The sequence below is a fragment of the Pseudomonas sp. NFACC10-1 genome (genome assembly GCF_900119195.1).
GTDB lineage: Bacteria > Pseudomonadota > Gammaproteobacteria > Pseudomonadales > Pseudomonadaceae > Aquipseudomonas > Aquipseudomonas cerasi.
The window spans coordinates 1-114,722 of record NZ_FPJB01000009.1; the positions used below are offsets into that span (position 1 = coordinate 1).

Consider the following 114,722-nt stretch of genomic DNA (forward strand, 5'->3'; position numbering starts at 1 on the left):
GGCAGAAGCGCAGATCATCGGGCACGATAGTTGAGGTTATCGTTCCTCACGCTCCCGCGTGGGAATGCCTTGGGTGACGCTCTGCGTCACAAGTCTGCGGCGCGCCGCATTTTCTTGATCGGACTCGGACCGTCCATATCTCCAGACGAAAAAAAGCCCCGAAACGACCAGGTCGTCCGGGGCTTTTTTCTGGGTTTTTACAGGCCGGCAGCTGCGCGCAGGGCGTCGGCGCGGTCGGTTTTTTCCCAGGTGAAGGCGGTGAAGGTGTCATCGCCAACGGTCATTTCGACCGGGATACGACCGAAGTGGCCGTAGGCTGCAGTGGCCTGGTACATCGGGTGCAGCAGGTCGAGCATGGTGGTGATTGCGTAAGGACGCAGGTCGAAGTTGTCGCGGACCAGTTTGATGATCTTGTCATCGGACAGCTTGCCGGTGCCGAACGTGTTCAGCGAGATCGAAGTCGGTTGAGCGACGCCGATGGCGTAGGACACCTGGATCTCGCAACGCTCGGCCAGGCCGGCAGCGACGATGTTCTTGGCCACGTAACGACCGGCGTAGGCGGCCGAGCGGTCAACCTTCGATGGGTCCTTGCCGGAGAAAGCGCCGCCGCCGTGACGGGCCATGCCGCCGTAGGTGTCGACGATGATCTTGCGGCCGGTCAGGCCACAGTCGCCTACCGGGCCACCGATGATGAAGTTGCCGGTCGGGTTGATGTGGAACTGGGTGTCCTTGTGCAGCAGGTGCGCAGGGATGACGTGCTTGACGATCAGTTCCATCACGCCTTCGCGCAGGTCCTTGTACGACACATCCGGGTTGTGCTGGGTCGACAACACGATAGCGTCAACGCCGACCACCTTGCCGTTTTCGTAACGGCAGGTAACCTGGGATTTGGCATCCGGGCGCAGCCACGGCAGCAGGCCGGATTTACGCGCTTCGGCCTGACGCTGCACCAGCTGGTGGGAGAAGGTGATCGGCGCTGGCATCAGCACGTCGGTCTCGTTGCTGGCGTAGCCGAACATCAGGCCTTGGTCGCCAGCGCCCTGATCTTCAGGTTTGCTGCGGTCAACGCCCTGGGCGATGTCTACCGACTGCTTGCCGATGATGTTCATCACGCCGCAGGTCGCGCCGTCGAAACCGACGTCGGAGCTGTTGTAGCCGATGTCGAGGATGACGTTACGCACGATGTCTTCCAGATCGACCCAGGCCGAAGTCGACACTTCGCCAGCGATGATCGCCACACCGGTCTTGACCAGTGTTTCGCACGCTACACGGGCGTATTTGTCTTCAGCGATGATGGCGTCCAGAACCGCGTCGGAAATCTGGTCGGCGATCTTGTCCGGATGCCCTTCGGACACGGACTCGGAGGTGAAAAGTGAGTATTCGCTCATCTCTACGGGTTTCCTTCATTTTACCGATGGTGAGTGTCGCCAGCCGGTCGCTGAAAATGGCGAACCTGGATCTGGAAACCATTACGTAAGCCTACATAGAGGCTTTCCCCGGGAACTAGCCCCGCAGCGATGGCCCAACGGGCCAGATCTTCCTGCTCGAAACCTAACCAGAGATCGCCACAGGCCTCCCTGGCCCAACTCTGGTCATGACTACACAATTCTGTTACCAGCAGGCTACCGCCGGGTTTTACATGTTCGGCCAGTTGCCTCAAGGCTTCGGCCGGTACCGCGAAATGATGCAGCACCATGTTGAGGACGACGCAATCGGCACTGACTTTAGCGTCGGTCAGTGCATCGGCCAGCCTCAGCTCAACGTTAGCCAGCGCCTTGCGCTCGCAGACGCCACGCGCCAGGTCCAGCATCACCGGGCTGTTGTCCATCGCGATGACCTGACCGAAGCGCCGCGCCAGCTCAGGGAGGAAGCCGCCGTCACCGGGGCCTACTTCCAGAGCGGTTGCCTGCGCACCAAAGCTCAGTTTGTCGAGCAGGGTCAGCAGGCTTTCGCTGTACTGCGCCAAACCGGCGATCAGGTCCTGCTGGGCGCGAAACTTTTCTGCGGTACGGGCGAAAAAATCCTGACTGGCCAGTGCCCGTTGCCGATGCACCAGGCCGATACGGCTCTGTACGTCGTCCGGCAAGTCCAGCGTATCCACTTCGTCGAGCAACGCCGCATGCAGCCTGCCACCCGGCAATTCGGTGTGGGGCAGGGCGCGCCGGTAGAAAATCGCGTTGCCTTCACGCCGTGTCGCGACCAGATCAGCCTGCGCCAGCACCTTGAGGTGATGGCTCATGCCGGACTGGCCGATAGCGAAAATCTGTGCCAGTTCCAGCACGCCGAACGAGTCGTTGGTCAGCACACGCAGCACGTTCAGCCGCAAGGGATCGCCGCCGGCCTTGCACAATGCAGAGAGGTCGTCGCATGCATCGTGGCGAATGGCAGGTACACGCAGGTTCATAGCTGCGCAGTCTAGAGAGCGATCCGGAGTGTCGCAAGGGCAATATCAAAAAGTTTTGATATTGCTGGATGGATGGCGCCGGTCAGGCGTTGTGAACTTGTCGTGCAGGCGGGTGATCCAGTCTTTGCGTGGCAAATAATGTCCGCAACCCCGGAAAAAAGCCTATGGTCGTCTATCTGTGATTGCCCCCGGCCTGTCCGTGAGGGAAAATGACCTTCTTTTTCTCAATCCTATTTCTTAATTCCCAGGAGATCAGCGATGCCAAGCCGTCGTGAGCGTGCCAACGCTATTCGTGCCCTCAGCATGGATGCCGTGCAAAAAGCCAACAGCGGCCATCCGGGTGCCCCCATGGGCATGGCGGATATCGCCGAGGTTCTTTGGCGCGATTATCTGAAGCACAACCCGGCAAACCCTGCGTTTGCCGACCGTGACCGTTTCATCATGTCCAACGGCCACGGCTCGATGCTGGTCTACTCGTTGCTGCACCTGACCGGCTACGACCTGTCCATCGACGACCTGAAAAACTTCCGTCAATTGCACAGCCGCACTCCGGGTCACCCGGAATACGGTTACACGCCTGGCGTCGAGACCACCACCGGTCCGCTGGGTCAGGGCTTTGCCAACGCCGTCGGTTTCGCTGCTGCCGAGAAGACCCTCGCCGCACAGTTCAACCGTCCAGGCCACTCCATCGTCGATCACCATACCTACGTGTTCATGGGCGATGGCTGCATGATGGAAGGTATTTCCCACGAAGCGGCGTCGCTGGCCGGCACGTTGCAGCTGAACAAGCTGATCGCGTTCTACGACGACAACGGCATCTCCATCGATGGTGAAGTGGAAGGCTGGTTCACCGACGATACGCCTAAGCGTTTCGAGTCGTACGGCTGGTTGGTGATCCGCAATGTCGACGGTCATGACCCTGAAGAAATCAAGACAGCCATCGAAACCGCTCGCAAGAGCGACCAGCCAACGCTGATCTGCTGCAAGACCACCATCGGTTTCGGTTCGCCGAACAAGCAGGGCAAGGAAGAGTCCCACGGTGCGCCACTGGGTGCTGACGAAATCGCCCTGACCCGTGCCGCGCTGAAGTGGAATCACGGTCCTTTCGAAATCCCGGCTGATATCTATGCCGAGTGGAACGCGAAGGAAAAAGGTCTGGCGGCCGAAGCCGAGTGGGACCAGCGCTTTGCTGCCTATTCCGCCGCGTTCCCGGAGCTGGCCAACGACTTCATTCGTCGCATGAGTGGGCAATTGCCTGCAGATTTCGCTGAAAAATCAGCGGCTTATGTCGCTGAAGTCAACGCCAAGGGCGAAACCATCGCCAGCCGCAAGGCCAGCCAGAACGCACTGGGGGCACTCGGCCCGTTGCTGCCTGAAATTCTGGGTGGTTCGGCTGACCTTGCCGGATCCAACCTGACCATCTGGAAAGGCTGCAAGAGCATCACCGGCGAAGACCCTAACGGCAACTACCTGCATTACGGTGTTCGCGAGTTCGGTATGGGCGCCATGATGAACGGCATCGCCCTGCACGGCGGCTTCGTGCCTTACGGCGCAACCTTCCTGATCTTCATGGAATATGCTCGCAACGCGGTGCGTATGGCCTCGTTGATGAAGAAGCGCGTGATCTACGTATTCACTCACGACTCCATCGGTCTGGGCGAAGACGGCCCGACTCACCAGCCGATCGAGCAATTGACCAGCCTGCGTACCACGCCGAACCTGGACACCTGGCGTCCTGCGGATGCCGTGGAGTCGGCCGTGGCATGGAAACACGCTATCGAGCGTGACGATGGCCCGTCGGCACTGATCTTCTCCCGTCAGAACCTGACTCATCAGGCGCGTGACGAGAAGCAACTGTCCTACATCGCGCGTGGCGGTTACGTACTGCGTGATTGCGCTGCCGAGCCTGAGCTGATCCTGATCGCGACCGGTTCGGAAGTCGGTCTGGCTGTCCAGGCTTACGACAAGCTGACCGAGCAGGGCCGCAACGTGCGCGTGGTGTCCATGCCATGCACCAGCATTTTCGAAGCTCAGGATGCTGCTTACAAGCAGGCGGTGCTGCCGTTGCAGGTCAGCGCGCGTATTGCCATCGAAGCGGCTCACGCCGACTACTGGTACAAATACGTAGGTCTGGAAGGGCGCGTGATCGGCATGACCACCTTCGGCGAGTCGGCCCCTGCGCCGGCGCTGTTCGAAGAGTTCGGGTTCACGCTGGAAAACGTCCTGAGCACTGCTGAAGAGCTGCTCGAAGACTGATCAGCCATGTGATGTTGATGTTGTGGGAGCGACCGGGGCGGCGATCCGCCTTGCTCGCGAAGGAAGCGCCTCGGTGAGTCAGGCAAACCGGGTGTTCTCATTTGCGAGCAAAGCGGATTGCCGCCCCTGTTGCTCCCACAGGTTTTATCGTTTACGCAATCAGATCCAGCCCCTGGCGAAAATTTCATGCCCCAGCCCCGCCCTTACAAAGTTGCTCTGAACGGTTACGGCCGTATTGGTCGTTGCGTTGTTCGCGCGCTGTGCGAGCGAGGGGCCAAGGCCGGGTTTGAAGTGGTTGCCATCAACGATCTGGCCGACATGGCCAGTCTTGAATACCTCACGCGCTTTGACTCCACACACGGCCGGTTTCCCGGCGAAGTGCGGGTCGAAGGGCAATACCTGCACATCAATGACCACCGGATCAAGGTCCTGCGCAGTGCGACGCCCGAAGGCATCGACTGGGCCGGTCTGGAAGTCGATCTGGTGCTTGAGTGTTCCGGTGTCTACAACACTCGCGAAGATGGCCAGCGCTTTCTGGAGGCCGGTGCGCCGCGGGTGCTGTTTTCCCAGCCGATGGCCAGCGAACGGGATGTCGATGCCACCGTGGTGTTCGGCATCAATCAGCACAAGCTGACTGGCCGCGAGCTGCTGGTCTCGGCCGCGTCGTGCACCACCAACTGCAGCGTGCCGCTGCTGCGCTTGCTGGATCAGGCCATTGGCCTGGAATACATGACCATTACCACCATCCACTCGGCGATGAATGATCAACCGGTGATCGACGCTTATCATCACGAGGATCTGCGCCGTACGCGGTCGGCCTTCCAGTCGATCATTCCGGTGTCCACCGGTCTGGCGCGAGGAATCGAACGGCTGCTTCCGGAACTTGCCGGCCGAATTCAGGCCAAAGCTGTTCGCGTGCCGACGGTGAATGTGTCCTGTCTGGACATTACGTTGCAGATGTCGCAAGACACCGATGCCGTGGAGATCAACCGTATCCTGCGTGAGGCCGCCACCAGCGGTCCGCTCAAGGGGCTGCTGGCCTACACGGAATTGCCGCACGCCAGTTGCGATTTCAACCATGATCCGCATTCGGCCATTGTGGATGCGAGTCAGACCCGCGTTTCCGGACCCCGGCTGGTCAATCTGCTGGCCTGGTTCGACAACGAGTGGGGCTTTGCCAATCGAATGCTCGACGTCGCCGATCACTTTCTGCGCGTCGCTGACCAATAACAGTAAAAAAACAGGAATGCTCATGACCGTCTTGAAGATGACCGACCTCGATCTGCAAGGTAAACGTGTACTGATTCGCGAAGACCTCAACGTCCCGGTAAAGGACGGCGTAGTCAGCAGTGATGCACGTATCCTCGCTTCGCTGCCGACCATCAGGCTGGCGTTGGAGAAAGGCGCGGCCGTCATGGTCTGCTCACACCTTGGCCGCCCGACAGAGGGTGAGTTTTCTGCCGAGAACAGCCTCAAGCCGGTTGCCGACTACCTGAGCAAGGCGCTGGGTCGTGACGTTCCGCTGGTTGCCGATTACCTGGAAGGGGTCGACGTGAAAGCGGGTGATGTCGTCCTGTTCGAGAACGTTCGCTTCAACAAGGGCGAGAAAAAGAACGCCGACGAGCTGGCGCAGCAATACGCAGCACTGTGCGACGTGTTCGTGATGGATGCCTTTGGCACCGCCCACCGTGCCGAGGGTTCTACTCACGGCGTGGCAAAATTCGCCAAGGTGGCAGCGGCAGGTCCGTTGCTGGCCGCCGAGCTTGAAGCACTGGGCAAGGCCCTGGGCGCTCCGGCCCAGCCGATGACCGCCATCGTGGCGGGCTCCAAGGTCTCCACCAAGCTGGACGTACTCAACAGCCTGAGCGGCATCTGCAATCAGTTGATCGTCGGCGGCGGCATTGCCAACACCTTCCTGGCTGCGGCCGGTCACAAGGTCGGTAAATCGCTGTACGAACCTGACCTGCTCGACACCGCTCGCGCCATCGCCGCCAAGGTCAGCGTGCCATTGCCGACGGACGTGGTGGTTGCCAAGGAGTTCGCCGAGAGCGCTGCCGCTACTGTCAAACTGATCGCTGACGTCGCCGATGACGATATGATTCTCGATATTGGCCCGCAAACTGCTGCGCATTTCGCCGAATTACTGAAATCTTCCGGGACTATCCTGTGGAACGGTCCGGTCGGCGTTTTTGAGTTCGATCAGTTCGGTGAAGGCACTAAAACGCTCGCCAAGGCCATCGCTGAAAGCCAGGCGTTCTCCATCGCGGGCGGTGGCGACACGCTGGCGGCCATCGACAAGTATGGTGTGGCAGAACAGATTTCCTACATTTCGACCGGTGGCGGTGCGTTCCTCGAGTTCGTGGAAGGCAAGGTTCTGCCTGCGGTGGAAATGCTCGAACAACGCGCCAAGGCTTGAGTGAAAGCCTTGGACAAGGAGTGGTCAATGGTCAGGGCGTTACCGTGGTTTCTCATCGCAGGTTTACTGGCCGGTTGCGCGGGCAAGCCTGCGGCTGAAGAGGTGGAGAGCGACTCCCCGACCCAACCGCTCCAGTTAAGCTGCTATCAGGCGGGCTGGCAGGCAGAAACGGTGCCGGTGGTCTACAAGCGCGGCGGCCCCGAGGTGTGGGATCGTTACGAATTCATGCCGCGGACAGGCAATGTAGGGTGTCTGTGAGCCAGGTCTGAAACCCGTTGGCAACATTGACGGGCTTCAGCGGTCTTTAAAGGGTGGATATTTTTCCGGGAAAGGAGTTTCGCCATGAAGATCGCTGCCCTGGCTCTGATGAGCTGCATTGTACTGGCTGGTTGTACCGGTTCTGGCTCGCGTGCCAAGACCTGTCAGATATTCAGCCCGGCCGCCGTGAATGTGCCAACGACTGAAAACAGTCAACGGGTTGAGGCACATGTCACCGGTGAGCCGGCCGATGACCGAAAACAGGAACAGAACTGCCCCTGACAGTTGAAACGAACGGCACACGCCGCGTTTCGCAGGGCAGCCAGGAGACGTAATGAAAGGCGTGATTGCCCTCGGGGTGTTGGCAGTGCTTGGCGGTTGTTCGAGCATGAGTTCACCGCAGCAGAATGACCCTTGGAATCGCTGGGTATGTGACAGCAATGCAGAGGTCAACTGGCGCTACATCGACTCGGCCAAAAAGGAAGTCGATGTTCGTCTGAATCAAAGCGATCAGGTGTTCAGGCTCAAGGCTGAACCCGGCGCTGCCAGCGGTACGCTGTACAGCAACAATGTGTTGGCATTCGTCAACAAGGGTAGCGAGGGCCTGATCTATTGGGACGCTACCAACGATCTGATCGGTCGCGGCTGCAAGGCCAGATAAGTCGGATCTCGGGCACACACGCGCAGCCTTGTGGCTGAGCTTATAACTTGAATGGCAGCCGCCACTACGGCAGGCTTGCTCGACTAACGACCCTACCGGGAGAGACACAGACAATGGCACTTATCAGCATGCGCCAGATGTTGGACCACGCAGCCGAATTCGGCTACGGCGTTCCAGCTTTCAACGTAAACAACCTGGAACAGATGCGCGCCATTATGGAAGCGGCCGACAAGACCGACTCCCCGGTGATCGTCCAGGCTTCTGCCGGTGCCCGCAAATACGCCGGTGCGCCGTTCCTGCGTCACCTGATCCTCGCCGCGATCGAAGAATTCCCGCACATCCCGGTGGTCATGCATCAGGACCACGGTACCAGCCCTGACATCTGCCAGCGCTCGATCCAGCTGGGCTTCAGCTCGGTGATGATGGACGGCTCGCTGCGTGAAGACGGCAAGTCCCCGGCCGATTACGACTATAACGTTGACGTGACCCGTCGCGTTGTGTCCTTCGCTCACGCCTGCGGCGTTTCCGTGGAAGGCGAGCTGGGCGTGCTGGGCTCGCTGGAAACCGGCATGGCTGGTGAAGAAGACGGCGTGGGTGCGGAAGGCGTTCTGGATCACAGCCAGATGCTGACCGACCCGGAAGAAGCCGCTGACTTCGTCAAGCGCACTCAGGTCGATGCCCTGGCCATCGCCATCGGCACCAGCCACGGCGCTTACAAGTTCACCAAGCCGCCTACCGGCGACATCCTGGCGATCGAGCGCATCAAAGAGATCCACAAGCGCATCCCTAACACTCACCTGGTGATGCACGGTTCTTCGTCCGTTCCACAGGAATGGCTGAAAATCATCAACGAGTTCGGCGGCGACATCAAAGAAACCTACGGTGTGCCGGTCGAAGAAATCGTTGAAGGCATCAAGCACGGCGTGCGCAAGGTGAACATCGATACTGACCTGCGTCTGGCATCGACCGGTGCGATCCGCGAATTCATGGCCAAAAACCCGAGCGAGTTCGACCCGCGCAAGTACCTGGCCAAGACTGTTGTGGCCATGCGTGACGTATGTATCGCCCGTTATGAAGCATTCGGCACCGCTGGCAACGCCTCGAAGATCAAGCCGATCTCCCTGGACGCCATGTTCGAACGCTACGCGCGTGGCGAGCTGGATGCCAAGGTCAACTGAGTTGATTGAGCATTGAAGAAACCCGCAGAAATGCGGGTTTTTTTATGTCGGGTCAAACGTAACTGCGCGGCGAATGAATGTGACGCGGAGCGTCACGAACTGCATTCCCACGCTGGAGCGTGAGGAACGATAATCCCCGCTATCGTGCGACGCTCTGGACGCTCTGGACGCTCTGCGTCCTCTCTCGAAAGGCTTAAACGCTCTTCATCACACCCGCACACGCCGCCTTGTACGCTTCGTGCTGATACTTGTTCAGGGTGTCGGGCAGGGCGAAGGTGTGTTTCTTGTTCTGCGCATTAACGGTCTGCGGCGAGATCAGCACCACGTTGCAATCAGACATCAGTTGAAAGATGGTTTCGATCTTGAAGGTGGTCGGGCCGCCAGCGAATTCGCCTTTCTTGCTGCGCTTCTTGATAACCACATGGCTGATGCCGTTTTCACGCACGAAACCGGCGAGTTGCGTGGAGAAGGCTTTGACGTTGGCGGCCTCGTCATCGTCCTCCAGCGCAAGCTTCTTGGTGGCGAGCGGCAAGTGCTCGATGCCGCCATTACGTCGAGTGGCGAGGGCGAAGATAGCTTCGCTGCCTTTGATTTCTACACCGCAAATAATCATGAGAAAACCTGATGAGCTCGTTCATATAAAGAGGCAGGTTATCTCATCGTAGACGTTATTCCTGCGCTATCGACTCCAGATACTCCGAGCGCTCGTCACTCATGCGCGCAATGCAGTCGTTTTCGCTGATAGTGAAGGCTTTGCTGCCTGCTGCAGAAGGGAAGACCTCAACCGCGCAGTCGGCGTCACGCAGCTTCTCCCAGGCTTGCTGGGCGGTCTTGAGTTTGCTGGTAAAGTCGTTGAACTGCGTCTTGTTGGCGACGAACTGCGACTGAACGCGCTTGAGCAGGTTGTCGAAGTTTTCCTTGAGCAACTGTTCGGCAGTGGTGCGGCTGTAGGCCGAGCATTCCAGGGTCTGCTTGTCGTCCTCGACACCGTCGCAGGGCGACGCGTCCGGATTCTGGGCGGCGTGTACGCCTGTCACGGCCGTCGTCATAAGGGCCAGGGTCAGCAAAAACGTTTTCATCGAGTCGCTCCGATCCATTGATAGGCTCGATTCTGTCTCAAGCGTGAGACATTGAACAGGTTTACGACATCGCCCGACGACTCGCCGTCCCCCTTTGTCGCATCTTGACGCTTTCGGCAAACCCCCTGTCGTTTTTGCACCCGGTTCCCCTGACCCTCCGGCATATGCTGACCCCATTAGCGCCGACAGCCGATTCGGCGCACCGCAATCAAAAAAGGGGACAGCCTGATGAGCCCAGCCGAATTACACGCCGACAGCATCGTTATTGACGGGCTGATCATCGCCAAGTGGAACCGCGAGCTGTTCGAAGACATGCGCAAGGGCGGCCTGACCATGGCCAACTGCACAGTGTCGGTGTGGGAGGGCTTTCAGGCGACCATCAACAGCATCTGCACCAGCCAGAAACTGATGCGCGAAAACAGCGACCTGGTCATGCCGGTGCATACCACAGCCGACATCCGCAAGGCCAAGGAACTGGGCAAGACCGGCATTCTGTTCGGCTTCCAGAACGCACACGCCTATGAAGACCAGATCGGCTACGTCGAGATCTTCAAGAAGCTCGGCGTCGGCATCGTGCAGATGTGCTACAACACCCAGAATCTGGTGGGCACGGGCTGCTACGAGCGCGACGGCGGGCTGTCGGGTTTCGGTCGTGAGATCGTCGCTGAAATGAACCGTGTCGGGGTGATGTGCGACCTGTCCCACGTCGGCTCGAAAACCTCGGAAGAAGTCATTCTCGAATCGAAAAAGCCGGTCTGCTACTCCCACTGTCTGCCTTCCGGCCTCAAGGAACACCCGCGCAACAAGTCCGACGCCGAACTGAAGTTCATCGCCGATCATGGCGGTTTTGTCGGCGTGACCATGTTCGCGCCGTTCCTGGCCAAGGGCATCGAGTCGACCATTGACGATTACGCCGAAGCCATCGAATACGTCATGAACATCGTCGGCGAAGACGCCATCGGCATTGGCACTGACTTCACTCAGGGTCACGGCCAGGAGTTTTTCGAGTACCTGACCCACGACAAGGGCTACGCCCGCCGCCTGACCAACTTCGGCAAGATCATCAACCCGCTGGGCATCCGCACCGTTGGCGAGTTTCCCAATCTGACTGAAACGCTGCTCAAGCGCGGTCACTCCGAACGCGTGGTGCGCAAGATCATGGGCGAGAACTGGGTCAACGTTCTGGCCGACGTCTGGGGCGAGTAACCCGCCCGCCATACCTTATCGAATTGAACCCCCACGGCCCTTCGAGCGGTGGGTGTAGACCGAATCATCTGGAGTTTGACCGCCATGGCTAAAATCGCCCCGCAACTGCCCATCGAAGTCGACAGCGAAACCGGCGTCTGGACCTCCGATGCGTTGCCGATGCTGTACGTGCCCCGGCACTTTTTCGTCAACAACCACATGGGCATCGAAGAAGTGCTGGGCGCCGATGCCTACGCCGACATCCTCTACAAGGCGGGTTACAAATCCGCCTGGCACTGGTGCGAAAAGGAAGCCGAATGCCACGGCCTGGAAGGCGTTGCGGTGTTCGAGCACTACATGAAGCGTCTGTCGCAGCGTGGCTGGGGTCTGTTCAAGATCCAGGACATCGACGTCGAGAAAGGCACTGCCAGTGTGAAGCTGGAGCACTCCTGTTTCGTGTACGTCTACGGCAAGGTCGGGCGCAAGGTCGATTACATGTTCACCGGCTGGTTCGCCGGGGCCATGGATCAGATCCTCGCTGCCAGTGGCAGCGCTGTGCGTACGGTTGCCGAGCAGGTTTACGGTGGTTCCGAAGACGGTCATGACGACGGTCTATTTGTCGTCAAGCCGCTGTAAATCGAGGATCGGGTTATGGCTTTCGAAGCGATGTTCCAGCCGATCCAGATCGGCAAGCTCACCATCCGCAATCGCGTGCTGAGCACTGCGCACGCCGAGGTCTACGCCACCGATGGCGGCATGACCACGGATCGTTACGTGAAGTACTACGAGGAAAAAGCCAAGGGCGGCATCGGCCTGGCCATTTGTGGCGGCTCTTCAAGCGTGGCCATCGACAGCCCGCAAGGCTGGTGGAAATCGGTCAACCTGGCAACCGACAGAATCATCCCGCACTTCCAGAACCTTGCCGACGCCATGCACAAGCATGGCGCCAAGATCATGATCCAGATTACCCACATGGGCCGTCGCTCGCGCTGGGATGGCGATCACTGGCCGACCCTGATGTCGCCGTCGGGCATTCGCGAGCCGGTGCATCGGGCAACCTGCAAAACCATCGAGCCCGAGGAAATCTGGCGGGTGATCGGCAACTACGCCAGTGCTGCGGCGCGTGCCAAGGCCGGTGGTCTGGATGGCGTCGAGTTGTCGGCGGTGCATCAGCACATGATCGACCAGTTCTGGAGCCCGCGGGTCAACAAGCGCACCGATGAATGGGGTGGCAGTTTCGAGAACCGCATGCGCTTCGGCCTGGAAGTGATCAAGGCGGTGCGCAAGGAAGTCGGCCCCGACTTCTGTGTAGGGTTGCGCATCTGTGGCGACGAGTTTCATCCCGATGGCCTAAGCCACGAGGACATGAAACAGATCGCCAAGTATTACGACGACACCGGCATGATCGATTTCATCGGCGTGGTGGGCTCGGGATGTGACACCCACAACACCCTGGCCAACGTCATTCCGAACATGAGTTACCCACCGGAGCCGTTCCTGCACCTGGCGGCCGGGATCAAGGAAGTGGTCAAGGCCCCGGTGCTGCACGCGCAGAACATCAAGGACCCGAACCAGGCAACGCGAATTCTGGAAGGTGGCTATGTCGATATGGTCGGCATGACCCGCGCGCACATTGCCGACCCGCACCTGATCGCCAAGATCAAGATGGGCCAGATCGACCAGATCAAGCAGTGCGTCGGTGCCAACTACTGCATCGATCGCCAGTATCAAGGGCTGGATGTGCTGTGCATCCAGAACGCCGCCACGTCCCGCGAATACATGGGCGTGCCGCACATCATCGAGAAATCCGCCGGACCCAGGCGCAAGGTCGTGGTGGTCGGTGCCGGTCCTGCCGGGATGGAAGCCGCACGGGTCTCTGCCGAACGCGGACATGACGTGACCCTGTTCGAGAAAAAGGACTTCATCGGCGGGCAGATCACCACCGCATCGAAGGCACCGCAGCGCGACCAGATCGCTGGCATCACGCGCTGGTTCCAGCTGGAGCTGGCGCGCCTGAAAGTCGACCTGCGTCTGGGGACCGCAGCGGATGCGGCAACCATTCTCGATCTGCGGCCCGACATCGTGGTGCTCGCGGTCGGCGGTCACCCGTTTCTTGAGCAGAACGAACACTGGGGTGCGGCTGAAGGCCTGGTGGTCAGCAGTTGGGATGTGCTGGACGGCAAGGTGGCGCCCGGCAAGAACGTGCTGGTCTACGACACCATTTGCGAGTTCACCGGCATGTCGGTGGCCGATTTTCTGGCCGACAAGGACTGCCAGGTCGAAATCGTCACCGATGACATCAAGCCGGGCGTGGCGATTGGCGGAACCTCGTTCCCGACCTACTACCGCAGCATGTACCCCAAGGAAGTGATCATGACCGGCGACATGATGCTGGAAAAGGTCTATCGCGAGGGCGACAAGCTGGTGGCGGTGCTGGAAAACGAATACACCGGCGCCAAGGAAGAGCGGGTCGTCGATCAGGTGGTGGTGGAAAACGGCGTGCGTCCCGACGAAGCGATCTACTACGCGCTCAAGGAAGGCTCGCGCAACAAGGGCCAGATCGATATCGATGCGCTGTTCGCCATTCAGCCACAGCCATCGTTGAGCCAGCCGGGTGACGGTTATCTGCTGTTTCGTATCGGCGATTGCGTGGCGCAGCGTAATACCCACGCCGCGATCTATGACGGCTTGCGGCTGTGCAAGGACTTTTAAGGCTCGCCTGTCTTTGATTCCGGCCGCAGGCCGTGGGAGCGAACGGGTTCGCGAATGCGATAGATCAGCCGACATGCGGGTTGTCTGATCCACGGTTTTTGCGAATCAACGAAGCGTCACCCGGACTGCAAGACCGCTTGGTACCTGGAGCTTCAGATGCTAGACACCCTTCTTCCGATCCTGCTGTTCAGCGCCCTGGCCCTTGCGGCGCTGGGCGCCTGGCGGCGGGCTACCCTGTGGCGCAACGGTCGGTCCTCGAAAGTCGATTGGCTGGGTGGTCTGCTGGCCATGCCCAAGCGGTACATGGTCGATCTGCATCACGTGGTCGCGCGTGACAAATACATCGCCAACACCCACGTGGCCACAGCGGGCGGAGCGGTGGCCTCGATTGTGCTGGCGATTCTGGTGCACGGTTTCGGTGTGCATAACCGCGTGCTTGGTTACGCACTGCTGTTGATGACGGCGGTGATGTTCGTCGGTGCGGTGTTTGTCTATCGTCGTCGTCTCAACCCGCCTGCGCGTCTGTCGAAAGGCCCGTGGATGCGCCTGCCGAAAAGCCTCATGGCGTTTTCCGCGAGCTTCTTTCTGGTCACGTTACCAGTGGCGGGCATTCTTCCCGAGCACTTCGGCGGATGGGTACTGGTCACTGTTCTCGGGCTGGGCGTGCTGTGGGGCGTAAGCGAACTGTTTTTCGGCATGACCTGGGGCGGGCCGATGAAGCACGCCTTCGCCGGGGCGCTGCACCTGGCCTGGCACCGGCGTGCCGAGCGTTTTGGTGGTGGACGTTCCACGGGCCTGAAACCTTTGGACCTGAACGATCGAACCGCACCGCTGGGCGTGGAGAAACCTCAGGACTTCACCTGGAACCAACTGCTGGGCTTCGACGCCTGCGTGCAGTGCGGCAAGTGCGAGGCGGCCTGCCCGGCGTTTGCCGCAGGCCAGCCACTCAACCCTAAAAAGCTGATTCAGGACATGGTGGTCGGTCTTGCCGGGGGCACCGACGCAAAATTTGCCGGCAGTCCCTATCCATCGCTGGACGGCAAAGGCAAGCCACTGGGCGAGCATGGTGGTAATCCGCATCAGCCCATCGTCAACGGGCTGGTGGACGCCGAAACGCTGTGGTCCTGCACCACGTGCCGAGCCTGTGTCGAAGAGTGCCCGATGATGATCGAGCACGTCGATGCCATCGTCGACATGCGCCGCCACCTGACCCTCGAAAAGGGCGCTACGCCGAACAAGGGCGCCGAGGTGCTGGACAACCTGATCGCCACCGACAACCCCGGCGGGTTTGCACCGGGCGGGCGAATGAACTGGGCGGCCGATCTGAACCTGACATTGCTCAGCGAGAAAAAAACTGTGGATGTGCTGTTCTGGGTCGGTGATGGCGCGTTCGACATGCGTAATCAACGCACCCTGCGCGCGTTCGTCAAAGTCCTCAAGTCGGCCAGGGTGGATTTCGCCGTGCTGGGCCTTGAAGAACGCGACAGCGGTGATGTGGCCAGGCGGTTGGGTGATGAAGCGACCTTCCAGATGCTCGCCCGACGCAACATTCAGACCCTGTCCCGTTACGATTTCAAACGTATCGTGACCTGCGACCCGCATAGCTTTCATGTGCTGAAAAACGAATATGGCGCTTTTGGCGGTGACTATCAGGTGCAGCATCACAGCACCTTCATGGCCGAGCTGGTGCGCAGCGGCGCCCTGACGCTGGGCCAGCACAAAGGCGCCAGCGTGACTTATCACGATCCGTGTTACCTGGGCCGTTACAACGGCGAATACGAGGCGCCGCGTGAAGTGCTGCGCGCGCTGGGGATCGAGATCAGGGAAATGCAGCGCTCGGGCTTTCGCTCCCGCTGCTGCGGTGGCGGCGGTGGCGCGCCCATCACTGACATTCCCGGCAGACAGCGGATTCCTGACATGCGCATGGACGACATTCGTGAGACGGCTGCCGAGCTGGTTGCGGTAGGTTGTCCACAGTGCACAGCCATGCTCGAAGGCGTTGTCGAGCCGCGACCACTGATCAAGGACATTGCCGAACTGGTCGCCGATGCGCTGATTGAGGAAGTTATCCCCAATACGCCAGCGCCTGCCAAACGTGAACCCGCGGAGGTGCTCTGATGAGTGACATTATCCGCCGTGATCCACGCGCCGAGTGGATTGCCCGCAATCGACTGCACCCACTGCATGCTGCCATGCAGCCGGCGCAGAGCCGCTGGATGGGGCCGAACGGCCTGATGCGCAAGAACGTGCATGGCCTGGGTTTTATCGGTCCCAACGGCATCAAGCGTATCGACCGCAGCGGCGCTCAGCAGGGCGGCACGGTCAAGCGTTCGGCCGCTGCCGACGTGCAGTTGCCGCTGCATACCATCGTCGAGCCAGCGTTCCATATCACGGTGGTGCCCGATATGGTCGGCGGCCGCCTGAGCAGCCACGACCGCGACTTGCTGGGGCTGGCGCGTCAGCTGGCGGGGGCCGACGGTGCCGTGCTGGCGGTGGTGTTCGGCGAGCACAAGGAAACTGCTTTCGACGTTGCTGGCGTGGATCGGTTATTAGTTATCGATGGTGCCGGATTCGACGGTTATTCACCGGAACAGCGCGTGCAGAGTTTGCGAGCTGTGGATAACCAGTTCAACCCGCGCCACTGGCTGCTACCGGACAGCCGAACCGGCGGTGGCGAACTGGGAAGACGTTTTGCCGCCAGCATCGGCGAGCGACCTGCAACACGGGTCTGGCAGGTCAAGGACCAGCTGTGCATAAGTCGCGCAGGCGCCGGTCGCGAAGACCTGGTTCGGCCTCTGCCCCGTCTGATTCTGGCCGCTGTAGAGTGCGCTGAACCGGTCAGCGATACCCGTCACGAGGTAGTGCCGGTCGAGTTGTCCACAGGCGTGGCGCGCAGCCTGCCGCGTATAGAGGACCTGGGAGCGGTTGCCGTCGATCCCGGAGTTATCCCCATGGCTGAAGCCGAATTCATTCTGTCTGGCGGCAATGGTGTCAAAGACTGGGATCTGTTTCATCAGGCCGCTTCGGCACTCGGGGCCACCGAAGGGGCGTCGCGGGTCGCAGTGGACGATGGTTTCATGGGCCGCGAGCGGCAGGTAGGCGCGAGTGGCACCTGGGTGACCGCAAGGGTGTATGTCGCCGTCGGTATTTCCGGGGCCATCCAGCATCTGCAGGGTATCGGCGCCTGTGACAAGGTCATTGCGATCAATCTGGATGCGGGGTGCGACATGGTCAAGCGTGCAGATCTATCGGTCATCGGCGAGAGCGCCGAAGTACTTAAGGCGCTGATCGCCGCAGTCGAAGCCTGGCGCAGCGGAGGTAAGCGTGATGCAGCCTGAAGTGTCTGTGGATAAGCATGCGGTACAGATCATCAGTCTGGTGTCCATCGGGGCGCACCCGACATCAGGTCGTGCGCGCCGCGCCGAACAGGATGCGCGGGCCGTCGAGCTTGGTTTGCAGCTGGCTGGGGATAACTTGCAGGTACTGCACGCGGGCAATGCCGAAGAACCGGCGCTGCGCGCTTACCTTGGCATGGGGCTCAACGAGCTGCATGTGCTGGAGCAACCCGAAGGCGCCGATGCGCTGATTGCGTTGACTGACTACCTCCGGGATTCTGCCGCGCAGGTGGTGTTGGCCGGCAGTCAGGCTGAAACCGGTGAAGGGTCGGGGATGCTGCCCTTTCTGTTGGCTGAAAGGCTGGGCTGGCCACTGGTGACCGGTCTGGCTGAAGTCGAGTCGTTGAACAACGGCACCGCACTGGTGTTGCAGGCTCTGCCTCGCGGCCAGCGTCGCCGGCTGAAGGTTCGTTTGCCGTTTCTGGCCACTGTGGATAACGCCGCTCCCAAACCCCGCCAGAGCGCGTTCGGGCCTGCACAGCGTGGCACGCTGGACACCGAACTGGTTCAGGTCGTTGTCGATGAGTTATTGACCGACCAAGCGCTGCAGCCAGCCAAACCGCGTCCCAAACGCTTGAAGGTCATCAAAGCCAAGAGCGGCGCTGATCGCATGAAAGCCGCCACTGCCAAGGCCAGTGGCGGCGGGGGCCAAGTGCTCAAGGGGATGCGCCCTGAAGAGGGCGCAGCCGCGATTCTGAAGCTGTTGATCGATGAGGGCGTCGTAAAGTAAGGCTAAAGTCTTGTGCTGCCGTCTTTGAGGGGCGGTTTGCCTTCTGCTCGGAGAGAGGCCGGAAGTAGGCATACGAAATACTCCCTTTCAGATCACCGCGATTGCTGACCTCGACTTTGACATCCGCGTTTTCGTAACGGCGGTTGAAACTCGAAATCGTGATGGGTAGCAAAATGGCTCGTTTGAACGTCACGCCTGTACGGCCTTGACCAATATTCTTTTCGGGAAGACTTACGCACAATCCCTGTGCGTGTGCCTGTGGATAATGTGTTCGTGAACGTCTGAACGGCTTGTAGAACGTGGCTTTTGGAGTGGTGTTCAAAAAACGATCAATCTAACTCTTTATTTTCATTGCATTTTTTTGTGGATAAATGCGCACTGCCATCTGCCAGCCAATGGGTTTGCCCACAATCTCTGTGCGCGTGCTTGTGGACAAGTTGTTTGTGATTGCCTACAAGCCTTGTAAATGAAGGCTTTGGAGGTTTTGTATGAAAAATGATCAAAGCAGGGTTTTGCGTGCAGCGTTGGTTCATTCGGGTGGTTTTTCAGCCATTTTATACGTTGTCCACAGCAGGCCGGGTGATTGGGACGAAGTTGTACCCAAAGTCTGTTGGCGCTTCTGTGGATAAGGTGTTCGTGCTCGTCTGTAGCCCAATGAAATGAGGCTCTACAGAGATTTGGTTAAAAAACATACAGGCTCTGTGACTTAGGTGTTCCATGGTAAGTCGTTGTTGTCCTGACTATTTCCAGGCCCATGAAAAAGCGACTTATCCATAAACGCTTTTTGGGCGCTGTGGATAAGTCGTTCAGTTATGACATCGTCACCGTCTGTTTACGAGCCAGAGCCGGTACGCATGAGGCTCACTGCCATTCTTTGGGCCAGTCGCGGAAACCTCTGCCGCCTGCTTGCTCGGTCCAGGGCGCCCATAACGTCGGCACGGTGCCCGGCGCCCAGTCTGGTTGTGAATGGTGAGAATTGATGCAGATGTAAGAGGCACCCGCATGCATCACCTTATTCCCCTTCACGTAGTCAGTATCATCGTCCCATTCAGGCAATGCTTCGCTGGTCGAGGCCTGCACAACGTTGCTGGGCCCAGACAGTTCTAAATCTTTATCGCGTGCACCGACCAGATACTGATAGGTCTTGCCTGGGGTCAGGCCTCTGACGGTAAAAGTCAGTACGGTTGAATCGACGGTCACAGCAGGCGCGTCGAAACTGTAGACACGGTAGACGTCAACGGCAGTACCCCCTGCAGGTGCATCCCATGCCAGTGAAACACTGGTGGTGGTCTCACCTGTCTGACGCAAGTTGCCCGGTGGCGCAGGTCGATCATCGGACGCCTCGGAGTCTGTAGTGGCCAGAAGTTTTTCAGAGGGTCCTGAGCTGTTACCCATACTGTCGGTCGCGATGATGTGATAATCATAAAGGCGGCTTTGCAGAAGGCCTTCGTCGGTGAAGGGAGGAGCTTTGCCCTCGCCTATCGAAACACCCTTGCGGAACAGCTCATAGTGAAACGGACCGCTGGCATCCGTCGAAACACTCCAGTCCAGCGTTATCGATGTGGTGGTCCGCCCGGTTGACCTGAAGTCGACAGGCAATGAAGGTTTATGGGGTTCCGAATCGGTTGTGACTTCTATCAGGTTGCTGACCTCTGACCATTGAAGTTCTTCGTCTCTTGCCACAACGCGGTATTTATACGTACGGCCCGGGGTGAGTTCTTCATCGGTAAACGCATACGTTTCACCGCTGAGCGCTGTAGTAGGCCAGCCGTCCCGGTCAATTTGATACCTGTTGATTGGGCTATCGCTGGTAGACGCTGTCCATGTCAGCGACACACTTTTATCGGTGACGCCTGACAGGCTCAAGACCGGTGTTGTCGGTTTCGCACCACCGCCGCTCCCTGCCTGTGTACTCACGCTGATCGCTGTGGAGAATGCCGAGGTGTTGTCCATGACATCAATGGCACGTACCTGGTAGCTGTACGTGGTGCCGGGCTGAAGGCCGGTATCTTCAAAGTCAGGACGGCTCACCGTAAAGAAGAGAGTGCCGTTACGGAGCACTTCATATTTCAGAACCGGGTTCGTGCCTTCCGAAAGCGACCAGGCCAGTTTCACCGACGTTGGGGTTTGCTCGGTTGATCTGAGGTCAGTGGGTACTGAAGGCTTGTCCGGTACGGGCGTTTCACCACTGGTGAGATAACCGTAGCGGTTCACGAACTCCCAGCTGTATTCCTTGCCATCCTTGTCTTTCCCGGCATCCCAGTTGACCGACCAGGTCATCAGCCCGCGAATCGGGTTGCCGGTGTCTTCCAGCTCTTGCAGTGCATACTTGACGTCCTGCGGATCGACCACGTAACCGGTGGCGGCGGCGTCATTGTTGGTCGGTAGACCAATGGCCAGCCTGTCGGCCGGAATTTTAGTGAAGCCACGCGTACCGTGGATCAAGCTGTCGGTCAGGTAGTAAAGAAACTCTTTCTTATGGGCGTCGTTGTTTTGAGTGACCCACAGGTTCAGCTCATCGACCCATATGCCATCGCCGCCCTGGTTGTAATACTGAGGCGCGATAAAGTCATAGATGTCTTCCAGCGCATTGATGTAAGCAAGGTAGGCACCGCCGGATCTCAGGGAGTCGAGAAAGGTTACAAATTCTTTCAGGAAAGGAAAGTACGTCGTGATCTCTTTCAATATCGGCAGTTTTTTGCTGGCCCTCAGGTAGGGGAACTCGGGGGCCATACTGATAATGAAGTGCTTTCCTTCTGTCTCGTAATGTTCGCGCACCATCCTCAACGCAGCGGGTAATACGCTCCGGTTATCGGCAAAGGTAATAGCAGCTTGTTCAAGGTCGATATCCAGGCCGTCAAAGCCATAGGTTTCAACCAGACGAATAATTTCATAGGCCAGTGCATCTTCCTGACCGGTATATAGCTCAATATGCGCGTCAGCCCCGCCAAGAGAAATCAGCACCGCACGTCCTTGTGCATTCAGTGCTGCCACTTGGGCGCGAAACGCAGCATCGCTCAGGTTATAAGGCTTGAATGTAGGAATGCCGGCACCTTTCATGAAGGCCACGGCCACGACGTTATACGCCTCGGGTATGTCGGTCAGCGCCATCTCTTTGAACAGGCCTTGCTGGTAACCTTGACCGGGTTCGGAAGGCCAGTTATGCCAGAACCCCATGAGAATCTTTTTGCCTCTTATGTCCGGCATGGCCGAGGCTGCATCGACTGTTTTATTTTTATATTGATTAATGTTTTTTGGGCTGAGCATGGTCCGTGTCTCCGTCCGTTGGATTGACTGCAACGGGAGTTGATCACGAAAGATTTTTTTGGGTAACTGTCAGAAATGACGGTATCGGCGCGAGGGTTTTTGTGTCGGCGTGGTCAGTTCAGACTCACTTCGTGAATGAAGTGAGTCTGACTTGATGGGTCGCGTTGGCGGGGGCAATCTCTATTCGTGATTCACCGCCACACCCTTCAAATAAGGCGCAGGTTCTGCGCCAAGGTTTTCCAGCATGCGCGAGCTGTACCAGTCGACGAAGTTGACCACGCCGAACTCATAGGTTTTCGAATAAGGGCCGGGTTGATAGGCGCTGGAGTTGATGCCGCGCTGGTTTTCTTCGGCAAGACGACGGTCCTGATCATTGGTGGCGTCCCAGACCTGGCGCATACGCTCGACGTCGTAATCCACGCCTTCGACCGCATCCTTGTGGACAATCCATTTGGTGGTGACCATGGTTTCCTGCGCGCTGATCGGCCACACCGTGAAGACGATGATGTGATCGCCCATGCAGTGGTTCCAGGAATGCGGCAAATGCAGAATACGCATCGAGCCCAGGTCAGGATTCTGAATGCGGCCCATCAGTTTCTTGCAGCCGACCTTGCCGTCCATGGTCATCGACACGGTGCCTTTGAGCAGCGGCATGCGCACGATACGGTTACGCAGGCCGAAACTGGCGTGGGCGTACGGGATTTTCTCGGCGTCCCACGCAGCAGCAGACGCGGCCACATGATCCTTGAAGGCCTGATCGGCACGCGGGTCGGTGACGTCGTCCCATTCCAGCAACGTCTTGAGCAATTCAGGGTGCGAGCCGCCACAGTGATAGCACTCGCGGTTGTTTTCCAGCACCAGCTTCCAGTTGGCCTTTTCCATCAAGGTGGTTTGCACGGCCACCTTGGTATTCTCCATGTCATACGGTTCCATGTAGTGCCGCAGCGTCGACAGGAACTCGTCAATGGCAGGCGGGTTTTCCGCGAGGCTGATGAAAATGTAGCCACCTGCGGTCTTGACGTGAACCGGCTTGAGGCCGAACTGTTTCATGTCGAAGTCGTCGCCCATTTCAGTGCCCGCATACAGCAGACGACCGTCCAGCTCATAGGTCCACTGGTGATAGTGGCAAACCAGTTTGGCGACTTTGCCTTTCTCGGCAGTACACAGGCGCGAGCCGCGATGGCGGCATACGTTGTGGAATGCGTTGACGACACCGTCCGGGCCGCGCACGACCAGGATCGGGTTCTTGCCGATCTGCAGCGTCAGGTAATTGCCCTTGGTCGGGATTTCGCACGTCATCCCGGCAATCAGCCACTCCTTGTGAAAGATTTCCTGCATGTCGATTTCAAACAGTCGCTCATCACTGTAGAAAGGCTGCGGCAGCGAGTACGTGCGCTCGCGATTCTGCAGCATTTCGGCAGTGGCCTTGCGTGCAGGTTCCAGCGGATCGCCCAGGCTCAAGGTTGCGGTGACGTCCATCGATTAAATCCCTCATGACCGCGGCATGGGCGGCCTGCGAATGTGGCTGATACGGGTGTGATCGCGTTTCACGCATGACGATAGATCAGTCGACCATGCTTATGACCCTTGGTGGCGAGTGTGGAGCCGGGCGCGCAGCGAACCTTATCCATGGGCGACATGGCCGCATCCGTTCCCGACGCGACAGGCCTTGTTGCACGGGGCTGGTCGCGGTAAGTACGTGAATGTCGTTGATAGGTAAATGGCCGTCTCGCGCGTTACGCAGAATCCGCAGCATGAGAGGCCGACAGTCGGCCGTGGAGATCGAGTATGTCCCAAAGTTTCCTGAGCCCGGTCACGACCCAGACATGGGCCAACGGGCGTCACCTGGTACGTGTCGTCAAAGTCATCCAGGAAACCTGGGACGTGCGCACGTTCTGCTTCATGGCCGACCAGCCGATCATGTTCTTCTTCAAGCCGGGCCAGTTCGTGACCCTGGAGCTGGAGATCGACGGCCTGCCGATCATGCGCTCTTACACCATCTCCAGCTCGCCATCGGTGCCGTACAGTTTTTCGATCACCGTCAAACGCGTGCCGGGCGGCAAGGTTTCCAATTACCTGCATGACACGCTGATTGAAGGACAGGAGCTGGCGGTACACGGGCCGGTCGGGCTGTTCAACGCCATCGACTTCCCGAACCCGAAGATTCTCTACCTCAGCGGCGGGGTCGGCATCACGCCGGTGATGTCCATGGCGCGCTGGTTCTACGACACCAACGCCAACGTCGACATGGTCTTCGTGCACAGCGCGCGTTCACCGAAAGACATCATCTACCACCGCGAGCTGGAGCACATGGCCTCGCGGATCGACAATTTCAGCCTGCACCTGGTCTGTGAAAAGCATGGTCTGGGCGAGCCGTGGGCCGGTTATCGCGGCTACCTGAACCAGAAAATGCTCGAGCTGATGGCCCCGGACTTCATGGACCGTGAGGTGTTCTGTTGCGGACCGACGCCGTACATGACAGCGGTCAAGCGTCTGTTGCAGGAGAACGGCTTCAACATGGCGCAATACCATGAAGAGTCGTTCGGTGCGACGCCGCCCGAGGCCAGGGCAGACGCCGTCGAGCAGGCCGAAATCGCCGCCGACGCGCCCGACATCGACATTGCCGACCTGCATCAGGTGGAATTCACCGACACTGGCAAGAGCATCCGCGTCGGGCCGGGCGAAACCGTGCATGCCGCCGCCGCCAAACTCGGCCTGATGATCCCCAAAGCCTGCGGCATGGGCATCTGCGGAACCTGCAAGGTCATGAAACTGAGCGGTGAAGTCGAGATGGAGCACAACGGCGGCATTACCGACGAAGATGTTGCAGAGGGGTACATTCTGTCCTGCTGCAGCGTGCCGAAGGGCGATGTGCGGATTGAGTACTGAGCACGCCTGAAACTGTGTGGCGCAAAGGGTCACGAACGGCATACCCACGCGGAGCATGGGTACGATAGACGTTCTTGAGGGCGCCTACCGGCTAAGATCCACTGTGACTCTGCTTATAAGCCGCCAGCGCGGGCAGCAGTTGCTGGTCGATGGCCTGGCGCACGGCGGGGAGGAGGGTGGCGCTGCCGGTCAGAAGTTGTTCTACCAGACGTCGCAAGGCGGTCGCGCGTTCGGCGTTGAGGCCGCAGACGGCGTTTGCGCAGGCTTGTTCAGCGGTTGCGCCGCCGGGGGCTTCGAAGCCCAGGGCTCTGAGCTGGCCGAGCAGGTCTTCCTGGTCAATCAAATCCGCGTGCATCATGACGTCTGTTCCTTTGATCGGGCTTGTTCCGATTCTGGAAGGACAACCGCCTGCGGGCAACCCCTGCCTGTCGTGCGTGGCAGGATTGGCTACAAGTGTGTCGTTTTCAGTTCATGCGGTCATTCGGTTTGCAGGTTGTCTATGGTTCTGTCGACCATGACCTTGGCCATTTCCACCAGGTGCATGATCGAAAGCGTCATGTCGCGCTGGGTGCCGGTCATGCTGTCGCTGAATTCACAGGCGCTGGTGGCGGCGCAGCGCAGCAGGTCGCTGGCATGCATCAGGGCGTCTTCCTGGCTGACGTTGGCGCTGACGGTGAAGAGGGGCGGATCGGGGACGATTTTCAGCATGTGATGCATCTCCTGGAGTTTTAGAAGACCATCACCGTCGGCTACTAATCGAGGGTGGTGATCATGCGCAGGTAGTAGCCCGGTCCAGGAACCCCGGTGCATCCAAAGATGCCCCACGCACGACCACCATAAAAGCGCAGGCCGTGAAAGGGCACCTGCACAAGGTGGCGCAATGCGCCTGGATAACGAGGGCTACTAATCCTCACCGCTGAATATGCAGCGACGGGCGCAGAGTAGAGATCGAAACAGGCAGGCACAAGGGGCCGGGAGTTTCTCGGAAATTTCCTTCAAGTGAAAGAGACCAGTCCCGCAAATTCGTTACAAATTCTTGTTCATTGCTCAGGTTTGCTAAACTGCGCAGCTTGCCAGGAGCTGCCATGAATTACCGTCACGCCTACCATGCCGGCAACCACGCCGACGTCTTCAAACACCTGACCCTGACTCGCCTGATCGCCCTGATGGCGCGCAAGGAGCAGCCGTTCGCCTATCTCGACACCCACGCCGGGCTCGGCCTGTACGACCTCAAAGGCGATCAGGCCACGCGCACCGGAGAATGGCTGGAGGGTATCGGCCGTCTGTGGAACGCCACGGACCTGCCTGCGCTGACGTCCGACTATCTGCAAGTGCTGCACGACATGAACCCGGATGGCGAGCTGCGCTACTACCCCGGTTCGCCGGAGCTGGCTCGCCGCCTGACTCGCGAGCGCGAGCGTGTGCTGCTCAACGAGAAGCACCCCGAAGACGGGCGTCTGCTCAAGGAGAACATGAAAGGCGACCGCCGTGTGGCGGTGCATCTTGGGGAAGGCTGGCATGTCCCGCGCGCCTTGCTGCCCGTGGCGGAAAAGCGTGCCGTCATGCTCATCGACCCGCCATTCGAGCAACTCGATGAAATGAAGCGTTGCGCGGTTGCGCTCAAGGAAGCCATCGGGCGCATGCGTCAGACAGTGGCGGCGATCTGGTACCCGATCAAGGATACCCGCCTGCTGCGCCGCTTCTATCAGGACCTGGCAGAAACCGGCGCGCCCAAGCTGTTGCGCGTTGAACTGTTCGTCCATCCGCTGGACACACCGGCCAGCCTCAACGGTTCAGGCCTGGCCATCGCCAACCCGCCTTGGGGTCTGGAAGAAGAATTGCGCGAGCTGATGCCGTACCTCGCCCAGAAACTGGGCCAGACCCAGGGCGGCTGGAAGATGGACTGGTTGATTGCGGAGTAGGCTTGCCTGCATCCATCACTGCGTGCCCATGCGGAGCACTCAGCGTTGTACACAGATCCTGGCAAGCCCAGAAAACTGTGCAGGGCATGTAGGTGCGTACCGTGCAACGCTTCGCTGGTTCGCGATCTGCCGTGAACCGGCAGCAAAACCGCCTGCCTCGGTGCATCAGATACAGCCGAGTTGGCCGGTTTTGGGGCCGCTTCGCAGCCCATCGCGGACAAGTCCGCTCCTACGCCCTTCGGGCAGAAGCCCGTTTCCTGACGCCCCGGCAGGGGCGTGTCTCAAGCCGGCATGCACACACCCGTGCCGCCCAGCCCGCAGTAGCCCTGTGGGTTCTTGGCCAGGTATTGCTGGTGGTAGGCTTCGGCAAAGTAAACCGTCGGTGCCTGCTCGATTTCGGTGGTGATGCTGCCCAGACCGGCCTTGTTCAGTTCCGCCTGGAAGGTCTCTGCACTGGCTTTGGCGGCGTCGAGCTGCTCGGGAGTGGTGCAGTAGATCACCGAACGGTACTGAGTGCCGATGTCATTGCCCTGACGCATGCCTTGAGTCGGGTTGTGTACTTCCCAGAACACTTTGAGCAGGTCTTCGTAGCTGATTTTTGCTGGCTCGTAGACCACCAGTACCACTTCGGTGTGGCCGGTCAGCCCGGAGCAGACTTCTTCGTAAGTCGGGTTCGGAGTAAACCCGCCTGCGTAGCCGGCGACAGTGCTCACCACACCGTCCTGTTGCCACAGACGACGTTCTGCGCCCCAGAAGCAACCCATGCCGAAGATGGCGAATTCGACATTGCTCGAAAACGGCCCCAACAGCGGATTGCCGTTGACGAAGTGGGTTTCCGGAAGCGCCATTGGTGTTTCACGACCCGGCAGTGCTTGTTCGGCGGTAGGCAGTACGTTTTTGTTCACTAGAATTTCCGAGCGCAAAGTCATGAACCATATCCTCTCGTGTGGAGATCGGCAGCGGGGCCAGGACGGATGATCAATACAAATACATAGGTCCCGTTACACGCAGAAACAAGTGCTGCCGTGCAATAACAGGCGGACAGTGTGCCCGAGAGAGCGGGGTGCAGGGAAGGTTGTCAGGCGGATGGGCGACGAGGATAGCGCTTCAGCTTCTCGATCAGCTCTTCGCCGGGGATAGGTCTGTCGAACAGATAGCCCTGGCCGACATCGCAGCGATGGCGCCGCAGAAAGGCCAGCTGAGCCGCGGTTTCAATGCCTTCGGCAACCACTTTGAGCTTGAGGTTGTGAGCCATCGCGATGACCGCCGAGGTGATTTCCATGTCGTCTTCATCATCCGGAATATCGCGGATGAAGCTGCGATCGATCTTGATCACATCGATGGGGAATTTCTTCAGGTAACTGAACGACGAGTAACCGGTGCCGAAGTCATCCATGGCCAGTGACAGGCCGAGTTTCTTCAGCGAGTCCAGTTGCTGGCGGGTGTCTTCCGTCGCTTCCAGCAACAGGCCCTCGGTCAGCTCCAGTTCCAGCAGTGAGGGGTCAAGCTCTTCTTCTTTGAGGATGGCGGCAATCGATGACACCAGTTCCGGGTCGGAAAACTGCTTGGGGGATACATTGATGGCTACCTGCAGGTTGCCGAACCCCGCAGCGGTCAGGTCCTTGCTCATGCGGCAGGACTGACGCGCGACCCATTTGCCGATGGGGATGATCAGACCGGTCTCTTCGGCCACGCTGATGAACTGGTCCGGTCGGATCATGCCTTTTTCAGGATGATTCCAACGCAACAGCGCCTCCATGCCCAGCAGACGACCCGTCAGCAGGCACAGCTTGGGCTGATAGAACACCTCGAGCTCGTTCTGGGTCAGGGCGCGGCGCAGGTTGTTTTCCACGAACAGCTTGTAACTGGCCTCGGCATTCAATGCTTCGGTAAACACCTGAACCTGATGTTTGCCGTTGGCTTTGGCCTTGTGCAGGGCCAGGCCTGCGTTTTTCATCAGGGTCTGCGGGTCACGACCGTGCAGCGGTGCGCAGGCAAGACCCACCGAGCCGGTGACGCTGATCAGCTGATTGTCGACGAACATCGGCTTGTCCAGCGTGGCCAGCACTTGTGTGGCGGTGGCCTGTCCGGCTTCCTGATCGGTGTTGTCGATCAGTACGGCAAATTCGTTACTGGCAAAGCGCGCCAATACATCGGACGGGCTCAAGGTGTTGCGCAGGCGCCGCGCCAGGCTGATCAACAGTTTGTCACCGGTCTGGTGGCCGAGGCTGTCGTTGATGCGCTTGAAGTTATCGATGTCGACCAGCAACAGGCTCATCGGCGTATCGGTGTCGCGGGCAAAGCGTTCGTCCAGATTGCGGATAAAGGCCGGACGGTTGCCCAGATTGGTGAGGTTGTCGGTGTACGCCAGGCGCTCGATGCGCTGCTGGGCCAGCTTGCTCTGGGTGATGTCTTCGTAGATGCCGATATAGTGCGTCAGCTCACGATTGTCGCCATACACCTTGGAAATCGACAGCTGGCCCCAGTAGGGTTCGAGGTTCTTGCGCCGGCTTTTGAACTCGCCCTGCCAGCTGTTGCTGTTGGTCAGGCTGGAGTTGGCTTCCAGCAGCAACTGGTTGAGGTTTTCCAGTGCGGGCAATTCCGACAACTTGTGCCCGGAGACTTCCTCCGAGCTGTACTGGGTGATCGCCGTGAAACTCGGGTTTACGTACTCGACCACGCCATTGCAGTTGACCAGCAGAAAGGCGTTGGCGCTTTGTTCGACCGCGCGCTGGAACAGGTGCAGCGCGTTGGTCGCGGCGCGACGGTTATGGTTGTTGATGACCTGGGCAAACTGGTCAGCCAGTTCGCCGGCGAAGGCGATCTCGTCGGACTGCCACTCGCGTGTCGTGCCGGACTCTTCCAGACACAGCACGCCTATCACCTGCCCGTCGATACGAATACTGGCATCGAGCACCGCTCTGGTTTCTCCAGGATTCAGGCTTTTGGCCATTTCGCAGGTGCGTGGGTCAGTCTGGATATTGCTGGCGTCGATCGCCCGGCTGGTATTCAGCGCTTGCAGGTAAGTAGGGTAGGGGCTGATATCCACCGGCGTGCGTGACTGATAGTCGCCAGTTTCACGGCTGTAGTCGGTGATCGGCTCAAGGCGTTTGTCGTTGAGATTCCAGATACTGACATGGTCGACATCGTAGATATCACAAGCACTTTTGGTGATCAGCTCTGCCGCTTCGAGCAAGGTATTGGCCGTGGTGTAGCGGTGTCGGGTCAGGCGCAGGATCAGGTCCTGCTGGGCGCGCACGCGTTCCAGGTGGGCAAACTGGTCGCGCTGGGCGCGCTGGTTGAGTTCCAGGGCAATCTGCAGTCGCAGGTTGCGGGTTTCCAGATCGGAGTCCGTGACCGGTTCGCCAGTCGTGACAAGGTCTTCGACGATCAGAAAGTAACCACGTAACAGATGCCGGTTGTGCTGTTTGTACGCTTCGCCGATTTCCAGCAGGCCAAGGGGGCCTTTGGGGCTGTGAAGGGTGTAGCGGATCAGGTAATTCGGGGAAGAGGCCAGTTGCAGCTGGATGTCATCGTGCAGTTGATAACGTGCTTCCGGCTCCATGAGGCTGGCATAAGGGGATCCAATCAAGGCGCAAAGGTCAACAGCTGCCAGCCCGAACTGCCTTTCGCAATTCGGATCGAGAAACAATAGCGCCCAATTGGCTTCATTCAGCCGCTCGAAACGCAGCATGCCCAGGCGCGAAGGCACTGGCAATTGCGTCACTACCTCGGCTGCGGATCTACCGGCAGCATCGGTTTGGCTTTTCATGAACAAACTCGCTTCCGGAATACTAGTCGCGACGGGGATAAACCCCACTTTCGCGTATGGCAAGGTTGCATCATGCGGCCCATGCTTACAAGAGACCACAGTGGCTTAGTGCTATAAAAGTGTCGGCCGGTTGTCCAGGTTCTTCAATGTATCTGGTCGGATACTCAAATTCGTTGTTTTTTCGGGTAAAACCCCTGTTTTCCAGGGGAATTCGCTTTGCAGATTTGCTCCAGTTACGGGCTGTTGTCAATCAGGCTTTTGCCATCCTGGGCTCCTTTGCCGGCAATTGCAGGAAAATACCTGCCGCAAACATGGCCAGCACCCCGACACTCAGGAATGTCAGCTGAAATGCCCCCAGCATGCTGCTGACCTCGCCGGTGGTAACTTCTTCGCTGAACCCCCCGAGCAAGGCTGCTGCGCTTGCCACGCCAAGACTCAGCGACAGCTGTGCCACCACCGAAAGCAGGCTGTTGCCACTCGCTGCACTGGCATCGTCCAGATCGATCAAGGTGACCGTATTCATGGCCGTGAATTGCAAGGAGTTGACGGCGCCGAGCAGTCCCAGATGGACCAGTAACACCCAGTATGGGGTTTGCACATCCACCAACGCCAGGCTGGCCAGGAGGATACCCAGCAGCAGTGTGTTGCCGGTCAGAATCATGCGGTAGCCCAGCCGCTCGATCAGCCAGCGGGCGATGGTCTTGGCGAACATGCCAGCGGCCGCCAGCGGCAACATGCTCATGCCTGCCTGAGACGGCGAATACCCCAGCGCCACCTGCAGCAGCAACGGCACCAGAAATGGCAGGGCACCGCTGCCCAGGCGGGCGAACAGGTTGCCCATGATGCCGACCGCAAACGTCCGGGTACGGAACAGTGAAGGGGCAAACAATGGCGATTCGATGTGCCCGGCACGCAGCCAATACGCTGCCAGACAGCCCATTCCGGCAAACAGCAACAGCACCACGCGCATGTGCGGCAGGTGCAACTCGCCCAGGCCCTCCAGGGCAATGGTGATCAATACCATCGCCGCGCCAAACAGGATGAAGCCGACGCCGTCAAACCGCGTTCGACCGCCTCCCGGAAGATCAGGGATGAAGTGTTTGACGGCGTAGCAACCGAGGATGCCGACCGGAATGTTGATCAGGAAAATCCAGTGCCAGCTCAGGTACTCGACCATCCAGCCGCCAAGCGTCGGGCCCAGCAACGGACCCAAAAGGCCCGGCACGGTAATAAAGCCCATGATCCGCACCAGCTCCGATCGCGGATAGGCGCGCAATACGATCAGGCGCCCGATGGGCAGCATCAGCGCGCCCCCCAGCCCCTGAATCACCCGGGCGGCTACCAGCACGTTCAGTGACCAGGACAGCGCGCACAGCAATGATCCGAAACTGAACAGTAGGATGGCGCTGAAGAAGATGCGCTTGATCCCGAACCGGTCGGCGATCCAGCCCGAAGCCGGGATCAGCAGCGCAATGGTCAGCATGTAGGCGATGACCACCGACTGCATACGCAGCGGGTCTTCCGCCAGTGAACGGGCCATGGACGGCAAGGCGGTGTTGAGAATCGTGCCGTCCAGGCTTTGCATGAAGAATGCGATGGCGATGACCCAGGGCATCCAGCGCAGGGTCTTTTCGTCCATGATCGGCGCTGCTGAGTTCGGCATAGGCTCCTGCTATAGCGTGAGGGTGAGTCGGCTGATCAATGCGCCCGGCAACTGGATTGAACCGGTCTGGCGCTGACTGTAGGTACTCGATTGGAGAATCAGTTCCCTTTCTTTGGTCAAGTCCTCCAGTGCGCTGCCCAGCAGGCTGTAGGCGCTGTCATCGAAGCGCATGGTGCTCACCGGCGCCACGATCTTGCCCTCTTCGACCCAAAACGTCGCGAAGCGTGTCATTCCGGTAAGGCGCGCAGCGGCACGGTCGGAGAAGTTCAGGTACCAGAGGTTACTGATGTAAAGCCCAGTGCCGAGCCTGGCGAGGATCTGATCCAGCTCCAGTGAACCGCCGGCAATGCTCAACGCGCTTGGGCCTTCGCCATAATCCGCGCCGTTGGCGGGCAGGTCGTATTCGGCTGCGCTGCTCGAATCCACCAGTCGATCGCGGGCTTGCCCGTCGACGATCAGTTTCAGGTCCTTGCGCGGGTAGCCTTCCCGTGAAAACGCTGGTGAAAGCGAACCGCTGACTTTTTCGTCGAAGTTGACCAACGGGCTGAAAGGCGTCTCGCCGTCATACAGCCTTTGCAACGGGCTGCGTTTACTGGCCAGTGACTGCGCGGAAAATCCGCCCCAGGTGAGCATGCCGATGACTTCGTCCAGAGCCGCTGGCGCCAGGTACGCGCGGTATTGTCCGGGCTTGAGCGCATGCAGCGGGCGGCCGAGAAATTCGAGCTGTTCGCGGGCTTGCTGAAAACGCTGCGCGAAGGCTTCGTCGCTCCAGTCGTGACCCGCGTAGTTGGCTTTCACTGCCTGGCCGTTTTCGTGAAACAGGCTCCAGTCGAAATTGAAGCTGTTGGCCTGGTGCCAGCCCTGCGCCCCCCACGAACTGGCGAAGCCGCGGTAAAGCGGGCCTGCCGCATAGAAACCTACCAGGTCCAGATCGCCTGCCAGTTCGCTGATCTGCTCGACGACCCGGGCGCTGTCCGGCAGCGGCAAATCTTGAACGTTACTGCTTTGCCAGGCATTGGTGTTCGGCAACAGATAGGGATCCTTGGCCAGCGACGGCAGTGTTTCGCGCAGTTGTTGCAGGGCGTCGACAAGGCGCTGCTGGTCGGTCTCGGCGTCGCCGGACAGTGTCAGCTCGAGATTGGCATGCCGGCCGTCATCAATCAGTTTGAACGTTGCAATGACCTGCTGGACGCTCCCGGCCTGTCGAACCTGGCCGTGGTTGAACCGAATGAAGTCAGACGCCTCGGCGTCGTAGGCCAGAGTGAAGTGTTCCGTCGGGCTGATGGCAGCCTTGAGCACGGCGACCAGCGCCTCGAACTGCTGTTGGTGCGACATCAGGCATCTCCTCCAAACACATCGACATTGGCAAACACACACGCCGGAGAGGCATGGCCTACACGGATCACCTGGTTGGGTTCGCCCTTGCCGCAGTTCGGCGTGCCCAGCACTTTGAACGTGCTGGCATCACCCACTGCGCTGAGGTTTTTCCAGAATTGCGCGGAGATCGCCCGGTAATTGGGGTTCTTCACCACGCCCTTGAGCTCGCCGTTCTCGATCAACTGGCCCCATTCGCAGCCGAACTGGAATTTGTTGCGTGCGTCATCGATGGACCAGGAGCGATTGCTCGACATCAGGATGCCGTGCTCGATGTTACCGACCAGACTGTCCAGCGACTGGTCACCCGGTTCGATATTCAGGTTGGCCATGCGGTCGATGGGGGCACGGTTCCAGCTGGAGGCGCGGCTGTTGGCGACGCCTGCCAGGCCGCTGCGGTATTGCGACAGGGCACCGCCGAGCGGGCGCTGCAGCAGGCCGTCACGAATCAGGAACTGCTTGCTGGCTGACGTGCCATCGTCATCATGCGCGTAGCTGGCCAGTTGCTCGGGAATCTCCGGGTCGAAGGTCACGTTCAGCAGGCTGGAACCGTATTGCAGGGTGCCGAAGTCAGTCGTTTTGACGAAACTGGTGCCTGCGTAATTGCGCTCGTCACCGAGAATCCGGTCCAGCTCCAGGGGATGGCCGATGGACTCGTGAATCTGCAGGACCATCTGATCGGGCATCAGCAGCAGGTCGCGTGGGCCTGATGGCGTGTTGGGGGCGAGGATCAACTGCAACGCTTCGTCGGCGACGTTGGCGGCAGACCCGATCAGGCCACAACTGCTCAGCACTTCGATGCCACCTTGCTGGCCGAAGTTATGCCCGCCCAGGGTGCGCGTCTGGCTGTCGCGACCGTCGTAGGCCGTCACGCTCATGCCCGGAAACACAAAGCGCTGCGCCTGACGCAATTGCGCGCCCGCGCTGTTGAGGTAGATTTGCTCAACGGTTTCCAGGTCCAGTATGGCCTGCCAGTTGACCAGGCGTTCGTCTGCCGGGACCGCGCTGGACTCGGCCATCAGCAGGCCGATGCAATCGCTCAGCGGTGGAAAGGCTTGATCCATGTTTGGCGACAGGTAGTCAGCCTTTGCGCTCGAGACAGCTTGATCGCTCAGGTCCAGCAGCGCATGCGGTGCCAGACGGCGGGCCAGCGTTTCGGCCTGCTGCAAGGCAGCCTGCAAACCCTTCAGGGAGATGTCGTTGGTGGCGGCGTAGGCTTCAACGCCATTCAGGCGCACGGTCAGCATGGCGCCCTCGTCGCTGATCAGTGACGGCGGCTCGGCCACATTCTTGCGCACGCACAGGCGTTGGCCGGTGCGGTGCACGTAACGTACGGAAAAAAATGGCGCTTCACTCTGCAGAGCAGCGAAATGCTGCTTGAGCCGGGCGGAGAAATCGAACATGCAGACAAGCTCCTTCTTGAGGGTGGTCAGTGAAGTCCGGGCGGCCTTTTGAGCCGATTGCCGTTAAGGGGGAGATTACCCCCCCCCACGATTGCCAAGCTGCACCTGCAAGCTTTGAGCCAGACGCTTCAGCCCTGCATCACCAGCTTGATATCGGCGGCCAGTTCACGCACGCGCTCTTCTTCGGTGTCCCACGAGCACATGAAACGTGCGCCGCCGTTGCCGATGAAGGTGTAGAAACGCCAGCCACGAGCGGTCAGTGCAGCAATGGCCGGCTCCGACAGTTGCAGGAACACGCCATTGGCCTGCACCGGGAACATCAGCTCCACGCCAGGAATGTCCTTGACCAGTTCGGCGAGCAGTTGCGCGCAGCGGTTGGCATGGCGGGCGTGTTTGAGCCAGGCGTCGTTTTCCAGCAGGCCGACCCACGGTGCAGACAGGAAACGCATCTTCGATGCCAGTTGCCCGGCCTGCTTGCAGCGATAATCGAAGTCTTCAGCCAGATCATGGTCGAAAAACAGAATGGCTTCGCCCACCGCCATACCGTTTTTGGTGCCGCCGAAGCACAACACGTCAACGCCGGACTTCCAGGTCAGTTCAGCCGGGGACGCCTCCAGAAAGGCGCAGGCATTGGAGAAACGGGCACCGTCCATGTGCAGATGCAGGCCCAGTTCCTTGCAGGTCGCGCTGATCGCCTTGAGTTCTTCCGGCTGATAAACGCCACCCACCTCGGTGGCCTGGGTCAGGGTCACGACGCGCGGCTTGGGGTAGTGAATGTCCTGACGCTTGAGCGCCACTTCACGAATCGATTCCGGGGTCAGCTTGCCGCCCGCGCTGCGGGCTGTCAGCAGTTTGGAGCCGTTGGAGAAAAACTCCGGCGCACCGCATTCATCGGTTTCGACGTGAGCCGTTTCCGAACAGATGACACTGTGGTAACTCTGGCACAGCGATGACAGCGCCAGCGAGTTGGCCGCCGTGCCGTTGAAGGCGAAAAATACTTCGCAGTCGGTTTCGAACAGTCGGCGGAAATCATCCGAAGCGCGTGCAGTCCATTGATCGTCACCATAAGCGCGTTGATGGCCCTTGTTCGCCTGCTCCATGGCCGCCCAGGCTTCAGGGCAGATACCGGAATAGTTGTCGCTGGCGAACTGTTGGCTTTGGTCTGTCATGGCCGATTCCTTATGGGCGATTATGGTGCGCACTGTAGCGACAATATAAGGTTCGGTCATGTGTTGGCTGCATGACGCAATTCCTCATTCAGGAGCAATATGGATCTTTCCAACCCGCCTTTTCTGCCCGGACGCAACAAGGCGCTGGACCTGCTCAAGTGGCTGGCGATGTTGAGTATGGTGCTTGACCACCTTCGCTATGTGGGCTGGTCAGTCGATTTTCTATACGTGCCGGGGCGTTTTGCCTTTCCCTGGTTCTGCCTGGCCATCGCCGTGAATCTTTCCCGGCGCAGCGCAGCCATCGTGGCCCCGCGGGTGCAATGGCGTTATCTGGGCTGGCTGCTGGTGTTTGCCGGGCTGGCGGAGATCCCGTATCGGCTGTTCATGGCTGACGCCACAGTGCTGAATGTAATGCCGACGCTGCTACTGGGGCTGGTGATCGCTCAGGGCTGGCAGCATCGCAATCCGACGACCCGAGTGATGGCCCTTGTCGCACTGCTGCTGACGGCGATCTTCCAGAAATACCTGATGTTTGGCTTTGCCGGTGTATTGCTGCCGCTGGTCTTTGTGCTGGTGCTGGAAAGAAGGCTTTGGTATGCGATATTTCCGGCGGTCTTTTGTCTGGCGGGTAATGCCTGGTCGCAGATGTTTGCCGGTGCGAGTTGGGGCGATCCGATTTCCATCGGTTCGATACTCACCTGCGTATTGGCGCCTGTACTGGGCATCGCGCTGCTGCGGACAAAGCCCGGGTTCGCAGTGATCCCTATGCGGCGCTGGGCCTATGCGATCTACCCGCTGCACTTTCTGCTGTTGCTGGGCTTGCGAATGGTGGTGGGCAGGGTTTGATCGGGAGTATGCAGTTATCCCACACACTTCTCGTTCCTCACGCTCCGCGTGGGAATGCAGTTCGTGACGCTCTGCGTCACACGGCGGTTTTTCTTTCGTTAGGTAGATTGGGGTTCGGCTCAGCTCACCTTTTCGCCCCTCGGCGACTCACTTTGAGGGACCAAAGTGAGCAAAGTCCTTCGCTCCTGTTTCCGGCCCGACTTCGTCGGGTTCCTTCGCCCTGTCACTGATCCGGGGGTCGCCGCAACGGGCCATCCATGGCCCGGTGCGGCTAGCCTGGCGTCCTGCCAGGCTACCCCCGGATCAGCGCCAGGACTCAGCCGTCACTTACGTCGCACTCTGCGTCGTCAAGTGCCACTGTGATAAAAAAGCGCTTCTTTATAGCGGCGCTGAGCGTCCGGAACGGCATGCCAACGCAGAGCATCGGCACGATAGTCAGGAACAGCGAGCTCTTGTAGGCGCGACGAGGCCGGGCGCTTTGGTATCAGCTGTTGGGCAGCAGCCGGCAGGTGATGCTCTTGATGTAGCGCGTTTCGGCAATGGCCGGGTGTACCGGATGGTCCGGGCCCTGGCCGCCGCGCTCGAGCAGCTGGATGTTGCGGTCCAGATGGCGGGCGCTGGTCAGGAGGATGTTCTGCAGGTCGTCTTCCGGCAGGTGCATCGAGCACGACGCGCTGACCAGAATGCCGTCCTTGCTGAGCAGGCGCATGGCTTGCTCGTTCAGGCGGCGGTAGGCGCCTTCACCGTTTTTCATGTCTTTCTTGCGTTTGATGAATGCAGGCGGGTCGGCGACGATTACGTCGAAACGCTCTTCTGCGGCTTTCAGTTCCTTGAGCGCTTCGAAAACATCGCCTTCGATGCAGGTCATCTTTTCGGCAAAACCGTTCAGGGCTGCGTTGCGCTCCACGCCATCGAGGGCGAAGGACGACGCGTCGACGCAGGTGACGTCGCTGGCACCGAAAGCCGCTGCCTGAATGCCCCAGCCGCCGATGTAGCTGTACAGGTCCAGCACACGCTTGCCTTTGACATAAGGGGCGATGCGCGCGCGGTTCATGCGGTGGTCATAGAACCAGCCGGTTTTTTGCCCGGCCATGACCGGTGCTTCGAACTTCACGCCGTTCTCTTCCAGCGCAACCCATTCCGGCACCAGACCGAAAACGGTTTCGACGTAACGATTCAGGCCTTCCGCATCGCGAGCCGCCGAATCGTTCTTGAACAGAATGCCGCTTGGCTTGATGACCTGAACCAGCGCCGCAATGATGTCTTCCTTGTGGTTTTCCATCGTGGCCGAGGCCAGTTGAACGACCAGAATGTCACCAAAACGGTCGACTACCAGACCCGGCAGCAGGTCGGAGTCGCCGTAGGTCAAACGGTAGAAAGGCTTGTCGAACAGGCGTTCACGCAGCGACAGCGCAACGTTGAGGCGATGGACGAGCAGCGACTTGTCGAGCGGCAGCTTGATGTCGCGGGACAGCAGGCGTGCGCAGATCAGGTTGTTGGGGCTCATGGCGACGATGCCCAGCGGCTTGCCGCCCGCAGCTTCGAGGATGGCCTGATCACCGGCTGCAAAACCATGCAGTGGAGTGGCGGCTACATCGATCTCGTTGCTGTAGACCCACAGATGACCGGCGCGCAAGCGGCGGTCGGCGTTGGCTTTGAGGCGCAAGCTAGGCAGGGACATGACGTCGCTCCTGAAAAAAGAGCGGGATTATAGCGCGTCATCCCGGCGCTGGGCCGGGATGACTGCAATTAACTGAAGGAATCTGTCAGGCAGACAGCGCTTCGATCAGTTTGCTGTTGAAGGCGGGGATATCATCGGGCTGGCGGCTGCTGATCAGTTTGCCGTCGGTGACGACTTCCTGATCGACCCATTTTGCGCCCGCGTTGACCAGGTCATCTTTCAGCGTCTTGAAGCTGGTCAGGGTTTTACCCTTTACCAGGCCTGCCGAGATCAACAGCCAGCTGCCATGGCAGATCACCGCCACTGGCTTGCCCGCGGCCTCGATGTCCTTGACGATCTTTTGCGCGTCGCTGTCTATGCGGATGGTGTCGGAGTTCTGTACACCGCCCGGCAGCACCACGCCATGATAGTCACTGGCGTTGGCAGCCTTGAACGTGCCGTCGATCTTGAAGTCATCGGCAGGTTTGTCGTGATTCCAGCCTTTGACCTTGCCCTCTTCAGCGGAAAGGATTTCCACGGTGGCGCCTGCTTGCTCCAACGCTTCTTTCGGACCGGTCAATTCAACCTGTTCGAAACCGTCGGTTACAAGAATTGCTATGCGTTTGCCAGTCAATGCTTTAGACATGGGATCCTCCAGTGTCGGGCTTAAGAGTAGCGTCTGGCAGGCCTTTTTGAAGCCGCCGTTTACGCCGTTAACACAACGTCCGAAGCTTCGTATAAGGCAAAGTTCCGAGAATATCTTCGTCTCGGGTGATGGACCGTTTCTCCGCAAGGGGTCAGAATCCAGTCATCAACGTGAGTGAATTCCTATGTCCGAAGAGCTAAGCCCAGAACAGATCCAGCAAGCGTTGCAGGGCATCAGTGTGCCTCCGCAGCCGCAAATCATGGTGGATCTGCAGATGGAGCAATACATGCCCGATCCGGACCTGGGGGCGATTGCACGATTGATCGCTCAGGATCCCGGGTTGTCCGGGGCGCTGTTGAAGATCGTCAACTCTCCACACTACGGCCTGTCCAACAAGATTGCCTCGATCGACAAGGCGGTAAACCTGCTGGGCAGTCGGACTGTGATCAACCTGATCAACGCGCAGTCGATCAGGGGCGAGATGACCGATGAAACCATCGTCGCGCTCAACCGTTTCTGGGATACGGCGCAGGATGTCGCGATGACCAGTCTGACCCTGGCCAAGCGCATTGGCTCGCAGACGGTGGACGAATCCTACGCCCTGGGCCTGTTTCACGACTGCGGCATACCGCTGATGCTCAAGCGTTTTCCCAACTACATGCCGGTGCTGGAAGAGGCCTACGCCAACGCGGGGCCCGATTGCCGCATCGTCGATACCGAAAACAGCGCCTTCGACACCAACCATTCGGTCGTCGGCTATTACACGGCCAAATCCTGGCGTCTGCCTGCACACGTTACCGACGCGATTGCCAATCATCACAACGCATTGGCGATTTTCCTGGACGATACCAGTCGCAATGCCACGCTCAAGAACCTCCTGGCTCCGCTGAAAATGGCCGAGCATATCTGCCAGTCCTATCGGGTGCTGGGCAATCAGGACGAGGATCACGAGTGGGAATGCATCGGTGCGCTGGTGCTGGACTACGTGGGCCTGTCCGAATATGACTTTGAATACCTGAGGGAAAGCATTCGCGAGCTGGGCGCGCGCTGATCCGGCGCCGCCCCGGCCTGTCCTTTCTGCACGACCGAGTTGTCCATGCCTGAATTACCTGAAGTCGAAACCACCCGTCGTGGCATTGCGCCGCATCTTGAAGGTCAGCGCGTCAGCCGCGTGATCGTGCGCGACAGCCGCTTGCGCTGGCCCATTCCCGAGGATCTGGACGTTCGCCTGTCCGGCCAGCGTATCGTGCAGGTGGATCGACGCGCCAAGTACCTGCTGATCCAGGCCGAGGTGGGCACCCTGATCAGTCACCTGGGTATGTCCGGGAATCTGCGTCTGGTCGAAGCCGGGCTTCCGGCGCTCAAACATGAGCACGTCGACATCGAACTGGAGTCCGGGCTGGCCTTGCGTTACACCGACCCGCGTCGTTTTGGCGCGATGCTCTGGAGTCTCGATCCGCACAACCACGAACTGTTGATCCGCCTGGGGCCGGAGCCGCTGACCGATCTTTTCGATGGCGAGCGTCTTTACGAGCGCTCGCGTGGCAAGTCGATCGCGGTCAAGCCGTTCGTCATGGACAACGCCGTTGTGGTCGGGGTGGGCAATATCTATGCGACCGAAGCGCTGTTCGCCGCCGGCACCGACCCGCGCCGCGAAGCGGGCAGTGTGTCCCGCGCGCGTTACCTGAAGCTGGCCATCGAGATCAAACGCATTCTGGCCTACGCTATAGAACGTGGCGGCACCACTCTGCGTGACTTCATCGGCGGTGACGGCAAGCCTGGGTATTTCCAGCAGGAATTGTTTGCGTATGGTCGTGGCGGTCAGCCATGCAAGGTGTGCGGTACGACGCTGCGTGAAGTCAAACTCGGCCAGCGCGCCAGCGTGTATTGCCCGAAATGTCAGCGCTGAAATACAGATGACAGGGGCTCTGGGCCATTTGCTTAACCCACAGCCCTGTTTATAGTGATGGCACCTTAATTATTTGCGACGCCTGAAGGATCAAGCCATGAGCCCGTTTCGTATTCTCGCTGCCGCGCTGGCGTTGTTCATCGGCCTGCAGGCGCTGCCAGTGGTGGCCGCCGATGTCACCACAGGCAGCGGCGATCCGGTCTACACCATCCAGAACCCACCTGCGTTTGCCATGATCGGTGACTTGCTGATTGCCCGCCCCTTGTTGATCGCGGCCACCGTTATCGGTACAGGACTGTTCGTGATCGCTGCGCCTTTTGCGGCGGCAGGCGGCAACCTTGGGGCAACAGGCAAGGCGCTGGTGGTGGATCCGGGCAAGGCAGCCTTCGTGCGTTGTCTGGGTTGCACGGGCGACGGGTACGGCAAGCAGCAGTGAAGGCGTAATCAAGCCTTGCTGGTGATGATCCGGTACTTGTCCATCAACTGCTCTTTGCTCTCGACGTGATTCTCATCCAGAGGGATGCAGTCGACCGGGCAAACCTGCTGACATTGAGGCTCGTCGTAGTGACCGACGCATTCGGTGCACAGGTTCGGATTGATCACGTAGATCTCCTCGCCTTGTGAAATCGCCTCGTTTGGGCACTCGGGTTCGCAGACGTCGCAATTGATGCAATCGTCAGTGATGATAAGGGACATGAATTGCTCCTGCCGCAGCCGACGCCGGGGCACATTAAAACCAATGCGGCGAATTGTGCCGCATTAGGCTTCGGGATGCACCTTCACATGCAGCGAGTCTAGCGCTTGAAGCGCTCGGTCAGCGCCTGGGCCACTGCAGGATGAACGAATTTGGTGATATCACCGCCCAACGCGGCGATTTCACGCACTAACGTCGAGGATATGAACGAGTAGCGCTCCGAGGGCGTCAGGAACAGGCTTTCGACGTCCGGTGCCAGCTGGCGATTCATATTGGCCAACTGAAACTCGTATTCGAAGTCCGATACGGCACGAAGTCCGCGCAGAAAGACGTTGGCATTCTGCTCCTTGGCAAAATGCGCCAGCAGGGTCGAAAAACCGACCACCTCCACATTGGGCAAGTGCTTGGTGACTTCGCGGGCCAGCTCGACGCGTTGCTCCAGAGGGAACAGCGGGTTTTTCTTCGGGCTGGCGGCAACCGCAATGACCACTTGGTCGAACAGGCGCGAGGCGCGCTCGACCAAATCTCCATGGCCCTTGGTAATCGGGTCGAAGGTGCCTGGGTACAACACTCGGTTCATCGCGTCGTCCTGGTCGGAGTCCGTTGTGGGACTCGGATGGTATCGCAGCCTTCCCGATGGGCCAAGCTGCGCGGCAGGTATCAAACGTCGTATTGCGCCGATTATCGGCCATGTTTATGTTGAAATCCCTGATTTTGGGGCTATTTAGCGCAGTCACAGCGGCTGGTCGGCCGATGAAAAACTTTGTAAGACGGACACTGATTGACGAGCGGGATGTCATCCGGATTTTCGATCCGTCCGGTCTTGGCCCGGGCGGGTGTGCCTGCGTCGACGTGACACCCTTATCGCCGCGATTCTGCCACCATCGCAGTATCAGCCTGCGCTAAGATTGCCATCACCTGATCAGCAAAGAGTGGCCTGGCCCAGCATGGCACCGCGTACCAAAACCCGTGAACGAATCGTGCAAACCAGTCTGGAACTGTTCAATCAGCAGGGCGAGCGTTGCGTGACCACCAATCACATCGCTGCGCACATGGAAATCTCGCCCGGCAATCTCTATTACCACTTTCCCAACAAGCAGGCGATCATCGCCGAACTGTTCTCCGAGTACGAGATGCTGATCGGCAGTTTCCTGACCCTGCCAGCCGACCGTGCGCCGACCATCGAGGATAAGCGCGATTACTTCCTGGCGATTATCGACGCCATGTGGCGCTACCGTTTTCTGCAGCGTGATCTTGAGCACCTGCTGACCTCGGATGAGGAGTTGGCGCGGCGTTATCGGCGTTTTTCGTACCGCTGTCTGATGCAGGCGATGACCATCTACCGGGGATTCATCAAGGCGGGCATCCTGAAAATGGATGAGTCGCAGATCGAGTGGACCAGTCTTAACACCTGGATCGTCCTGACGTCGTGGGTGCGTTTTCTGTGCACCAATCGGGAAAACTCCACGCAGATCAACCAATCGGCTATTCGACGTGGCGTCTATCAGGTACTTATGCTCGAATCTGTTTTTGTCGCGCCTCAGTCTCGCGAAGCGTTCGATGCCCTGTGCAAGACGTTTCACGCGTCACTGCCCGAGGTTCTGATGTGAATTCCGGGACTGACGAGCAGCCAGCTTGTCGGTTCTCTGCCACAGGAGTGTGTCATGTCCATTGCGCAACTGATCAACCCTGAGCAACTGGCTGAACGCCAGAAAACTCCAGGCCTGGTGATTCTCGATTGCCGTTACGCGCTCGAAGATTCCGACTACGGTCAACGCAGTTACGCCCAGGGGCGTATTGAGGGCGCGTCTTTTGCCGATCTGAAGCGCGACCTCAGCGGGCCTGCTATCAAAGGCAAGACCGGACGTCATCCACTGCCCGATCCCGCCGCTTTGCTGCAATGCTTTCAGGCTTGGGGCATCAACGCCGACAGCGATGTTGTGCTGTATGACGATGGTCCGGGAATGTATGCCGCGCGGGTCTGGTGGTTGCTGGCCTGGATGGGCAAGCGCGAAGGCGTCTACCTGCTCGATGGCGGGCTGAAGGCCTGGCACGCTGCGGGGCTGCCGTTGAGCCTGGATGCGCCGAATCGTGAGCCCGGTCATTTCAGCGGCGAGCCGAACATGTCCATGGTGCTCAGCGGCAGTCGCTTGCAGGGTCGTCTGGGACGCCCGGAAATGACCCTGATCGATGCCCGTGCCGAAGCCCGCTTTCGAGGCGACGTAGAACCTCTGGATCCGGTTGCCGGGCATATTCCCGGTGCGCAGTGTGCAGCCTGTACTGACAACCTCGGTCCCGATGGACGCTTTTTGCCGCCCGAACAGCTCAGGCAGCGTTTCGCTGAAAAGCTGCAGGGCCGCCCGCCGGAGAGTCTGGTCTCCTATTGCGGTTCAGGTGTCACCGCCTGCCACAACCTGTTCGCCCTGTGTCTGGCCGGCTATCCGCTGGCAACGCTGTATGCGGGTTCGTGGAGTGAATGGATCACCGATCCTGAACGGGAAATCGCCACGGGCGCCGATTGATTCGTTATCAACTCGTGAGCGAGCCGTCGCGCGCGTGGGCGGCGCATAGCCACAGCGGGATGCGGCGTTCGAGGTAGTAACGCGGATTACGAAGCGAGCCTTCGACGAAGCCGACATGCCCGCCTTTGGTGTGCAGTTCGAATTCGGTGCAGGACGACAGCTCGCTGGGTTCGGGCAGGCTGTGAGGGAATACGAATGGGTCGTCGCTGGACTGGATGATCAGCGTCGGCGTCTGAATCTGGCCCAGGTAGTAGCGGCTGGACGCTCTGCGGTAATAATCCGTGGCATCGGTAAACCCATGCAACGGCGCAGTCACCCGGCCATCGAAGTCCCAGAAGGTGCGCATGTTCTCCAGTGAGCCCAGCGCGGCGAGCTCGGCCAGGCCCTCGCTGATGCCTTCATGCTGGAACCGATGCTGCTTGTCACGGATATAAGCCAGCATTTCGCGCATGAAGTGCCGCTGATAAACCCGCGAGAAGCCTTGGCCGATACGGTTGGCACATTCGTCCAGACGGAACGGCACGGACACCGCCACGGCGCCCCTTAAATCACTGTTGGCGCCGGATTCGCCGAGGTACTTGAGCAATACATTGCCGCCCAGTGAATACCCCACCGCATAAATCGGAGCCAATGGCCGCAGCGAGCGCAAATGAGCGATCACTTCGGCCAGGTCCTCGCTCGCGCCTGAGTGATAACTGCGCGACAGCAAATTGGGTTCTCCCGAGCAACCGCGCCAGTTCAACGCCACACTCGGCCAGCCCTGCGCTGCCATGGCCTTTTGCAGGCCGGCAACATAGGGCGAGTTGGACGACCCGGTCAGGCCGTGCAGTACCAGCACCAAGGGTTTATCGGACTCATCCGGGCCATGCCAGTCCATGTCCAGAAAGTCCCCGTCCTGCAACCACAACCGCTCTCGCGTACGCGCCAGCAGCGTCGGCTTGCGCAGCAGCGGTCCCCAAAGCGTCTGCAAATGCGGATTGCCCATGCCGACGGCCGGGACGAATGGATTGGCATGGGACAGAAAGGTAGGGCGTGTGGACACGTGCTTGCTCAACGATCAGTTCAGGGGCTGAAGCTGTACGTTGCCATTAAGTGGTCCGGGATGTAAGTGGCTTGACGGTGTCGTTGCGTATAGAAGTGCGTTTGGTGACGCTCTGCATCGCAAAAGAGTACGCACAGCGTCCAGAACGGCATGCGACGCGGAGCGTCGCACGATAGTTGTAGTTGCTCCAGGGTGGGAATGCCTTTCATGACGCTCTGCGTCGTCAACAGGGCGCGGAACGTTCAGAGCTGCATGCCAAACGCGGAGCATTGGTTCGTGAGCTGTCAGCCCTGGCTCCGCTGCCACAACGCGTAATACACCTGACCAGCCTTTTTCTCGCGGTGCAATCGCCAGCTGCCCGGCAAGCCGGTGGTCGATGGCGGTGTTTCGCTTTCGGTGTAAATCCAGGCGGTGTCGGCCAGCCAGCCGTGGCTTTCCAGCAGGTTGCAGGCTGAAGCCAGCAGGCCCTGATGGAAGGGCGGGTCGAGGAACACCACGTCGAAGGGCGAGGCGGTGGCGGTTTCCAGGTGGCGCAGGGCGTCGGTCTGGGAGACCTGACCGCTGCTGCAGTTCAGCGCATTGAGGTTCTGGCGCAGGCTGGCGATGGCTGCCGCGTTGCTGTCCAGGGCCAGGCCCATGCTGGCGCCACGCGACAAGGCTTCGAAATACAGCGCGCCGCTGCCCGTGAAAACGTCCAGCACCCGGGCACCGGCGATGTAGGGTGCCAGCCAGTTGAACAGGGTTTCGCGCACGCGATCAGGTGTCGGGCGCAGGCCGGGGGCGTCGGGGAAGGTCAGGCGGCGGCTGCCCCATTCTCCGCCGATGATACGAAGCTGACCCAGGCCGTTGTGGCCCTTCGGACGTGGATTGGCCATCAGTGTTCCGGGACCCCTGCAGGTTGGCGGACGGGTTTGTCGGTCGGCGCCGGCAAGGGTTTTTGCTCAACGGTCGGACCCACGGTGACGATGACCATCTTGTCAGCGCTGAGGTGTTTGCTCATTGCCGCTTTCACCTGTTCGACGGTCACGTTCTGCGCGGCGGCCATGTAGTCCTCGAGGTAGGTCAACGGCAGGTTGTAGAAACCGATGGCACCCAACTGGCCCACGATGGCCGAATTGCTGGCTGCAGTCAGCGGGAAGCTGCCGGTCAGTTCGCGCTTCACATCGTCGACTTCTTTCTGGGTCGGACCGTTGGCGAGGAAGTCGCGAACGATGTCCTGCACCAGCTTGAGGGTGTTTTCGCTCATTTCCGCACGCGTCTGCAGGCCGATCATGAACGGCCCCGCCACCTGCATGGCAGTGAAGCCGGAAGACACGCCGTAGGTCAGGCCGCGTTTTTCCCGCACTTCGGTCATCAGTCGGCTGCCGAAGCCGCCACCGCCCAATACCGAGTTACCCACGGTCAGTGCCGCGTAATCCGGATCGTTACGGTCGATGCCCAACTGCGCGAGCATCAGGTGCGTCTGGTTGGAGGCAAATTCGATGTGCGTGATGCCTGCCTTGGGCTCGACCGGGTCAGCGACCTTGGCCAGCGCCGGGCCTTTGGGCAACGAGGCAGATACCTGTGCCGCGATGGCCTGCGCGTCGTCTCGCGACAGGTCTCCGACCAGAGCAATCACTGCATTGCCCGCTGCATAGCCTTTGGCGTGGAACGCCTTGAGCTGAGCCAGAGTGATGGCATTGACGCTCTTGGCGTCGCCTTCGCTTGGATGAGCGTAGGGGTGATCACCGTACAGACGATTGAACAGTTCCTTGCTGGCGATAGCGCCAGGGTTCTGTTTCTGAGTCTCGAAGCTGGCGATCAACTGGTTCTTGATGCGGGCCAGAGAATCGGCAGGGAAGGTGGGCTTGCCCACGACCTCACTGAACAGCTTCAGGGCCGGATCGCGCTTGTCCGCAGCACTCAGGCTGCGCAACGAGACCACCGCCATATCACGGTAGGACCCGTTGCTGAAGTCGGCGCCCAGGCCCTCGAAGCCTTGGGCGATCGCGTTGACGTCCTTGCCTTTGATGCCCTCGTTGAGCATGGCGTTGGTCAGCAGGGCAATGCCGGGGGATTTCTGGTCCTGGCTGCTACCGGCGGCGAACGTCAGGCGCATGTCGAACATGGGCAATTCGCGGGATTCCACGAACAGCACCCGGGCGCCCTCGGCGGTATTCCAGGTCTGGATGTTCAGGGCGCGACGGGCCGGAGCCTTGCCGTCCAGTTCCTTGAGGGTCTGCAGGTTGCTGCCCAGCGCGGGAGCGGCCTGGCCCTGCTCGGCAGGCGCGTCGTCGGCCAGGGCTGGCAGTGCGACAAAGGCGCCGAGCGAACCGGCCAGGATCAGGCCAAGCAGCGCATGACGTGGAGCATTGCGCGTGATCATTTGGCTTTCTCCTCAGGCAGAACGTGCGCAACGCTGAGGCGCTCACGGGTGAAATAGGTGTTGGCAGCTTTCTGGATGTCTTGCGGGGTCACGCTTTGCAGCGCCTCCAGTTCATTGTCCATCAGCTTCCAGGACAGGCCGACGGTTTCCAGCTCTCCGATCATGGTCGCCTGGCTGGTGATCGAGTCGCGCTCGTAGACCACACCGGCAATGACCTGAGCCCGGACACGCTCCAGCTCCTCGGCGGACGGTGCCTTGGTTTTCAGCTCATCGAGCAGGCGCCAGATCCCGGCTTCCACATCGGCCAGGGTTTTCTTCTTCTGCAGGTTGGGTGTGGCGCTGATCATGAACAGGCTGTCGCCGCGAGCGAACGCGTCGTAACGCGACGAGGCACCGGAGACCAACTCTTCGCCACGTTCCAGGCGCGATGAAATGCGTGCGCTGTAGCCACCGTCGAGCAGCGCTGCGATCAGACGCAGGGCGTTCGCCGAGCGGGGATCTTCAGCGGTTGCGACACTGGGTACGTTGAAACCGTAGATCAGACTCGGCAACTGGGTTTTGACGTGCAGGGTGATCTTGCGCTCGCCTGGCTCGGCCAGTTCCAGTGGTTTTTTCGAAGGCGGTACATCGCGGCGCGGGATCGACCCGAAGAAGCGCTCTGCCAAGGCTTTGACTTCGTCCGGCTGCACATCACCGACGACCACCAGCGTGGCGTTGTTCGGCGCATACCAGGATTCGTACCAGTGGCGCAGTTCTTCGACCTTCATGCGCTCCAGGTCCGCCATCCAGCCGATGGTCGGCGTGTGATAGCCGCTGGCAGGGTAGGCCATTGCCTTGAAGCGCTCGAACGCCTTGCCCATTGGCTGGTCGTCAGTACGCAGGCGACGCTCTTCCTTGATGACCTCAATCTCGCGGCTGAATTCGTCGGCGGGCAATTTCAGGGTTGCCATGCGATCGGCTTCCAGCTCCAGCGCGACGTTCAGGCGGTCACGCGCCAGCACCTGGTAATAGGCGGTGTAGTCGTCGCTGGTGAACGCATTCTCTTCAGCGCCCAGATCGCGGAGAATCAGCGAGGACTCGCCCGGCCCGGTTTTGCTGCTGCCTTTGAACATCATGTGTTCAAGTGCGTGGGACAGACCGGTCTGGCCCGGCGTTTCGTAGCTGGAGCCGACCTTGTACCAGATCTGCGATACCACCACAGGAGCGCGGTGGTCTTCGCGAACAATAACCTTCAGGCCATTGTCGAGGGTGAATTCGTGAGTCGGTTGCGGATCAGCAGCCAATGCTGTCAAAGGCAGACAAATTGTGCTGAGCAGCAGGCCTGCGGCGCGGCGGGCAAGAGCATTCATTCGTAGTTTGAACCTGTAGGACGGCCCGCTTGAACTTAGCGTCGGCGGGCGCGGGGGTGTTAGGATACTGATCCGTTTGCTTCAGAGACAGCCTTCACTGGCCGATTGCGAGTGAAACCTGTCTGAAACGCAGGTAAAGGTAGCTGCACACGCGGCCGATGAGTGAACAAGAAGTCCTAAACGCAGTCTGTTTTGCATGTCAGAATTTTTCCGGGTCGCCCTCTGGCGCCCCGCAACCTTGAGATAGCCGTCCTCCATGTTTGGTTCCAACGACGACAAGAAGACCCCAGCCGAGGCTGGAGAGAAGAAAGGCCTGTTCGGATGGTTGCGCAAGAAGCCGCAGCAAACCGAGTCGAAGCCAGCAGAATCATCCCCGACGCAACCCGACCCGATCGCCGATCAGGTTGCAGCGACGCCGCAGGTTGAGCCTCATGTTGCCTCGCAATCGGTGTCTGAAGTCACCGTCGAAGCGGCTGAGCCTGCCTCGCAACGTCATGTCGAGCCCGGTGCTCCGTCGCCCCAGCCCTGGCTGACCTTGCCGGTGACTGAAGAGCCGGTGGCATTGAGTGACGAGCGAGAGCCGCATGTCACGCCGGCCATCCCTGAACAGAACCATGCCCCTGTTGCGCCCGAACCGCGGGAGCCTGAACCCGTCATAGCGGAGCCGGTGGCGGATATCGTGCCGCTCGCGATGCCTGAGCCGGTCCTGGTTCAACCTGTTGCAGAGCCTGAGCCAGTGGTCGCGCAGGCAATGCCGCAACCTGTTCAGCCTGCTGCGCAAGCGGTTGCAGTGCCGGCGCCCGCACCGACACCTGAGCCAGAAACCGGCAAGGTCGGCTTCTTTGCGCGTCTCAAGCAGGGCCTGTCGAAGACCAGTGCCAGCATCGGCGAAGGCATGGCCAGCCTGTTTCTGGGCAAGAAGGCCATCGATGATGATCTGCTGGAAGAAATCGAAACCCGCCTGCTGACCGCCGATGTCGGCGTTGAGGCCACCTCGGTCATCATCAAGAGCCTGACTCAGAAGGTCGCGCGCAAGCAGTTGACCGACGCCCAAGCGTTGTACACCTCGTTGCAGGGCGAACTGGCTGCGATGCTCAAGCCTGTCGAGCAACCGCTGGTGATAAAGGCCGAACACAAGCCGTTCGTGATTCTGGTGGTCGGCGTCAATGGCGCGGGCAAGACCACCACCATCGGCAAGCTGGCCAAGAAGCTGCAACTGGAAGGCAAGAAGGTCATGCTGGCGGCGGGCGACACGTTCCGCGCTGCAGCCGTCGAGCAATTGCAGGTCTGGGGTGAGCGTAATCACATACCGGTCATCGCTCAGCACACCGGTGCCGACTCGGCTTCTGTCATCTTCGATGCCGTGCAGGCTGCCAAGGCTCGTGGCATCGACGTGCTGATCGCCGACACCGCCGGACGTCTGCACACCAAGGACAATCTGATGGAGGAGTTGAAGAAGGTTCGCCGCGTGATCGGCAAGCTGGACGCAGATGCCCCTCACGAAGTCCTGCTGGTCCTCGATGCGGGCACCGGGCAGAACGCTATCAATCAGGCCAAGCAATTCAACCAGACCGTCACGCTGACCGGGCTGGCGCTGACCAAGCTGGACGGCACCGCCAAGGGCGGCGTGATTTTCGCTTTGGCCAAGCAGTTCGGCTTGCCGATTCGCTATATCGGCGTTGGTGAAGGTATCGATGATCTGCGTACCTTCGAGGCCGAACCCTTTGTTCAGGCACTGTTTGCGGAGCGGGAGCGTCCATGATTCGATTCGAGCAGGTCGGTAAGCGCTACCCGAATGGACATGTCGGGTTGCATGAACTGAGCTTTCGAGTACGTCGCGGCGAGTTTTTGTTCGTCACCGGTCATTCCGGTGCCGGCAAAAGCACGCTGCTGCGCCTGTTGCTGGCCATGGAGCGTCCGACCACCGGCAAACTGATGCTGGCCGGTCAGGATCTTGGGCAAATCAGCAACGCACAAATCCCGTTTCTGCGTCGTCAGATCGGCGTGGTATTCCAGAATCACCAGTTGCTGTTCGATCGCACGGTGTTCAACAACATTGCGTTGCCTTTGCAGATCCTCGGCCTGTCCAAGCCCGAAATCGCCAAGCGGGTCGATTCGGCGCTTGAGCGGGTAGCGTTGTCCGACAAGGCCGAGTTGTACCCGGGTGACCTCTCTACCGGTCAGCAACAGCGTGTCGGCATTGCCCGCGCCATTGTTCACCGTCCGGCCCTGCTGCTCGCCGATGAACCGACCGGTAACCTCGACCCACGGCTGGCGGCGGAGATCATGGGTGTGTTTGAAGATATCAACCGACTGGGGACCAGCGTGCTGATTGCCAGTCACGACCTGGCATTGATCGCCCGCATGCGTCATCGCATGCTGACCCTGCAGCGCGGTCGTCTGATCGGTGACGGGGAGGCCGGAGTATGAGTGCCACACGCAGCCCCAAGGTTTCAGAGCGCGTCGCGCCAAAAGCGGCCGATCCGCTACCGCCGAAACAGAAAAAACAGCGCCACGACCACGATGACGATGGCCCTGATTTCAGTGCGCTGATGTCCGCCTGGCTGGAAAGCCATCGTTCCAGTCTACTGGACAGCCTGCGACGCCTGGGCAAACAGCCGATTGGCAGCTTTTTTACGTGTCTGGTGATGGCGATTGCCTTGAGCCTGCCGATGGGCTTGTCGTTGCTGCTGAGCAATGTCGAGCGTCTGGGTGGTTCATGGCAGCGCGCGGCGCAGATTTCGATTTATCTGAATCTGGATGCCAGTACTGCCGACGGCACGCGCCTGCGCGATGAAATCAAGGCGATGCCCGGTGTGGCAGATGCCGAGTACATCAGCAGCGAACAGGCATTGGGGGAGTTCAAGCAGCAGTCCGGGTTAGGCGAGGCGCTCAAGGAATTGCCGGAGAACCCGCTTCCGGGCGTGGTGCTGGTGACGCCGGACGAAGTGGACAAACCTGCGCTGGAAGCCTTGCGTACGCGACTCGCCGGATTACCTAAAGTAGAACAGGCGCAACTGGACCTGGTCTGGGTAGAAAGGCTGGCCGCGATCCTCAAACTGGGTGACCGTTTCGTTTTCGGCTTGACGGTTCTGCTGGTCTCGGCTTTGCTGTTAGTAATTGGTAACACAATTCGTCTACACATTGAAAACCGCCGCATCGAAATTGAAGTGATCAAGCTGGTGGGCGGTACCGACAGCTACGTGCGCAGGCCTTTCCTTTATATGGGCGCGCTGTACGGCTTCGGGGCGGGCATCCTGTCCTGGGGCGTTCTGGCTTATGGCCTGAACTGGCTGAACGGCGCGGTTGTCGGACTGGCAGGTCTCTATGGAAGTGACTTTGCGCTGGCCGGTGTGCCGATGGGTGATGGTCTTTCCCTCTTGCTTGGAGCGGTTCTGTTAGGGTATATCGGTGCCTGGATTGCGGTGGCCCGACATCTTCGTGAACTGGCGCCCCGGTAGAGCCACATTATTGTTTCATCAGACTGGCCTCTGAAAATCAAGGAACTTGGTTAGCGGTTCCGGGTCAATCTGGCTAATGCTGAACTGCACATAACCTGTGCGCTGGAGGTTTTTTCGTATGACCACTTCTTTGCAACCTGCTTATGCTCTAGTCCCGGGTGCGAACCTCGAGGCCTACGTGCACACGGTCAACAGCATTCCTTTGCTGACGCCCGAGCAGGAGCGTGAACTGGCTGAGAGTCTCTACTATGAGCAGGATCTGGACGCGGCCCGTCAAATGGTCCTCGCCCACCTGCGATTCGTCGTGCACATCGCGCGCAGTTATTCGGGTTACGGTCTGGCTCAGGCCGACCTGATCCAGGAAGGTAACGTCGGTCTGATGAAGGCCGTGAAGCGTTTCAACCCGGAAATGGGCGTGCGTCTGGTGTCCTTCGCCGTGCACTGGATCAAGGCTGAAATTCACGAGTTCATCCTGCGTAACTGGCGCATCGTCAAGGTCGCCACGACCAAGGCGCAGCGCAAGCTGTTCTTCAACCTGCGCAGCCAGAAGAAGCGTCTGGCCTGGCTGAACAACGATGAAGTGCATCGCGTCGCTGAAAGCCTGGGCGTCGAGCCGCGTGAAGTGCGTGAGATGGAAAGCCGTCTGACGGGCCATGACATGGCCTTCGACCCGGCAGCCGAGGCGGATGACGACAGCGCGTTCCAGTCGCCAGCCAATTATCTGGAAGACCACCGCTACGACCCGGCGCGTCAACTGGAAGACTCCGACTGGACCGACAACTCCACCGCCAATCTGCATCAGGCGCTGGACGTGCTGGACGAACGCAGCCGCGACATCCTCTACCAGCGCTGGCTGGCAGAAGAAAAAGCCACGCTGCACGACCTGGCGCAGAAGTACAACGTTTCTGCAGAGCGTATTCGTCAGCTGGAAAAAAGCGCGATGAACAAGCTCAAGACGTCGATTGCCGCGTAAGGCTGCCTAACAACGAAAAACGCCCCGAGATAATCGGGGCGTTTTTGTTTGTGTATCAGCTATCGTGCGACGCTCTGCATCGGTATGCCGTTCTGGACGCTCTGCGTCCTCTTCTCCGAACTAGCGCCAGCCCATCACCAGCGACGACTGCTGTTCAATCCCCGCAAATACTCATCCCCACCCAATTGACGCATTTGCTGACGAATCCAGCCCGCGCGGCGGGAGACATAGCTGCTCGGGTGGCTGGCGCTCCACTGGCGCGGGTTGGGCAGGACGGCGGCGAGGTAGCTGGCCTGCTGGGCGGAAAGCGCGCTGGCGTTGGTGCGGAAGTGATGTTGCGCCGCAGCCTGGGCGCCGAATACACCTTCGTCCCACTCGACACTGTTGAGGTACACCTCGAGGATGCGCTCCTTGGACCAGAGCAGTTCGATCAGCATGGTGAACCAGGCTTCCAGCCCCTTGCGCAGGTAGCTGCGGCCGGACCACAGGAACAGGTTTTTCGACACCTGCTGGCTGAGCGTGCTGGCACCGCGTATCGAGCCGCCGCGCTCGTTGTGCAGGATGGCCGCTTGAATGGCGTCGACGTCGAAACCCCAATGCTCGGCAAACTTCTGGTCTTCGCCGGCAATGACCGCAATTTTCAGGTCGTCGGAGATTTTGTCCCACGGTTCCCAGTCGCGTTGCAGGTCGATAGGCTCGCCATCGACCCAGGATTCGACTTTGCGCTCGACCATCAGCGCACTGCCCGGTGGCGGCACCCAGCGCAAAACCAGAACCACGAGAACACTGCCTGCGGCGAACCACAGCAGGGCTTTGACAATACGACGAAGAATAGACTGCAGCATAGAGATGGCTTGGCCGAACCCGTTGAACGGGCCATTATACAGACCGTGCGCCTTTCGACGATTTTTCACTGGAGTTCCTGATGCTTCGTAGCTTTTTGATGCTGGCCGCTTTCTTCGGCTTCACCGGTGTCGCCCTGGGCGCATTTGCTGCCCACGGTCTCAAGGAACGCCTGAGTGCCGAGTATCTGGCGGTGTTCCACACTGGTGTGCTTTATCAGCTGATTCACGCGCTGGCCCTGCTCGGCGTGGCGATACTGGCAACGCACATCCCCGGGCGCCTGATCACCTGGGCCGGATTCTCCTTCGCGGTCGGTATCCTGCTGTTTTCCGGCAGCCTCTACGCGCTGACCCTGACCGGTTTCAGCAAGCTTGGCATCATCACGCCGTTCGGTGGGCTGGCATTTCTGTTCGGCTGGTCGATGCTCGGTCTGGCGGCCTGGAGGCTGGGCTCGCCTCCTTGAGCGCCTGCTCCCCGGAAAGCAGGCCGCGCTTGAGACGAATGGCGTGGCTTTGCCTTGGTCATACCGGCTGATCGGGCTAGAATGCTGGCCCCCTAAAATGATGGCTGCTCTCGCATGCACATTCAGTTGAACGGCGAACCCTTTGAATTGCCCGATGGCGAAACCGTCGCGGCATTGCTGACCCGTCTGGACCTTGCAGGGCGCCGGGTCGCGGTGGAACTGAACCTGGATATCGTGCCGCGCAGTCAACATGCGGCGACCGTCCTGAGTGAAGGCGATCAGGTCGAAGTGGTTCATGCCATTGGCGGTGGCTAGTTCGCAATCCGCACTGCGCCCAACCCAATCTGCACGTTATGAGGATTTCCGATGAGCAATGTTCGCAGCGACAAGCCCTTCGTCCTGGCCGGTCGGACTTTCGAGTCGCGCCTGCTGGTAGGCACCGGCAAGTACATCGATATGGAACAGACCCGTCTGGCCATCGAAGCCTCGGGCGCCGAGATCGTGACCGTTGCCGTGCGCCGTACCAACCTGGGCCAGAATCCCGGCGAGCCGAACCTGCTGGACGTGCTGCCGCCTGATCGCTACACCATATTGCCGAACACCGCTGGCTGCTTCGATGCGACCGAGGCCGTGCGCACCTGCCGCCTGTCCCGCGAACTGCTCGACGGCCGCAATCTGGTCAAGCTCGAAGTGCTGGCCGACCAGAAAACCCTGTTCCCGAATGTGATCGAAACCCTCAAGGCCGCCGAGATCCTGGTCAAGGACGGTTTCGACGTGATGGTCTACACCAGTGATGACCCGATCATCGCCCGTCAGCTGGCCGAAATCGGCTGTATCGCGATCATGCCGCTGGCCGGCCTGATCGGCAGCGGTCTGGGTATCTGCAACCCGTACAACCTGCAGATCATTCTTGAAGAAACCAAAGTGCCGGTGCTGGTCGATGCAGGTGTCGGTACTGCCTCCGATGCCACCATCGCGATGGAACTGGGCTGTGAAGCCGTATTGATGAACTCGGCCATCGCCCATGCCCAGCAGCCGGTGATGATGGCCGAAGCCATGAAGCACGCCGTAATTGCCGGTCGTCTGGCCTACCTGGCCGGGCGCATGCCACGAAAACTCTATGCCAGCGCGTCTTCGCCGCTGGATGGCCTGATCAAGTAAGAGCCCGTTGATGACTGATTCGCACGTTCCGCACCCAGAGTCGCCTGCTGTCGAAGAAGGCGAAGAGCGCCCGCACCGCCGCATCAAGAGTTTTGTGATGCGTGCCGGCCGCATGACCGAAGGTCAGCAGCGCGGCCTCGATCAAGGCCTCCCGCTGTATGGCCTGTCGCTGACCGACACGCCTGTTGATTTCGATCAGGTATTCGGTCGCTCTGCGCCGCGTACGCTGGAAATCGGCTTCGGCATGGGCCACTCGCTGCTGGAAATGGCCGCTGCGGCTCCCGAGCACGACTTCATCGGTGTCGAGGTGCACTCTCCAGGCGTAGGCGCATTGCTCAACGGCGTACTCACCCAGGGGCTGACCAATGTGCGCGTCTACGATTGCGACGCCATTGAAGTGCTGAACCGCTGCGTTGCGGACAACAGCCTGGATCGACTGATGCTGTTCTTCCCGGACCCGTGGCACAAGAGTCGTCACCACAAGCGCCGTATCGTGCAGCCTGAATTTGCCGCACTGGTGCGCAGCAAGCTGAAGGAAGGCGGCGTGTTCCACATGGCCACTGATTGGGGCCCGTACGCGGAATACATGCTGGAAGTGATGAGCGTGGCGCCCGGTTATCGCAACCAGGCCGAAGACAACCAGTACGTTCCGCGCCCTGCGGAACGGCCGATCACCAAGTTCGAGCGCCGTGGCGAGAAGCTCGGACACGGCGTCTGGGATCTGAAGTTCGAGAAAGTCGACTGACCGGGTTTGCGGGTTGCTGACAACCCGCAATGTCGTGTCGCTTACTGAATCTCGTCCGGCTTGACGATCACCCAGTTCTTGTCCGCCGTGACCGGCAGCTTCTCCTTGGCCTGAGCTTCGGCATTGTCCTTGATCATGCCGTTCAGCTGGGTCATGTACTTGTCCTTGCGGTTGATCCACAAGTGCACGCCGCCCTTGCTCACGTCGACGCTGTGAAACAGCATGTAGCCGTCGCTGGTCGGGGTATCGCCGCCGACCAGGACCGGTTTTTTCCACTGGTCGATGTAGGTCAGAATGGCCGCCTGCTTGCCCGCCATCCAGGTTGCCGGTGTCCACAGGTATGGCGTCAGCTCCAGACCCATGTTGCTTTTCGGATCGTATTTGCCCGCTGTGATCTGCTTGCGTGCGGTGGTCAGCTCGCCTGTTTTGCGGTCCTTGAGCAGCGTGCTCACGCCGATCACATTCTGCGGTTTGACGTTGTAGCCGTACTTCGGGTCGGCAGCGACCATACGCACCAGCTCTTCGGACGCGGCGGTCATCACATACACCTCGATGCCGTTTTCCATCAGCTTGTTGTACAGCTCGGTCTGCCCGGTGAATACCCGCGGCGGTTCGACATTGAGCTGCTTGACGGTATCGCCTTCGTAGTAGGTCGCAGGGATCGGCTTTTTCAGGGCCATCAGCTCATCGACATAGCCTTTGAGCTCCTGAAGCGTAAAGCCGGAAAACACCTGCGCGACCCACGGGTAGCAGACCATGTCGTCTATTTCGCAAAGACGATAGTAGTAGCTGAACAGGCTTTCCTTGTGCTCGGCGGTGTCTTTGAAGGGGATCAGCTTGAGCGAGGGATCGAGTTTTTCGCGGGTGATCAGGCCTTTGTTTTCCATGTACGGCAGCAGCGACTCTTCGAGGTCGAAGCGGTAGCTGGTGTTGTCCATGTCGAAGACTGCGTAATTGCCCTTGTTGGCATTCGCCGCAATCATCGCGTCGAGCGCCTTGGCAGCAGGCTCGGGCCAATGCTTCAATTCGGTGGCCGCGATAGCCTGGCTGGCAAGCCCGAAGCAGACGGCAGCAGCCAACAGTTTTGGCACGAGTTTCATAGGCGATTTCCCCTTGTCGAAAAAACGAAGGGGCAGACCGTAACAAATTATTGTGAAGGCAAAAGTACGTCAGCGACCCGAAAAAGGCCAAATGACGCCGTTTGCCCCTTTATTTGCGACAGTGAAACCAAAAACGACACTTTTGTTGCAGTTTTTCGTCAGCGGCCGCAATTGCTCCAGAAATTGCTGATCAGACGCGTTCCCACACTTCGAAGTTGTAGGCAGGCTTGTCATCGACGGCGGCGTTTTCGATGTTGGATACCAGCGCCCACTGCGCCGTATCGAATTCAGGAAACCACGCGTCGCCATCAGGGCTCAGTGCCACGCGAGTCAGGTACAGGCGATCCGCCTCGGGAAGGCCCTGGGCATAAAGCTGCGCGCCGCCGATCAGCATCACCTCGTCGACACCCTGTTCCTGCGCCCACTGCTCGGCGCGCACGACGGCGGCGTCCAGCGAAGCGAAGACTTCCGCGCCTTCAAGCTGCAGATCAGTCTGGCGGCTGACCACCAGGTTGAGGCGGCCAGGCAGCGGGCGACCCAACGAATCCCAGGTCTTGCGGCCCATGATGATCGGCTTGCCGAGCGTCGTTGCCTTGAAGTATTTGAAATCCCCCGGCAAATGCCAGGGCATGGAATTGTCGACGCCAATCACTCGGTTTTCACCAAGGGCGGCAATCAGGCTGAGGGGGAGATGAGTTTTCATGCCGCGAGGATATCAGAGGTCGCAGGGCAGGCGAATGAACTGACATGCGCCGTGCTCAGTCCCATGACTGCGGTTATGCTCACTGCTGAATTCAATCAAGAGACACTGTGTGACTGCACTGACCCCCCTCGATACCCTCTGGCTGACCGAAGCCGTGCGCCTGCGTGAACAGCAGGCGGGCGTGCTGGATGATCAGGAAGCCAATCGCCGTGCCCGCGCTGCCGGCGGCGACCTGACTGCGCGCATTACCCACCGCGCCCTCGGCCTGGCGCAGCGCGACGGCATGCTTGGCGCACTGCACCACTGGAAGCAGGGCGCACGGCTGGCGTTGATTGCGCTGGCGGTGCTCTCGGTGATCAGTGGCGCGGGCCTGGCGTTCGCTGCAATGGGCGACGGGCAGGCAGCGGTCAATGTGTTCTGGGCGCTGGGCAGCCTGCTGGGGCTGAACCTTGTGCTGTTGCTGACCTGGGCGCTGGGCCTGATCTTCGCCGGGCGCAGTAACACCGGGCTGGGCCGAGTGTGGCTGTGGCTGAGCGAAAAACTCGCCCGTGACGCCCAGGCCGCGCAGCTTGCCCCCGCGCTGGTTTTGCTGCTGCAACGCCAGCGCCTGAACCGCTGGGCGCTGGGGCTGGTGGTTCACAGCCTGTGGCTGCTGGCGTTACTCACTGCGCTGGTGTTGATGTTGATGCTGATGGCGACCCGACGCTACGGGTTTGTCTGGGAAACCACCATTCTGAGCAGCGACACGTTCGTCAGCCTTACCCAGACGCTCAGTACGATCCCGGCGTGGCTGGGGTTCAGTGTCCCGGACGAAACCATGATTCGTGCCAGCGGCAATGGCGCGTTGAGTATCGAGAATGCGCGTCAGGCCTGGGCGGCATGGCTGGTCGGTGTGCTGCTGGTGTACGGCATCGTGCCGCGTCTTTTGCTGGCCGGGTTCTGCCTGTGGCGCTGGAAGCAGGGCAGGACAGCGCTGCGCCTTGATCTGGATTTGCCCGAATACCTTGAATTGCGTGAGCGCCTGATGCCCAGCAGCGAGCGCCTGGGTGTCAACGATGCCGAGCCTGCCGCACTGCATCAGGTGCAGTCCGGCGCAGGGGCGAGCGAAAGCGACGGCGCGTTGCTGGTGGCCATCGAGCTGGATGATCAGCAGGTCTGGCCGCCAGCGCTGCCGTCGGGTGTTGCTGATGCAGGTGTTCTCGACAGCCGTGAGTCGCGCCACAAGCTGCTGGAGCAACTGACCCAGTATCCGCCTGCGCGCATAGTGATCGCCTGCGACCCGCGCCGCTCGCCGGACCGTGGCAGTCTGGCGTTGATCGCCGAACTGGCACGCTGCGCCGGTGCAGCGCGTATCTGGCTGCTGCCCGCGCCTGCCGGGCAGAGGCTTGACCCCGAGCGCCTTGGCGACTGGCACGTCGCGCTGGATCAGTTGCAGTTGCCACACGCCGACAGTGCGCCCTTGAACTGGCTGGAGACAGGCCATGACTGAAGCAGACAGCACTCGTGCGATCAAGCTGGCGGTGGTCGGTCATACCAACGTCGGCAAGACCTCGCTGCTGCGTACCCTGACCGGTGATGTCAGCTTTGGCGAAGTGTCCCATCGCCCCAGCACGACTCGTCATGTCGAAGGCGCGCGCCTTTCTGTGGACGGCGAGGCCTTGGTCGAGTTGTACGACACGCCTGGCCTGGAAGACGCTATCGCGCTGCTCGATTATCTGGAGCGCCTGGACCGTCCCGGCGAGCGTCTGGACGGACCGGCGCGACTGGCGCGCTTTCTGGAGGGCAGCGAGGCGCGCCAGCGTTTTGAGCAGGAGGCCAAAGTCATGCGCCAGTTGCTCGGCTCGGACGCTGGGCTGTATGTGATCGATGCACGCGAACCGGTACTCGCCAAGTACCGTGATGAGCTGGCGGTGCTGGCCAGTTGTGGCAAGCCACTGCTGCCGGTGCTGAATTTCGTCAGTGCACAGCAACACCGCGAGCCGGAGTGGCGCGAAGCGCTTTCACGCCTGGGGCTGCATGCATTGGTGCGCTTCGACAGCGTCGCACCGCCGGAAGACGGCGGTCGACGTCTGTATGAAAGCCTGGCGCTTCTGCTGGAAAGCGCGCGGCCGCGGCTCGAGCGTTTGATTGAGGATCAGGAAAAACAGCGCACGGCCAAACGTCACAGTGCTGCTCGCCTGATCGCCGAACTGCTGATTGATTGTGCTGCATGCCGGCGTAGCGTCGAGACCACTGCCGAGCAGGAGCAGCAGGCTGTGGAAGCGCTGCGCAAGGCGGTTCGCCAGCGCGAACAGCAATGTGTCGAGGCGCTGCTCAAGCTGTATGCGTTTCGCAAGGATGATGTGTCCAGCAGCGATTTGCCGTTGATGGACGGTCGTTGGGGCGATGATCTGTTCAACCCGGAAACCCTGAAGTTGATGGGCGTGCGCGTTGGCGGCGGGGTGGCGGCTGGCGCTGCGGCCGGGGCAGGGGTCGACCTGATGGTCGGCGGCGTAACGCTTGGCGCGGCGGCTTTGGTCGGCGCGATTGCTGGTGGTGCGTTATCCACGGCGCGCAGCTACGGAGGCCGGTTGCTCGGCAAGTTCAAGGGGCGCAGAGAACTGACCGTCGATGATGCGGTACTGCGCCTGCTCGCCCTGCGTCAGCGCCACTTGCTGCTGGCGCTGGGTGTCAGGGGCCACGCGGCTCTGCACAGCATCGAACTGACCACACCGCAGGACAAGACCTGGCGCAAAGGCAAAATCCCCGAGCCCCTGAACCGCGCCCGCGCCCACCCGCAATGGTCCACACTCAACCCGCACGCCAAACCGAATCAGGCGGAGCGGCAGGAAGCGATTGATCAACTGGCGGATGTGGTTTTGCAGGATTGACTGTTCCAGCGCTGAAGACCGGACGCGGAGCGTCGCACGATAGTTGAGGATGAAGCTGAGCACGATAGTTGAGATATCGTTCCTCACGCTCCAGCGTGGGAATGCAGTGGGTGACGCTCCGCGTCACGAATCTGCGCCTTGACGCATCCTCCAGAACCCCCGCATTCAGGCGCTTTTCAGCTTGCCGTTTACCGGCGAAAACCCGCCTATTATTTTTATTGATTGATCGTTCAATAAAAAATCTTTAGACTGGCCTCACCGTTTTGGTACAACGATCACTGCAGACACCCGGGAGAATCGCGCCAATGCCCAAGGTCGGAATGCAACCCATCCGCCGCCAACAGTTGATCCAGGCCACGCTGACTGCGGTCGATCAGGTCGGTATGGGCGATGCCAGCATTGCGCTGATTGCGCGACTGGCAGGCGTGTCCAACGGCATCATCAGTCACTATTTTCAGGACAAGAACGGCCTGATCGCCGCCACGATGCGGCATCTGATGAACGCCTTGATCCAGAACGTCCGCGAACGCCGTCAGGCGCTGACCGAGGACAGCCCCAGGGCTCACCTGCAAGTGATCATCGAAGGCAACTTCGACGCCAGTCAGGTCAGCGGCCCGGCCATGAAAACCTGGCTGGCCTTCTGGGCGACCAGCATGCATCACCCTTCGCTGCACCGATTGCAGCGCATCAACGACCACCGTTTGTATTCGAACCTGTGCTGTCAGTTCCGCCGCACCTTGCCACTGGAACAGGCACGCAGCGCCGCCCGCGGGCTGGCAGCCCTGATAGACGGGTTGTGGCTGAGAGGCGCGCTGTCAGGCGATGCATTCGACACCGAGCAAGCGCAACGGATCGCTTACGAGTACATGGATTTCCAATTGGCGAAATCGGCGAGCTGAGGCTTTCGAAGCCCCTTACCGAACGACTGTAAAAGCCTGTTGCCGAACGAACCCGGCACACTGAAATCAGTCATCGCCCCCCCACTGAATTTGCGAGGACTTTATGGCCCGTTTTGAACTGCAGAAACTTTACATCGATGGCGGTTATGTCGATGCCAGCAACCCTGAAACCTTCGACGCCATCAATCCGGCGAACGGCGAAGTCCTGGCGCAGATCCAGCGCGCCGGCAAGGACGATGTCGAGCGCGCCGTCGTCGCCGCCGAAAAGGGCCAGAAAATCTGGGCCGCCATGACCGCCGTCGAGCGTTCGCGCATCCTGCGCCGTGCCGTCGACATCCTGCGTGAGCGCAACGATGAACTGGCCGCTCTGGAAACGCTGGACACCGGCAAGGCCATCTCCGAAACCCGCTACGTGGACATCGTGACGGGTGCCGACGTGCTGGAATACTACGCCGGTCTTGTACCCGCCATCGAAGGTGAGCAGATTCCGCTGCGCGACTCTTCATTCGTGTACACCCGCCGCGAGCCGCTGGGTGTGGTGGCCGGTATCGGCGCCTGGAACTACCCGATCCAGATCGCACTGTGGAAATCCGCCCCGGCGCTGGCCGCGGGTAACGCGATGATCTTCAAGCCGAGTGAAGTCACTTCGCTGACCACCCTGAAGCTGGCAGAAATCTACACCGAAGCGGGCGTACCGAACGGCGTATTCAACGTGCTGACCGGCAGCGGCCGTGAAGTCGGTACCTGGATCACCGAGCACCCGCGCATCGAGAAAGTCTCCTTCACCGGCGGCACTGACACTGGCAAGAAAGTCATGGCCAGCGCCTCGAGCTCGTCGCTCAAGGAAGTGACCATGGAGCTGGGCGGCAAATCACCGCTGATCGTGTTCGACGACGCCGATCTGGACCGTGCGGCCGATATCGCGATGATGGCCAACTTTTACAGTTCCGGTCAGGTCTGCACCAACGGCACCCGCGTGTTCGTGCCGAACGCTCTGAAAGCCGAGTTCGAAGCGAAAATCCTCGAGCGTGTGAAGCGCATCCGCGCCGGCAACCCGGAAGACGAAACTATCAATTTCGGCCCGCTGGTCAGCTTCGAGCACATGGAAAGCGTGCTGGGTTATATCGCCAAGGGCAAAGAGCAGGGCGCACGTCTGTTGTGCGGCGGCGATCGCCTGACCGGCGGGGTGTTCGACAAGGGCGCGTTCGTTGCGCCGACCGTGTTCACCGACTGCACCGACGAGATGACCATCGTGCGTGAAGAAATCTTCGGCCCGGTGATGAGCATCCTCGGTTACGACACCGAAGACGAAGTGGTGCGCCGCGCCAACGACACCGACTTCGGTCTGGCTGCAGGCATCGTGACCCGCGACCTGAACCGCGCCCACCGCGTGATTCATCTGCTGGAAGCCGGTATCTGCTGGATCAACGCCTGGGGCGAGTCGGCGGCACAAATGCCGGTCGGCGGCTACAAGCAGTCGGGCGTCGGTCGTGAGAACGGCATCAGCTCGCTGGCCCAGTACACGCGCATCAAGTCGGTACAAATCGAACTGGGCGATTACGCCTCGGTTTTCTAAACACGGTTTCAGTGGCACGCGGCAGGCCTCAAGCAGACGCACTCAAAAGCTGCCTGCCGCACCCCATTTTCACGAGTATCGCCTCGCTGCTTCTGCTTGCGGCCGAGGCTTGAAACTCGCAGCTCTATGAGGGAGCCTCTATGACGACTCAATCCGAATACGACTACATCATCATTGGTGCCGGCTCGGCCGGTAACACCCTGGCAGCCCGTCTCACCGAAGACGCAGGCGTCACCGTTCTGCTGCTCGAAGCCGGTGGCCCGGACTACCGGCTGGATTTCCGCACCCAGATGCCTGCCGCCCTGGCATTTCCGCTGCAGGGCCGTCGCTACAACTGGGCCTACGAGACCGAGCCAGAGCCGCACATGAACAACCGCCGCATGGAATGCGGCCGCGGTAAAGGCCTGGGCGGCTCATCGCTGATCAACGGCATGTGCTACATCCGCGGCAACGCGATGGACTACGACGGCTGGGCCAAGGAGCCGGGTCTCGAAGACTGGAGCTACCTCGACTGCCTGCCGTACTTCCGCAAGGCCGAAACCCGCGACATCGGCCCGAATGACTACCACGGTGGTGAAGGTCCGGTCAGCGTGACCACGCCCAAGGCGGGCAACAATCCGCTGTTCCACGCGATGGTCGAGGCGGGCGTGCAAGCCGGTTTCCCGCGCACTGACGACCTCAACGGTTATCAGCAGGAAGGTTTCGGTCCGATGGACCGCACCGTGACGCCTAACGGTCGTCGCGCCAGTACCGCCCGTGGTTATTTGGACGAGGCCAAGAAGCGCTCGACCCTGACCATCGTCACTCACGCGCTGACCGATCGCATTCTGTTCGAAGGCAAGCGTGCCGTCGGCGTGGCGTACCTGGTAGGTGACAGCGACACCCGCATCCAGGCCCGTGCCCGCAAGGAAGTACTGCTGTGTGGCGGCGCGATCGCTTCGCCACAGATTCTCCAGCGTTCCGGCGTCGGCCCGGCCGAAGTGCTGAACAAGCTGGATATTCCGGTGGTTCATGACCTGCCGGGCGTTGGCCAGAACCTTCAGGATCACCTGGAGATGTACCTGCAGTACGCCTGCACCCAGCCGGTGTCGCTGTACCCTTCGCTGAAGTGGTGGAACCAGCCTGCCATCGGTGCCGAGTGGATGTTCCTCGGTACAGGTATCGGTGCGAGCAACCAGTTTGAAGCCGGTGGTTTCATTCGCTCCAGTGAAGCGTTCGAATGGCCTAACATTCAGTACCACTTCCTGCCGGTCGCGATTAACTATAACGGCACCAAGGGCGTTCAGGAGCACGGTTTCCAGGCTCACGTCGGCTCCATGCGTTCGCCGAGCCGTGGCCGCGTGCAGGTCAAATCCAAAGACCCGCGCGAGTACCCGAGCATCCTGTTCAACTACATGGCCAGCGAGCAGGACTGGCAGGAGTTTCGCGATGGCATCCGCCTGACGCGCGAGATCATGCAGCAGCCGGCACTGGACCCGTACCGTGGCCGCGAAATCAGCCCCGGCATCGACGTGCAGTCTGACGAGGCACTGGACCAGTTCGTGCGTGAGCATGCCGAGACGGCTTATCACCCGTCCTGCTCGTGCAAGATGGGCACCGACGAAATGGCGGTTGTCGATGGTCAGGGTCGCGTGCATGGCCTGCAAGGCCTGCGTGTGGTCGATGCCTCGATCATGCCGATCATCACCACCGGTAACCTGAATGCACCGACGATCATGATCGCCGAGAAAATCGCCGACAAGATCCGTGGTCGCCAGCCGCTGCCACGCAGCACGGCCGACTACTTCGTCGCAGGCGACAAGCCGGCACGCGGCAAGCCGCTGCGCGAGATCAGCCACCAGGCCTGATCTAACGCCCAGGCGTCCTCCCGGGACGCCTGTCGTTGTGCATGCTCCAGCGTGAATGTATTTCACACTGGAGCATCGGCACGATAGTTACAGGATTCTTGTTCCTCACGCTTCAGCGTGAGACTGCATTTCCCGACGCTCCGCTTCGCAATGTGCGTTGAGCATGGGTACGAGCGCCCACTCGATTCAGACCCGCCTCCCGACAGACGCGAATTGCCACTACCCCTCCGCTCTGCCACAATCGCGAATGATTCTCTTTAGTTAGAACTTTCTCATCGAGGCCATTCGTGTCGTCAGTCCCAAGCACTCATAGCGAGATCGTTGGTGCGCTGTATCGCGATCATCGCGGTTGGCTGCTGGCCTGGCTCAGACGCAATGTCGCCTGCCCGCAACGTGCTCAGGATTTGAGTCAGGACACGTTTGTGCGCTTGCTGGGGCGCCATGAATTGCTCACGCCCAGAGAACCGCGTGCTTTCCTGGCAACCGTCGCCAAAGGCTTGATGTTCGATCACTTCCGACGCGCTGCGCTGGAGCAGGCCTATCTTGGGGAGTTGATGCAGGTGCCCGAGGCCGAGCAGCCCTCTCCGGAAGAGCAGATGCTGATTCTGGAAGACCTCAAGGCGATCGACAGCATGCTCGGCACACTGTCCAGCAAGGCGCGGGCAGCCTTTCTGTACAGTCGCCTCGACGGCATGAGTCACGCTGAGATTGCCGAGAGGCTGGGCGTTTCGGTCTCGCGCGTCAGGCAATACCTGGCTCAGGCGATGCGTCAGTGCTACGTGGCACTTTACGGTGAGCCGACGTGAACGCCAGACCGGTCTCTGCCCGCGTGCTCGATGCGGCCATCCAGTGGCAACTGAACATGGACAGCAACGACGGCAATGACGCCGAACTGGCGCGCTGGCTGGCTGCCGATGAAGAGCATGCCCGGGCCTGGAGCCAGTTGGGCATGGTCAATCAGCGCTTTGCTTTGCCCGCAGGTCCGGCACGCAAGGCGTTGCAACAGTCGCCGGGTGCCCTGCGACACAGCTTGCGCAAGCTCGGTGGCGGTCTGGCCGGGGTGTTCATGGCCTTGGGTCTGGCATTGTTCGTCGGCGACCGCTATCTGCCGATAGATTACTGGCTTGCCGACCAGCGCACCGCCACCGGTGAACAGCGTGACGTGCGTTTGGCGGACAACACCCTGATTCGCCTTAACACCCACAGCGCAATCGATGTGCGCTTCGATGCGCAGCAACGTCGGGTCATTCTGCAGGACGGTGAAATACTGGTGCAGACCGGCGATCATGACGACCCGCGGCCCTTCATCGTCGAGACGGCGGATGGAAAGATGCGCGCTCTGGGAACGCGTTTTCTGGTCCGGCGCGAGTCCGATGGAACACGGCTCAGCGTGTTGCAATCGGCGGTTGTCGCCCACCCGCGCAATGCTTCCGGTGAACAGGTTCTGCGCGAGGGCCAACAGGTGCTGCTGACCCGCAACGGACTGGGCCCGTTGCTTGGCATGCCTTCCGGTGTCGACGCCTGGACGCGCGGCATGCTGGTGGTGGACAACGCGCGGCTGGCGGACATGCTCGCTGAACTGGGGCGTTACCGGGCAGGACATCTGGGCGTCGACCCGAAGGTGGCTGATCTGCGGGTTACCGGTACCTTCCCGTTGAAAGACACTGACCTGGCGCTCAAGGCGCTGCTGCCGACCTTGCCTGTGCAGATAGAACAACACACGGCGTGGTGGGTGTCCGTGCTGCCCAGGGATCAACAGCCCGGTAATCCTCCGGCAAAACTCTGAAACATACCCGTTCATGCAGACAGCGGATCGCCCTGACACTTTTTCGGTTTCGAGCGGCTTAGTCTTACAAGTCATTTCGGGGACGCGCGTAGCGTTGCGTCTCTTCGTCTGTGGATAAACCATGAAAAGCCAAACCGTGCGCCGCTGGTCCATCGTGCATACCTGGAGCAGCCTGATTTGCACCCTGTTCCTGTTGATGCTGGCTGTCACCGGCCTGCCGCTGATCTTTCATCATGAAATCGATCATCTGCTCGGCGACGCTCCGCATTACCGGGAGATGCCTGCCGACACACCACGCCTGGATCTGGAGCAACTGGCCAGGGCTGCCGAAGCGCATCGCCCCGGCGAGGTGATGCAGTATTTCGGCTGGGACGACGAAGACCCCAATGGCGTAATGGCAATCACCGCTGCAACCGCCGGCACCGAGCCCAACTCCTCGCACACCTTCGCCCTCGATGCGCGCACCGGTGAGGCGCTGGAGATGCCTTCTGCCAACGGCGGCTTCATGATGGTCATGCTGCGCCTGCATGTAGACATGTACGCCAACCTGCCCGGCAAATTGCTGCTGGCGTTCATGGGCTTGCTGTTTGTGGTGGCGATCGTTTCCGGGACCGTGTTGTATGCGCCGTTCATGCGCAAGCTGGAGTTCGGCCAGGTGCGGGTCAATAAATCCAGGCGTACGCGTTGGCTGGACCTGCACAACCTGATCGGCGTAGTGACATTGACCTGGGCGCTGGTGGTCGGCGTGACGGGGGTCATCAGCGCCTGCGCCGATCTGCTGATTGCCTCCTGGCGCAATGATGCGCTGGCGACCATGATCGCCCCTTACAAGGACGCGCCGCCATTGACCCAGCACGCCCCGGCGACTCGATTGCTGGAAATTGCCGAATCCGCTGCGCCCGGCATGCAGGCCGATTTCATCGCTTTCCCCGGCACGCGCTTCTCCAGCGAGCATCATTACGCGGTGTTCCTCAAAGGCAATACACACCTGACTGCGCACCTCGCCACACCGGTGCTGATCGACGCGCAGACCCTGCAAGTCACCGCCGTGGTCGAACGTCCCTGGTATATGGACGCACTGGGCATGTCGCAACCTCTGCATTTCGGTGATTACGGCGGCATGCCGATGAAGATTCTCTGGGCAGTGCTGGACGTGCTGACCATCATCGTACTCGGCAGCGGCGTCTATCTGTGGTGGGTGAGGCGTCGTGCCGCGCGCTCGGTGAGCGTGGTTCGGGCTCAGGTGGCGCAATGAGTTCCAGGCCATCGCGATTCTGGAGGACCTTTGCGATACCCGCCGTGATAGCGCTGCTTATCGGCGTCGGCTTGTTCGCCGCGCTGCTGGGTGATGGCTGGTGGGATACGCTGGCGTGGCTGGGCATGGGGACGGCTGCCCTGTTGAGCATCAAGGGCTTGCTGGTGCGGCGCGGCTGATTGAAACGCTGATTGCAGACGCGTCACAGGCTGACTAGTCTAGGATCCTGTCTCATTCGAGGAATACCCATGTCAGCGCCTACGATGACGTTGTACTTCAACGCGGCTTCACCCTTCGCCCGCAAGGTGATGGTGATGCTGCATGAAACCGCTCAGCTCGATCGCGTCGAGTTGCAGACCACAGTGCTGACGCCGGTCAGCCCGTCTGCCGAGCTCAATGAAGACAACCCGGCCGGTAAACTTCCCGCGCTAAGGCTGGCTGACGGCAACGTCATTCACGACAGCCGGGTGATTCTTGATTATCTCGACCACCAGCACGTGGGCCTGCCACTGATCCCCCGGGAAGGCTCGGCACGCTGGAGGCGCCTGACCCTGGCTTCGCTGGCCGATGCGGTGTTGGATGCAGCGGTAATGATCCGCTACGAAACTGCCTTGCGTCCGCAGGAAAAACACTGGAACCAGTGGCTGGACAACCAGCAGCAGAAGATTGAGCGCTCGCTGCATTACTTCGAAAGCGACGCGGTCACCGAGCTCAGCACGTCCTTCGATGTCGCATCGATCAGCGTCGCCGCTGCACTTGGATATCTGGATTTCCGCCAGCCGGATCTGAACTGGCGCAGCACTTATCCGCGACTGGCCGCCTGGTATCTGGACGTCAGTCAACGCCCGTCGATGATCGCGACCCAGCCGCCGGTCTGAGTCAATCTGCGTCGCGACTCACGCTCATAACGGCGTACCCACGCGGAGCATGGGCACGATGGTGTTCTCGCGTGCGGCTATCGTTCCTCACGCTCCAGCGTGGGAATACCGTGGGTGACGCTCCGCGTTACAGATCTGCGCCGCGCCGCACATTCCGGATGACGCAGAGCGTCCAGAGCGGCATACCCACGCGGAGCATGGGCACGATGGTGTTCTTACGGACGACTATCGTTCCTCACGCTCCAGCGTGGGAATGCCGTGGGTGACGCTCTGCGTCACAGATCTACGCTGCGCCGCACATTCCGGATAGGACGCGGAGCGTCCAGAAATGCATACCCACGCGGAGCATGGGCACGATAGTTACAAGGTGATCGTTCCTCACGCTCCAGCGTGGGAATACCGTGGGTGACGCTCCGCGTTACAGATCTGCGAAGCGTCGCACGATGGCTGAGGACTGTGGATAACCTCAGCAATCAGGCTCGTCAGCGGTATAACGGCGGGCCGGGTTGACCGCGGCGTCGAACTCACGCAACGCCTTGGCACCGATCAACAGCGGGAAGTTGAAGTGGCTGCGGTCCACCAGGTTGACCTCGACCGTACGCTTCTTGTCGCCCAGACACAGTTCCAGGTCAACGACAGGGCGCTTGGCGGGGTTGATGCTTTCGTCATCGTCGTCGTCACCTTCGGCGCGTCCCTTGATCTTGCTGATCCGCGAGACCTTGTGCTCATACACCTTGTCGTCCGCACCCTTGGTTGCCAGGCGGAAACGTACCCAGTCATCACCATCGCGTTTGAACAACTCGATGTCCTTTGCCGACAGCGAGGCGGTCAGTGCGCCGGTGTCCATCTTGGCCTTGAAGGTCTGGCCTATTTCCGCAACCTTGATGTTCTCGTAGCGACCATACAACGTCGGTTCAGCGGCCATGACCGGCAGGGCCAGCAAAGACAATAGCGCCAGGATCGGTTTCACGTGAGAGGTTCCTCGCAATAGTCAGCGCCTGATTGGCGCCCGTTTTTAGACAGCGAACCTGCAGTAGGTTCGTCAGGATGAATATGACGTCAGCATAAAGGCCGAGACGTGAAACATTTGTAAGCACCTGTGTAATTGGCGTAAAACGCGTGGGTCTTTATTATTGCCGCCCCTGAACCTTCAAGAGTCCGTCATGCGCCGTCTGTTCACCGGCTGTTTTGTTGCCCTGCTGTTACTGATCAATACGCTGGTGCTTATCGGTCCGCTATTGATTTTTGCGCTGCTCAAACTGCTGTTCAGAGGCCGTATGCGCGATCGCTGTTCGGCTGCGGTGATGTGGATCGCCGAAACCTGGGCCGAGATCGACAAGGTCATCTTCGCCACCTGCATACCGACGCAGTGGGACATCCGTGGCGATGAAGGGCTGCGCGGTGACACGTCCTACCTGGTTATCAGCAATCACCAGTCGTGGGTGGATATCCCCGCGCTGGTCCAGGCACTCAACCGGCGCACGCCGTTCTTCAAGTTCTTCCTGAAAAAAGAGCTGATCTGGGTACCGTTGCTGGGCCTCGCGTGGTGGGGGCTGGATTACCCGTTCATGAAGCGCTACAGCAAGGCGTTCCTGGCGAAACATCCGCAGCTCAAGGGCAAGGACCTGGAAATCACCAAGGCCGCGTGTGAACTGTTCAAGCGTCAGCCGGTGACCATCGTCAACTACCTGGAAGGCACGCGCTTCACCACGGCCAAACATGCGGCCCAGGGCTCGCCTTATACCCATCTGCTCAAGCCCAAGGCCGGCGGCGTTGCCTTCGTGCTGGCGGCAATGGGCGAGCAACTCGATGCCATCCTGGACGTGACGGTCGTGTATCCCGATTCAGGCATTCCCGGTTTCTGGGACATGCTCTGCGGCCGGGTTTCCAACGTGATCGTCGACATCCGAACCCGCGAGCTGGACCCGGCGCTGTGGCAGGGCGATTACGAAAACGATCCTGCATTTCGCGAGAAAGTGCAGGGTTGGGTCAATCAGCTCTGGGACGAAAAGGATGCGCGTATTGCGGCGTTGCGGCTGGAGTTGTTTGGGCACTGACAGTTCTGACAGGTAGACGAGGCGAAACGGGCGGATGAAACTGGCCTTTAATGTTGCCGGAATCCGCTCTCATGTCATTGCCCCATGTTGCGCCGATCGGCCTATACCGTTACGACGCACTGAACCGACTGGCAGGCATCGCCCCTGCGGGGCAGGAGGTCGTCAGGCGTTTCTATCGAAACAACCGCCTGACCACAGCAATACAGGGCACTTCCCACCATTCTGTCGTTCAGGCAGAGGGTCTTTTACTGGCGTTGCGCCGTGTGGAATCTGATCAGGTCCTGTTCGAGCTGCTTGCGACAGATCAAGCCAACTCTGTGCTGCACAGCCTTGATGCCATGCGCAATCAGGCGTTTGTCTACAGCCCTTATGGCCTGCGATCCCTGCAAACATCCGCACTGAGCGTACCTGGTTTTACAGGGCAGACGATTGATCCGATCACTGGATATTACTTGCTGGGCAATGGACTTCGCGCATTCAACCCGACGCTGATGCGCTTTAACAGCCCGGATACGCTGAGCCCGTTTGGTGAGGGAGGGATAAATGGTTATGCCTACTGTGGAGGAAACCCTGTCAATAATGTCGATCCGACGGGGCGAGTATTTAAGGTGGTTGTAGCAGTTTTCAGTACGCGTACGATAAAGTCTGTAAAGCTGATCAGCGAGCAATTTAACGACGTGATTGAAACAGCCCGCAAAGGGTTGATCCCTGCGGTTGGCTCATCGATGCCTCTGCAAGGCAGTAGAAAATGGCTTGATGACGCGCTTGAACGATTCAATGACAGCCAGTCTTCCTTCATCAAAAACCTCCGTCAAGTGAATCGCCATTTTGCGACTCACGGAGACGGAAGGTTAAGTTTTGAGCAGGCCGAGTATTACGCGGGGCTGGCGTCGCAAGTGTATTCGGGGAAAAAAAACGACCCGGCCGCCTTTGGGGCGGCTGCTATCAAATGGGCAAGGCAATTTCCTGAAGACCGCAGCACCGCCATGGTGGGTGTGGCCTTCAATTCAGCAGGTGCGTTGATCTCAGGCGCTGTGCAAAAAAAGCAGTACAAGACCGGAGATATATTGAGGAACGCTACACGTATAAGGTCCGCTTCAGCTCCCGGCACCCCATAACCCACTCAAACTCTGCAACGCCGAGCCACTGGCACCTTGCTGCCCCAAGTATTGCAGAATCAGCGGGGCAAACTGGCTGACCATCGTGCTGTCCATGCCCAACGCCTTGAAGGCGTTGTTCACATCACCCATGCTCTGCACGTTGCCCAGCGCGCTGTTGAGCATCGAGCTATTGCCCGACTTGCCGCCCAGCAGGCTGCCCAGCCCGTTGGCGCCGCCCAGACTTTCCAGTGCGGAAGTGCCGGACATTTGCTCCAGGCCCGGGACCGATTTGGCCAACTGCGAATAATCGGTGCTGGTCAGTTTGTTCTTCGCCAGCCCGAGCAGCGCACCTGTCCCGCCAACCGCCTGTTCCGGGGTGACATTGAGCTGCGTACCGAGAGTATTGAGCAGCCCCGCGACTTCGGGTGCCGCCGTGGCTTTCTGATTGCCATTGGTGGCATTGGAGACCGCGTTCGCGGCGTCATTCAGATTGAAGGCAAATGCAGGGCTAGCAGCCGCTGCCATCAACGTTGCCAAAGCCATTGCGCGTGCAGTTTTCATTGCGTCACCTTTATCGAGCTCGAACCGCCCGTGAGTGGGCGATGAAGCACAGGGTTTGACTGGAGGAACAGAAGCTTGTTCCCAGCGCGCGGTAGCGAACAACGGCAGAGCCTGTATTTGCCCGGTGTCTGGCCCGTGTCGTCCGAAAACATCTATGTATTACCTCGTTTTTCCGCGAAACAGCATGGTGTCGGTCATTTGGAATGCACGGAGCATCAGCAATGACCGATACCCACACCTCATCATTTCCTTCCATGCCAGCCGCCGGCCGGGAAAGGCTTCAGCACATGCTGGCAACCGAAGGCAGCGAGCAACTGGCCGCCATTCTGCAACGGCCGCGGCCTGAAGGTTTCACGCTACTGGACGAGATTCAGGTACTTGGGGCTGCCAGCGTGTTCGGGCGATGGGCCGACGACATCGAGCTCCTGAACACCCTGAAATCAGTGCTGTTCGACGATGAACTGAACGTGCTCAGGGACAGCGCAGAACGCGTTACCCGTTCCGTCGCTTCGCCAGCCTTGGAGGCAGGCCCCGAGCACGAACTGGCCAAGGCGGCGCTCGATATTGCGCAGAGTCATCAGCGCGAGTCACATTCGCCGAGCGTCCGAATCGAGCGCATAGACCGCACGCGGGGCGATTACCGCAGGTTGCTGAACACGCTGCGGGCACGAATGCGCGACGTGAAGACCGGCACCTGTATGACCAACAGAGTATTCATGACCGTGGCCGACGACTCGCCGCTGTTTGCCGGCGTCACTTTTGGCGGTTCGATATTGCAGCGGTTCAAGGCGTTGCTCAGGGCTATCGCCAGCGCGGGTCCGGCTGGCGAGGTCGATGACGATCTGTTGCCCGGGGTACGCCGTAAAGACCTGCGCTACGTTCTTGATCTGGTCAACACGTCTCAGGTGGACTTCAGGCAGTCTTTCACCTGTGTGCTGCATGTCAGGATGAATGAAGGCAGGCCGGTTCACTCGCTGCGACTGCAGGGCATCTCCGAGGGACGGCAACCTGCGCACGCCACGCTGTCTGACCTGCACCTGCGATTTATCCGTTTCACCGACTGCCTGGCCCGGTTGGTACCGCACCTTGAATCGGCAGATGCCAAGTGCATCCTGGCCATTCGCGACGATCAAACCGTCTCACTGCATGGTCTGCTCGATTACTACGGCGTCGACATTCCGCTGGCTGCCACCCGCGACCATCTGCTGCAGGCGATCACTGCGCTGTTGCCCGGAGAGCGCGAAGCCCATCCTGCGGGGATGGCACCCGCGTTGCCTTTTACCCTCGCCGAACAGCAGCGTTTCATGCTCGATACCTCGCAGGTCTACACCTTTCGGCAGCACAAGGTTCAGGCGCACGGCACTGACGACTACGGTGTCATCGACCTTGAGCTGAAGAAAGAGATGCAGTGGCATCTTGGTCGATGCCGCACCTTGCTGAACAGTTACCGGCATTTTGGCGCGTCGCTGCAAGACAACGAAAACGCGCTGCTGACAATGCTCCAGCAAACCGGTGGCATCACGCTGAAACTGGTCGTTTACGACAGCGATGGCCACCACGACATCTACCGCGAGCAGCACACCGTCAATCCCTGGCGCGCGAAGGACCTTGCGGAATACTTCGACGCGGCGCGCCAGGAACTGTCGTCTTACATGATCAACACCATTCGCTATGGCGAAGCCGAGGGGGCGATCAATATTGAGCGGCTGATCGTGGAAGTGATCGTGCCCAATCCTGTCCAGCGTCGTTATCCGCTGTCCGATATCGACATCGAAGCCTTCGATATCCGCAGCAAAGAACCTCCGTTTCTATACGTGGATCCCCTGGCGCTGGGTGCTTATGACGTCATCAGGTCACGGTTCGTGGAGTTGACCGATGAGTTGCGCGAGGCGCAATGGAACGTCGGCCACTCTGTCACGTTGCTGCGTGCGGTCCGTCACCTGCTGGCACATTACCAGGAGGACCTGCCGGCGTTGCCGCACGCGCAGCGTCAGGCGGCCTATACCCGGCGCTTGAATGATGCCGTCAACACCTACTACAGAGTGATTGCGCAGAACCTCGAGGACCAACAGCGCCTGCAAGTCGTTCTGCAGCCGACCCAGCCGGAATTCGTGGCGCGTGAGCTATGCCGTTATCTGGGGTTGAATGAAGCCTGCTGGCCGGTGATTGCACGGTCTTCGTTCGATATCAGTTATCGGGCCGGCTGGATCAATACCGGAACGTTTTTCCGGCACGAAGAGTCGGTCGGTTATCGAACCCTGCTGAGTGTGGTGTATGACGAAGACCTGCGCCGCGAGCTGGCGCTTGCCGACAATCGTGATGAACGGCTCGGGCAACTGGCTCAGGCGCTCGCCGTTAAAACACGTTACACGGCAAGTCTGGACGTGCTGCAAGCGAAGCTGACGGGTTTATTCGACGCGAACATTGCCTTCGTCAACAACGGCCACCTGCCTGCTCGACTGACCGCACCGCAGGCAGCGTTCAGGCTCGAGGCCGAGACCTACGCCATTCAGGCGACCGAAACCTATCGGATGCTGGAGGCCGAGCGGCTGGTGCTGGTATCCGGTACTGCCGCCGAGCGCCTGCAGATTCTGGAAGGGATTGCGCTGGCGGACAGTGACAGGCCGGTTCATTGCATCGAGTTATTGAGCGCCGACGAGAAGGTCCGGCTTGAAGCCAGTGCTCTGGCGTTCAGGCAGATGTTGAGCGCCCGAGCGAACGACGATGACATTCAGAACATGTCGACCAGCGCGCAGCATGTGCTGCAACTGGTGCATCAGGTCGGCGGACTGATTCCTGTGCTGGGCAACTTCATCAACCTGGGATTCGATATTTACGACGGCAATGATGACGGCATCGCGCTGGATGCACTCAACATCATTGCCGAGCTGGTGCTGTGCAAAATGCGCACGCTCCCTCCCAGAGTGGCGGGTGTGCTGATGCTGCAAGGCACCACTATCTGGACGATGAGCCAGCAGGTCCAGGCCCTCGGCGATTCGATCAAGGCCAACGACTACGAGGAGTCGGTGAAGAACTTCGGTTTTCTGCTGGTCGGTCTGCATTCGGCGCTGCATTGCGGCATATCGGCGGTGAAAGGGCTTCGGTCCGCGATACTGCGTTATCAACAGACCGTCAGCGAGCGCGCTGTTTCTGACCGCTCTGATCTGAACGAAACGGCCCGACACAGCGAGCACGGCGATGCCATCGAACGCGAAGCCGAGGGCGCACACCTCGCGCGGCGTCGCCTATCCACAAGCAGCTCCTATTGGCGGGTCTCGGAGGATGGGCAGATCTCCGAGCTGCCGACGGGCCGGAAGGTCACGAGCCTCGACTGGAATGGCAACGCGATGGTCGAAGGTGGCGCTCGGGCGGTACTGCTGGGTGGAATCAGCGAGAAGATCTACATGCTCAACGGCCATGCCTGCCGGACAGTCAGCGGACTGACAGGGCCGGAATTGCGACCTCTGCATACGCTGGACCTCGAAGCAGGTCAATGGCGCAGGCACCCGCAGTCAACGGTCGACGCCCCGCAGCTTTCACGTTTTGCCCACACCGAGGATTTTCCGCTTGGCTTCAGCGGTCGCCCGGAGCGTTTTCTGGCTCCCACCAACACAGTCAGCTGGTATGACAACTGCGTGGCGGCGCTTGAAACAGCCTCCGTGCGGGTCATCGACGCAGATGGCAGGGTAAGCCAGCAGAGCATGGCGCTTGGTGTGATCGAGCACAAATACGTCACCGAGCGTAATGGTCATGTCGAAGTACTCGAACATGCTGGCACCGATGTTGAGACGACCGCCTTCATTCGCGCCGACGGCAGCCGCATGGAAGTCGCCAGGGTGTTGCCTGCCATACCGGCCTACAAGCCTGAAATTCAGGCACAGATTGTCGCGGCTCAAGGCATGTTCGTGACCGTCCGAATAAGCGACACGCTGCAAGGTCTGGTCGGCAGCAAGACCGTTGCGGGTGTTCTGGCGACGCTCAGTAATGGCAGCGGACAGGAACTGGTGATCGAAGCGGATCGCGGCGTTCACTATCGCGGCACGCTGCCCATCGAGCACTTCCTGGCGCTGGCGCCGGGCGAGACGTTACACGACCAGCAGCCTGTAGCCCTGAGCCTGCAGAAAATCAGCCCGCACGCCGATCCCAAACGAGCGTTGCCTCAGCTGTGGCACGACCAGTCGGATTATCGCAACGGCATCGCCCATGATGACTTTGCGCTGGAGCTGTTCTATGGCGCGAAGGCGGCGAACGAAGCCTATGTGCGCAACCCTCAATGGGTCGCCAGGAACATCGATGCTGTGGCCAAAATCAAATCGCGGCTGCCCTCGTCCATTACCACAGTGGAAAATCCGTTTTATGTACTCGATACCCCTGAGGAACTGGCCATTCTTTTTGCTGCGCGCAACCAGGCGGCCTTGGCCAATACCTTGCTGGGCCATACCGTTGAATGGGGAGCGGCATCGAGATCCAGAGAGTTACGCCTGGGGGAAAATATCCTCAGACAGCTTCGTCTGAACGAGCCGCTTCTGGCTGCTCAGGAAAACATTCCGCCGCTCGCCAGCGAGCGGAGCGGCTTCGTCAGTCAGCTTAAGGAGAAGCTGGCCCGCAACAACCTGATAATGGCAGAAGTCAGCCTGAAGTCAGGGGGAAAAGCCTGGTTCGCCCATTCGCCTGCCAGGCGTCTCGGCATGCTGGCGGGGCATCTGCACGACGAGTTTTACCTGAGTCATGCGGGGTCGATCATCGATCATATCGAAGCCTGTTTTACCGACCCGTCGAGAATTGAACGTATCGCCGTGCTGTCCCTTGATGACGTCCCGGAAGCCGATGCGCGACGCATTTTTCTCTCCTCGCAGCGCGGCTATACCTATGAGTCGGTCACCAGTCTGGAGCAGCCGGACGAGCATACACATCTGAGCGGTGCGCAATTGCAACTGCACATCGATGACACCCTTTATCCCGAGCGGACCCGAGGTGTGGGGATTGCCAGCGCGATTGTCGATCTGACCGGTGCAGAGGCGCTCAGCAGCGGGCCAAAGCGTGGCAGTTACTCGATTGAGGGACGTGACTACATCAAGCTGGATAACGGCAGGATCTACCGCGCCGACTGGGATGAGCGCAACGGGGTGTTTCTGCTGGTACCACCGCAAGGCAGGTCGCGCGCCGAGACCCTGGCACTGCCCTGGGTGCGTCACATCGGCGGACATGAGTTCACGCTGATCAACCGTCCAGCGCTCAAGGGCGGCAATCTCATCGATCAGATGATCTGCAGCATCCGCACCCGGCGGCCGGCCGGTCGTTTGGCAACTCACGAGTCCCATTCCGCTGATGACACAGCGAGCGGAACGCTTCAGGTTCACCACGAAGACCTGCACATCATGAGCGACGACGTTCTGGTACCCGGCAAGCTTAATGTGCCATCGAGCCTGTTCCACTCCATCGCAGCGGATCGTGACGGTTACGTGAGGCTGGAAGCCAGGGCAGCGGTGCCTGAAAGCTGCATCTCCAGCACCGAGTTCCTGGTATCGAAATATGCCGGAGGGCAAGTCGCGTTCGATTACAAGGGCGAGAGCCTGGGTGATCCGGCTCCAGTGGTGCCCAATGTCGAGGTCGTCGCCAGGCAGGATGGTCAGTTGGTGAGCCTGAATATCACGACAACAGCGCTCGATGACTGGATAAATGCACGCGGCCACTCTGACTATTTTGTCGGCGAGCAGTCATTTCCCGAGATCGGCGAAGGTATCGGTTTCATCGAGCGAGGAGGGCTGGAAGGCAGCCCGTCATCGGACTACCCGTTTCATTTCATGTTCGTGGCGGGGAAAGTACTGGACCGGAACGGGCAGATTACCGGCGTGCTGGCCTCGGACTTGTCCGAGCCTGCACGTGAGCCTGATCAAAATGGAGTTACGCCGCAATTGCCCGCCAGACGGAACTGGAATCTGGGTCTTTTCCCTTCGATCGACAGCATGCGCGGGGTGCCGGAACCTGATAGCAATGCCTATGTGCAGGAGCATTACTACTCGGTATTGGTGAGGCCTGTGCGTCAGTAGGGCACGTCTCCAGCGTTTTTCGTCCCGCAGGCGGAACAGCCTAGTAGTTCTGCTAGCTGGGCGGAAACAGAGACTCAGCCCAGACTTGCTGCCATGGGTGACTTCAAAGGAGTGAAACCATGGCTTCGTCCGGGCAATCCGCGCTCTGTGTCTACCGCTACGATCCATTGGATCGCCTGGCCGATTGCGCGCCTGCGGGGCAGAGCAGCACTCGCCTTTTTTATCAGAAGACACATCTGGCTACGCAGGTTCAGGGGCAGGTCCAGCACACGCTTATGCGCACGGATGAGCATGTGCTTGCTTGCCTGAGTACAGAAAATAATCAGCGCGACGGCGCGTTGTTGGCGACGGATCAACAGCAGTCAGTGATTGCCGCTCAGGGGTTGGAGTTTGCCTACACGCCTTACGGACATCGTCATCCTTCAGGCCCCGCGAGCCTGCCGGGCTTTACCGGCCAGCGAGTTGACCCGGTGACGGGGCACTATTTGCTGGGGAATGGGTATCGGGCGTTTAACCCGGTGTTGATGAGGTTCAACAGCCCGGACAGTCTGAGCCCGTTTGGTGAGGGTGGGGTGAATGCGTATGGGTATTGTGGGGGGGATCCGGTTAATTGGGTTGATTTGACTGGACATATGTTTAATCTATCTAATTTTTTTAGGCGTCTCGTGCCAAGGGAGCGGCAAACAACAGTTTCAAATGGCTTGCGATCTGGGGAGCCTATCGTAAGTGTGATAGCTATTAGTGAGCCGCCGACCTATCAAGCTTCGCAGCAGGCCCAGTATAATAAGAATATTTATCACACAAAAGACACTCAGTACTCTGAGGCTTATGATCACGCGTATGAAAACTATAAGCGTCTTGAACGTAAAGTGGAGTTGGCAGATATGAAGGTCAGTAACAAGCTGGCGCGAGGCGAGGTACCTTCTTATTCCTTTATAGAGAAGCGAGATAAACTTAATAAGATTTTCGATGATGTTGAAGGTGTTGTATTTTCAGAGAAGTCCCCGCCGCCTAGCTATCACCTTGCTGAATCATTGCCATTTCCGTCCACTTCTAATCCGGTAGCCCAAGTTCGCAATATCCGCCGAGAACCATTAATCGGTTCTTGGCGTGATATCGATAGAACTTAATAATTAAGTATAAGGTTGATCGGTTGGATGAATCTAAACCCCGCCAAACAACCCATGCGGATCAATCACAAACTTCTTCGGCACGCCCGAATCAAACTCGCCATAACCCCGCGGAGCCTCATCCAGACTGATCACCTCGACACCCACTATGTCGGCGATCTTGATGCGGTCCCACATGATCGCCTGCATCAGCTGGCGGTTGTATTTCATGACCGGGGTCTGGCCGGTGTGGAAGCTGTGTGATTTGGCCCAGCCCAGGCCGAAGCGAATGCTCAGGCTGCCCATTTTTGCGGCGGCGTCCACGGCTCCCGGGTCTTCGGTGACGTACAGGCCGGGGATGCCGATCTTGCCTGCGACGCGCACCACGCCCATCAACGAGTTGAGAACGGTGGCGGGTGCTTCGGCCTGAGCGCCAGCATGGCCGTGACCGCGTGCTTCGAAGCCTACGGCGTCGATGGCGCAATCCACTTCAGGCTCGCCGAGCAGGGCAGCGATCTGCTCGTGCAAAGGGGTGTCCTGGGACAGGTCGGCAATTTCGAAGCCCTGAGCCTTGGCATGAACCAGACGCGTCGGGTTGACGTCGCCGACGATCACCACGGCAGCGCCCAGCAAGCGTGCTGACGCCGCCGCAGCCAGGCCGACCGGGCCGGCGCCTGCAACATAAACCGTACTGCCAGGGCCAACCCCGGCAGTCACTGCGCCGTGGTAGCCGGTGGGCAGGATGTCGGACAGGCAGGTCAGGTCGCGGATTTTCTCCATCGCCGCGTCGCGGTCCGGGAGTTTGAGCAGGTTGAAGTCCGCGTAAGGCACCAGCACGTATTCAGCCTGACCGCCGACCCAGTCGCCCATGTCGACGTAGCCGTATGCACCGCCGGGGCGGGCCGGGTTGACCGTCAGGCAGACGCCGGTGTTCTGTTCCTTACAACTGCGGCAGCGGCCGCACGCCACGTTGAATGGCACAGAAACCAGATCACCGACTTTCAGATGCTCCACGTCGCGACCGGCTTCCAGCACCTCTCCGGTGATTTCATGACCGAGCACCAGCCCGGTCTGCGCCGTGGTACGGCCGCGTACCATGTGCTGGTCCGAGCCGCAGATATTGGTGGAGACCACGCGCAGGATCACGCCGTGTTCGATGCGCTTGCCGCGTGGGTCTTCCATTTTCGGGAAAGGAATTGATTGCACTTCGACCTTGCCAGCGCCGAGATACACTACACCGCGATTACCAGACATACATGTCACCTCGCTTTTATTGTGGTGGAGCAGAGAGAAGCCGTTGCAGCTATAAAACCACCGTCCTATTGGCGTTGAGAAACACCCGCCGTTCGATGTGATAACCCACCGCACGGGCCAGTGTCAGTCCTTCGATGTCCCGACCCTTGGCGATCAGGTCTTCGGGATAGTGGCTGTGATCGACCACTTCCACGCCCTGGGCAATGATCGGACCTTCGTCCAGATCGTTGTTGATGTAATGCGCCGTGGCTCCGACCAGTTTTACCCCCTTGTTGTAAGCCTGATGGTAGGGCTTGGCGCCTTTGAAACCGGGCAGCAACGAGTGGTGGATATTGATCGCCTTGCCGTCCAGCTTGCGACACAGGTCCGGAGACAGGACCTGCATGTAGCGGGCAAGAATCACCAGTTCTGCACCAGACTCTTCAATGACCTGCCAGACTTTGGCTTCCTGCGCGGGCTTGTCGTTCGGGTCCAGTGGGAAATGGTAGTACGGAATGCCGTGCCAGCCAGCCAATGGCTCAAGATCAGGGTGATTGGACACCACCGCGACCACGTCCATGGACAGTTGATTGATACGCTGGCGGTAGAGCAGGTCATTGAGGCAGTGATCGGCTTTCGAGACCATGATCACCACTTTTGGCCGGTAGTTGGGCGCCGTGAGTTCGAAGATCATGCCGAACGTTTCACCGCGCGCGCTCAGCCCGGCCCTGAACGCCTGCTCGTCGAAAGCCTCGGGCTGACGAAATTCCACACGGATGAAGAAGCGTCCCGAGAGACGGTCATCGAAGGAGTGATGTTCTGTGACGTAGCAACCCTGCTCGAACAGAAAGCGCGTCACTGCGTCTACCGTACCCAGCATGCTGGGGCAGTCGGCGGTCAAAATCCATGTGTCGGGCGCGCGGCTCATTGAATCAATGCTCCAGAGTATTTGTTATCCGCAAATATGACTGACAGTGCCAGCCTGTAGGCTTGGGCAGGACGCTGAGCGTCCGGAACTGCGTTCCCACGCGGAGCGTGGGAACGATAATCCAAGAGTCTTCATTGAGACCGACGCTACGGTTTCAGCCCCGGTTCCCGGCGCTTCACGTCTGAATGCTCAGCCCGTACTCGGCACTCGCATCCTGCAACCACAGCCACCAGTAATCCGAGAAGCTGCGGCGGACCAGCAGCTCCCAGGTGTCTTCACCGGTCCGGCGGATCACCAGTTGCGACTTGGCGAACACGGTGCCGACTGCCTTGCCCACCGGGAAGTTGTCCGGGTGCACGTCGTAGCTGGTGGACTTCATCAGTACCTGGCGCACCTTCGGGCCGCTCAGTTCGAGAATCGATTGCCCGCCGCTGACATTGACGATAGCGATGTGTTGCCCGCTCAGTTCGTCACGCAACTTCTGTTCTGCCGCGAACTCTTCGCCGCTCGGCACAATCAACAGCCACTCATCCGGGCCAAGCCATTGCAGCGAGCTTTCGCCACTGATGACCAGCATCAGTGCGGCGGGCAGCTCCATGCCCAGCGCCTTGTGTACGCCTGCGGCGAAGGCCGGATCGTGGGCATTGCCACGAATCATCAGATGGCCCAGCAGCTTTTTCTCGCGCAGGAAAACCCCCGGGCTGGCGCGCCCCTTGCCAATCAGGCTGTCGAGGTTTGCGTGGAACAGCGGCGACTCGGCTTTGACGTCGGTGGTCGGGCGCTGCTGGTAAACGTTGGCTGTGCTCATGATTCACCTGCTTGAATTCTGTGTGCTGCGGATGATCGGCTCACCGTGGACTACTCGACGTTCTGCCGCTCGCCCTTCGGATCGAAGAACACCGAAGAAACGATCTCGGCTTCGATCACGCTGCCATCGGCCAGAGGCGCGAAGACCCGCTCTCCCATGCGCGCCAGACCGCCTTTGACCACGCCCATCGCGAACGAATAGCCCAGCGAGTTGTGCGCGTAACTGGAGGTCACGTGGCCGACCATGCTCATCGGGATCGTCTGTTTGGTGTCGAACACCAGTTGCGCACCTTCCGGCAACCATTTGGCAGGGTCCACCGGCTTGAGGCCGACCAGTTGCTTGCGCTGTTCACGCACGCAGTCTTCGCGATTCATGCCGCGCCAGCCGATCCAGGAGAACGGCTTGGTACGACCGACACACCAACCCATGTTCAGGTCGTCGGGCGTCATCGAGCCGTCGGTGTCCTGGCCGACGATGATGAAACCCTTCTCTGCGCGCAGTACGTGCATGGTCTCGGTGCCGTAAGGCGTCAGGTTGTACTGCTTGCCTGCCTCGGCGATCTTTTCCAGAACGCCCATGGCGTAGTCGGCCTGAATGTTGACCTCGTAGGACAGCTCACCGGTAAACGAGATACGGAATACGCGAGCTGGCACACCGGCGACCAGACCTTCCTTCCAGGTCATGAACGGGAAGGCTTCACGGCCCAGATCGATATCGGTGACTTCGCTGAGCAGCTTGCGGCTGTTGGGGCCGGACAGCGTCAGAGTCGCCCAGTGATCGGTCACTGAGGTGAAATACACTTTCAGGTCCGGCCATTCGGTCTGCTGATAGATTTCCAGCCATTGCAGGACGCGCGCTGCGCCGCCCGTGGTGGTGGTCATCAGGAAGTGGTTGTCAGCGAGACAGGCAGTGACCCCGTCATCGAAGACCATGCCGTCTTCCTTGCACATCAGGCCGTAGCGCGCCTTGCCCACGTCCAGCTTGGTCCAGGCGTTGGTGTAGATGCGGTTGAGAAACTCGCGTGCATCCGGGCCTTGAATATCGATCTTGCCCAGCGTCGAAGCGTCCAGCAGGCCGACGCTGTCGCGCACCGCCTTGCATTCGCGAGCGACGGCTGCGGGCAGGTCTTCGCCGTTCTTCGGGAAGTACCACGGCCGTTTCCACTGGCCGACATCCTCGAACTCGGCACCGTTTTTGACATGCCAGGCGTGCAGCGCAGTGAAACGCACGGGTTCGAAGATGTGTTTGCAATGACGCCCGGCTATCGCGCCGAAGGTCACCGGCGTGTAGTTGGGGCGGAACATGGTGGTGCCCATTTCCGGGATCGACACGTTCAGCGAACGCGCGGCGATGGCCAGACCGTTGACGTTGCCCAGCTTGCCCTGATCGGTGCCGAAACCCAGCGCGGTGTAGCGCTTGACGTGCTCAACCGACTCGAACCCCTCGCGGGTTGCCAGTTCGATGGCCGCTGCGGTCACATCATTCTGCAGGTCGACGAATTGCTTGGGTGCCCGAGCGGTGCCTTTCTCGTGCGGCACCTGAAACAGCGCCAGCGTCGGCTCTTCCGCACGGCTGAGGGCTTTGGGCATCACGCCTTCGACCACCTTGAAGCCCGCTTCACTGGCAGCGCGCACGCCGCCTTCGAAACCATCGGCCAGACTGTCAGCCAGACTGTAGACGCCGTTGACGCCGCCTACGCAGATACGTTTCTGCGGTGCTTCGCCCGGCACGAAGCCGAGGATGTCCTCGCGCCAGACCGGCTTGCCGCCCAGGTGCGAGGCCAGGTGTACGATCGGGCTGTAACCGCCGGAGCTGGCAACCACGTCGCATTCAAGCCATTCGCCAGGGCTGGTCACGCTGTGCGTCTTGACGTCGATGGCGGCAACGCGGGCAGCCGTCACACGCTTGCTGCCACGGGCCTCGATGACCGCGCTGCCGGTCAGGATGCGAATGCCTTTGGCCCGCGCTTCTTCAACCAGCGGGCCGCGCGGGTTATGCCGTGCATCGGCAATCGCGACCACGTGCAGACTGGCGTCGAGCCAGTCCAGAGCGACGCGATAGGCGTGATCGTTGTTGGTGGAAAGCACCAGTTTCTTGCCCGGCGCCACGCCATAACGACGAACGTAAGTCGATACGGCGCCGGCCAGCATGTTGCCGGGCACATCGTTGTTGCCGTAGACCAGCGGACGCTCGTGAGTACCGGCGGCCAGTACCACACGCTTGGCACGTACCCGATGCATGCGCTGGCGAACCATGCCGATCGGCGCGCGATCACCCAGGTGGTCGGTAAGGCGCTCATGAATGGTCAGGAAGTTGTGATCGTGGTAACCATTGACCGTGGCACGCGGCAGCAGGGTGACGTTGGGCAGGCTTTTCAGCTCGGCGACGACTGTAGACACCCACTCGGCGGCGGGTTTGCCGTCGAGGCTTTCACGGCTGTCGAGCAGGCTGCCGCCGAACTCTTCCTGTTCATCGGCAATGATCACTCGGGCACCGCTGCGACCTGCTGCCAGCGCGGCAGCCAGACCAGCCGGGCCTGCGCCGACGATCAACACGTCGCAGTGCTGGTTCATCGCATCGTAGCTGTCCGGGTCGTTTTCGGTCGGCGAGCGACCCAGGCCTGCAGCCTTGCGGATGTACTTTTCGTAAGTCATCCAGAACGATTGCGGGTACATGAAGGTTTTGTAGTAGAAACCCGGCGGCATCAGTTTGCCGCCGACCTTGCCCAGAATGCCCATGACATCGGTATTCACGCTCGGCCAGCCGTTGGTGCTGGTCGCGACCAGTCCGGCATAGAGCGCCTGTTGCGTGGCACGCACGTTGGGGATCTGCGTCGCTTCGGTCGCGCCGATCTGCAGCACGGCGTTGGGCTCTTCCGAACCCGCTGCGAAGATGCCGCGCGGGCGGGAGTATTTGAAGCTGCGGCCGATGATATCGACGCCGTTGGCCAGCAGGGCAGAGGCCAGCGAGTCGCCTTCAAAGCCCTGGTAGGTCTGGCCGTTGAAGGTAAAGTTGAGCACCTTGCTGCGGTTGATGCGGCCGCCGTTGGGCAGGCGATGGGTCTGGCTCATACCTTTTCTCCCTGATCCGTGAACTGCGGCCTGGTACCGATCGGATAGGTCTCGAGAATCTCGTAGGTCACGGTATTGCGCGTCATGTTGAAATACTGGCGGCAACCGGCGGCGTGTATCCACAGTTCGTGATGCAGGCCGCGCGGGTTATCGCGAAAGAACATGTAATCGCCCCATTGCTCATCGGTGCAGGCACCGGGGTCCAGCGGGCGCGGGATGTGCGCCTGACCGGACGGGTGGAATTCCTCTTCGGAGCGCAGTTCGCCACAGTGAGGACAGAAGATATGCAGCATGGTCGGGTTCTCCTGTTAGTGGGCTACGGCTGCAGCGCCGTGTTCGTCGATGAGCGCGCCGTTGTGGAAACGGTCGATGGAGAACGGCTTGGCCAGCGGGTGCATCTCGCCCTTGGCCAGGCTGGCGGCAAATACGTTGCCCGAGCCCGGCGTAGCCTTGAAGCCGCCTGTGCCCCAGCCGCAGTTGAAGAACATGTTCGGCACCGGGGTCTTGGAAATGATCGGGCAGGCGTCCGGCGTGGTGTCGACGATGCCGCCCCATTGACGGTTCATGCGCACGCGGGACAGTACCGGGAACATCTCGACGATGGCCTGGATGGTGTGTTCGATCACCGGGTACGAGCCGCGCTGGCCGTAGCCGACCCAACTGTCGATGCCGGCACCGATCACCAGGTCGCCCTTGTCGGACTGGCTGATGTAGCCGTGTACCGCGTTGGACATGATGACGCTGTCGATAATCGGCTTGATCGGCTCGGAGACCAGTGCCTGCAACGGATGCGATTCGATGGGCAGACGGAAGCCTGCCAGCTTGGCCATGTGCCCGGAGTTGCCGGCGGTTACCACGCCGACCCGTTTGGCACCGATGAAACCCTTGTTGGTTTCCACTCCGATGCACACGCCGTTTTCCTTGCGAAAGCCGATGACTTCGGTCTGCTGAATCAGATCAACGCCCAGCGCGTCGGCCGCACGGGCGAAGCCCCAGGCCACCGCATCGTGACGGGCGACGCCACCACGGCGCTGAACCGTTGCGCCAATGATCGGATAGCGGGTGTTTTTCGAGCAGTCCAGGTACGGGATTTCCTCGGCGACCTGCTGGCCGTTGAGCAATTCGCCGTCCACGCCGTTAAGCCGGTTGGCGCTGACGCGGCGCTCGGAGTCGCGCATGTCCTGCAGGGTGTGGCACAGGTTGTAGACGCCGCGCTGGGAGAACATGACGTTGTAGTTCAGGTCCTGGGACAGGCCTTCCCACAATTTCATCGCATGTTCATACAGGTGGGCAGACTCGTCCCACAGGTAATTGGAACGCACGATGGTCGTGTTGCGAGCCGTGTTGCCGCCGCCCAGCCAGCCTTTCTCGACCACGGCCACGTTGATGATGCCGTGCTCCTTGGCCAGATAGTAGGCCGTCGCCAGACCGTGCCCGCCGCCGCCGACAATGACCACGTCGTAGACCTTTTTCGGGGTCGGCGTGCGCCACATGCGCTGCCAGTTTTCATGGTGGCTGAGGGAATGCTTGAGAAGGCCGAAGCCTGAGTAATGCTGCATGTGAGGCTACTCCTGACTCAGCGATAAACCGGAAAATCGGCGCACAGGGCGGCGACCTGGCTGGCAACGTCAGCCTCGACATCGGCATCACCGAGGTTGTCGAGGATGTCGCAGATCCAGCCTGCCAGCTCGATGCACTGGGTCACCTTGAAGCCGCGTGTGGTCACGGCCGGTGTACCGATGCGCAGGCCGGACGTCACGAACGGCGACTGCGGGTCGTTGGGCACCGAGTTCTTGTTGACGGTAATGTGCGCACGCCCCAGCGCCGCATCTGCGTCCTTGCCGGTCAGGCCTTGACGGATCAGGCTGACCAGAAACAGATGGTTGTCGGTGCCGCCGGAGACCACATCGAAGCCCCGATCGATGAACACCTGCGCCATCGCTTGTGCGTTGTCGATGACCTGCTGTTGATAGGCCTTGAAGGCGGGCTCCATGGCTTCCTTGAAACATACCGCTTTGGCGGCAATGACGTGCATCAGCGGGCCGCCCTGGCCACCGGGGAAGACGGCGGAATTGAATTTCTTTTCCAGCTCCTCGTTGGCCCTGGCCAGGATCAGGCCGCCGCGTGGGCCGCGCAGGGTCTTGTGGGTCGTGGTGGTGACCACGTCTGCGTAGGGCAACGGATTCGGATAAAGACCGGCGGCAACCAGACCGGCAACGTGCGCCATGTCGACGAACAGGTAGGCACCCACCTTGTCGGCGATTGCGCGGAAGCGCGGGAAGTCCAGGGTCTTGGAGTAGGCCGAAAAGCCGGCAATGATCATTTTCGGCTGGCATTCGACGGCAATGCGCTCGACTTCGTCGTAATCGATCAGCCCGGTCGCGGTGTCGATGCCGTACTGCACGGCGTTATAGAGTTTGCCCGAGAAGCTGACCTTGGCGCCGTGGGTCAGGTGACCGCCGTGCGCCAGGCTCATGCCCAACACGGTATCGCCGGCCTGGAGCAGCGCCAGGTAGACCGCTGCGTTGGCCTGACTGCCGGAGTGCGGCTGAACGTTGGCGTAGTCGGCACCAAACAGTTGTTTGGCGCGTTCGATGGCCAGTTGCTCGACCTTGTCGACGTGCTCGCAACCGCCGTAGTAACGCTTGCCGGGATAGCCCTCTGCGTACTTGTTGGTCAGGCCGCTGCCCTGCGCCTGCATCACGCGTTTGCTGGTGTAGTTCTCCGAGGCGATCAGCTCGATATGGTCTTCCTGACGCTGCTCCTCGGCGTTCATCGCCGACAGCAGTGCATCGTCATAACCCTGAATCTGGTCTTGCTTGCTGAACATCGCGGATCTCCCAGCGGCGGCGCGGCGCCTGACTTGTCGTTCGGGCTGACAGAGCCCTCTGAGAGCGATGGTAGGGCCGGACCGAAGACGCCAAATGCCTATGGACGCCACACAAAGGTGCGTTTACGACATGGCGGCGGAGGGAGCAGAAATAGCGGAAGGGAGTTACCCGTGACAACGCTGCAGACGAAAAAAGCCCGCTCCCGGCTGGATGAGTCCAGCGCGGTTGAGCGGGCTTGTCGGTTTCAGGCCTTGTCAGCCGTGGTTTTTGCCCAGCAATGCGTGATACAGCTCGGTATCACCCAGAATGCCGACCACTTTATTGCCGTCCTGCAGGACCAGCTTGTTGCCGGTCTGGTAGCGGATCTGCAGCGCGTCGCGCATGCCAATGTTGGAATGCACAAGCGTAGGGCGTCGATCCAGGGTGGCGACGTCCTGACCGGGGGCCCAGTTCTGCAGATCGAGGGCCGTGGCACCTTGCCGCGCGCCTTTGATCACGTTGCCTTCGGCCAGATCGAGCCATGAGTCGCCGCTCGGGTCCAGGCACACCGAACCGTTGACGTGGGTGCACTCGTCGACGGTGCGCATCAGACTGCGACCGCACAGCACGTTCAATGGGTTGGTATGTGCAACGAAGGTGCGCACGTATTCGTCTGCCGGATTGAGCACAATCTGCTCTGGCACGCTGTATTGCACGAGGCGGCCGTCTTTCATGATGGCGATCCGGCTGCCGAGCTTCAGTGCTTCATCCAGATCGTGGCTGACGAACACAATGGTTTTGCTCAGCTTGGTTTGCAGGGCGAGCAGTTCGTCCTGCAACCCCTGGCGGATCAGCGGGTCGAGCGCCGAGAACGGCTCGTCCATCAGCAGGATGTCGGCATCCATCGCCAAGGCCCGCGCCAGGCCCACTCGCTGCTGCATGCCGCCGGACAGCTCGTCGGGCTTCTTGTTGCGCCACTGGGTCAGGCCCACCAGCTCGAGTTTTTCATCCACCAGCTTGCGCCGTTCCTTTTCGGGGCGACCCTGCATTTCGAGGCCAAAGCTGATGTTTTCGCGCACCGTGAGCCAGGGCATCAGGGCGAATTTCTGGAAGACCATGGCAATGCGCTTGGTGCGCATCATTTTCAGTTCGGCCGCGCTGCAGTTGGCGATGTTGATCTGTGAGCCTTCATGCTCGACGAACAGCGAGCCACGGCTGACGGTATTGAGACCGTTGATACAGCGCAACAGGCTGGATTTGCCGGAGCCCGACAGGCCCATCAGCACGCAGATTTCGCCCTTCTCGATATCCAGGCTGGCGTTCTCGACGCCGACGATCTGTCCGGTTTTCTTGAGGATCTGGTCACGCGTGAGGCCTTCGTCGAGCAGCTTGAGGGCTTCACGCGGGTCCTTGGAGAAGATGACGTCTACCTTGTCGAATTTGATGATACTCATGCGTCGGACCCTACCTTGGCTTCGGGTTGTTTGCAGATGCGGTCGAGCATGATGGCCAGCAATACGATTGCCAGACCGGCTTCGAAACCGAGCGCGATGTCGGCCGTGTTCAGCGCGTTGACCACTGGCTTGCCCAGGCCGTCGGCGCCGACCAGGGCCGCGATGACCACCATCGACAATGACAGCATGATGCATTGGGTAATCCCGGCTGCAATGCTGGGCATCGCGTAGGGCAGTTCAATGCGTGTCAGCAACTGGCGGCGTGACGAGCCGAAGGCCTTGCCGGCATCCAGCAACTCCTGAGGTACATCACGGATACCCAGGTAAGTCAGGCGAATCGGCGCGGCAATGGCGAAAACCACTGTCGAGATCAGACCGGGTACCACGCCCAGACCGAACAGCGTGAGTGTCGGAATCAGATAGACGAAGGTGGGCACGGTCTGCATCAGGTCGAGCAGCGGCCGGATGATGGTGTAGAACAGCGGCTTGTGCGCGGCAATGATGCCCAGCGGCACGCCGATGACGACACACACCAGTGTGGCGAAGAGCACCTGTGCCAGGGTTTCCATGGTCTCCTGCCAGTAATGCAGGTTGAGGATCAGCAGAAACGAAAGGATGACGAAAACCGTCAGGCCCCACTTGCGCTGGATGAAGTGCGCGAGGGCGGCGATAAGGCCGATCAGTACGAATGGATTGAACCAGGTCAGCGCGAAAGTGAACCCGTGGATCATCATTTCCAGTGTCGAGGCTATCGCGTCGAAGTAATCGGCGCCGTTGGCCGTCAACCAATCGACAAATGCGGCGATGTACTCGCCCAGAGGGATTTTATGGTCAGTCAGCATGATTTCGGGTGTCCGCTTGCGGAAGGTGAAGAGGGCAGCAGGCGGGTCAGCCCCGCCTGCTGTCGGCTTACTGGGTCAACTTGGCTTTGGCTGCCTCCAGGCCTGGCTTGCCATCGACGGTGGTCACGCCTGCGAGCCAGGTGTCGAGTACTTGCGGGTTTTTCTTGATCCACGCCTTGGCGGCGGCATCAGGCTTCATTTTGTCGTCCAGCACATTGCCCATCAGGCTGCTTTCCATGTCCAGCGTGAAGGACAGATTCTTGAGCAGCTGACCTACGTTGCTGCACTCCTGACTGTAGCCTTTGCGGGTGTTGGTGTAGATGGTCGCCTGGCCATAGTTGGGGCCGAAGAAGTCATCGCCGCCGGTCAGATATTTCATCTTGAAGCGAGTGTTCATCGGATGCGGTTCCCAGCCGAGGAACACCACATCGTTCTTGCGTTTCACGGCGCGGTCGACCTGCGAAAGCATTGCGGCTTCGCTGGATTCAACAACCTTGAAGCCTGCATCTTTCAGGCCGAAGGCGTTCTTGTCGATCATGCTCTGGATCAGGCGATTGCCGTCGTTGCCAGGCTCGATCCCGTAGATCTTGCCGCCCAGTTCCTTCTTGAATTTGGCGATGTCGGCGAAGTCATGCAGGCCTTTGTTATAGAGCGCTTCCGGGACAGCCAGGGTGTACTTGGCGTTCTCCAGATTGGCACGCACGGTTTCGACGGTCCCTGCTTCGCGATAGGGCTTGATGTCGTTTTCCATGGTCGGCATCCAGTTGCCGAGGAACACGTCCATGTTCTTCCCGTCAGCCAGCGACTTGTAGGTCACCGGTACGGAAATCATGGTGGTCTTGGTCTTGTAACCCAGTGACTCGAGTACGGCGCTGGTTACCGCAGTAGTGACGGTAATGTCAGTCCAGCCTACGTCGGAGAAGTTGACCGTATGACAGGCCTCTGGCTCGGCTGCCTGAGCGAGCACCGGCATACAGAGCGTGGCGGCCAACAGCAACGATTTGGAACCTTTCATGGGTGGACTCCTGTGAGTTTCTTCTGGTCATCAGCAGGTGAACGCTGACGCGGCTTATGGGTTGGCGAGGCTTTTCGCGAAGCTCCATCACTGCGCCGGGCGATCGAGTCGGAACCGATCATGTAACAGGGAAAATCAAACGCCTACAGGGGGCGTCGTATCCAGTGCAGGAGGCGTCGTATCCAGTGCGCGCAAGGTCGCTTACAGATTCGTTGCATCGTACGCACGCCCGGTTGCAGTGTCGGAACTGCGAAAAAACGGCCAGTACGTTACACAGTCGCTGCGTAGTTCGGCAGCGGTCGGTTGGCAGGTCGGTGCCTGCGCGAACGCGGTCTTTTGGAGGGGGGTAACGCCGACAAGTTCATTATCGGGTCAGATCCGGCAGTGGTCATGCCCGGTCGCATGCCATTTTTGGCGGCTGCGCGCTTTTCGATCACGCGCCCTGCAGGCCGCCACTTTTTAGCGCGAACGCCTGCCCTCGGCAGGGTTTTATCGGGATGTGCCTTGAGTAGCACTTGGCGTGCGAAGGCCCCTTGGTCGTTTCCGCCAAGTGCTACCGAACTGCTCATCGAACTGCGCCTGCGGCGGCCTTGGCGTCGCTGACAGGTACGTGGGTCGCAGCCGGTTAGACGCTTCGCGACGTCGTTTTCAGGTGTTCTTGAATGAGCGATCAATTTCCGGCATGGGATTTGCGATGTCATCACCAGGCCCTGCAATGACGAGGGCTACAAGAAGAGCCTGTTCTGGGGCCAACCATTGCCATATGAGAGGAGATAGTGTGATGACATCGTTCAATCAAGGGACTCAACCCCAGAACCGCGCGCCACAGTCCATCGGCTTTCTGCTGCTGGATAACTTCACCCTGATCTCCCTCGCATCGGCGGTAGAACCCCTTCGCATGGCCAATCAGTTGTCGGGCCGCGAGCTGTATCGCTGGACCACGCTGAGTGTCGACGGCGGACAGGTCTGGGCCAGCGATGGTCTGCAGATCACGCCGGATGCGGCAATGCACAAGGCTCCTTTGCTCGACACGGTTATCGTCTGCGGCGGTGTCGGTATTCAACGCTCCGTCACGCGTGAACACGTCAGTTGGCTACAGAGCCAGGCACGTCAGTCGCGTCGTCTGGGCGCGGTGTGCACCGGCAGTTGGGCGCTGGCGTGCGCGGGCCTGCTGGATGGTTTCGAGTGCAGCGTGCATTGGGAATGTCTGGCTTCGATGCAGGAAGCCTTTCCACGGGTGTCGATGAGCACCCGGCTGTTCACGCTGGACCGCAACCGTTTCACCAGCTCGGGCGGCACCGCACCACTGGACATGATGCTGCACCTGATCAGTCGTGATCATGGGCGCGAGTTGTCGGCAGCCATTTCCGAGATGTTCGTCTACGAGCGCATTCGCAACGAACAGGACCATCAGCGCGTGCCGCTCAAGCACATGCTCGGTACCAATCAGCCGAAGCTGCAGGAAATCGTGGCGCTGATGGAAGCCAATCTCGAGGAGCCGATCGATCTTGACGAACTGGCTGTGTATGTCGCCGTTTCACGCAGGCAGCTGGAGCGGTTGTTCCAGAAATACCTGCATTGTTCGCCTTCGCGCTACTACCTGAAACTGCGCCTGATTCGCGCCCGGCAACTGCTCAAGCAGACCCCGATGTCGATCATCGAAGTGGCGTCGGTGTGCGGCTTCGTGTCGACGCCGCACTTCTCCAAATGCTACCGCGAATACTTCGGTATCCCGCCGCGTGACGAGCGCGTAGGGTCCAACACCGCACAGCAGGTTGCCATGATGCCAATCCCGCAGGCCTTGGTGCTCGCCCCGTTGTCCGGGCCGATGTCGGCCTTGAGTCAGGCGCGTAATGAGTCGACGTTTGCGAGTGTGAGGCTTTAACCGCCCTGCTTCGCAAGAGGACGCAGAGCGTCCAGAAAGGCATGCGACGCAGAGCGCCGCACGATAGTCGAGAGCATCGTTCCGCACGCTCCAGCGTGGGAATGCGGTTCCCGACGCTCTGCGCCGCACGATAGTCGAGAGCATCGTTCCTCACGCTCCAGCGTGGGAATGCAGTTCTCGACGCTCTGCGTCGCACGATAGTCGAGAGCATCGTTCCGCACGCTCCAGCGTGGGAATGCAGTTCTCGACGCTCTACGTCGCAAGAGGACGCGAGCGTCCAGAAAGGCACGCCAACACGGAGCATTGGCACGAGAGTCAGGTACCTCTGCCTGCAATCAAAGCGCGAAGCGCGCCACCATGCCGTTGAGGTCGATTGCCAGGCGTGACAGCTCGGTGCTGGCTGCGCTGGTCTGGTTGGCGCCGTTGGTGGATTGTGCCGAGAGGTCGCGGATGTTGACCAGGTTGCGGTCCACTTCGCGGGCGACCTGTGCCTGTTCTTCGGCGGCGCTGGCGATGACCATGTTGCGTTCGTTGATTTCCTCCACGGCGCTGTTGATGGTGTTCAATGCCTGGCCCGCGCCCTTGGCAATGTTCAGGGTCGATTCGGCGCGTTCGGTGCTGTTGCGCATCGAGCTGACGGCCTGTTCCGTGCCGGTCTGAATGCTGCTGATCATGCGTTCGATTTCGCTGGTCGATTGCTGGGTGCGATGGGCCAAGGCACGGACTTCGTCGGCGACGACGGCAAAGCCACGTCCTGCTTCACCGGCGCGCGCGGCTTCGATGGCGGCGTTCAATGCCAGCAGGTTGGTCTGGTCGGCCAGGCCGCGAATCACGTCGAGCACCTTGCCGATATCGCGCGATTCATTGGCCAGGCTGATGATCAGCTCGGCAGTGCCTTGCACGTCGCCACTCATGCGTTCGATGGCGCTGACGGTTTCCTGAACCAGATCGCGGCCATCGCCCGCAGAGGTGGCCGCGCTGCGCGAGGCCTGCGAGGTGCTGGTGGCGTTGCGCGCAACTTCTTCCACGGCACTGGTCATCTGGTTGACCGCAGTGGCTGCCTGTTCTATTTCATCATTTTGCTGCACCAGCCCGCGTGCGCTTTCGTCAGTGACAGCATTCAGCTCTTCGGCTGCCGAGGCCAGTTGCGTGGCCGAGCCGGAAATACCCTGCAAGGTATCGCGCAGCTTGTCCTGCATGGTTTTCATGGCCAGCAGCAGACGACCGGCTTCATCGGTGCCATCGATACTGATCGGCCGGGTCAGATTGCCTTGCGCGATGGTCTCTGCTGCAAGCAGTGCGGTGGCAATCGGTGTGGTAATGCTCTTGATCAGCATCCAGGCAAACACTAGGGTCAGCAGGGTGGCAGCGATCAGCAGTCCGATCACCATATTGAATGCCGAGTCGTACTCGCTGGAGGCCTGTTCCTTGACCTCATTCAACTGTGCCGTATTGATCTCCACCAGTTTGCGCAGCACAACGTTCATCTGGTCGGAGTTGCTGACCATTTCGTTGTTGAGCAACTCCTGCAATTGGTCGATGTTGTTCGCACGGCTCAGCGTCTTCAGACGATCCTCAAGCTGGCGATACTGCCCCAGCAACTGCACGTACTGGCTATAGAGGTTGCGCTCTTCGGGCGCGCTGATCAGCTTTTCGTAAACGGTCTGAGCGTCAGTGATCTGCTTGTTGCGCATCGCCATCAGTTCGATGGTTTTCTGCTGGGTTTCCGGATCGCGATTGACCAGCAATCGATAGGACAATACCCGCAGACGAATACTGACTTCAGCGAAGCGATCGAGGCTCTTGATGCTGGGCACGTTGCTGTCGGCCAGCACCTCGGTGGCGCCGCGGATCTTGCTCATCTGTGACAGTGCAAAGACGCCCAGAATCAGCATGAGGGTGCCGATCATGGCAAATCCAAGAAACGCTCGGGGCGCGATGTTCATATTTCGCAGGGACATAGAAAGCTTCCAGGGTCATTTACGCGTTCCATGCGATTTAGAGACGGGGATAAAGCCGTGAGTGGGGTGCCTATCGGACGTGCGACTGAAGTCTTGAGTTAATAGGCACGTATCGCCTGTGACTTAATCGTGACGAATTCTTCATTTCTCTCGCGGATCGGGCGCAACCCCTTGAAAAGACGGGGCGGGGGCTTTTTCTGCGATAGCAGTCTGCCCATTGGCTGCGCGCATTTGTCGCAGTTTCAGGCAGTCTGACGAACAGCAGGAACCGGATACCGAATACGCAGTCACAAGCCCCCTACGCGTCTACGTTATCGACATGTCGATGTCATGACAGAGCGGTATCGAAGCCTGAGCGCTGGTATGCGCAGCGACTTTTCTTTATCGTACGCGCCCGTTGAAATTTGCTCGAGAAATCAAAATGTTGGAAGCCTCCCTTAGCCAATTGGAACAACTTGTCGGCGATCTGGTGCAGCAGAACCAGGCCCTTCAGGAAACAAATGCACAGCTCGGTGCCGAGCTGGCAAAAGCCAAGGACGAGAACGAGAACTTGCAACTGAGTCTGATGGAGCAGGAAGAGAAGCATGGCAGCACTGCAGCGCGGATCCAGGCACTGGTTGATCGCGCGACCAGCGCAAGTGCTGTCGGCGCATGAACGTCGATGGCAGCGGTGTAACCGTCCTCACTATTCTGGGCAATGAGTACTCGGTCAAGGCGCCGGCTGGCGAAGACCTGACCCTCATGAAGGCCGCCGCGATGCTTAATGCGTCGCTGGCCGACACCAAGCGCAAATACCCGACGTTGATCGGTGACCGTCTGCTGGTCCTTGCTGCGCTGAACCTTTGTTCGCAGCAGATCGAGCTTGAGCAATTGCACAAGGTCGAGCTCAAGCGCTACCGGGAGCAGGTCGAAGCGACGGTGGATGTGATCGCCAAGACCATCGCCCCGAACTGAATGTGAGGCGCTGACGCAGTCGCAGTCAGAAAGAATGTGACTGTCTGCGTCTGCGCCATTGCCCGAGTGCTTCCTCCAGCCGCAAGGGGCTGTCGATCTGCTGGCGACGGGCATGGCTGAACAGGATCAGCGCCAGTTCTGCGGTGACCAGCGCATCGGCGCTGGCGTGGTGACGCTCTTCGGCGTGCAGACCAAAGAAACGGGTCCAGTCATCCAGCCCGGCATGACGCAGGTTGGCGTGCTCGCAGAGCATCGGAGCTATTTCGGCAGCGTCGAAAAACGGATGCTGCAAGCGATAGCCCAGGCTTTCTTTCAAGGCACGCGACAGCATGTGCTGATCGAATGGCGCGTGAAAGCCGAGGATCGGGCTGTCACCGACGAACTCCATGAAGTCCAGCAAAGCCTCGACCGGCTCACTGCCTGCGGCAATCGCACTGGGCGCCAGCCCATGAATCAGAACGGCGGGGCTGATCTTTTGGTCGACGCGCAACAGCGTGCGCTCGAACTGCTGGCCCAGATCGATGGCGCCGTCTTCAATCACCACCGCACCCATGGACAGCACCTGATCACGGTTCATGTTCAGGCCGCTGGTTTCCAGATCCAGCACGACCCAGCGCTGTTCACGCAGCGGTGTGCCGCTGAGGTTCGCGCACACCGGCAGTCGTTCGAGGCGCTCCAGTTGATGTGCATGCAAAGGCGTCTTTTTCGGCCGTGGCTTGAGCCATTCGAACAGATTCATAGTTGATAACGCAGGGTCAGGCTGGTTTGCAATCGCTGCGCCTGGCGAAACGATTCGCGCAGAATGCGCCGGTCCAGATGGTTGAGTGTGTCGGGGTCGATGCGGTTGGAATAAGCCAGATTCTGGCGACTCTGCAGCTGATGTTGCTGCATGCGGGTCTGCTGAATGAAGTGATAGGCCTCCTCATACGCAGCACCGTCGAGCGGGTCGATGACTTCGCGCTCGACCAGTTGGCGCAGGCGTTCCTGCGTGTTGCTCACGCCGATACCGTTGGCCAGTGCCAGCAGGCGCGCCCCGTCGACGAAGGGCGTCAGGCCTTCGACCTTGAGGTCCAGGGTGTCCTTTTCACTGCCTTTGCGGGCCAGCACGAAATCCTTGAAACGACCCACCGGCGGACGCTGGCGCAGCGCATTCTCGGCCATCATGCGCTGGAACAGCCGGTTGTCTGCGACCTGATCAAGAATGCCGCGGCGCAGTTGCTCGCCGCCGCTTTCATCACCCCAGACCACGCGCAGATCGAAATAGATACTCGAGGCCAGCAGGTTCTCCGGCGTCGCCTCGCGAATAAATGTCGAGAAACGCTGTGACCATTCAAGTTGCGACAGACACAGGTCGGGATTGCCGGCCATGATGTTGCCCTTGCACAGGGTAAATCCACATTGCGCCAGGCTCTGGTTGATGCGTTCGGCAATTGGCAGCAGTACTTTGCGAATCTGCTCTGCCTCTGCGGCATCGCGCGCTTCGAACAAAATGGCGTTGTCCTGATCGGTATGCAGCGTCTGCTCGCGACGGCCTTCGCTGCCAAAACACAGCCAGCTGAACGCAATGCCAGGGTCGCCTCTCTCTGCAAGCGTCAGCTCGATCACCCGGCATACGGTGTGATCGTTGAGCAGGGTGATGATCTGGGTTATCTGCGTCGAAGACGCGCCGTGGGCAAGCATGCGATCGACCAGCTGGACGATATCGCCGCGCAAGCCGGTGAGCGCTTCGATGCGTGGCGCGTTGCGAATGGTCCGCGCCAGGTGCACCAGGTCGACCCGTTGCAGGGAAAACAGATCCCGCTCCGACACCACGCCGCACAACCGCCCGTCCCGGACCAGGCACACGTGGGCGATATGGCGTCCGGTCATGGCGATGGCGGCGTCGAACGCACTGGCGTCCGGGCTCAGGTGGAACGGTGACAGACTCATGGTGTGCCTGACCGGCGCGCTGAAGTCGGCATTCACATCGGCAACCGCCTCACGCAGGTCGCGCAGGGTAAAGATACCCAGCGGCGCCTGCCGCTCGTCGACAATCACGATGCTGCCTACCTGCTGCTCATGCATCAGCTTCACGGCGTCGCGCATGGGCGTTTCCGGGCTGCACATCACCGGATGGCGCATGGCAAGTTCACCCAGCCGGGTGTTCAGAGAGTATTGCGTGCCGAGGGTTTCGACGGCGCGCTGCTGGACCTGCTGATTGACTTGATCCAGCAGGCTGCTGACGCCGCGCAGGGCAAAGTCGCGAAAGGTTGTGGAGAGCGCGAACAGCTTGATGAACGCTTGCTTGTTCAATTGCAGGCAGAAGGTGTCCTCGGCAGCCAGATGCTCGGTGCGGGTGGCACGCTCGCCGAGCAGGGCGGCGAGCGGAAAACACTCACCCGTGGTTATTTCAAATGTCGTTTCCGTACCGCCTTTGGCAGAATGCGGACGCTCGCCGACGATCCGACCCTGTTTGACGATGTAAAAGTGCTCCACCGGTCCGTCGCCAGGCTTGATGATGCTTTCACCGGCAGCGTAGAAGCGCAGCTGGCACTGCTCGACCAGATAGGCCAGGTGAGCGTTTTCCATCTGATTGAACGGCGGGAATTTTTGCAGAAACTGCATGGTGCCGTGTATGTTCTGCAGCACGGCTGTCTTGCCTGCCTGGGTGAAAGCATCTGCCTTGCTCATGGCCTGTTCCGCGTTCTTGTTATTGGTGCTCATGGTCGGCCGCTTGCAGCCAGGTGCCCATTGGACGTAAGTCTTACCTTGAACCCAGTGACACAGTCGTGCTGGTTGCGACATAACTGATTTGACGAGCGCAACGGATTGCGAGCGGAGACCGGCCGGGATGCCGACGAAATGCATCGCAGATTGACCCGTATCTGCTGTCGGATTAGTTCAGGGAATGATGAGACTGCAATGATTGACCACGATATTCTGAGCGACGATGAGCGCGATGCCCTCCATGAGGTCATGCTCACGCCCGCCCGCGACGCCCCGCAACGGGTCCTGATCGTCGATGACGACAGCGACGCGCGAGAGCTGCTGGCCGAAATTCTAAGCCTCAATGACATCAGTTGCATGACTGCGCCCGGTGGCGATACTGCGCTGCAGATGATCCACACGCGTCAGTCCATCGGACTGCTGATCACCGACTTGCGGATGGCTCCTTTTGACGGGCTGGATCTGATTCGCAAGGTTCGTGAGTCGGATCGGGCCGAGCTGCCGATCATCATCGTGTCCGGCGACGCCAACGTGCGCGATGCCATCGATGCCATGCACCTGAACGTGGTGGACTTCCTTCTCAAACCGCTCAATACCAAGCAATTGGTGAAGCTGGTCAAGCGGGAATTGGGGATAAGTTGAGGCAGTGAGCCCTTGCAGGTTCTGGCCCGGCAAGGACCAGAACCTGCAATTGCCCGGGCGGCGAGTTACAGGCCGTTGATGGCCTTGAACTCCCTGCGGCGACGGTGCAATACCGGCTCGGTGTAGCCGTTGGGCTGCCGGGTGCCTTCGATGACCAGCTCGACCGCCGCCTGGAAGGCGATGTTGTTGTCGAAGTCGGGTGCCAGAGGGCGATACAGCGGGTCGTTGGCGTTCTGGCGATCCACCACCGGTGCCATGCGCTTGAGGCTTTCCAGGACCTGAGCTTCGCTGACAACGCCGTGACGCAGCCAGTTGGCCATGTGCTGGCTGGAGATGCGCAGCGTGGCGCGGTCTTCCATCAGGCCGATGTCGTTGATGTCCGGCACTTTCGAACACCCCACTCCCTGATCGATCCAGCGCACGACATAGCCAAGAATGCCCTGCGCATTGTTGTCCAGTTCGTTCTGGATTTCTTCCGGCGTCCAGTCAGTATTCGGTGCCAGCGGAATGGTCAGAATGTCATCCACCGAGGCTTGCTCGCGCTGCGCCAGTTCGGCCTGACGGGCGAACACGTCGACCTTGTGATAGTGCAGGGCGTGCAGCGCGGCTGCCGTAGGTGAGGGAACCCAGGCGGTGTTCGCACCCGCCAGTGGATGAGCGATTTTCTGCTCCAGCATGGCGGCCATCAGGTCCGGCATGGCCCACATGCCTTTGCCGATCTGTGCGCGACCTTGCAGGCCGCATTTCAGGCCGATGTCGACGTTGGAGTTCTCGTAGGCAGCGATCCACTTCTCGGCTTTCATCTGCGCCTTGCGCACCACCGGGCCTGCTTCCATGGAGGTATGGATTTCGTCACCGGTGCGGTCGAGGAAGCCGGTGTTGATGAACACCACGCGCTCGCTGGCGGCCTCAATGCAGGCCTTGAGGTTGACCGTGGTACGGCGCTCCTCGTCCATGATCCCGACCTTCAAGGTGTTACGCGGCAAGCCCAGTACCTGCTCGATGCGCCCGAACAGTTCGTTGGTGAATGCAGCTTCCTCCGGGCCGTGCATCTTCGGTTTGACGATGTACATCGAGCCGCTGCGGCTGTTGCTGCGCGAGGTGTTGCCGTTTAGGTTATGGATGGCTGCAAGGCTGGTCAGCAGGCCATCGAGAATGCCTTCCGGCACTTCGTTGCCATGCTTGTCGAGTATCGCATCGATGGTCATCAGGTGACCCACGTTGCGAATGAATAACAGCGAGCGACCATGCAGCGTGACTTCGCCGCCCTCTGGCGTGGTGTAGACGCGGTCCGGGTTCATGGTGCGGGTAAAGGTTTCACCGCCCTTGGACACCGATTCGGCCAGATCACCCTTCATCAGGCCCAGCCAGTTGCGGTAGACAACCACTTTGTCGTCGGCATCGACGGCGGCAATGGAGTCTTCGCAGTCCATGATGGTGGTCAGCGCCGCTTCCATGAGAATGTCTTTCACGCCTGCCGGATCGGTCTGCCCGACCGGGCTGGCGGCGTCGATCTGCAGTTCGAAGTGCAGGCCGTTGTGCTTGAGCAGCAAGGCAAACGGTGCCTGGGCATCGCCTTGAAAACCGACCAGTTGGGCGTCATCGTGCAGGCCGGTATTGCTGCCACCCTTGAGACTGACGACCAGCTTGCCGTCGATCAGTTTGTAAGCCGTCGAGTCTGCATGTGAACCTGCTGCCAGAGGCGCAGCCTGATCGAGAAAGGCACGAGCGAACGCGATCACCTTGTCGCCACGCACCTTGTTGTAGCCTTTACCCTTTTCCGCGCCGCCTGCTTCGCTGATGGCGTCGGTGCCATAGAGCGCGTCATACAGCGAACCCCAGCGGGCGTTCGACGCATTCAGCGCAAACCGGGCGTTCATCACCGGCACGACCAGCTGCGGGCCGGCCATGGTGGCGATTTCTTCATCGACGTTTTGCGTGGTGATCTGGAAGTCCGCTGCTTCTGGCAGCAGGTAACCGATCTCCTGAAGGAAGGCTTTGTAGGCCGAGGCGTCGTGAGCCTGCCCGGCATGCGACTGGTGCCAGGCGTCGATTTTCGCCTGTAACTCATCACGTTTGGCGAGCAGTGCCTTGTTCTTTGGCGCAAGGTCGTGGATCAGTTGGTCCGCACCGGCCCAGAACGCAGTGGCGTCGACGCCGGTTCCGGGGGTGGCTTCGTTCTGCACGAAGTCGAACAGGACTCTGGCGACTTGCAGGTCACCGACTTGAACGTACTCAGTCATTGCACTTGCCTCACTCTGCTCAGCAGGGTCGAGCACACTCGGGGAGCGCTCTGTTATTGATTTTGGTGTCATGTAGTGCGCAGTTCGGGATACTACATGAGCCGTCATCGCGTGAAAGCGTCGCTGAATATGTCACTAAACGACTGGATATTCATATTGGGTCACGGTGATATTCATCGTGTTCCCAGAAACGCTCAGGATTGTTCCATAAAGCGTGGCAAACGGTACACGATTTACCGCGAGCGAGCTGCCCTTCGGGCATGCCTATACTCGTAAGACCGACGCTGTCTCCAAATCATCTGTGCAGAAAGAGGAATTGACCGTGGATCATCTCGTCGTAACGCTGGTTGCTCCCGACAAACCGGGTCAGGTCGAACGCATCGCACGCTGCATCGCCGAGCATGGCGGCAACTGGCTGGAAAGTCGCATGTCGCGCATGGCCGGACAATTTGCCGGGATTCTCAAGGTAGGCGTCGAGGCAGAAAACTATGATGACCTGATCAAGGCCCTGAATGGTTTGTCAGCCCATGGCATCCGCATGTTGCTGGCCGAGAGCGTGGTCGAGACCACCGATACGACTCGAATGATCAGCATGGAACTGGTCGGCAACGACCGCCCCGGCATCGTACGCGACATCACCCGTTTGCTGGCCGGGCAGGGCGTCAATGTCGAACACCTGATTACCAACGTGTCCCCCGCGCCCATGAGCAGCGAACTGCTGTTCCATGCCGACGCGGTGTTGGGCGTCCCTCAGGACCTTTCACTGGATGACCTGCAGACGGCGCTCGAGACTCTGGCTGATGATTTGATGGTGGAGTTGGTGCTGGGGGCCAAGGAGTAAGTCCGATCACTGTTTTTATTCAGCTGCGGACTGCTTCTCGCTCCGGTACCAGTCTGACTTCTACACGTTGCCCCAGCGCTCTTGCTGCGCTGGCCAGCGTCGCAAGAGTCATTCCCGGATCGTTTTGATCCAGGGCCCTGTCCACTGCCGTCCGGCTTGTGTGCATGCGCTCGGCAAGGGCCTTCTTGGTCACCTTTTGCTGTTTCATGACTTCGGCGATCTGCCAAGAGATGACTCGCTTCAGAGCTGCGGCAGAAACCTCCTCGGCAAAACCTTGCTCGGCAAGGAAATCATCGAAGTCGGAGCCAATGTGCTCGTTCATTACCTTTTCCTCTTCAGTGCTGCCTTGCGCTGTCTGGCAGTTTCCAGATCGGACGCGGGAGTTTTTTCACTTTTTTTGATGAAGCCATGAAGCAAAACCATTGTGCGGGCTTCGACGGTAAACAGTACTCGTGCAATCTTTTCCTTCAAATCAATTCTGACTTCCCAAAGGTCTGGCTCCATTTTACGGACCACAGGCATACCCTATTGGCCATCCGAACTGGACCGTCTTGATGTCAGTGCCGACTGCCTTACGATCATCGCGTGGCAGATCGATCAGCCATTCACGTACAGGTTCATTGCCTGTTTCGGTCCGGAAAAACTTGACGGTCAAAGTGGGTGGGAGATTACTCATATTTGGAGTGTACCAAAAAGTGTGCATAATTCAATGCTTGGAAAGGTATCCAGGTTATCCAAGTTAATCGTGCACCTGCCTGTGGATAACCTGGGGGAATAGCCTTGCGTGCCATACCCGCCGAGGCCTGGCGCGGATTGATCAAAAATCCAACAGTTTCAAGGGCTTGTGCACAGATAAGGTGAGTCTGCCTGTGGATAACCCTTGGAGAACCCTTTGCAGGCCACGGTTTGCGTGGCCTGCAAGATGTTGTCTGTTTTTTGATCAGTGACGGCCGCGGGATTTCAGCCAGATATCCACACTGTAGATCGCCAGCCCCATCCAGATGAAAGCGAAGGTAATGATGGTGCTGGTGGTCAGGTGTTCGCCATACAGCAGCACGGCCAGCAGCAGGACCAATGTGGGCGCGATGTATTGCAGGAAGCCCAGGGTGGTGAACGGCAAATGGCGGGCGGCGGCGTTGAAGCACACCAGCGGTACCAGCGTCACCGGGCCTGCGGCGGCGAGCCAGATGGCTTGCGTGGTGGTCCAGAATTCCGGCTGGGCGCTCACGGCCGTCGGGTTGAGCGTCAGCCAGATCAGTGCCAGCGGCACAAGCATCCAGGTTTCGACCACCAGGCCGGGCAGGGCAGCGACCGGGGCTTGTTTACGGATCAGCCCATAGAACGCGAAGGTCAATGGCAGCGCCAGCGACACCCACGGCAGGCTGCCGACGTGCCAGACCTGCTGTGCGACACCCATCGCGGCGAAAGCGACTGCCAGCATTTGCAGGCGTCTGAGGCGCTCGCCCAGCAGCAACATGCCGAGCAGCACGTTGACCAGCGGGTTGATGTAATACCCGAGGCTGGCCTCCAGCATGCGCCCGTTGTTCACTGCCCAGACGTAGATGATCCAGTTGCTGGCGATCAGCGTGCCGCTCAGCGCCAGCACGGCCAGCCGTTGCGGATTGTCGCGCAGGTCGCGCCACCAGCCGGGATGCTTCCAGAACATCAGCACAATCGAGCCGAAGAGCGCCGACCAGAGCGCGCGATGGATGATGATCTCGATGGCCGGAACCGCGGCAATGGCTTTGAAGTAGATGGGGAACAGGCCCCAGATGATGTAAGCACTCAGGCCCAGAATGTATCCACGGCGTGGATTGGCAGCTTGCATGGAGCGTCCCTTAAATGCAGAAAATTCCGGTTTTATTGTGGGGTGATGCGGTTGATGGTTTTGATTGTACTGACGCTGGAGCGCTCGATGTTATACACAGGTTCGACCGATTCACGACATCTGTGCCGCGCCGCTTGCTCAGGATCGGACGCAGAGCGCCGCACGATAGTTGAGATTATCGTTCCTCACGCTCCAGCGTGGGAATGCCTTGGGTGACGCTCCGCGTCACAGATTTGCGCCGCACCGGACATTCAGGATCGGACGCGGAGCGTCCAGAACTGCATGCGACGCGGAGCGCCGCACGATAACCTGGGGCTCATCAGGTCAAAACAGTTTCAACGGCTCTTCATTCAGTGCTGCCATCTGCTCGCGCAGGGCCAGGATATGGTCGCCCCAATAGCGCTCCGTGCCGAACCACGGAAAGCTGTGCGGAAACGCCGGGTCATCCCAGCGCCGGGCCAGCCAGGCGCTGTAGTGCATCAGGCGCAAGGCACGCAGCGGTTCGATCAGGGCCAGTTCGCGTGGATCGAAATCATGAAATTCGTTGTAGCCGTCCATCAGCTCCGACAGCTGACCCAGACGTTCCTGGCGGTCGCCGGCCAGCATCATCCAGATATCCTGGACGGCAGGGCCGAGGCGGCAATCGTCCAGATCGACGATGTGGAACATCTCGTCTCGGCACATCATGTTGCCGGGGTGGCAGTCGCCATGCATGCGGATGTTGGTGTGCGGTGTGGCCGCGTAAACGTCTTCGACACGCTTGAGCAGGTCACGAGCCACCGACTCGTAAGCCGGCAGCAGGCTGCGCGGGATGCAGTCGTTTTGCAGCAGATAGTTGACCGAATCATGGCCGAAGTTCTTCACGCCCAGGGCTTCACGGTGCGCGAACGGTTTGGTCGAGCCGACGGCATGCAGACGCCCCAGTAACTGGCCCAGGCGATACAACTGATCAAGATTGCCTGGCTCCGGTGCTCGTCCACCGCGACGCGGGAACAGCGTGAAACGGAAACCGGCGTGCTCGAACAGGGTTGCGCCGTTGTGCACCATGGGCGCGACCACGGGCACTTCGACCTCGACCAGTTCAGCGGTGAAGCTGTGCTCTTCAAGGATGGCTTCGGTAGTCCAGCGCTGTGGGCGATAGAACTTGGCGATCAGCGGTTGGCCGTCTTCGATACCGACCTGATAGACGCGGTTTTCGTAACTGTTGAGCGCCAGGATGCGGGCATCGCTGAGAAAACCGATGCTTTCGACAGCATCCAGGACCAGATCGGGAGTAAGTGTTGCAAACGGGTGAGCCATGACTACTCCTGCGCGCAGCAGGTTGCCGCGTCGGACCGCTGATGGTAACGCAGACCGGTCCCGCTTCGCCAAACCCCATCCGTTTAATCTGCCTTCGGGCTCTTTTGTCATCAAAAAGTCATGAGTCGTTAGCGAGATAGCCATGTTCGACGCCTAAAGTCGCCGTCAATGAGATCGATCTCAAGTGAGCGACAATGACTGATCTGAAAGAGGTAGCGCATCTGGCCGGGGTTTCCCGGGCTACTGCGGCACGTGCCTTCGCAAGCCCCGACGTCGTGCGCTCGGAAACCCGCGAGCGGGTATTCGCTGCGGCCCGCGCCTTGGGTTTTCGCCCCAATCGGCTGGGCCGCCAGTTGCGTCTGCAAACCACCAACCTGATTGGCGTGGTGGTGCCCAACCTGCTCAACCCGGTGTTTGCCGAACAGTTTCAGGCCATGGAACGGGCGGCGCGGGCGCGGGGTTATAACCTGCTGCTGGCAACCACCGACTACACCGCAGAGCGTGAAAGCGCCGTGGTTGAGGAGTTGTTGCGTCAGCGGGTCGACGGGCTGGTGCTGACGGTGACCGACGCCGAGCACAACCGGGTACTGCAAAGCCTGATCAATGAAGACACTCCGTTCGTGCTGGCCTATCACCAGACCGGTAACCCGGATTACAGCGCGGTGTCTGTGGATAACCGGGCGGGCATGGCGCTGGCTACCCGCTATCTGATCGATGCAGGCCATCAGCGAGTCGCCATGGTCGCAGGCCCGGCCATGCAGTCCGACCGCGCCCGACTGCGTTATGAAGGCTATCGCGACGCCATGGCCGAGTGTGGGCTTGAAGCGCGACCAGTGATTGAAATGCCTGCTCATACAAGCGCCGATTTCGCCGCACTCGAACCCCTGTTACGTGGCCCGGACGCGCCCAGCGCGCTGGTCTGTTCCAACGATTTGCTGGCCATCAGCCTGATTGCCGAATTACGCCGCAACGGCTGGGGCGTTCCCGAGCGCCTGTCGGTGATCGGCTTCGACGGCATCGCCCTCGGCACGCAGATGCACCCGACCTTGTGCAGCGTGGTTCAGCCCATCGCCGAGCTGGCGCACATTGTCATCGACCAATTACTGGCACGGATTGCTGGCGCAGTACCTGTTTCTCATTGTCTGCCGTGCCACATCCGGCCCGGCGAAAGCACCCAGCCCTACCAGGAGATGCTTCATGCTCAGCCTCAGTAAAACCCTCGCGGCACTGCTGTTATGTGGTGCGGCCAGCCTCGCCCAGGCCGCCGAAACCGCCATCTGCTATAACTGCCCGCCCGAATGGGCCGACTGGGGAACGCAGCTCAAGGCGATTGCCGACAGCACCGGTGTCCAGGTGCCGCTGGACAACAAGAACTCCGGCCAGGCGCTGGCGCAGATCGTTGCCGAGCAGGCCGCACCGGTCGCTGACGTGGTCTATTACGGCGTGACCTTTGGCCTGCAGGCGCAGAAGGCCGGCGTGGTCGATGCCTACAAACCCAAACACTGGGACGAGATTCCGGCAGGCTTGAAAGACCCTGAAGGGCACTGGTTCGCGATTCACTCCGGGACCCTCGGCATCATGGTCAACGTGGACGCACTGGGCGGTCTGCCGGTGCCGCAAAGCTGGGCGGATCTGCTCAAGCCCGAGTACAAGGGCATGGTCGGCTACCTAGACCCGTCCAGCGCGTTCGTCGGTTACGTGTCCGCCGTGGCGATCAACCAGGCCATGGGCGGCACGCTGGACAACTTCGGTCCGGCCATCGACTACTTCCAGAAACTGGCGAAAAACTCGCCCATCGTGCCCAAGCAAACCGCCTATGCACGCGTGCTGTCCGGCGAGCTGCCGATTCTGGTCGACTATGACTTCAACGCCTATCGCGCTCGCTACAAGGACAAGGCCAACGTTGCCTTCGTGATTCCCAAGGAAGGCACCATCGGCGTTCCCTATGTGATGAGCATGGTCGCCAAGGCGCCGCATCGTGCCAACGCCGAGAAGGTGCTGGATTTCGTGCTGTCCGATGAAGGTCAGGCGCTGTGGGCCAAGGCCTATCTGCGCCCGGTACGCTCGAAGATGCCTGCCGATGTTGCTGCGCAGTTCTTGCCGGACAGCGATTACGCCCGTGCCGGTGTGGTGGATTACCAGCACATGGCCGCCGTGCAGGAAGCCTTCGCCGCCCGTTATCTGCGTGAGGTGAAGTAATGTCGGCCTCGCCGGAACAAGCGCTGGCTCTGCGCAAGGGCGGATCTTTCAGGCTGCGGCTGCGCCCGACCGCTGCGGTGGCGCTGGCTCCGGCGATGGCCGTATTGCTGGCATTCTGGCTGCTGCCGCTGACCCACCTGATCATGCTCGGCACGCAAGGGTCCGATGGCAATGGCAGCGGTTACTGGCAGGTCCTGAGCAGTCCTCAGTACCTGGGCAGTCTGGCGCAAACCTGCCTGCTGGCGCTGGTGGTGACGCTCGCGGCGTTACTGGTCGGCGGCATCAGCGGTGTGTTTCTGGCCCGCAACCACTTCTTCGGACGCTCTGCGCTGGTGGCTTTGCTGACCTTCCCGCTGGCGTTTCCCGGTGTGGTGGTCGGCTTTCTGGTGATTCTGCTGGCCGGTCGCCAAGGTATCTTCGCCGCGCTCGGGTTGCACCTGGCGGGCGAGCGCTGGGTGTTCGCCTATTCGCTGACCGGACTGTTCATCGGCTATCTGTATTTCTCGATTCCGCGAGTGATTCTGACGGTCATGGCGGCCTGCGAAAGTCTGGATCGCAGCCTTGAAGAAGCCGCGCATTCGCTGGGCGCGGGTCATTGGCGCGTGGTGTGCGATGTGATCGTTCCGGGGCTGGCACCCGCGCTGGTGTCCTGCGGCGCGATCTGCTTCGCCACGTCGATGGGCGCATTCGGCACGGCCTTTACCCTGGGCACGCGTCTGAACGTCACGCCGGTAGCGATCTACAACGTGTTCACCAATTACGCCAACTTCACGGTGGCCGCAGCGCTGTCGGTAATCCTCGGGCTGGTGACGTGGGCAGTGTTGTTGCTGGCCCGGCGCATGGTCGGTAAATCGGGAGTTCCCTTGTGAAACGTTCTCCGTTGTTTGCAGTACAACTGGCGTTCACGCTGTTGGTCTGCGCGTTCATGCTGGTCCCGGTGGTGCTGTCGTTACTGGCCGGCCTGACGCGCAACTATTTTCTGGGCCTGTCGAGCGGTCTGACCTTCGACTGGCTGGTGCAGGTCTGGCAGGCCTATTCACCGACCGTCTGGCTGTCGTTGCAACTGGCCGTGGCGTGCGCAATCTGCGTGTGTCTGGTGGGCGTCCCGGCAGCGTATGCGCTGGTGCGCATGAACAATCGCTTCAGCCGGGCCTTCGAGGAATTGATGGTCTTGCCCGTCGCCATGCCCGGTCTGGCCAGCGCCCTCGCGTTACTGCTGACCTACGGCCAGTTCGGCGGCTTTCGCAGCAGCTGGTTGTTCATTCTGGTCGGCCACGTGTTGTTCACCCTGCCGTTCCTGGTGCGCCCGGTCATGGCGGTGATGCAGCGTCAGCAACTGCCGGTGCTCGAAGAGGCGGCCGCCAGTCTGGGCGCCGGGCCGATCAAGCGTTTCTTCAGTGTGGTTGTGCCTAATTGCCGGGCCGGGATTCTTGCCGGTGTGCTGATGGTCGTGACCCTGTCGCTGGGCGAATTCAACCTGACCTGGATGCTGCACACGCCGATGACCAAGACCCTGCCGGTCGGTCTGGCCGACAGTTACGCCTCGGCCCGACTGGAAGTCGCCAGTGCCTACACCCTTCTTTTTCTGTTGCTGATTGTGCCGCTGCTGATTGCGTTGCAGGCCATCAGCGCGCGTCTTGCCCGTGGAGAGAGCCGATGAGCGGAACCACCATTCGCCTGAAAGGCTGCCGCAAGGCATTTGCCGACGGCACCGTTGCTGTAAAGGATCTGCACCTGACCATCGAGCCCGGCGAAACGCTGGCGATTCTCGGTCCGTCCGGTTGCGGCAAGACCACCACCTTGCGGCTGATTGCCGGGCTTGAACGTCCGGACGTCGGGCAGGTGTTGTTCGATGATCAGGACGTGACACGTCTGCCCATCGAGCGGCGCGACGTGGGCATGGTGTTTCAGAACTACGCGTTGTTTCCCAACCTCGATGTGGCCGGCAATATCGTTTACGGCCTGAAGATTCGTGGTCTGTCGGCTGCCGAGCGCAACAAGCGTTGCGATGAGTTGCTGGAACTGGTCGGTTTGACCGGCCACGGCAAGCGCCGCGTCAACGAGCTGTCTGGCGGGCAGCGCCAACGGGTCGCGCTGGCCCGGGCGCTGGCGCCGCGCCCCCGGGTGCTGTTGCTGGACGAGCCGCTGGCGGCACTGGATGCACAGTTGCGTGAGCGCTTGCGCAGTGAGCTGGATCAGTTGCTGCGTGGGCTGGGCATCACCTCGGTGTTCGTCACCCACGATCAGGGCGAGGCGATGGCCCTGGGCGACCGGATTCTGGTCATGGAAAAAGGCTGCGTCTCGCAATTGGCGACGCCGAGGGACGTCTATCAACAACCTGCCAATGCGTTCGTCGCCGGGTTTGTCGGCAATCTGAATGCGTTCAGCGTGGTCGAGCGCACCCCGTCAGGCCTCAAGGTGAGCGGCGGCGAGCTGCCGTGGCACGGTGCTGACGTACCGGGCACGGTCTACTGCCGCCCCGAGCACCTGCGTTTGATGTCAGGAAACGGCCATATTCATGGGCGTCTGGTCGGGCAGTTTTTTCAGGGCGCGCAAAGTCGCTTGCTGGTCGATGTCGGTGGCCCGCAGCCGCTGCTGGTAGACAGCACCGACAACGTGATTTATGCCGCAAACGCAGTCATTGCCTTGAGCGTCGACCCGCAAGTGCTGTTTACCCTGCATTTGTGAACTCGTTTTTCGTAGAGAGATTATTTTGAATCGTCCGTTTCTTATTGCTCAGATCAGTGACCTGCACCTCAAAGCCGACGGGCGCCTGACCTATGGCGTGGTCGATACCCTGGGGGCGCTGCGCCGCGCGGTCGCGCACATCAATGCCAGCAAGCAGCGCCCCGACATCGTGGTGATCAGCGGTGACCTGGTGGACTTCGGTCGCGAGGACGAATACGCCGTGCTCAAGCCCGAACTGGAACGTCTGCAGATGCCATTCTATCTGGTGCCCGGCAATCATGACGATCGGCACAACCTGCTGGCCGCGTTTGCCGAGCAGGTGTACCTGCCGTTGTCGGCCAGCGGTCCTCTGGACTGGGTCGTTGAGAAATACCCGGTGCGCCTGATCGGCATGGACACGACCATTCCCGGCGAGCATGGCGGGCAACTGGATTATTGTCAGCTGGACTGGCTGCACGCACAGCTGTCCCGTCGTCCTTACGTGCCGACCGTGATCGTCATGCACCATCCGCCGTTTATTACCGGCATAGGGCACATGGACCGCGAATCCTTCGGCAACGCATCGGCGCTGGAGCGCGTCATCGCCCAGCATCCGCAAGTGGAGCGTTTGCTGTGCGGACATTTGCATCGACCGATGCAGCGACGTTTCGGAGGCAGCGTGGCGAGCATATGCCCGGGCACCTCACACCAGATCGTCCTCGACCTCGACGAAGCCGCGCCTGCGCATTTCAATCTGGAACCGGCAGGTTACGTGCTGCATCGCTGGCATTCGGAACAGGGGTTTGTCAGTCATAACGCCGTGTTCGGCGACTATGAAGGGCCATACCCGTTCTACGATGTGAACGGGTTGATTGATTAATTGATTGCTCATCGCTCCCACGCTCTGCGCCCGGCGTGATACTCAAGTTTTGATGAGCCCGGAAAGCGGGGCTCGACGCGCAGTATCAGGCGGAGCAAAGATCCTTGTGGGAGTGAGCTTGCTCACGAAGACGGTGTTTCAGTCGATGCATTTTCGACGATCATACAGCCCTCTTCGCGAACAAGTTCGCTCCCACGGCCTCCGGCCAGAATCAATAGCAGACCTTTATATAACGATGAGCGATCTGCGTCCTCTTCCTGATTGCCGATCAGGCGCCGATAACGCCGCCATCTTCCCGGGTGATGACCATCACCGATGAGCGCGGTTTACCGTTGGGCAAATGCTCGGGGAAGGTAGAGCCACCGTTTTCGCCGGGATGCTGGATGCCGATGAACATCGTCCGGTAGTCAGGCGCAAAGCTGATGCCGGTGATTTCGCAACCGATCGGGCCAACCAGAAAACGGCGGATCTCGCCGCTGGCCGGGTCGGCACAGAGCATCTGGTTGTTGCCCATGCCAGCGAAGTCACCCTTGTTGCTGGAGTCGCCGTCGGTCTGGATCCACAGCCGACCCGATCGATCGAAACTCAGGCCGTCCGGGCTGTTGAACATGTTCTGCGCGTTGATGTTGCTCGACCCGCCCTGTGGCGTACCGGCATGTACGGTCGGGTTGCCCGCGACCACAAACAGGTCCCACTCGAACGCCATCGCCGACGCATTGTTGCCGCCTTCGCGCCAGCGCAGGATCTGCCCGTACTGGTTCTTGGCGCGTGGATTCGGCCCGCCAACCGGCTGACCTTCGTCGCCGCGCTTGATGTTGTTGGTCAGCGTGCAATAAACCTGGCCATCCTTGGGGCTGACCACGATCCATTCCGGGCGGTCCATGCGCGTGGCCTTGACCACGCTGGCGGCCAGCCGTGCATGAATCAACACTTCAGCCTGATTGGCGAAACCGGCAGCGGCATCGAGGCCGTTCTTGCCGTATTTCAGTTCGATCCACTGGCCGTTGCCCTTTGGATGGTCCGGGTTGCCGTTGCCAGCGTCGAATTGCGCCACGTACAGGGTGCCGTGGTCCAGCAGGTCGCGATTGGCTTTCGGGTTCTTGCGATCGATCCGGTCGCGGCTGATGAATTTATAGATGAACTCGCCACGCTCGTCGTCGCCCATGTACACCACGGCGCGCCCGTCCCTGGTCTGCGTGAAGGCGGCGTTTTCGTGCTTGAAACGCCCGAGTGCCGTGCGCTTGACCGGCGTCGATTCGGGGTCGAACGGATCGATCTCGACCACCCAGCCATGGCGATTGACCTCGTTGGGGTTTTTTGCCACGTCGAAGCGCGGGTCGTGCGGGTGCCAGTTGATCTCTTTACTGGCAGCCACGACGCCATAGCGCTTCATGCCCGCATCGAATGTCTGCTCCGGGTTGCTGCTGCCGAAGCAGTCGGTGAAGTTCTCTTCACAGGTCAGGTACGTGCCCCACGGTGTCTGGCCGCTGGAGCAGTTCTGGAACGTCCCCAGGACGCGGGTGCCGGTCTTGTCGGCGTCAGTCTTGAGCCATTCGTGACCGGCCGCCGGGCCACTCAGCCTGATCGGCGTATTGCCATGCACGCGACGGTTGTAACGCGAGTCCTGCACGAACTGCCATTTGCCGTTTTTCTGCTGTATCTCGATCACTGACACGCCTTCTGCGGCGAGAGCCTTGCGCACTTCTTCAGCCGATTGCGGCTCCTTGCCATGCTCGAAGAGGTAGCGGTAGTTGGTGTATTCGTTGTTGATCGCCAGCAAAGCACGGTCTTTGCGACCCCGCATCGGGAACAGGCACATGCCGTCGTTGTTGTCGCCGAACTGCACCTCCTGAGCCTGGGCGGTACCCTTGCCACTCGGGTCGAACGCCGGACCGCCCGCTCGCAGAGGCTGGCCCCAACTGATCAGTACCGAGGACGTGTAACCTGCTGGCAGGCTGATGCTGTCGGCGGTGGCAGCAGGAATGCTCTGGAAGCCGAGCAATCTGCCAGACGCCGCGCTGACGCTGTTGGCCAGAGCGGTACGGCTGAGCAGGTTGCCGCCGAGAAACATCGCAGCGCCGCACAATGCGCCCGCGCTGATGAAACCGCGGCGGGTGAGGCCGACCTTGTCGGCGCCGACCAGGTTTTCCAGGTCAGTGGTCTGGTTTTCTTCTAATAGTTTCATCATCACGGCTCCCTCGAATATGGCAGCCACCTTAGTGCGCGCATATGACGAAATTGTGTCGTAGTGAT

The 114,722-nt window shown here is 59.9% G+C and carries 99 protein-coding genes and 1 pseudogene; 54 read left to right on the top strand and 46 right to left on the bottom strand.

Translation table 11 applies throughout. The features are described 5' to 3' along the window. Nucleotides 1-197: 197 nt before the first annotated feature. Nucleotides 198-1,388 carry a methionine adenosyltransferase gene (gene metK / locus BT119_RS22520; RefSeq protein WP_003372639.1) on the bottom strand — a complete coding sequence of 397 codons (1,191 nt, stop codon included), beginning with the start codon at nt 1,386-1,388 and terminating at the stop codon, nt 198-200. Between the two features lie 20 nt (nt 1,389-1,408). Further along, a complete protein-coding gene (locus tag BT119_RS22525) occupies nt 1,409-2,404 on the bottom strand; it encodes an ArsR/SmtB family transcription factor (RefSeq protein ID WP_003316359.1) in 996 nt (331 codons plus the stop codon). Nucleotides 2,405-2,662: 258 nt separating this feature from the next. Here BT119_RS22525 and tkt point away from each other — a divergent pair, with 258 nt between their 5' ends. The 7 genes from tkt (at nt 2,663) to fba (ending at nt 9,173) form a co-directional block, all read left to right on the top strand. Then, nucleotides 2,663-4,660, top strand: a complete 1,998-nt coding sequence (gene tkt / locus BT119_RS22530; RefSeq protein WP_003372635.1) for a transketolase — start codon at nt 2,663-2,665, stop codon at nt 4,658-4,660. Nucleotides 4,661-4,846: 186 nt separating this feature from the next. Next, the gene (gene epd, locus BT119_RS22535) at nt 4,847-5,890 is read left to right on the top strand and encodes an erythrose-4-phosphate dehydrogenase (RefSeq protein ID WP_003372633.1); all 1,044 of its coding nucleotides are present in this window, start codon (nt 4,847-4,849) and stop codon (nt 5,888-5,890) included. Nucleotides 5,891-5,912: 22 nt separating this feature from the next. Further along, complete coding sequence (locus tag BT119_RS22540) at nt 5,913-7,076, top strand: phosphoglycerate kinase (protein WP_003372628.1); 1,164 nt, start codon at nt 5,913-5,915, stop codon at nt 7,074-7,076. Nucleotides 7,077-7,103: 27 nt separating this feature from the next. After that, nucleotides 7,104-7,334, top strand: coding sequence for a lipoprotein (locus BT119_RS22545; protein WP_003316354.1), 231 nt, complete (start codon nt 7,104-7,106; stop codon nt 7,332-7,334). A gap of 84 nt (nt 7,335-7,418) precedes the next feature. Continuing rightward, entirely contained in the window at nt 7,419-7,616 is a 198-nt protein-coding gene (locus BT119_RS22550; RefSeq protein WP_003372626.1) for a hypothetical protein, read from the top strand. 52 nt (nt 7,617-7,668) lie between these two features. Next, complete coding sequence (locus BT119_RS22555) at nt 7,669-7,995, top strand: MliC family protein (protein ID WP_003320832.1); 327 nt, start codon at nt 7,669-7,671, stop codon at nt 7,993-7,995. Between the two features lie 113 nt (nt 7,996-8,108). Beyond that, nucleotides 8,109-9,173 carry a class II fructose-bisphosphate aldolase gene (fba, locus tag BT119_RS22560; protein ID WP_003372623.1) on the top strand — a complete coding sequence of 355 codons (1,065 nt, stop codon included), beginning with the start codon at nt 8,109-8,111 and terminating at the stop codon, nt 9,171-9,173. A 193-nt stretch (nt 9,174-9,366) separates the two neighbouring features. Here the strand turns inward: fba and BT119_RS22570 are convergent, their stop codons facing one another. Both BT119_RS22570 and BT119_RS22575 read right to left on the bottom strand, forming a co-directional pair. Next, a complete protein-coding gene (locus BT119_RS22570; RefSeq protein ID WP_003372607.1) occupies nt 9,367-9,786 on the bottom strand; it encodes a DUF3010 family protein in 420 nt (139 codons plus the stop codon). Nucleotides 9,787-9,841: 55 nt separating this feature from the next. Then, complete coding sequence (locus tag BT119_RS22575) at nt 9,842-10,252, bottom strand: lysozyme inhibitor LprI family protein (protein ID WP_003405168.1); 411 nt, start codon at nt 10,250-10,252, stop codon at nt 9,842-9,844. Between the two features lie 228 nt (nt 10,253-10,480). Here BT119_RS22575 and BT119_RS22580 point away from each other — a divergent pair, with 228 nt between their 5' ends. From BT119_RS22580 to BT119_RS22605, 6 genes are all read left to right on the top strand, one after another. After that, nucleotides 10,481-11,458 (top strand): dipeptidase, encoded by a 978-nt coding sequence (locus BT119_RS22580; RefSeq protein ID WP_003372603.1) that lies wholly within the window; start codon nt 10,481-10,483, stop codon nt 11,456-11,458. Nucleotides 11,459-11,542: 84 nt separating this feature from the next. Continuing rightward, on the top strand, nt 11,543-12,073 hold the full coding sequence (locus BT119_RS22585; RefSeq protein ID WP_003432482.1) for a DUF5943 domain-containing protein: 531 nt from the start codon (nt 11,543-11,545) through the stop codon (nt 12,071-12,073). 15 nt (nt 12,074-12,088) lie between these two features. Further along, nucleotides 12,089-14,149, top strand: a complete 2,061-nt coding sequence (gene dgcA, locus BT119_RS22590) for a dimethylglycine demethylation protein DgcA (RefSeq protein ID WP_072366960.1) — start codon at nt 12,089-12,091, stop codon at nt 14,147-14,149. Nucleotides 14,150-14,305: 156 nt separating this feature from the next. Beyond that, a complete protein-coding gene (gene dgcB, locus BT119_RS22595) occupies nt 14,306-16,267 on the top strand; it encodes a dimethylglycine demethylation protein DgcB (protein WP_072366961.1) in 1,962 nt (653 codons plus the stop codon). Next, nucleotides 16,267-17,487 (top strand): electron transfer flavoprotein subunit alpha, encoded by a 1,221-nt coding sequence (locus tag BT119_RS22600; protein WP_072366962.1) that lies wholly within the window; start codon nt 16,267-16,269, stop codon nt 17,485-17,487. Before dgcB ends, BT119_RS22600 begins: the two co-directional genes overlap by 1 nt. Further along, nucleotides 17,477-18,274: an electron transfer flavoprotein subunit beta gene (locus tag BT119_RS22605; protein ID WP_072366963.1), complete on the top strand. Its 798-nt coding sequence runs from the start codon at nt 17,477-17,479 to the stop codon at nt 18,272-18,274. Before BT119_RS22600 ends, BT119_RS22605 begins: the two co-directional genes overlap by 11 nt. 861 nt (nt 18,275-19,135) lie before the next feature. Here the strand turns inward: BT119_RS22605 and BT119_RS22615 are convergent. Further along, nucleotides 19,136-21,541 (bottom strand): fibronectin type III domain-containing protein, encoded by a 2,406-nt coding sequence (locus BT119_RS22615; RefSeq protein ID WP_072366964.1) that lies wholly within the window; start codon nt 21,539-21,541, stop codon nt 19,136-19,138. Between the two features lie 180 nt (nt 21,542-21,721). Then, on the bottom strand, nt 21,722-23,020 hold the full coding sequence (gene gbcA / locus BT119_RS22620; RefSeq protein WP_003432500.1) for a glycine-betaine demethylase subunit GbcA: 1,299 nt from the start codon (nt 23,018-23,020) through the stop codon (nt 21,722-21,724). Between the two features lie 309 nt (nt 23,021-23,329). Between gbcA and gbcB the strand changes: the two genes are divergently transcribed. Then, entirely contained in the window at nt 23,330-24,430 is a 1,101-nt protein-coding gene (gbcB, locus tag BT119_RS22630) for a glycine-betaine demethylase subunit GbcB (RefSeq protein WP_003372583.1), read from the top strand. A 91-nt stretch (nt 24,431-24,521) separates the two neighbouring features. Here gbcB and BT119_RS22635 read toward each other — a convergent pair whose 3' ends face one another. Then, nucleotides 24,522-24,788 (bottom strand): hypothetical protein, encoded by a 267-nt coding sequence (locus tag BT119_RS22635; RefSeq protein WP_003393668.1) that lies wholly within the window; start codon nt 24,786-24,788, stop codon nt 24,522-24,524. A gap of 119 nt (nt 24,789-24,907) precedes the next feature. Then, the gene (locus BT119_RS22640) at nt 24,908-25,138 is read right to left on the bottom strand and encodes a DUF6124 family protein (protein ID WP_003432502.1); all 231 of its coding nucleotides are present in this window, start codon (nt 25,136-25,138) and stop codon (nt 24,908-24,910) included. Between the two features lie 377 nt (nt 25,139-25,515). Between BT119_RS22640 and BT119_RS22645 the strand changes: the two genes are divergently transcribed. Then, entirely contained in the window at nt 25,516-26,352 is an 837-nt protein-coding gene (locus BT119_RS22645; protein ID WP_072366965.1) for a 23S rRNA (adenine(2030)-N(6))-methyltransferase RlmJ, read from the top strand. A gap of 281 nt (nt 26,353-26,633) precedes the next feature. On the opposite strand, the gene msrA is transcribed toward BT119_RS22645, so the two are convergent. From msrA to BT119_RS22680, 6 genes are all read right to left on the bottom strand, one after another. Next, a complete protein-coding gene (gene msrA / locus BT119_RS22655; protein ID WP_003432504.1) occupies nt 26,634-27,281 on the bottom strand; it encodes a peptide-methionine (S)-S-oxide reductase MsrA in 648 nt (215 codons plus the stop codon). A 149-nt stretch (nt 27,282-27,430) separates the two neighbouring features. Further along, nucleotides 27,431-30,124 (bottom strand): bifunctional diguanylate cyclase/phosphodiesterase, encoded by a 2,694-nt coding sequence (locus BT119_RS22660; RefSeq protein WP_003372574.1) that lies wholly within the window; start codon nt 30,122-30,124, stop codon nt 27,431-27,433. A gap of 250 nt (nt 30,125-30,374) precedes the next feature. Continuing rightward, nucleotides 30,375-31,787, bottom strand: coding sequence for a multidrug transporter subunit MdtD (gene mdtD / locus BT119_RS22665; protein WP_003372572.1), 1,413 nt, complete (start codon nt 31,785-31,787; stop codon nt 30,375-30,377). 9 nt (nt 31,788-31,796) lie between these two features. Continuing rightward, nucleotides 31,797-33,122 (bottom strand): TldD/PmbA family protein, encoded by a 1,326-nt coding sequence (locus BT119_RS22670; protein WP_072366966.1) that lies wholly within the window; start codon nt 33,120-33,122, stop codon nt 31,797-31,799. Then, on the bottom strand, nt 33,122-34,564 hold the full coding sequence (locus BT119_RS22675) for a TldD/PmbA family protein (protein ID WP_072366967.1): 1,443 nt from the start codon (nt 34,562-34,564) through the stop codon (nt 33,122-33,124). Before BT119_RS22675 ends, BT119_RS22670 begins: the two co-directional genes overlap by 1 nt. A gap of 128 nt (nt 34,565-34,692) precedes the next feature. After that, the gene (locus BT119_RS22680; RefSeq protein WP_003432507.1) at nt 34,693-35,733 is read right to left on the bottom strand and encodes a threonine aldolase family protein; all 1,041 of its coding nucleotides are present in this window, start codon (nt 35,731-35,733) and stop codon (nt 34,693-34,695) included. 99 nt (nt 35,734-35,832) lie between these two features. Between BT119_RS22680 and BT119_RS22685 the strand changes: the two genes are divergently transcribed. Next, complete coding sequence (locus BT119_RS22685; RefSeq protein ID WP_072366968.1) at nt 35,833-36,579, top strand: TraX family protein; 747 nt, start codon at nt 35,833-35,835, stop codon at nt 36,577-36,579. Between the two features lie 484 nt (nt 36,580-37,063). Here BT119_RS22685 and BT119_RS22695 read toward each other — a convergent pair whose 3' ends face one another. Continuing rightward, nucleotides 37,064-38,260 (bottom strand): class I SAM-dependent rRNA methyltransferase, encoded by a 1,197-nt coding sequence (locus BT119_RS22695; RefSeq protein ID WP_003372549.1) that lies wholly within the window; start codon nt 38,258-38,260, stop codon nt 37,064-37,066. An 85-nt stretch (nt 38,261-38,345) separates the two neighbouring features. Next, nucleotides 38,346-38,885: a type 1 glutamine amidotransferase domain-containing protein gene (locus BT119_RS22700; protein WP_003372548.1), complete on the bottom strand. Its 540-nt coding sequence runs from the start codon at nt 38,883-38,885 to the stop codon at nt 38,346-38,348. A 238-nt stretch (nt 38,886-39,123) separates the two neighbouring features. Between BT119_RS22700 and BT119_RS22705 the strand changes: the two genes are divergently transcribed. From BT119_RS22705 to BT119_RS22715, 3 genes are all read left to right on the top strand, one after another. Beyond that, nucleotides 39,124-39,936: an HDOD domain-containing protein gene (locus BT119_RS22705; RefSeq protein ID WP_170846043.1), complete on the top strand. Its 813-nt coding sequence runs from the start codon at nt 39,124-39,126 to the stop codon at nt 39,934-39,936. A gap of 45 nt (nt 39,937-39,981) precedes the next feature. Beyond that, entirely contained in the window at nt 39,982-40,794 is an 813-nt protein-coding gene (gene mutM / locus BT119_RS22710) for a bifunctional DNA-formamidopyrimidine glycosylase/DNA-(apurinic or apyrimidinic site) lyase (protein WP_072366969.1), read from the top strand. 97 nt (nt 40,795-40,891) lie between these two features. Then, nucleotides 40,892-41,230, top strand: a complete 339-nt coding sequence (locus tag BT119_RS22715) for a multidrug transporter (protein ID WP_072366970.1) — start codon at nt 40,892-40,894, stop codon at nt 41,228-41,230. Between the two features lie 8 nt (nt 41,231-41,238). Here BT119_RS22715 and BT119_RS22720 read toward each other — a convergent pair whose 3' ends face one another. Both BT119_RS22720 and coaD read right to left on the bottom strand, forming a co-directional pair. Continuing rightward, on the bottom strand, nt 41,239-41,490 hold the full coding sequence (locus BT119_RS22720) for a YfhL family 4Fe-4S dicluster ferredoxin (protein ID WP_003316325.1): 252 nt from the start codon (nt 41,488-41,490) through the stop codon (nt 41,239-41,241). A gap of 98 nt (nt 41,491-41,588) precedes the next feature. Beyond that, nucleotides 41,589-42,068, bottom strand: a complete 480-nt coding sequence (gene coaD, locus BT119_RS22725; protein ID WP_003348749.1) for a pantetheine-phosphate adenylyltransferase — start codon at nt 42,066-42,068, stop codon at nt 41,589-41,591. 367 nt (nt 42,069-42,435) lie between these two features. Between coaD and BT119_RS22730 the strand changes: the two genes are divergently transcribed. Both BT119_RS22730 and BT119_RS22735 read left to right on the top strand, forming a co-directional pair. Then, the gene (locus tag BT119_RS22730; RefSeq protein WP_072366971.1) at nt 42,436-43,098 is read left to right on the top strand and encodes a TetR/AcrR family transcriptional regulator; all 663 of its coding nucleotides are present in this window, start codon (nt 42,436-42,438) and stop codon (nt 43,096-43,098) included. A gap of 54 nt (nt 43,099-43,152) precedes the next feature. Beyond that, a complete protein-coding gene (locus BT119_RS22735; protein WP_072366972.1) occupies nt 43,153-44,010 on the top strand; it encodes a sulfurtransferase in 858 nt (285 codons plus the stop codon). A gap of 7 nt (nt 44,011-44,017) precedes the next feature. Here the strand turns inward: BT119_RS22735 and BT119_RS22740 are convergent, their stop codons facing one another. The 4 genes from BT119_RS22740 to BT119_RS22755 form a co-directional block, all read right to left on the bottom strand. After that, a complete protein-coding gene (locus BT119_RS22740) occupies nt 44,018-45,052 on the bottom strand; it encodes a hydrolase (protein ID WP_072367015.1) in 1,035 nt (344 codons plus the stop codon). 284 nt (nt 45,053-45,336) lie between these two features. After that, nucleotides 45,337-45,927 carry a 16S rRNA (guanine(966)-N(2))-methyltransferase RsmD gene (gene rsmD, locus BT119_RS22745; RefSeq protein ID WP_046720104.1) on the bottom strand — a complete coding sequence of 197 codons (591 nt, stop codon included), beginning with the start codon at nt 45,925-45,927 and terminating at the stop codon, nt 45,337-45,339. After that, entirely contained in the window at nt 45,927-47,417 is a 1,491-nt protein-coding gene (locus tag BT119_RS22750) for a M16 family metallopeptidase (protein ID WP_072366973.1), read from the bottom strand. The genes rsmD and BT119_RS22750 overlap by 1 nt, the downstream gene beginning before the upstream one ends. Next, entirely contained in the window at nt 47,414-48,766 is a 1,353-nt protein-coding gene (locus BT119_RS22755; RefSeq protein WP_003372526.1) for a M16 family metallopeptidase, read from the bottom strand. The genes BT119_RS22750 and BT119_RS22755 overlap by 4 nt, the downstream gene beginning before the upstream one ends. Nucleotides 48,767-49,022: 256 nt before the next feature. Between BT119_RS22755 and ftsY the strand changes: the two genes are divergently transcribed. From ftsY to rpoH, 4 genes are all read left to right on the top strand, one after another. Next, complete coding sequence (ftsY, locus tag BT119_RS22760) at nt 49,023-50,528, top strand: signal recognition particle-docking protein FtsY (RefSeq protein ID WP_058396367.1); 1,506 nt, start codon at nt 49,023-49,025, stop codon at nt 50,526-50,528. After that, nucleotides 50,525-51,196: a cell division ATP-binding protein FtsE gene (gene ftsE, locus BT119_RS22765; protein ID WP_002555631.1), complete on the top strand. Its 672-nt coding sequence runs from the start codon at nt 50,525-50,527 to the stop codon at nt 51,194-51,196. The genes ftsY and ftsE overlap by 4 nt, the downstream gene beginning before the upstream one ends. After that, entirely contained in the window at nt 51,193-52,227 is a 1,035-nt protein-coding gene (gene ftsX / locus BT119_RS22770; protein WP_003372518.1) for a permease-like cell division protein FtsX, read from the top strand. The genes ftsE and ftsX overlap by 4 nt, the downstream gene beginning before the upstream one ends. 118 nt (nt 52,228-52,345) lie before the next feature. Further along, nucleotides 52,346-53,200 carry an RNA polymerase sigma factor RpoH gene (gene rpoH / locus BT119_RS22775; protein ID WP_002555629.1) on the top strand — a complete coding sequence of 285 codons (855 nt, stop codon included), beginning with the start codon at nt 52,346-52,348 and terminating at the stop codon, nt 53,198-53,200. Nucleotides 53,201-53,334: 134 nt separating this feature from the next. On the opposite strand, the gene mtgA is transcribed toward rpoH, so the two are convergent. Continuing rightward, nucleotides 53,335-54,045: a monofunctional biosynthetic peptidoglycan transglycosylase gene (gene mtgA, locus BT119_RS22780; protein ID WP_003432530.1), complete on the bottom strand. Its 711-nt coding sequence runs from the start codon at nt 54,043-54,045 to the stop codon at nt 53,335-53,337. A gap of 80 nt (nt 54,046-54,125) precedes the next feature. Here mtgA and BT119_RS22785 point away from each other — a divergent pair, with 80 nt between their 5' ends. The 4 genes from BT119_RS22785 (at nt 54,126) to trmB (ending at nt 56,412) form a co-directional block, all read left to right on the top strand. After that, nucleotides 54,126-54,506: a DUF423 domain-containing protein gene (locus BT119_RS22785; protein ID WP_003372515.1), complete on the top strand. Its 381-nt coding sequence runs from the start codon at nt 54,126-54,128 to the stop codon at nt 54,504-54,506. 114 nt (nt 54,507-54,620) lie between these two features. Next, on the top strand, nt 54,621-54,821 hold the full coding sequence (gene thiS, locus BT119_RS22790) for a sulfur carrier protein ThiS (RefSeq protein WP_003372514.1): 201 nt from the start codon (nt 54,621-54,623) through the stop codon (nt 54,819-54,821). Nucleotides 54,822-54,872: 51 nt separating this feature from the next. Beyond that, on the top strand, nt 54,873-55,667 hold the full coding sequence (locus tag BT119_RS22795) for a thiazole synthase (RefSeq protein WP_003304387.1): 795 nt from the start codon (nt 54,873-54,875) through the stop codon (nt 55,665-55,667). A 97-nt stretch (nt 55,668-55,764) separates the two neighbouring features. Continuing rightward, complete coding sequence (gene trmB / locus BT119_RS22800; protein ID WP_217636672.1) at nt 55,765-56,412, top strand: tRNA (guanosine(46)-N7)-methyltransferase TrmB; 648 nt, start codon at nt 55,765-55,767, stop codon at nt 56,410-56,412. A 41-nt stretch (nt 56,413-56,453) separates the two neighbouring features. Here the strand turns inward: trmB and BT119_RS22805 are convergent, their stop codons facing one another. After that, a complete protein-coding gene (locus BT119_RS22805; protein WP_024661887.1) occupies nt 56,454-57,512 on the bottom strand; it encodes an HAD family hydrolase in 1,059 nt (352 codons plus the stop codon). Between the two features lie 190 nt (nt 57,513-57,702). Further along, nucleotides 57,703-58,215, bottom strand: a complete 513-nt coding sequence (locus tag BT119_RS22810; RefSeq protein ID WP_003432534.1) for a dihydrofolate reductase — start codon at nt 58,213-58,215, stop codon at nt 57,703-57,705. A gap of 109 nt (nt 58,216-58,324) precedes the next feature. On the opposite strand from BT119_RS22810, the gene BT119_RS22815 reads away from it, so the two are divergent. From BT119_RS22815 to BT119_RS22870, 10 genes are all read left to right on the top strand, one after another. After that, nucleotides 58,325-59,704, top strand: coding sequence for a DUF2868 domain-containing protein (locus tag BT119_RS22815; protein WP_072366975.1), 1,380 nt, complete (start codon nt 58,325-58,327; stop codon nt 59,702-59,704). After that, a complete protein-coding gene (locus BT119_RS22820; RefSeq protein ID WP_003372506.1) occupies nt 59,697-61,085 on the top strand; it encodes a DUF3482 domain-containing protein in 1,389 nt (462 codons plus the stop codon). The genes BT119_RS22815 and BT119_RS22820 overlap by 8 nt, the downstream gene beginning before the upstream one ends. A gap of 305 nt (nt 61,086-61,390) precedes the next feature. Beyond that, the gene (betI, locus tag BT119_RS22830; protein WP_002555619.1) at nt 61,391-61,984 is read left to right on the top strand and encodes a transcriptional regulator BetI; all 594 of its coding nucleotides are present in this window, start codon (nt 61,391-61,393) and stop codon (nt 61,982-61,984) included. Nucleotides 61,985-62,087: 103 nt separating this feature from the next. Further along, on the top strand, nt 62,088-63,560 hold the full coding sequence (gene betB / locus BT119_RS22835) for a betaine-aldehyde dehydrogenase (RefSeq protein ID WP_058396369.1): 1,473 nt from the start codon (nt 62,088-62,090) through the stop codon (nt 63,558-63,560). A gap of 140 nt (nt 63,561-63,700) precedes the next feature. Beyond that, on the top strand, nt 63,701-65,407 hold the full coding sequence (gene betA / locus BT119_RS22845; RefSeq protein ID WP_024661877.1) for a choline dehydrogenase: 1,707 nt from the start codon (nt 63,701-63,703) through the stop codon (nt 65,405-65,407). Nucleotides 65,408-65,694: 287 nt separating this feature from the next. After that, nucleotides 65,695-66,213: an RNA polymerase sigma factor gene (locus BT119_RS22850; RefSeq protein ID WP_003372500.1), complete on the top strand. Its 519-nt coding sequence runs from the start codon at nt 65,695-65,697 to the stop codon at nt 66,211-66,213. Then, the gene (locus BT119_RS22855) at nt 66,210-67,193 is read left to right on the top strand and encodes a FecR domain-containing protein (protein WP_003372499.1); all 984 of its coding nucleotides are present in this window, start codon (nt 66,210-66,212) and stop codon (nt 67,191-67,193) included. Before BT119_RS22850 ends, BT119_RS22855 begins: the two co-directional genes overlap by 4 nt. A gap of 121 nt (nt 67,194-67,314) precedes the next feature. After that, nucleotides 67,315-68,448 (top strand): PepSY-associated TM helix domain-containing protein, encoded by a 1,134-nt coding sequence (locus BT119_RS22860; protein ID WP_072366978.1) that lies wholly within the window; start codon nt 67,315-67,317, stop codon nt 68,446-68,448. After that, complete coding sequence (locus tag BT119_RS22865) at nt 68,445-68,627, top strand: hypothetical protein (RefSeq protein WP_002555613.1); 183 nt, start codon at nt 68,445-68,447, stop codon at nt 68,625-68,627. The genes BT119_RS22860 and BT119_RS22865 overlap by 4 nt, the downstream gene beginning before the upstream one ends. A 69-nt stretch (nt 68,628-68,696) precedes the next feature. Beyond that, a complete protein-coding gene (locus BT119_RS22870; RefSeq protein WP_024661874.1) occupies nt 68,697-69,326 on the top strand; it encodes a glutathione S-transferase family protein in 630 nt (209 codons plus the stop codon). A gap of 466 nt (nt 69,327-69,792) precedes the next feature. On the opposite strand, the gene BT119_RS22885 is transcribed toward BT119_RS22870, so the two are convergent. Continuing rightward, nucleotides 69,793-70,296 (bottom strand): retropepsin-like aspartic peptidase RloA2, encoded by a 504-nt coding sequence (locus BT119_RS22885; RefSeq protein ID WP_003432546.1) that lies wholly within the window; start codon nt 70,294-70,296, stop codon nt 69,793-69,795. Between the two features lie 193 nt (nt 70,297-70,489). Here BT119_RS22885 and BT119_RS22890 point away from each other — a divergent pair, with 193 nt between their 5' ends. Together BT119_RS22890 and BT119_RS22895 are read left to right on the top strand one after the other, a co-directional pair. Continuing rightward, a complete protein-coding gene (locus BT119_RS22890; RefSeq protein WP_072366979.1) occupies nt 70,490-71,383 on the top strand; it encodes an acyltransferase in 894 nt (297 codons plus the stop codon). Between the two features lie 71 nt (nt 71,384-71,454). Further along, entirely contained in the window at nt 71,455-72,501 is a 1,047-nt protein-coding gene (locus BT119_RS22895; protein ID WP_239989844.1) for an RHS repeat-associated core domain-containing protein, read from the top strand. On the opposite strand, the gene BT119_RS22900 is transcribed toward BT119_RS22895, so the two are convergent. Continuing rightward, on the bottom strand, nt 72,481-73,044 hold the full coding sequence (locus BT119_RS22900; protein WP_003372491.1) for a DUF2780 domain-containing protein: 564 nt from the start codon (nt 73,042-73,044) through the stop codon (nt 72,481-72,483). The genes BT119_RS22895 and BT119_RS22900 overlap by 21 nt on opposite strands. Nucleotides 73,045-73,265: 221 nt before the next feature. Between BT119_RS22900 and BT119_RS22905 the strand changes: the two genes are divergently transcribed. Beyond that, nucleotides 73,266-79,094 (top strand): hypothetical protein, encoded by a 5,829-nt coding sequence (locus BT119_RS22905; protein WP_072366981.1) that lies wholly within the window; start codon nt 73,266-73,268, stop codon nt 79,092-79,094. Between the two features lie 119 nt (nt 79,095-79,213). Then, complete coding sequence (locus BT119_RS27600) at nt 79,214-80,224, top strand: RHS repeat-associated core domain-containing protein (RefSeq protein ID WP_054081722.1); 1,011 nt, start codon at nt 79,214-79,216, stop codon at nt 80,222-80,224. Nucleotides 80,225-80,257: 33 nt separating this feature from the next. Here the strand turns inward: BT119_RS27600 and fdhA are convergent, their stop codons facing one another. The 10 genes from fdhA to BT119_RS22960 all read right to left on the bottom strand — a co-directional run bounded on the left by fdhA (nt 80,258) and on the right by BT119_RS22960 (nt 92,364). Further along, entirely contained in the window at nt 80,258-81,457 is a 1,200-nt protein-coding gene (gene fdhA, locus BT119_RS22915; protein ID WP_072366982.1) for a formaldehyde dehydrogenase, glutathione-independent, read from the bottom strand. 49 nt (nt 81,458-81,506) lie between these two features. Continuing rightward, nucleotides 81,507-82,364, bottom strand: a complete 858-nt coding sequence (gene purU, locus BT119_RS22920) for a formyltetrahydrofolate deformylase (protein WP_003432560.1) — start codon at nt 82,362-82,364, stop codon at nt 81,507-81,509. A 175-nt stretch (nt 82,365-82,539) separates the two neighbouring features. Beyond that, nucleotides 82,540-83,172 carry a sarcosine oxidase subunit gamma gene (locus BT119_RS22925; RefSeq protein ID WP_072366983.1) on the bottom strand — a complete coding sequence of 211 codons (633 nt, stop codon included), beginning with the start codon at nt 83,170-83,172 and terminating at the stop codon, nt 82,540-82,542. 50 nt (nt 83,173-83,222) lie between these two features. After that, nucleotides 83,223-86,243 (bottom strand): sarcosine oxidase subunit alpha, encoded by a 3,021-nt coding sequence (locus BT119_RS22930; protein WP_003432562.1) that lies wholly within the window; start codon nt 86,241-86,243, stop codon nt 83,223-83,225. Then, nucleotides 86,240-86,536: a sarcosine oxidase subunit delta gene (locus tag BT119_RS22935; RefSeq protein ID WP_003372476.1), complete on the bottom strand. Its 297-nt coding sequence runs from the start codon at nt 86,534-86,536 to the stop codon at nt 86,240-86,242. Before BT119_RS22935 ends, BT119_RS22930 begins: the two co-directional genes overlap by 4 nt. 15 nt (nt 86,537-86,551) lie before the next feature. Next, nucleotides 86,552-87,802 carry a sarcosine oxidase subunit beta family protein gene (locus BT119_RS22940; RefSeq protein ID WP_072366984.1) on the bottom strand — a complete coding sequence of 417 codons (1,251 nt, stop codon included), beginning with the start codon at nt 87,800-87,802 and terminating at the stop codon, nt 86,552-86,554. A 17-nt stretch (nt 87,803-87,819) separates the two neighbouring features. After that, entirely contained in the window at nt 87,820-89,073 is a 1,254-nt protein-coding gene (gene glyA, locus BT119_RS22945; protein ID WP_003432565.1) for a serine hydroxymethyltransferase, read from the bottom strand. A gap of 255 nt (nt 89,074-89,328) precedes the next feature. Beyond that, on the bottom strand, nt 89,329-90,507 hold the full coding sequence (gene choV, locus BT119_RS22950; protein WP_003372468.1) for a choline ABC transporter ATP-binding protein: 1,179 nt from the start codon (nt 90,505-90,507) through the stop codon (nt 89,329-89,331). Beyond that, entirely contained in the window at nt 90,504-91,352 is an 849-nt protein-coding gene (gene choW, locus BT119_RS22955; RefSeq protein WP_170846044.1) for a choline ABC transporter permease subunit, read from the bottom strand. The genes choV and choW overlap by 4 nt, the downstream gene beginning before the upstream one ends. Nucleotides 91,353-91,416: 64 nt before the next feature. Then, nucleotides 91,417-92,364, bottom strand: coding sequence for a choline ABC transporter substrate-binding protein (locus BT119_RS22960; RefSeq protein WP_003432571.1), 948 nt, complete (start codon nt 92,362-92,364; stop codon nt 91,417-91,419). 781 nt (nt 92,365-93,145) lie between these two features. Here BT119_RS22960 and BT119_RS22970 point away from each other — a divergent pair. Continuing rightward, nucleotides 93,146-94,249 (top strand): choline metabolism transcriptional regulator GbdR, encoded by a 1,104-nt coding sequence (locus BT119_RS22970; protein WP_003432573.1) that lies wholly within the window; start codon nt 93,146-93,148, stop codon nt 94,247-94,249. Nucleotides 94,250-94,584: 335 nt separating this feature from the next. Here BT119_RS22970 and BT119_RS22975 read toward each other — a convergent pair whose 3' ends face one another. Then, complete coding sequence (locus tag BT119_RS22975; protein WP_003432575.1) at nt 94,585-96,210, bottom strand: methyl-accepting chemotaxis protein; 1,626 nt, start codon at nt 96,208-96,210, stop codon at nt 94,585-94,587. A 421-nt stretch (nt 96,211-96,631) separates the two neighbouring features. On the opposite strand from BT119_RS22975, the gene BT119_RS22980 reads away from it, so the two are divergent. After that, complete coding sequence (locus BT119_RS22980; RefSeq protein WP_003316169.1) at nt 96,632-96,865, top strand: hypothetical protein; 234 nt, start codon at nt 96,632-96,634, stop codon at nt 96,863-96,865. Then, entirely contained in the window at nt 96,862-97,164 is a 303-nt protein-coding gene (locus tag BT119_RS22985) for a cell division protein ZapA (RefSeq protein ID WP_003316170.1), read from the top strand. Before BT119_RS22980 ends, BT119_RS22985 begins: the two co-directional genes overlap by 4 nt. Nucleotides 97,165-97,189: 25 nt before the next feature. Here the strand turns inward: BT119_RS22985 and BT119_RS22990 are convergent, their stop codons facing one another. Together BT119_RS22990 and BT119_RS22995 are read right to left on the bottom strand one after the other, a co-directional pair. Further along, on the bottom strand, nt 97,190-97,903 hold the full coding sequence (locus BT119_RS22990) for a 3'-5' exonuclease (RefSeq protein WP_060708371.1): 714 nt from the start codon (nt 97,901-97,903) through the stop codon (nt 97,190-97,192). Beyond that, on the bottom strand, nt 97,900-99,834 hold the full coding sequence (locus tag BT119_RS22995; RefSeq protein WP_003432578.1) for a DUF294 nucleotidyltransferase-like domain-containing protein: 1,935 nt from the start codon (nt 99,832-99,834) through the stop codon (nt 97,900-97,902). Before BT119_RS22995 ends, BT119_RS22990 begins: the two co-directional genes overlap by 4 nt. Nucleotides 99,835-100,065: 231 nt before the next feature. On the opposite strand from BT119_RS22995, the gene BT119_RS23000 reads away from it, so the two are divergent. After that, on the top strand, nt 100,066-100,512 hold the full coding sequence (locus BT119_RS23000; protein WP_003372457.1) for a response regulator: 447 nt from the start codon (nt 100,066-100,068) through the stop codon (nt 100,510-100,512). A gap of 65 nt (nt 100,513-100,577) precedes the next feature. Here the strand turns inward: BT119_RS23000 and BT119_RS23005 are convergent, their stop codons facing one another. After that, nucleotides 100,578-102,755, bottom strand: a complete 2,178-nt coding sequence (locus tag BT119_RS23005) for a malate synthase G (RefSeq protein WP_072366985.1) — start codon at nt 102,753-102,755, stop codon at nt 100,578-100,580. A 322-nt stretch (nt 102,756-103,077) separates the two neighbouring features. Between BT119_RS23005 and BT119_RS23010 the strand changes: the two genes are divergently transcribed. After that, entirely contained in the window at nt 103,078-103,596 is a 519-nt protein-coding gene (locus tag BT119_RS23010) for a glycine cleavage system transcriptional repressor (protein WP_003432583.1), read from the top strand. 19 nt (nt 103,597-103,615) lie between these two features. Here BT119_RS23010 and BT119_RS23015 read toward each other — a convergent pair whose 3' ends face one another. The 4 genes and pseudogenes from BT119_RS23015 to BT119_RS23035 all read right to left on the bottom strand — a co-directional run bounded on the left by BT119_RS23015 (nt 103,616) and on the right by BT119_RS23035 (nt 106,723). Beyond that, entirely contained in the window at nt 103,616-103,918 is a 303-nt protein-coding gene (locus BT119_RS23015) for a helix-turn-helix domain-containing protein (RefSeq protein WP_003372448.1), read from the bottom strand. Beyond that, nucleotides 103,918-104,272 (bottom strand): annotated as a pseudogene (locus BT119_RS23020) (type II toxin-antitoxin system RelE/ParE family toxin). Before BT119_RS23020 ends, BT119_RS23015 begins: the two are co-directional and overlap by 1 nt. A gap of 264 nt (nt 104,273-104,536) precedes the next feature. Then, nucleotides 104,537-105,424, bottom strand: coding sequence for an EamA family transporter RarD (gene rarD, locus BT119_RS23025; RefSeq protein WP_003372445.1), 888 nt, complete (start codon nt 105,422-105,424; stop codon nt 104,537-104,539). A gap of 324 nt (nt 105,425-105,748) precedes the next feature. Next, nucleotides 105,749-106,723 carry a serine/threonine protein kinase gene (locus BT119_RS23035; RefSeq protein WP_003432591.1) on the bottom strand — a complete coding sequence of 325 codons (975 nt, stop codon included), beginning with the start codon at nt 106,721-106,723 and terminating at the stop codon, nt 105,749-105,751. 194 nt (nt 106,724-106,917) lie between these two features. On the opposite strand from BT119_RS23035, the gene BT119_RS23040 reads away from it, so the two are divergent. Genes BT119_RS23040 through BT119_RS23065 form a run of 6 tightly spaced genes read left to right on the top strand, consistent with a single transcriptional unit; the run spans nt 106,918 to nt 112,469 of the window. Further along, nucleotides 106,918-107,937: a LacI family DNA-binding transcriptional regulator gene (locus BT119_RS23040; RefSeq protein WP_044309134.1), complete on the top strand. Its 1,020-nt coding sequence runs from the start codon at nt 106,918-106,920 to the stop codon at nt 107,935-107,937. Beyond that, entirely contained in the window at nt 107,921-108,922 is a 1,002-nt protein-coding gene (locus BT119_RS23045) for an ABC transporter substrate-binding protein (protein ID WP_003372436.1), read from the top strand. The genes BT119_RS23040 and BT119_RS23045 overlap by 17 nt, the downstream gene beginning before the upstream one ends. Beyond that, entirely contained in the window at nt 108,922-109,791 is an 870-nt protein-coding gene (locus BT119_RS23050) for an ABC transporter permease (protein ID WP_024661938.1), read from the top strand. Before BT119_RS23045 ends, BT119_RS23050 begins: the two co-directional genes overlap by 1 nt. Further along, nucleotides 109,788-110,582 (top strand): ABC transporter permease, encoded by a 795-nt coding sequence (locus tag BT119_RS23055; RefSeq protein ID WP_003432594.1) that lies wholly within the window; start codon nt 109,788-109,790, stop codon nt 110,580-110,582. The genes BT119_RS23050 and BT119_RS23055 overlap by 4 nt, the downstream gene beginning before the upstream one ends. Continuing rightward, nucleotides 110,579-111,610 carry an ABC transporter ATP-binding protein gene (locus BT119_RS23060; RefSeq protein ID WP_072366987.1) on the top strand — a complete coding sequence of 344 codons (1,032 nt, stop codon included), beginning with the start codon at nt 110,579-110,581 and terminating at the stop codon, nt 111,608-111,610. The genes BT119_RS23055 and BT119_RS23060 overlap by 4 nt, the downstream gene beginning before the upstream one ends. 25 nt (nt 111,611-111,635) lie before the next feature. Then, a complete protein-coding gene (locus BT119_RS23065) occupies nt 111,636-112,469 on the top strand; it encodes a phosphodiesterase (RefSeq protein WP_003432597.1) in 834 nt (277 codons plus the stop codon). 268 nt (nt 112,470-112,737) lie between these two features. Here the strand turns inward: BT119_RS23065 and BT119_RS23075 are convergent, their stop codons facing one another. After that, nucleotides 112,738-114,654 (bottom strand): PhoX family protein, encoded by a 1,917-nt coding sequence (locus BT119_RS23075; RefSeq protein WP_072367017.1) that lies wholly within the window; start codon nt 114,652-114,654, stop codon nt 112,738-112,740. Between the last annotated feature and the right edge of the window lie 68 nt (nt 114,655-114,722).

Excerpts from the sequence above, each read along its gene's own strand:
- BT119_RS22985 (WP_003316170.1), top strand. The coding sequence starts at position 96,862 with ATGAACGTCGATGGCAGCGGTGTAACCGTCCTCACTATTCTGGGCAAT.
- dgcB (WP_072366961.1), top strand. The coding sequence starts at position 14,306 with ATGCTAGACACCCTTCTTCCGATCCTGCTGTTCAGCGCCCTGGCCCTT.
- BT119_RS22755 (WP_003372526.1), bottom strand. The coding sequence starts at position 48,766 with ATGAATGCTCTTGCCCGCCGCGCCGCAGGCCTGCTGCTCAGCACAATT.
- BT119_RS22940 (WP_072366984.1), bottom strand. The coding sequence starts at position 87,802 with ATGCAGCATTACTCAGGCTTCGGCCTTCTCAAGCATTCCCTCAGCCAC.
- BT119_RS22525 (WP_003316359.1), bottom strand. The coding sequence starts at position 2,404 with ATGAACCTGCGTGTACCTGCCATTCGCCACGATGCATGCGACGACCTC.
- BT119_RS22900 (WP_003372491.1), bottom strand. The coding sequence starts at position 73,044 with ATGAAAACTGCACGCGCAATGGCTTTGGCAACGTTGATGGCAGCGGCT.
- BT119_RS22550 (WP_003372626.1), top strand. The coding sequence starts at position 7,419 with ATGAAGATCGCTGCCCTGGCTCTGATGAGCTGCATTGTACTGGCTGGT.
- tkt (WP_003372635.1), top strand. The coding sequence starts at position 2,663 with ATGCCAAGCCGTCGTGAGCGTGCCAACGCTATTCGTGCCCTCAGCATG.
- gbcA (WP_003432500.1), bottom strand. The coding sequence starts at position 23,020 with ATGGACGTCACCGCAACCTTGAGCCTGGGCGATCCGCTGGAACCTGCA.
- BT119_RS23015 (WP_003372448.1), bottom strand. The coding sequence starts at position 103,918 with ATGAACGAGCACATTGGCTCCGACTTCGATGATTTCCTTGCCGAGCAA.
- ftsE (WP_002555631.1), top strand. The coding sequence starts at position 50,525 with ATGATTCGATTCGAGCAGGTCGGTAAGCGCTACCCGAATGGACATGTC.
- BT119_RS22700 (WP_003372548.1), bottom strand. The coding sequence starts at position 38,885 with ATGTCTAAAGCATTGACTGGCAAACGCATAGCAATTCTTGTAACCGAC.
- BT119_RS22975 (WP_003432575.1), bottom strand. The coding sequence starts at position 96,210 with ATGTCCCTGCGAAATATGAACATCGCGCCCCGAGCGTTTCTTGGATTT.
- choV (WP_003372468.1), bottom strand. The coding sequence starts at position 90,507 with ATGAGTATCATCAAATTCGACAAGGTAGACGTCATCTTCTCCAAGGAC.
- BT119_RS22805 (WP_024661887.1), bottom strand. The coding sequence starts at position 57,512 with ATGAAACTCGTGCCAAAACTGTTGGCTGCTGCCGTCTGCTTCGGGCTT.
- betB (WP_058396369.1), top strand. The coding sequence starts at position 62,088 with ATGGCCCGTTTTGAACTGCAGAAACTTTACATCGATGGCGGTTATGTC.
- BT119_RS22820 (WP_003372506.1), top strand. The coding sequence starts at position 59,697 with ATGACTGAAGCAGACAGCACTCGTGCGATCAAGCTGGCGGTGGTCGGT.
- BT119_RS22570 (WP_003372607.1), bottom strand. The coding sequence starts at position 9,786 with ATGATTATTTGCGGTGTAGAAATCAAAGGCAGCGAAGCTATCTTCGCC.
- BT119_RS22860 (WP_072366978.1), top strand. The coding sequence starts at position 67,315 with ATGAAAAGCCAAACCGTGCGCCGCTGGTCCATCGTGCATACCTGGAGC.
- BT119_RS22980 (WP_003316169.1), top strand. The coding sequence starts at position 96,632 with ATGTTGGAAGCCTCCCTTAGCCAATTGGAACAACTTGTCGGCGATCTG.
- BT119_RS22990 (WP_060708371.1), bottom strand. The coding sequence starts at position 97,903 with ATGAATCTGTTCGAATGGCTCAAGCCACGGCCGAAAAAGACGCCTTTG.
- ftsX (WP_003372518.1), top strand. The coding sequence starts at position 51,193 with ATGAGTGCCACACGCAGCCCCAAGGTTTCAGAGCGCGTCGCGCCAAAA.
- coaD (WP_003348749.1), bottom strand. The coding sequence starts at position 42,068 with ATGAACCGAGTGTTGTACCCAGGCACCTTCGACCCGATTACCAAGGGC.
- BT119_RS22995 (WP_003432578.1), bottom strand. The coding sequence starts at position 99,834 with ATGAGCAAGGCAGATGCTTTCACCCAGGCAGGCAAGACAGCCGTGCTG.
- BT119_RS23040 (WP_044309134.1), top strand. The coding sequence starts at position 106,918 with ATGACTGATCTGAAAGAGGTAGCGCATCTGGCCGGGGTTTCCCGGGCT.
- BT119_RS22715 (WP_072366970.1), top strand. The coding sequence starts at position 40,892 with ATGAGCCCGTTTCGTATTCTCGCTGCCGCGCTGGCGTTGTTCATCGGC.
- metK (WP_003372639.1), bottom strand. The coding sequence starts at position 1,388 with ATGAGCGAATACTCACTTTTCACCTCCGAGTCCGTGTCCGAAGGGCAT.
- BT119_RS22575 (WP_003405168.1), bottom strand. The coding sequence starts at position 10,252 with ATGAAAACGTTTTTGCTGACCCTGGCCCTTATGACGACGGCCGTGACA.
- BT119_RS22730 (WP_072366971.1), top strand. The coding sequence starts at position 42,436 with ATGGCACCGCGTACCAAAACCCGTGAACGAATCGTGCAAACCAGTCTG.
- thiS (WP_003372514.1), top strand. The coding sequence starts at position 54,621 with ATGCACATTCAGTTGAACGGCGAACCCTTTGAATTGCCCGATGGCGAA.
- BT119_RS22600 (WP_072366962.1), top strand. The coding sequence starts at position 16,267 with ATGAGTGACATTATCCGCCGTGATCCACGCGCCGAGTGGATTGCCCGC.
- BT119_RS22735 (WP_072366972.1), top strand. The coding sequence starts at position 43,153 with ATGTCCATTGCGCAACTGATCAACCCTGAGCAACTGGCTGAACGCCAG.
- fba (WP_003372623.1), top strand. The coding sequence starts at position 8,109 with ATGGCACTTATCAGCATGCGCCAGATGTTGGACCACGCAGCCGAATTC.
- BT119_RS22645 (WP_072366965.1), top strand. The coding sequence starts at position 25,516 with ATGAATTACCGTCACGCCTACCATGCCGGCAACCACGCCGACGTCTTC.
- BT119_RS22555 (WP_003320832.1), top strand. The coding sequence starts at position 7,669 with ATGAAAGGCGTGATTGCCCTCGGGGTGTTGGCAGTGCTTGGCGGTTGT.
- mdtD (WP_003372572.1), bottom strand. The coding sequence starts at position 31,787 with ATGCCGAACTCAGCAGCGCCGATCATGGACGAAAAGACCCTGCGCTGG.
- BT119_RS22685 (WP_072366968.1), top strand. The coding sequence starts at position 35,833 with ATGGATCTTTCCAACCCGCCTTTTCTGCCCGGACGCAACAAGGCGCTG.
- gbcB (WP_003372583.1), top strand. The coding sequence starts at position 23,330 with ATGTCCCAAAGTTTCCTGAGCCCGGTCACGACCCAGACATGGGCCAAC.
- BT119_RS22615 (WP_072366964.1), bottom strand. The coding sequence starts at position 21,541 with ATGCTCAGCCCAAAAAACATTAATCAATATAAAAATAAAACAGTCGAT.
- BT119_RS23045 (WP_003372436.1), top strand. The coding sequence starts at position 107,921 with ATGCTCAGCCTCAGTAAAACCCTCGCGGCACTGCTGTTATGTGGTGCG.
- mtgA (WP_003432530.1), bottom strand. The coding sequence starts at position 54,045 with ATGCTGCAGTCTATTCTTCGTCGTATTGTCAAAGCCCTGCTGTGGTTC.
- BT119_RS22935 (WP_003372476.1), bottom strand. The coding sequence starts at position 86,536 with ATGCTGCATATCTTCTGTCCTCACTGTGGCGAACTGCGCTCCGAAGAG.
- BT119_RS23075 (WP_072367017.1), bottom strand. The coding sequence starts at position 114,654 with ATGAAACTATTAGAAGAAAACCAGACCACTGACCTGGAAAACCTGGTC.
- msrA (WP_003432504.1), bottom strand. The coding sequence starts at position 27,281 with ATGACTTTGCGCTCGGAAATTCTAGTGAACAAAAACGTACTGCCTACC.
- BT119_RS22930 (WP_003432562.1), bottom strand. The coding sequence starts at position 86,243 with ATGAGCCAGACCCATCGCCTGCCCAACGGCGGCCGCATCAACCGCAGC.
- BT119_RS23050 (WP_024661938.1), top strand. The coding sequence starts at position 108,922 with ATGTCGGCCTCGCCGGAACAAGCGCTGGCTCTGCGCAAGGGCGGATCT.
- BT119_RS22720 (WP_003316325.1), bottom strand. The coding sequence starts at position 41,490 with ATGTCCCTTATCATCACTGACGATTGCATCAATTGCGACGTCTGCGAA.
- BT119_RS22540 (WP_003372628.1), top strand. The coding sequence starts at position 5,913 with ATGACCGTCTTGAAGATGACCGACCTCGATCTGCAAGGTAAACGTGTA.
- BT119_RS22580 (WP_003372603.1), top strand. The coding sequence starts at position 10,481 with ATGAGCCCAGCCGAATTACACGCCGACAGCATCGTTATTGACGGGCTG.
- BT119_RS23035 (WP_003432591.1), bottom strand. The coding sequence starts at position 106,723 with ATGGCTCACCCGTTTGCAACACTTACTCCCGATCTGGTCCTGGATGCT.
- BT119_RS22795 (WP_003304387.1), top strand. The coding sequence starts at position 54,873 with ATGAGCAATGTTCGCAGCGACAAGCCCTTCGTCCTGGCCGGTCGGACT.
- BT119_RS22695 (WP_003372549.1), bottom strand. The coding sequence starts at position 38,260 with ATGTCCCTGCCTAGCTTGCGCCTCAAAGCCAACGCCGACCGCCGCTTG.
- BT119_RS22970 (WP_003432573.1), top strand. The coding sequence starts at position 93,146 with ATGACATCGTTCAATCAAGGGACTCAACCCCAGAACCGCGCGCCACAG.
- BT119_RS22895 (WP_239989844.1), top strand. The coding sequence starts at position 71,455 with ATGTCATTGCCCCATGTTGCGCCGATCGGCCTATACCGTTACGACGCA.
- BT119_RS23000 (WP_003372457.1), top strand. The coding sequence starts at position 100,066 with ATGATTGACCACGATATTCTGAGCGACGATGAGCGCGATGCCCTCCAT.
- BT119_RS22635 (WP_003393668.1), bottom strand. The coding sequence starts at position 24,788 with ATGATGCACGCGGATTTGATTGACCAGGAAGACCTGCTCGGCCAGCTC.
- BT119_RS23005 (WP_072366985.1), bottom strand. The coding sequence starts at position 102,755 with ATGACTGAGTACGTTCAAGTCGGTGACCTGCAAGTCGCCAGAGTCCTG.
- BT119_RS22810 (WP_003432534.1), bottom strand. The coding sequence starts at position 58,215 with ATGAAAACTCATCTCCCCCTCAGCCTGATTGCCGCCCTTGGTGAAAAC.
- betI (WP_002555619.1), top strand. The coding sequence starts at position 61,391 with ATGCCCAAGGTCGGAATGCAACCCATCCGCCGCCAACAGTTGATCCAG.
- BT119_RS22605 (WP_072366963.1), top strand. The coding sequence starts at position 17,477 with ATGCAGCCTGAAGTGTCTGTGGATAAGCATGCGGTACAGATCATCAGT.
- BT119_RS22960 (WP_003432571.1), bottom strand. The coding sequence starts at position 92,364 with ATGAAAGGTTCCAAATCGTTGCTGTTGGCCGCCACGCTCTGTATGCCG.
- ftsY (WP_058396367.1), top strand. The coding sequence starts at position 49,023 with ATGTTTGGTTCCAACGACGACAAGAAGACCCCAGCCGAGGCTGGAGAG.
- rsmD (WP_046720104.1), bottom strand. The coding sequence starts at position 45,927 with ATGGCCAATCCACGTCCGAAGGGCCACAACGGCCTGGGTCAGCTTCGT.
- BT119_RS22905 (WP_072366981.1), top strand. The coding sequence starts at position 73,266 with ATGACCGATACCCACACCTCATCATTTCCTTCCATGCCAGCCGCCGGC.
- BT119_RS22675 (WP_072366967.1), bottom strand. The coding sequence starts at position 34,564 with ATGTTCGATTTCTCCGCCCGGCTCAAGCAGCATTTCGCTGCTCTGCAG.
- BT119_RS22640 (WP_003432502.1), bottom strand. The coding sequence starts at position 25,138 with ATGCTGAAAATCGTCCCCGATCCGCCCCTCTTCACCGTCAGCGCCAAC.
- epd (WP_003372633.1), top strand. The coding sequence starts at position 4,847 with ATGCCCCAGCCCCGCCCTTACAAAGTTGCTCTGAACGGTTACGGCCGT.
- dgcA (WP_072366960.1), top strand. The coding sequence starts at position 12,089 with ATGGCTTTCGAAGCGATGTTCCAGCCGATCCAGATCGGCAAGCTCACC.
- BT119_RS22870 (WP_024661874.1), top strand. The coding sequence starts at position 68,697 with ATGTCAGCGCCTACGATGACGTTGTACTTCAACGCGGCTTCACCCTTC.
- BT119_RS22925 (WP_072366983.1), bottom strand. The coding sequence starts at position 83,172 with ATGAGCACAGCCAACGTTTACCAGCAGCGCCCGACCACCGACGTCAAA.
- BT119_RS22585 (WP_003432482.1), top strand. The coding sequence starts at position 11,543 with ATGGCTAAAATCGCCCCGCAACTGCCCATCGAAGTCGACAGCGAAACC.
- BT119_RS22670 (WP_072366966.1), bottom strand. The coding sequence starts at position 33,122 with ATGTCGCACCAACAGCAGTTCGAGGCGCTGGTCGCCGTGCTCAAGGCT.
- BT119_RS27600 (WP_054081722.1), top strand. The coding sequence starts at position 79,214 with ATGGCTTCGTCCGGGCAATCCGCGCTCTGTGTCTACCGCTACGATCCA.
- glyA (WP_003432565.1), bottom strand. The coding sequence starts at position 89,073 with ATGTTCAGCAAGCAAGACCAGATTCAGGGTTATGACGATGCACTGCTG.
- BT119_RS22680 (WP_003432507.1), bottom strand. The coding sequence starts at position 35,733 with ATGACAGACCAAAGCCAACAGTTCGCCAGCGACAACTATTCCGGTATC.
- BT119_RS22865 (WP_002555613.1), top strand. The coding sequence starts at position 68,445 with ATGAGTTCCAGGCCATCGCGATTCTGGAGGACCTTTGCGATACCCGCC.
- rpoH (WP_002555629.1), top strand. The coding sequence starts at position 52,346 with ATGACCACTTCTTTGCAACCTGCTTATGCTCTAGTCCCGGGTGCGAAC.
- BT119_RS22750 (WP_072366973.1), bottom strand. The coding sequence starts at position 47,417 with ATGATCACGCGCAATGCTCCACGTCATGCGCTGCTTGGCCTGATCCTG.
- BT119_RS22890 (WP_072366979.1), top strand. The coding sequence starts at position 70,490 with ATGCGCCGTCTGTTCACCGGCTGTTTTGTTGCCCTGCTGTTACTGATC.
- BT119_RS22545 (WP_003316354.1), top strand. The coding sequence starts at position 7,104 with ATGGTCAGGGCGTTACCGTGGTTTCTCATCGCAGGTTTACTGGCCGGT.
- BT119_RS23060 (WP_072366987.1), top strand. The coding sequence starts at position 110,579 with ATGAGCGGAACCACCATTCGCCTGAAAGGCTGCCGCAAGGCATTTGCC.
- mutM (WP_072366969.1), top strand. The coding sequence starts at position 39,982 with ATGCCTGAATTACCTGAAGTCGAAACCACCCGTCGTGGCATTGCGCCG.
- trmB (WP_217636672.1), top strand. The coding sequence starts at position 55,765 with ATGCGTGCCGGCCGCATGACCGAAGGTCAGCAGCGCGGCCTCGATCAA.
- purU (WP_003432560.1), bottom strand. The coding sequence starts at position 82,364 with ATGAGCCGCGCGCCCGACACATGGATTTTGACCGCCGACTGCCCCAGC.
- BT119_RS22785 (WP_003372515.1), top strand. The coding sequence starts at position 54,126 with ATGCTTCGTAGCTTTTTGATGCTGGCCGCTTTCTTCGGCTTCACCGGT.
- fdhA (WP_072366982.1), bottom strand. The coding sequence starts at position 81,457 with ATGTCTGGTAATCGCGGTGTAGTGTATCTCGGCGCTGGCAAGGTCGAA.
- betA (WP_024661877.1), top strand. The coding sequence starts at position 63,701 with ATGACGACTCAATCCGAATACGACTACATCATCATTGGTGCCGGCTCG.
- rarD (WP_003372445.1), bottom strand. The coding sequence starts at position 105,424 with ATGCAAGCTGCCAATCCACGCCGTGGATACATTCTGGGCCTGAGTGCT.
- BT119_RS22660 (WP_003372574.1), bottom strand. The coding sequence starts at position 30,124 with ATGAAAAGCCAAACCGATGCTGCCGGTAGATCCGCAGCCGAGGTAGTG.